This window comes from Paenibacillus sp. FSL R7-0313 (assembly GCF_037969885.1).
In the GTDB taxonomy this organism is placed as follows: domain Bacteria; phylum Bacillota; class Bacilli; order Paenibacillales; family Paenibacillaceae; genus Paenibacillus.
Genome location: NZ_CP150219.1, coordinates 1,555,164 through 1,670,506, shown reverse-complemented (window position 1 = coordinate 1,670,506; position 115,343 = coordinate 1,555,164). Strand labels below are relative to the sequence as shown.

Here is a 115,343-nt window from a genome sequence, read left to right as displayed (position 1 = left end):
TTCTCCTTTATTATTGATCCATTTTATATGAAATCAGACACTGATCTTCTATTTATGATGGTCTTCCCAAAAAGAAGGAATACATTTTGATTTAGATTAAGTATAAATCTTATTGTATATTGAAGTCAATATCGCTCTAACATCCTGTATATGCAAATAAAACACCTTTCCCAGCAATCCCCTCATAAATTTGGGATAATATGGTTCGCTACAGCACCACTTTTCAGATAAAATATAGGGATGTGCGTATAAAGGGGGAATGTCGGTTGTTTAGCACTTTTTTCATTAATATCTGTGTCATGATTACATTTATGTATGTGTCCGGGATCATCGCGAAGTTCTATAGTATCCGATTGCCTTTTCCCTCGTTACGTGTTCAGTTGATCGGCGGCTTATTATTCGGTATATATGGCACAGTACTCATGAACTATTCTTTTCCTTTGAACGAGACTACGATTGTAGATCTACGGCATCTGGCCATCGTTACCGCAGCGGTATATCTGGGAGGATTGGCTTCGGTCGTTACGGGACTAATGATCTCGATCCTTCGTATTCTGATGTTCGGCTTATCTTCCTCTGCCATAGATGCAGGATTTGTCATGACACTGATCGGACTGTCCGGTGTATACTTCGCCTATGCTCCCTGGTCCAGACTGACCAAAATAATTACAATGAATCTGCTTGGCATAACATTAATCTTTATCATCCTTATGTTGAACACGGACAGCATGAATTCATTAATGAAGGTATATCCGTTACAAATGACCATTTCCTTTGTCGGTGGATTATTTATCTATTTCATCGCAGAATTCATTAATAAATCCAATGAAATGTTATTTCTATTGGAGAGAAGAGCATCTACCGATCATCTTACCAACCTGAGCAATCGACGACAGTTCGAAAAATCACTTCAACTGGAACTTCAGCGTGCGAGGGATTACCAACAGAAGCTTTCCTTGCTTGCCATTGATATTGACCGATTCAAAAAGGTAAACGACACCTATGGTCATTCCGCCGGCGATGCGGTCCTGAAGCAACTTGGACAACTGCTCGTTGAGCATGCACGTTCTGCTGATATTGTGTCACGAAACGGTGGGGAAGAATTCGCCATTCTCTTGCTCGACTGTGGACACCGTCAGGCCGTAGCGACCGCCGAATCTATACGGCAGGCTGTAGAGAAATACCATTTTGCTCTGCCCGACGGGCACACGACACGTCTAACCATTTCCATCGGTGTAGCCGTGTATCCCGATCATTGTGATGATCATGACGATGACGATTTCTTCGAACAGGCCGACCGTGCTTTATATGAAGCGAAGAATACAGGGCGTAACCGTGTGTGTGCCTTATCTTTTCGTTCCTTGCCTCTTACACTTTAAAGTAAGATCTAACCTTTCAATAAACTAACCTTTCAACCTTCTCAAAAAAGGGATGTCTCGCTCGCCTATTCAGGCGCACAGGACATCCCTCTTTTTATGGATCATTACATATCATCTCAGCTTGTGTGCTGACAGGAAATCAAGCAAGAATGCTCTCAATCTCTTCGATAATGGCAGCATCCAGCTTCACGCCAGATGCAGCCGCGTTCTCTTTTACCTGCTCGGGACGACTCGCCCCTACAAGTGCACTGGATACATTCTTTTGGCGCAGAATCCAGGCAAGGGCCAATTGGCCAACCTTCAGATCCAGCTTGTCCGCCACTTCAATCAGTTGACGAACTTTCCCGATGCGATCCGCATTGATCTTTCCTTCGTCCCATCCTAGCTTAGCCGCACGGCTATTCTCTGGGATATCGGAAACGGACGTATATTTCCCCGTCAATAGACCTTGAGCAAGCGGGGAGTATACGACTTGTCCGATGCCTTTACGCTCGCCGAGCGGGATAATCTCATTTTCAATATAACGGTCAAACATGTTGTACACCGGCTGATTGACCACGATACGATCGAGGAGCAGACGATCTGCTGTACCTAATGCATCTTCCATCTGAGCCGCAGTCCACTGGCTGACGCCAACATATAAGACTTTGCCTTGGCGTACCAGATCATCAAGAGCGCGGAGTGTTTCTTCAATTGGTGTTTCAGTATGATAACGATGGCAGTAATAGATGTCGACATATTCAACGCCCAGGCGCTTCAAGCTGGCTTCACATTGCTCCTTGATATGTTTGCGAGACAACCCCTGGTCATTCGGACCATCACCCATTTTGCCAAATACTTTGGTTGCAAGTACATAAGAGTCACGGGAATATGCTTTGAGCGTCTGCCCCAGCAGTTCTTCTGCTGCACCCCGTTCGTATACATTGGCAGTATCAAAAAAGTTAATGCCTTCATCAAATGCAGTTTCAATTGATTTCACCGCATTCTCACGTTCCACATACCCTCCGTACGTCAGCCAGCTTCCCAGGCTGATCTCGCTCACTTTCAGTCCGCTTCCACCTAATCTGCGATAATCCATTGATTGCATATCCTCCTCTGTTGGTTATAAAGATGAAGTTCACTTTCTATTGTAACGTAACCAGCTCGGAATAAAAGGGCTTTGGCTCAGAAAATGGAAAATGCAAAGAAGCGCACCTATAACAGGTGCGCCAAATAAAGATTGGTCTTCTGATCATGATTTAAGGCAAAGTAATGCTCAATGCATTCAACAGATCAGCCTGTCTGACCGGCTTGGTCAGAACAGCATCAAAGGCTTCTGCTTCATGCAATTCAATGTGCATGCCATAAGGAACAAGAACAATGACGGGCAGATTCTCCAGTCGCTGTTTCAGTTCATGTACAAAGTCGACTGCGCCGCCTTCCAGTAATCCCATATCCACAACGGCTACATCCGGCATGAATCCTTCCTTGATCCAATCATGCGCTAATGTCAAACCCGAGGTCATGTGTACATCCATCTCCCACCTACGCATCAGGGAAGAGACGCCTTGCAGAATGTCAGGGTCCTTGGCAAGCAACACCTTTTTCCCTTTTAACCGCTGCTGAACACTTGCGAGTTGAGGTAACTCCCAGTATCTGCGTAACGGAAGGGAAATGTTGAATTCCGTATCATTTTCCTGCACACTGCTCACCTGAATACGGCCATGCATGAGAATGGCAAGATTCTGGCTTACAGCTAAACCCAGATTACTTCCAATCAGTTTTTGAATATTCAAATTTTCATCTTGCCTGTTAAAGGTTGGTGTCTTCTTGTCCGATAACATCTGACCCGTGTACTTCACCTTGAGCAGAAGTGTACCGTTCTCTTCCAATTCTTCTCCATTCACTACTGCTGTGATCAGAACGGAACCTTCACGCGTTGAATCGAGAGCATACTGAATGACGTGTGCAAGCAACTGTCCAATCTTGACTTCATCACCAACGAACACTTGAGATACATTCAGTTCAAGATTTAATCCCAGCTCAATGTTCTTGCCTGTCGCAATACCGGCATAGAGATACACCGTATTCTCAATGGTACCTACCAGATCAAACGGATCATCATGTATAACCGTTTTACCTGCTTCATTAATATTGAAATTCATCATATTATTCAGCAAGGAAAGCAGAATATTGCCGCTTGTCTCAATCATGTTCACATATTCGGACTGCTCCTCGGGCATATCCGGTGTGCGCATCAGATCTGTCAGTCCCAAAATACCGTTCAAGGGATTGCGAATCTCGTGACTCATCAACTTCAACATCTGTGTTTTGGTCATCGCCTCAGATTCGGCTCGTTCTTTCTCTACCTGGAGCTGTTCTTGCATTTGTTCCGAATCACTCAATTTCCGCTCCTGAACATGCAGCGTACTTTCCAGATCGACAACATAACCCAGGAATACAGCCATCGCCTTCAGTGTCTTCATATCGGTTTCGCTGATCACATACCCAGGATCATCCATCAGACAGATGGTGCCAAATGTTTCGCCCGATCTTCTCATAATAGGCACGCCCACGAAGAAACGATTGCCAAGTCCGCTCGTAACACCCATGGATCGTGTCATCGGATGTTCACATGTATCCGGGATCGTAAGAACACTCCCGTTGTCTCTTAATACCAGGCTGCAATATGAATCCGTAAATGGAAGTGCACTGCCTTTAACAACTAACTCTTCCGTACGATTAAAAGCCTCCAAAATGACATTGGTCGCCCCGTCATTGGTGGCAACGAAGATGGTATTAACCTTCAATATACCGCTTAATACGTCTACGATATGGGCCGCAGCTTCCTTAATATCTTCATAGAAGCCTCTCGTAATGCCTTCTGCCGTTCCCATGATCCACCCCTTTTGTCTTAGCTGCACTTTCAAATCTGTATATCAGAATGTTTAATCACGTACAGGGGTTCATCAAGAATCCGAATAACTGTCACAATCTATACTTATATGATTAACACCGTAGAAGTAAAAGAGAATCATACTCCCTGCCGATAGCCTGTTTTTGGACAAAAGCAGGTCTTGAGTTGATGGTTTAACAACCAAAAATGGTTTGCAAATCGCCTTTTCAGATGGATGAAAGTCCATCTTGTCTCACTTCGAATATTATCCTTGCAGGATAACTAGAAATTATACGCTTCTACTCAGACTTTGGGAACCTTTATCCACAGCAATTAAAGGAAAGTCCACGTTGCCCACTACGTTGCGTGACCATTATCACACCCAAAAAACCACATATAGTTTATAAATGGATAATATGAATCTACATATAGTATTTAACGTGAATTGATTGATACCCAAAATCATTTTAGGAGGAACCTTACATGAACATGCTTGAGTATGCCACTCCACCGGCATCCGATCTATTATCCGACCTGGGAAGACGAATTATTGGCGCAGAAGACGCCGATACGCTGAGGGAAAATGCGAATCTGAACGGAGACTCCTTCAGCGGCAAGATGAGCAGGCTCGGTTCGGAGACAGCCAAGTGGCATGCTCTGCGTCATGTGTTGCCGGAAGAGCTTGCCCAAGCTGTGGAGAACGGGGATCTGTATGTACACGATCTGGATCAGTATGCGCTTGGAACAACCAACTGCATCTTTATCCCGTTTGACCGTCTTCTTGCTGCGGGTTTCAATACAGGCAACGGATCGGTTCGCACACCTCAGACGATCATGTCTGCAATGGCCTTGGTTGCGATCATCTTCCAATCCCAGCAGAACAGTCAATATGGCGGTGTATCGGCCAATAAGATTGACTGGGATTTGGCCCCTTATGTACAACGATCGTTCCGCAAACATTACCGCAAAGGGCAACGCCTCTTTGGTGAGCATGCCCTGCTTAAGGATGAACAGCTTTATCTGGACAATATCGAAGCAAAGAATCAGTGCCCACGTGCATATGCCTTCGCCTATGAAGAGACTGAACTGGAGACAGGACAAGCTGCCGAATCACTGATTCATAACTTGAACACAATGAGCAGCCGGGCAGGTGGTCAGATTCCATTCACTTCACTGAACTATGGATTATGTACTTCAGCGGAAGGAAGGTTGGTATCGCGTTCGTTGCTGGAAGCAACCATCCGTGGCCTGGGCAACGGGGAGACTCCCGTGTTCCCTCAACATATTTTCCAATGTAAACAAGGGATCAATCAGGCTCATGGAGAGCCGAACTATGATTTGTTCCGCCTCGCAGTCACCTGTTCATCCCGGCGGATGTATCCTAACTTTGTCAATGTGGATGCTTCGTTCAATCTGCCTTTCTATCATCCGGAAGATCCGGATACGATCATCGCAACTATGGGATGCCGCACACGTACACTGGCAGACCGGTTTGGTCGCAATCGTCAAAGTGGTAAAGGTAACCTGTCCTTCAACACCATTAACCTCGTTAAGCTCGGCATCCGGTTTGGCATCTGCCAAGGTGCCAGAGCTGTTGCTGACCGGGCCGGATTCTATACTGCTTTGGAGTCGGTTATGCATAATGCCGCTTCCGGCCTACTGCACCGCTACCGAATTCAGACAGCACAGCCTGCCAAGGCATCGGACTTCATGATGCGGGAGGGTGTATGGGAAGGTGGAGAACAGCTTGACCCGAACGAGCCGGTTGCCGATCTATTAAAGCATGGAACGTTATCTCTTGGTTTTATCGGTCTCGCAGAATGTATGACAGCTCTCTATGGGCGTCATCATGGGCAGGATCCTCATGTACACCGCGAAGCGCTCAACATTATTCGTACCATGAGAGAGTTCTGTGATCGGATGAGCGAGCAGCATAACTTGAATATCACACTGTTTGCCACACCTGCTGAAGGGTTGTCCGGCAAATTCACGAAGATCGATAGAGAACGATACGGCCTCATTGCCGGAGTTAATGATCGTGAGTATTATACGAACTCATTCCATATCCCGGTATACCACACTCTTCCAGCTTATCGGAAGATTGAACTGGAGGCCCCATTCCACACTTTATGTAACGCAGGAGCAATCTCCTATGTGGAGCTTGACGGGAACGTTCGAGCCAACACCGCAGCTTTCCTGCGAATTGTACAGTATGCACTGGCGCAGGATATCGGTTATTTCTCCATTAATCATCCGATTGATCGCTGCCCTGCATGTGGTTATGAAGGCGTCATCGGGGATGTATGCCCAGGCTGTGAAGCCCACGAGAACCATGTGCACTTCCAGCGGTTACGCCGCGTAACTGGCTATCTAACCGGAGATTACAAAGTACGCTTCAATGCTGCGAAGCAAGCCGAAGTGCGTGATCGGGTGAAGCACCGGTGAATCTATATGGTTACATCCCGGAATCGGTGAATGAAGGGACAGGCCTGCGTGCTGTGTTGTTCATCAGCGGATGTCGTCACGCCTGTCCAGGCTGCTTCAGTCCGGATTCGTGGAGCTTTCGAGCGGGTGAGCCCTTTACAGAGGAGCGGCAGCAGCAGATTCTGCATGAAGTGACGACCCATCCATTGCTGGATGGCGTTACGTTGTGTGGTGGTGATCCCTTTTTCTCGGCAGCAGAATGTACGTCTTGGGTCCAGCAGCTCCGAGCTGCACGTCCTGATCTGACGGTATGGGCCTACACGGGATTTGAATATGAAGAACTGATTACCGACCCTGCGAGAGCGGAGCTTGCCCAGTTGTGTGATGTGATTATTGACGGTCGATACGTTGAATCGGAGCGTGATGTCTCGCTGCCCTTCCGTGGCAGTCGGAATCAACGTTTGATTGATGTGGCTGGCACGATGGCAAGACACACCGTTATGACGCACAAACTCATATGAGGCAGTATATTATCCAAACCATGGCCAAGCGAGTACAACCGCTGTAATGAACAGCAATTGAAGCATCAGACGTGGGAAAACTGGCCACACAGCTTTGCCACCTATTGTTAACTTCTCACGGGCCGCATGGACATTAGCCGGGAACATGACAATCAGCATGAGCAGCAACCCTGCTGCGGCAATCCATGCAACACCAGGTATAAGTAAGCCAACTGCGCCTGCGATCTCCAGGATTCCAGTCCACGTGACGATTTTCTCCTTGTGAACTAATCCACGAGGAACCATCTGAACCAAATCAGCTCTGCGTTTGCCCCAGTGTGCGGATGCGGTCAACAAAAACATGACGACAACCGCACCTTGCAGCGCAGGATGCCAATGATTAAACATCGGAACTCCAAGCCAGCCGATCCCGCGAAGTATCATAAAAGTTGTGCATAATGCAATAAGTGGTGCCATTTCTTATCCTCCTTCATCATCTTTACTATAAAAAGATCCGTATCAGTCTTGTTGCTTAAGCATGGTAGACATGAAGTTAGCTATATCTGCAGAGTTCAAGTGTGACCTTCCGCTTGTATGCATTGAGGTGCGTACCCGCAGTCCCATGGAGAGCAGTACAAAAAGTTCTCCCATCTGCTCTGCATTAATCGAGCTATCTATCACACCATGTTTGATTCCCAACTCAATCCACTGCATCGAATAGTTGACCGACCTATCGTGAAATTGCTGTAGTGCTTCGGACACCTGAGGTTCGTCCTCTTTGCCCAGCAAATAAAGCAAGACCTTATTGGTCATTGATCCCTGCTCCTCCAGACCGACTAAATTCGCAGCGATAATCTGCAGCGGACCTTCAAACGTCTTGATATCTGCTTCCGCAATGGTAGACAGAACGGCAGAGTGCACCGTCTCCAGATGCTCCATCAGAACCCAGATAAATATTTCGTCCTTGCTTCTAACGTAATGAAAAATCGCCCCTTTGGACAATCCCGAGCGTTCCATAATCTCTTTTAAAGTAATCGCATGGCAGGCTTTCTCTTGTAACAGTTCCTTGGTAGCTCCCAATAACTGAGCCGTTGTATGTTTCCGTCTGTCTTCATTCTTCAAGTACGTTTCCTCCCTTGTTTACTCCTCTACTCTTTATAAGAATTATACAAACCGACTATCGGTTTGTAAATAAGAATAGTAATTAAACAATCTTTAACTAGTTCTCGGACCATTTCCCGCATAATTGAAGCATTCGTAGAGACCTGCCTTAAAGAAATAGGTTTTATCCATTCTCTCTACTTTCTTCTCTATTGCATGACGATATATTATATAGGTAGTTAGTAATTTAGCATTTAAAATTTAACCGTTTACATAAGGTAGCCAGGGAGGAATCATCTTTTATATGGATATTGTTCAAGCATTAATTACATGTATGCCTTTCTTTCGAGATACGATTCGTCAGGATGTAACCCTCTCCGTTATAGATCATGAGAAATTCCTATATTTCTCAGCAGGGGAATCGTTAAAACAACTGAATTATCAACCCGGCGACCCTCTATTGGATGGAAATCGAAATTTTGCTGATCTCAACGGCGGTACAGTCAAACGATTTGATCACTACCCTAAAGATTTATTCGGTGTTCCTTTTGACGTGGCTTTTATCCCCATTAAAAATGAGAAAGGTGAAGTCATCGCCCTGTTTAACCTGCTCTACAGTATGGATGACCAGGACCAGCTGCAACAGCTCATGGATGCTACCGAAAATCTGACCAACCAGTTAATTGACAGTGTACAGCATGTAGCCGCACACTCCGAGGAGCTCAGTGCCACAACCGAAGAGATCAGGAACAACTCCAAACAAGCCGTACAGAAATCAGGCAATGTAACTCAGGTTGCCAGTTTCATTCGTGAAATCTCCGAACAAACCAATCTGCTCGGCTTGAATGCAGCCATTGAAGCGGCTCGTGTAGGTGAAGCAGGTGCAGGTTTCGGTGTAGTGGCCAAAGAAATTCGCAAACTGTCTGTCGATACCAAGGAAGCAACGGCCCGTATTGAAGATTCTCTTCTCTCCGTCCGCCAATCCATTCAAGGCATGGAAAATGAACTTGGTGAGATCACTGCAAGCTCCCAAGAGCAGGCTGAACTCGTAAATAATTTCATGAGCACAATTGAGCAACTAAATGAAACCAACAAACAATTGAAGCAATTTGTGCAAAAAATGATTACGTTTGACGGAAAATAGAAATACGTTTAATGAAACAAACGCGGTTCATATCATAGAAATTTGCATAATTCGATTCCTACCGCTCAGGGGATTTATGCAAAATGGTCATTAAACAATAAACAAAAGCCTCCGAATAAGTTCGGAGGCTTTTTCATGAGTTATTTGACTTAACGAATCTCGAAGTGACTGATGCGCACACCTGCAGACAACACAATGTATACATCCTGCGCACCTGATGCACCTGTGAGTTCAGCCTTCACGGTAGACCACTGCTGGGCTTCACCTTGCGCCAGTTCCACACGTCCTGCGAGCGTACCGTCTGGTGAACCGAGTCGAACTTCTAACACAGCACCTGCTTGTTCTGCGGAGACACGCGCTTCAATTGCTGCTGCCCCACTACCCAGATCGGCATCCTTGAAAGCAATCCATCCTTGCTCACCAACTACACGGACAGCACTTCCGCCCTCTTTGCTCTCATCCAGATCAACACCCAGGTAAGCATCATAATTCTCGGCACGAGTAGCCACACCCAGATTACGGGCAGGGATCGTCTCTCCTTCTACCGTCAGGTCTGCAACCAGTTGGACATCAGAGGATGACTTGGCAACCATGATGGAGTAAGTTCCACTTTCCACGACATACCGATCACGAGTTACATCCCAGATTGCCAGTTCCTGAACAGGCAAGGTGAAGCTGACTTTCGCTGTACCTCCCGCTTCGATATGAAGACGACGGAATCCTTTTAACGTTTTGAGTGGACGTTTCACCCGGGATTTGCCTGCACGAACGTACAACTGTACAACTTCGTCACTGGCGATTGAACCCGTATTGCTCACATCTACAGTTACCGTAACGTTGCCCTCTGTACCCACTTGAGCTGGGCTAAGTTCCAAATTGCTGTATTTAAACGTTGCATACGTCAGACCATGTCCAAACGGATACAATACATTACCTTCAAAATATTGATATGTCCGACCGGATTGAATGATATCGTAATCCTTGATGTCGGTCAGTTGATCTGCTGATTGTACCCATGTCATGTTCAAACGGCCTGCTGGCGCATAGTCGCCATAGAGTACGTCTGCTACTGCGTTACCCAGTTCCTGTCCTGCGTGTGAAGTGTACAATACCGCCGGGATGTTCTCCTGAACCCAATTCGATGTGAATGGATAACTACCCACGATGACCACAACCGTATTCGGGTTCGCGGCATAGACCGCCTCAACCAAACGTTGCTGAGATTCGGCCAGATCCAGACTTGGACGATCAATTTCTTCTTTACCATTTACAAGCGGATTGTTACCAACAAAGACAATCGCCGTTTCCGCAGCCTTGGCAGCTGCTACCGCTTCCTCAAGTCCATTCACAATCACATCCTGCTTGAATGTCTCTGTAGCACCGAAAGACTTCAGTTCTTCAGACACCGCAAATGCATCGTTTCCGCCATTAGGTGTAGTCACCGTTTTGCCATTCCATGTGGTCAGACCTACACTACCATCCTCTTGTGGCAACAGGTGGAATACTTCCTTCACGAACCAGCCGTACACTTCATCTGCGGAAGCCGTTACGGTCTCTTCATCTGTGGTCAGATATTTGCCGTTGCTTTCCGCCTGCAAGGTATAACTTCCGAAGCCCCAGTCGGACACCATGAACGTCTCCGCTTCTCCCGAAGCAATGACAGGTGATTTTTCACCATCTGCCAGTCCAATCTTCTTCCCATTGGCTACAGAAGTTAACGTAATACGGTCATTACCATCCTTGAACGATACTTTATCACTGCCTACTTTGCCACGGATCGCTTCAAGTGGGGATACGTTATACGGCATGGTGCCTGCATACCAGTCACGATAGACGGTTCCGCCCAATTGACCAATCACAGCCACTTTACCAGCTTTTGTTTTGTCCAGCGGCAGTGTGCCTTTGTCGTTTTTGAGCAATACGACTTGTTCTCTTGCGGCTCTGAGCGACAGTTCTTTTGCTTTCTCTGTCATCATGGACTCTTCACCAATAGCAGCGTACGGGTTGCCTTCTTCCGGATCAAACTCGCCCAGACGGAAACGCACACGGAACGTATTGAACAACGCCTTATCGATGTCATCCATCGTGAGTGTACCTTGTTCCAATCCTTCACGTAGTGCCTGTTTGGACAGTTCGGCATCATCGGTGATGCTATCAATTCCTGCCTTCACAGATTCTACCGTACCCGGTGTGTGGGAATCATAGTATTTATGATCGTTCTTGATGCCCATTACATCGCCTGCGTCGCTGACAATGAAACCATCCATGCCCCATTCGCCTTTGACAATCTCGTTCACAAAAGGATGCAACAACGCTGGCGTACCATTAATGGAGTTGTACGCCGTCATCATGGCCTGTGCGCCGCCTTCCTTAAATGGCTTCTCGAACGCTTTCAGATAATATTCACGCATGTTGCGCGGATCAATGCTGGACGAACCACTTCCACGATCCACTTCGTTATTATTCGCAAGAAAATGCTTCAAAGTAGCAACCGCTTTGTAATACTTCGGATGGTCACCCTGAATTCCTTTGACCAATGCTGTTGTCAGCTCGGCTGTCAGTTCTGGATCTTCACCATACGCCTCTTCATTCCGTCCCCAGCGCGGGTCACGTTCCATATCCACTGTAGGTGCCCACAGCGTAAGACCGTTCACTGCCGGATTTCGTTTATAAAATACACGCGCCTCGTCTCCTAGCACGGAGCCAATCTCCTTCATCAGATCTGCATCCCATGTGCATGCTAGCCCCACCGGTTGTGGGAAAGATGTTGCTTCTCCAAGCCAGGCCAGGCCGTGTGCCGCTTCTGTTCCATGTTTGTATGCAGGCACACCCAAGCGTTCTACTGCAGGCTGATATTGCAGCATGGATTCAATTTTTTCATCTTCCGTCAAGCGGGATACAAGGTCCTTCACCCGGGTGTCTAACTCTAGTGCTGTATCTTGAAACGGATATTTCGTTTGGTTGGTCGTCATATGGAATCTCCTTTGGTTATCGGTAGTTAATTAAAATGATAGCGAATACATATCTTATGAAAAAACGGGGATTAATTCGGATAAAATCTTACTTCCGATGGATAGATTATTCCTTTTATAATCAACGTTTACAGGTGTAAAACTTGATCTCATTTTCAAAACCTAAAACGGTTTCGGTAATCCTATCATATAGCATGTTTAACAAAAAAAACAGAGGTTCTGCGCAGGAAATTGTGAACATCCCCTCGGCAAAATCTGAACAACACCGTTTTTTCCTGGCATAGTCTGGCAATCATGAATAAGAGTACAACGATGTGCGCTGAACGACAACCGCATCAACCGAATGAAGATGATTGAGGAGGAAGACAAATGAGCGACAATCAGCAGCCCAAAACGGGTCTGCCCCCGGTCCCCGAATCACTGTGGCGTGCTACGCATGAATTCGACGCCTATCCTAAACTGACTGAAGATATCACCGCGGATGTAGCAATTATTGGTGCCGGTATTGCAGGCATTACTACCGCTTATCTGCTGGCACAGACGGGTATGCGTGTGGTCGTGTTGGAGGCTGGAAAAGTATTGGATGGCACGACCGGTCATACCACCGCCAAGGTATCTGCACAACACGGCGTCATATTTGATGAAATTATGCATCACTTCGGACAAGAGCAGGCTCGGATGTACTATGAAGGTAATGCCGATGCCGCCAAGTGGATGCGCAATCTGGTGAAGGAAAAACAGATTGATTGCCAGTGGGCAGAGGAAGATGCCTACGTCTACATTCAATCCGAGGAAAACATCAAAAAACTGGAGATCGAGCTGACCGCCTACGGCACACTCAATATCCCTGGTGAGTGGGTAGATCCACTCCCTATTCCAGTTCCCTCAAGGGCAGGTATTCGCATGCCGGGTCAGGCACGCTTTGATCCACTGGCCTACCTGCACTACTTGCTCGATTCCGCTGTGAAACAAGGGGTACGTATCTATGAGCACACCACCGTAACCGATGTAGAGGAAGATGCTTCACTACATGTCAGAACTTATGGAGATGGTCCATCCGTAACAGCGGAACATATTGTCGTGGCTTCTCATTTTCCCGTCTATGATCCCGGATTTTATTTCACACGATTACACGCCGAGCGATCGTACGCCGTATTAGTCGAACCGGAAAAACCGTATGCTGGTGGCATGTATATCTCGGACGATACACCGTACCGTTCCTTGCGTACCGTCTTGCATGACGGTAAGGAACTTATCCTCTTCGGCGGCGAAAATCACAAAACCGGACAAGGCATCTGCACCTTCGGTCATTATGAACGCCTGGAGCAATTCGCAGCGGAGACATTTGGTATCCGCAACATTCCTTTTCGCTGGTCAGCTCAGGATCTGATCTCCATTGACAAGGTGCCTTACATTGGACCGATTACCGGAAGACATGAACGTGTCTATGTGGCGACCGGGTTTGCCAAATGGGGAATGACAACGGGCACGATGGCAGGACACATTCTTGCGGATCGTATCAGTGGACGTGACAATCCTCATGCCGCTATATTCGATCCAGCAAGATTCAAGGCCGATCCTGGCATGAAACATTTTATTGTGGAAAATGTGAATGTAGCCAAGGAATTAATCTCCGGTAAAGTAGGCATTGTGCACAAAAACGTTAGTGATATTGGCGAAGACGAAGGAGCTGTCGTTCGTCATAACGGCAAACGTGCTGGCGCCTATAAGGACACCAGTGGCAAGCTGTTTCTGGTGGATACCACCTGCACCCATCTCGGGTGCGAAGTCGAATGGAACGAGGGCGAGCGTTCGTGGGATTGCCCATGCCATGGTTCACGATTCGATTATGCAGGCCATGTCATTGAGGGCCCTGCTGTGGAAGACCTTAAAGTTCTGGATGCACAAGAATAACCCACATCTAGCGATTAACCTGTAAACCAAAGAAACAAAAGTTCATCTCACAGACCGGATCGGAATCCGCCTCCAGACGGAAGTAACCGATCCGGTTTTTGCGTATGCTGAATTATAGCTAAACAGACAGCTTCAGCTAAGCGTCAGTATTAAACGAACTTCTTATCGATAAATCGTGATACGGAACTATTTTAAAGTCACTACCTTGCATTGAATAGTACTGAATGCTATGATGACTTCACTACTACTGAACAATATACACTAGCGATAAATGAAGCTACTAAGGAGGAACCTGTGTGAATGTGAACATCCAGTTCAAAAAAGGAGTATTGGAGCTGTGCGTCCTGGTATTAATTAACCGCCAGGATCGGTATGGCTACGAACTGGCTCAGGCGGTCTCCAAACATATCGAAGTTGCTGAAGGTGCATTGTATCCCTTGCTTCGCCGGCTTGTGAATGACGGTTACTGCACCACCTACCTGCAAGAATCAACTGAAGGACCGCCGCGCAAGTATTACCGACTGTCCGAGACAGGTCGCGTATACATGTCGGCACTGACGACAGAGTGGAATGATTTTGTACGCAATGTCGCAAATCTGATTGAGGAAGGAACTCATAATGAATAGACAACAATTTATGCAGGCCATGGAAATTCATCTACGGCCGATGGAACCGCAGGAACGGGCAGAATTGCTCGCAGATTATGATCAACATTTCGAGCTTGGACTACGAGAAGGCAGAATGGAAGAAGAGATCGCTCGGGAGCTGGGACAGCCGGAAGAGATCGCCAAGGAAGCACTTGGTGATCGTTATGACATTCATACACCGGGTTCAGATGCGTTTTATGCACCGACGTATCGCGAAATGCGGTCAGCCAAAAACAGCACCAGAGCCACTCGCAACTTTTTCACAGCCATCGGCCTGTTATTCCTGAATCTGATTCTTGGCATTCCTCTTGGTCTCATGATGTGGTCGGTATGGCTTGTTATTGCCAGCCTGTCCTTGCTGGTATTGGCTCCTGTGGCAGCGGTTGTGGACTTTCTATTCCTTAGCCAACTCGATAAAGCAGAGATCTTCGTTGCGATTGGCGCTTTCGGTGTCGGCATTTTGTTTGCCATCGCATCGAAGTATGTCTTTAGAACCTTCAAAATCGTCACTCTTCAATATATTAGATGGAATAAAAACACGATGAAAGGAGATGTTTCCGCATGAGCACCAAAAAATGGCTTGCGCTTGCCGTGATATGTATCGGAATAGGTTTACTTGGGACATCCATCTATGGCGTACAGTTCGGGGATGAACGGGAGCATTATTCCAAACGATGGGATTTCAAAGCGGATGAATTGCAGAACATTATTATGAATGCTAATTTCAGTGCAGATATTGAATTTGTTGTAAGCCCGGATTCGAATGGTTATATCGAAGTGGATGGTAAATGGGACCCTGCCGTAGTCAGAAGCTTCGAACAAGCCACCTTATCCAACGACACATTCCAACTGTCACAGACAGAGCGTGAACGATTGCAATTTTTCACCCTGTACTGGAATGATCAAGATTCCACAATAACGATTGCTCTGCCTGAAGGACATCAGTTAAATGAGGTTAAGCTGGACTCCTCTTCAAGTGACTGGGATCTAACGGATCTGAGTGCCAATAAGCTTGAGCTGAATAACACCTCCGGTTCCATACGTCTGGCAAACATCAAGGTACCCAATATTGAGTTGGCTCTGACTTCGGGGGACATTACCGCTTCCATGATTAATGGAGACATGACCGTGAAACAGACATCTGGAAGCTTCACTGCTGATCAGGTAGTTGGTCAAGTAAACAGTAAGATTAAATCAGGAGATATTGAAATCACTGAATTAAACGGCGCAGCCGATGTTCAATTCACTTCGGGTAGCATTCATATTGAGCAGTCCCATTCGGCCCCAATTAATGCGTCTGGAACATCAGGAGATATTTTCATTCAAGCTGCAACTGATTTTGACGGGATCTACGATGCTAAGGCTACTTCGGGAAGTGTGGGTGTACCTGAATCCCCAATGGTAAGCCGGGAAGTGATTAAAGCCCGCACCTCTTCTGGCAGCATCGAGATTACCAAATAGTGATGAAGCAAATTTCCGAACTGTGGGTAATATAGTATAATCAAATGCCAGTCCAATTCTAAGGAGGAATTATCCACATGGAACTTAAAAATAAAACAGCTATCATTACAGGTGCCGGAAAAGGTATCGGTCGTGCCATCGCTGAAGCACTTGCCAAAGAAGGTGTGCACCTCGGCCTTATTGCACGTACCGCTTCCGATCTTCAGGCTCTGCAACAGTCACTTAGTCAAGAATACGGTGTGAAAGTAACCAGTGCTGCGGCAGATATCTCGGATCGCACACAGGCGGAAGCCGCTGTAGCAGCCATTGAGATGGAACTCGGCGCAGTGGATATCCTGATCAACAATGCAGGTATTGCAAGCTTTGGCACATTGCTGGATATGGACCCGGAAGAGTGGGAACGCATCCTGCATGTTAACGTTATGGGTACATATTACGTCACACGTGCTGTCCTCCCAAGCATGATCAAGGAAAGTAGCGGCAGCATTATCAATATTGCTTCCACTGCAGGTGAGCGCGGATTCGCTACAGGTTCGGCATACTGTGCATCCAAGTTTGCGCTACTCGGCATGACCGAATCTCTGATGCAGGAAGTGCGCAAATCCAACATTCGTGTAACGGCACTGACACCAAGCACAGTGAATACGGAGCTTGCGACCAATGCCGGACTGAAAATTGGCGACGAAGATCGCATGATGCAAGCGGAAGATGTAGCTGAACTTGCACTCGCAACGCTCAAGCTGTCCGACCGTGTCTTCGTTAAAGCAGCAGGCATCTGGACGACGAATCCGCAATAGACAGTGTGCTTCTGATTTTTCTAACGAATCTCTGCGACGTTATTTCGCCAGAAGTCTGTGGAATGTAGCCAAATTACACGCACAAGAGTGAAATAAAGCGTCTGAGATTCGTTACATCTCGAGATCTACTTAGAATCATCTAATAGGGTTCGCTCAGTTCGTTAGAAATATAAAAGGACGTTTCCCATTGTACATGTATGCATGTTCGCATGTTCATGTACTGGGGCGACGTCCTTTTTTTATTCTACAAATGATCCAAACCCAATTCTTTGGACACTGCGATGAGCACCACCGCATGTTCCTCACCGATGTTGGTCACTTCATGGGGCACAACTGCATTCCAGGTAAACGAATCACCCGCTTCTAAAACTTCCACATCTTCGCATTGCTCCGCACGAATCTTGCCCTGCAACACCAGATGACTTTCCTCCCCGGCATGTTTGCTAACCCCGGTCGATGCACCTGGAGGCAATTCTACAATGGACATACGCATCGCACCTTTGGCGGTAAGCTGCTGCACTTTAATCTGTCCACTTCCGGCTGTCGTTTCCTTACGCTCGTTCTTGCGTACCACGTTCATCCGTTGCTCCGGTGTCAGCAACAAATAGGGAAGTGGAACTTCCAGATAATCCGCAATACTTTCAAGTGTAGCAATGGAAGGTGACGTTTTGTTATTTTCCACGTTGCTGATAAAACCTTTGGACAACCCCGTTCCCTCGCACATCTGCATGATCGTAATCTGTTTCTGTTTGCGGATCGTACGAATAGCCAAACCAATATCCATATTGCGTCCCTCCCCTTCTTTGATCTATATAAAACACCAGACGTAAGCTTAGCTACTTCAGTTTATCTATTCAGCGCTTGTCTCAACAAATATAATTCGGTTTCCGAACGGATCTGTCACGGTCATTTCCCTTGATTGCCAAGGGGTCTCCTCTATACCGGGTCTCGCATGTTTGTACTTTTTCTGACGAAGTGCACCATGGAATGTATCCAAGTTATCTGTTTCCACGCGCAAGGCAGCTCCAGGTGTACAATCTCCATGATGTTCCGATAAATGAATCACGATGGAATCGAGTGAAATCTGCATATATAAGGGCATATCTTGCTCAAATCGATGTTCCCAATCCAATTGGAAACCCAGGTATTCAAGGTAGAACTCTCTAGCTTTATTTTCATCAAATATTCTCAAAATAGGCACGATACTTTTTAACATCCTGATCACGTCCTCGGGAATAATATATAAACCATTCGCAGCGGCATTTATTGTAGATACATTCAAGATTTTTAATAAACAACATATATTCATCATACAAAAAAAGTATTGACCCTACAATGAAACCATGATAAATTTTGTTCATAAATAAGAATATTTATTTCATATTAGTGAACTTTATCATCAAAGTGATATATTAACTCATTCCTCATCAGGTGGTGTTTTCAATGAATTCTCCTTATATACATGAAGTCCGCTTACCTTCCCATTACAATGCAGATCAACGTTACCCTGTAATCTTCGCCTTACATGGCATGGGATCGGATGAGCAGGATATGCTTCGTTTAATGGAGCCTATGCAGTCTGATTTTATTATTGTCGCCATCCGTGGGACTATCGTTCAGGGCAGTGGTTATGCTTATTTTCAGATCAAAAGCATTGGCAACCCCATCCGCGAATTGTATGATGCCTCCGTGCTGGGACTGCAACAGTTGATTGTTGATCTGTCCGCCAAATATGCTATTGATCCCACGCGGCGTTATATCGCCGGATTCAGCCAGGGCGCCATTATGGCAATGACTCTATCGCTGATCATGGGAGATGCAATTAAAGGCATTGTAGCCATGAGTGGGTACATCCCGCAATTTGTGAAAGACGAGTACGAGCTACAACCCGATTCGGAGCTGTCTGTGTTCATATCGCATGGGGATCAGGATCATCTATTTCCGCTGCAACTGGGCGAAGATAACGCCGAATTCTTCCGTCAACATACCAATCACGTCACATATGTTCCTTACAACGGTGGACACCAGGTGACCCCCGATCTATATCAACAATTCCAACAATGGCTTCGCACGGATGCGAACCTGACTTCCGAAGACTCGAAAGGACTGAATTCATAATGATGCCATCCCTGTTTATTGCCCATGGTGCCCCATCACTGGCACTGGAGGAGAATGTGTATACCGAATTTCTGCAGAAACTTGGACAGGAACTGCCAAAACCTAAAGCAATCGTATTGTTCTCTGCTCACTGGGAATCCACAACTCAGCTTGTATCCTCGGTAGCCAATTACGAGACCATCTATGATTTCGGCGGTTTCCAACCCGAGCTGTATCAGATCAAGTACCCAGCTCAAGGACAGGCAGAAACCACTGCCGAGGTAGAGCGCCTATTCGCAGAAGCTGGGATTCCGGTACAAACGGATGATGTTCGTGGCCTGGATCACGGGGCTTGGGTTGTGCTACGCCTGCTCTACCCGGATGCGGATATTCCCGTAGTTGCCTTGTCCGTGAATCGCTATCTGACAGGTGAGCAGCAATATCAGGTCGGACAGGCGCTCGCTTCCTTGCGTGAGCAAGACATCCTCGTCATTGGTAGCGGCGGGACCGTTCACAATCTGCGTCGATTGAACTGGGAAAGTAACGGCGTTGACTCGTGGGCATCAGAGTTCGACAACTGGCTGCATGACAAGCTGGTGAGTTGGGATACGGCGTCTCTCTTCTCCTATGATAAACTGGCACCCTCAGCACAAGCCGCCGTGCCTACGCCGGAGCATTTTGTACCGCTGTTACTCGCCATGGGTGCGGGAGATCAGAACAAGCGAGCATCACTCCTGTTCAAAGCCTATCAGTATGGCAACCTGAGCTTGTCCTGTTGGAAATTTGATTAAAGCGGACTATATAAAAGGTTAGTTTCATTTTATATAGTAGATAAATAATTAGCGTGAGTTACAGGGGGGTCCCCTGTTGCTCACGCTTTATTTGTTGTTACCGCCTTTGAATTAATGAGACCATTGTAGTATGTAAAGCAAGGACTCCGGTTTCTTGTGTGCTTTTCCGGATTATAACTATAATATGAGGTGAAATTAGGATCAGTTTGCTCGCATATCACTCACCATATTATCTGAATAGCTCATACGGAGGGAATTGCATGCCAGAACAGCGTATATATGAATTGATGGATGAACTGGATATGTTGCTGGAGGAGAAGGTACAGGATGAGGAAAACCGGGAGCTCTTGGAGGCTTATCGCGAGTTTGAAGGCGTGACGGATGAGCAGCTCGACGCATTCGAGCGTGAACATGGTATTCGATTGCCTGCTGATTTTCGTGCGTTTTATAAACGTAAAAATGGGAGCGGTTATGCCTTTCACGTCTTGTATCCAAGCCTTGCGGATGGACAGGAATCCGAACCATTTTATCTGTTATCCCTGGAAAAGATTCAAAAGGAGCAGTCCACGCTGGTGGAGAACCGCATGGATGATTATTTTACCGAAGAAGAGATCCGTGAGCTTGATCCCCGAATCAAACCTTACCTTTTTCAAAAGAAATGGATCACGTTTGGCATGCTTGGAGGTGGCTCACTGTATCTGATGTTCGATTTTGATCCGACAGAGCAAGGAATGGTTGGGCAAATTATTATGTACGTACATGACCCGGATTTTGTATATTATGTCGCTGGGACGTTTACGGAACTGTTGGAACAGTCTAACCGGAATTTACGTGCCTTGGAGGCCATTGAGTACTGAGAAAGTATAACGTATCCAAACTGGCATCAGCCTACTCCCTATGGATCACATGATCAGCATGATGATATGACCTTTTTTGCATAATGCTGGGATATGTCAAAGCGGTTATAATAACATTTAGTGGAAATGCACATGCTATAAGATAAAATGCCTTTTCTACACCTAATACATTGATCTGGGAGGAACACACGAAGTGGCTGAACAACCGAAGTCTGAGAGCTTTATGTCTCTCGTCAAAAAAGGAAACACATCCTCCGCCGTAGCGATGGCAGGTAATGCTGTTCTTGCGGTGTGCAAAGGGGGAGCCTTCCTATTCAGTGGCAGTGGTGCCATGTTCGCTTCGGCGATGCATTCACTTGCTGATGCCATTAACCAAGGGTTTGTCTTTGTCGGAAGTGTGTTGTCCGAGAAAAAACCTACACGCCGCTTCCCGACCGGATTCGGACGGGTCATCAACATTTTCTGTATGATCGCCGTTATTGTCGTGACGATTATGGCCTATGAGACCATTCATGAGGGGATTCACCTGCTCCAGCATCCTGTTGGTCATACCGGCGGTCTCTGGATTAACATCGGAGTGCTTGTTCTGAACATTGTCATTGACGGGGCCATCCTGATCAAAGCCATGAAGGAAATTCTAAAAGAAGCACGCGCACCCAAAGCCGCCGGATTTGCCTTGGTCCCTGCTGCCATCAAAAATGTAGGCCGTGCTGCGCCACCAACCCGTCTCGTATTCTACGAAGATGTTGTAGCAGTACTCGGTGCGACACTCGCCTTGATCTCCGTTGTAGTCATTGCATTAACCAATTTTGCATTGCTCGATGGCATTGTGACAACGATTATTGGATGTCTGATGATCGCTGTAGCCTTCCGTGTCGGTTACGATAATATGATCGGATTGATCGGTGTTGCGGCTCCACAGGATATTGAGGACAAAGTGTCCCAAACCATTCTGGCAGACACACATGTTGCTGACATTCAGATGATGCGTATTATTCAGGAAGGCCGTTATTATCATGTGGAAGGTCTGATTGAACTGACCAAAGGACTCAGCCTGGCTGATGCGGATGACATCAAGTTCCGTATTCAGGAGAAACTGATGACGAACCCCGATATCGCCGACGCTGCCATCTCCATTATTGAGGATGACGGTGTGAACAGCTGGGGCAAGAAACATTCAGATGTGGTGAAATAACAAGCTTCGTTTTGGATAAAAAGAATGACAGAACCCACTCTTCAACAGAGTGGGTTTTTAGTATGTTCAACTACACACTCATCTACAAAGAGGTAGTTGCCCAAATACTTACCTAGACTTTGGTCTAGGTTCACTTTAACTCCAAAGACGGAGGATAGACTTTTCCAGTTCATGGTATGCTGTGAGTAACGAAAGTATTGCTCTACATACAACCGTTCGGAAATTGATCTTGTATTAAGAAGGAGAGATATTATGGCTAAACGTACGATCCTTGCGCCTGTTCTCATTTTGCTGGGCGTGTACCTGATTCTGAACCAGGGAGGTTCACTCGGTCCGGGTACGATCTTTGCGACTTTCTGGCCCACGTTGTTCGTGATTCCACTAGGACTGTTCTTCCACTGGCTCTACTTCTCCATGATTGGCAGAGGGGTTGGACTGCTGGTTCCCGGTGGGTTGTTGCTCACGGTTGGTATCGTCTGTCAGATCGCTATGCTGTTTAACAACTGGGGTACGATGTGGCCGGGCTTCATTCTGGCTGTAGCTGTTGGTTTGTTCGAATTGTACTGGTTTGGTGGTCGGAACAAATGGTTGCTGATCCCCATCAACATTCTGACGGTTATCTCCCTGCTGTTCTTTGCCGTGATGTCGATTGGTACGATGCTGAGCAGTTTAAGCTTTATCCAACCGTTCGTGGCGATTGTGCTGATTATGGGTGGGGCATGGATCATGGTAGGTCGCAAAAAGCGCATGTAACCCTTTATTCGTTTCCACTTGATCACTGCGGTGACAGAACAACTTCGGATCGCTGTTATCCTCGGATTTTTTTGAATCCCATCTAGAATGGGAAAATCCGTTGATAAAGGCGACCGCTACGCTTCCTTTGTTTTTTCTGTCCCCTCCGTTAACGTGTCTACGAAAATAATATAACCTGAGCTATTGCTCTGAAGTAGGTAATAAAAAAGGGATGCCGCTCGTCATTCAATTGAAATGACGAGCAGCATCCCTTTTTTGTTTTTTTTGCAAATCTAACGAACTGTGCACACGTTATTGAGCGATTATTTACTGTGCATTTTAAACTCCAGGAACAGGTCGTTATAATGCGAGAGCATTTTTTTACCCAGATTATCGTACACTTCAAGCTTGCCTGTCAGTGTCTCGTCTGGATAGAAACGTTCATCCTCCGAGATGTCCTCTGGCAGCAGCTTAAGGGCCTCAGCGTTTGGTGTGGAATATCCCACATACTCGGCATTGCGAGCCGCATGGTCTGGGTCCAGCATGAAGTTGATAAACTGGTGTGCCCCTTCAATATTACTCGCCGTCTTTGGAATAACCATGTTATCGAACCAGAGGTTCGAGCCTTCTTCAGGCACCATGTAATCCAGCTTGTCGTTCTCATCCATAATCTCGGATGCATCCCCGGACCACACGAGCCCAACGGCTGCTTCCTCATTGGCGAGTAACATTTTGATCTCGTCACCCACAATTGCTCTGACGTTTGGTGTCAATGTAGACAGCTTCTTCAGCGCTTCTTGCAAGTGGTCTTGGTTGGTATCGTTCAAGGAATATCCGAGACTGTTGAGACCCATCCCAATGACTTCGCGTGCGCCATCAAGGAGCAGGATTTGATTTTTCAAACGCGGGTCCCACAGGTCGTTCCAGCTATCAAACGTCAATCCATCCACCAGTTCGGGATTGTATACAATCCCCACCGTTCCCCAGAAATAAGGGATGGAGTACTTGTTACCTTCATCAAAGGACAAGTCCATGAACCTCGGATCAATGTTGTCCAGGTGAGTTAATTTGCTATGATCGAGTGGAACGAGCAGGTCTTCTTCTTTCATTTTGCTAATCGCATATTCAGAAGGAATCGCCACATCAAACGTAGTACCGCCCTGCTCAATCTTGGTCAGCATCGCTTCATTGGAGTCAAACGTCTGATAGATGACCTTCATGCCGGTCTCGTCCTCAAATTCCTTGAGCAGATCCGGGTCGATATAATCGCCCCAGTTATAGATGGTCAGCGTGTTGCCGCCAGAATACCCCTGACTCTTGTTCAGATACGAAGCCAGGATCATCAGGGCAAAAGCGGCCACGAATACAAGCGCAAATGTCCGTACCAGTTGCTTCATGGTCGCAGCCCCTTTCCTCCGGGAGGTATCCGTGTTGCACGGCGGTTAATGAAGTAATATCCGACTACCAGCAGCACCGTGAGCAGGAATAACAGGGTAGACAAAGCATTGATGGACAACGAAACGCCCTGCCTTGCTCTCGAGTATATCTCTACAGAGAGTGTAGAGTAACCATTACCCGTGACAAAGAATGTTACCGCGAAGTCGTCCAGCGAGTACGTCAAGGCCATGAAGAATCCGGCAAAAATACCCGGTTTCACGTATGGCAGCACCACACGCGTCAGAATCTGCCATGAACCAGCGCCCAGATCGCGCGCCGCATCCATCAGTGTTGGACTCATCTCTTGCAGCTTTGGCAGCACCATGATCACGACAATTGGCACGCTGAATGCAATATGAGACAGCAGAACCGAAGTGAAGCCCAGTTTGATACCAATCATGGTGAACAGAATCAGGAATGACGCACCAATGATGACATCCGGACTAACGATCAGCACGTTATTGAGTGACAGCAACGTGTTTTTGGTCCGTTTGCGACGCACATGGTAGATCGCCAGTGCTCCTGCTACACCGAGAATCGTTGAGATCGCTGATGACAGGAGCGCAATGATAAATGTATTGAGCACAATGATGAGTAGCCGTGTATCGGCAAACACCTCTCTGTACCATTCAAGCGTGAATCCTTCGAAGCTGCGCATGTGACCGCCGCTGTTGAAGGAGTAGAAGATCAGATACGCAATCGGTGCGTACAATATGGCGAATACAACGGCTAGATAGACGTTAGACAGCTTTCCGTTTCTTCCCATTACGCACCTCCTTCTTACCTGATCCAGTCAGGAACATAATGATCGCCATCGCAATAATCAAAAAGACGGCAATCGTTGAACCCATCCCCCAGTCCTGGGTGACGAGAAAATGCTGTTCAATCGCTGTTCCCAGCGTAATTACACGGTTCCCCGCAATGAGGCGGGTAATCATGAACAGGGACAGCGCAGGAATAAACACAGCCTGACAGCCTGATTTCACCCCGCTAATCGTCAGCGGAAAGATAACCCGGCGGAACGTCAGCCAAGATGAGGCTCCCAGATCCCGCGCCGCGTAGATCAACGATGGATTCATCTCTTCCAGCGCATTGAAGATCGGCAGAATCATGAATGGAATGAAGATGTACACCGAGACAAAGATAAAACTGAAATCGGTGAACAAAATCTGCTGTGTGCCAATCCCCACAACTTCAAGCAGGGAGTTGGTCAGACCGTACGTTCCAAACAGACCGATGAAGGCGTACGCTTTTAACAAAAGATTGATCCAGCTTGGCAGAATGATCAGCAGCAACCACAGCTGCTTGTGCTTCGTCCGGGTCAGCATATACGCCGTTGGATACGAGATCAGCAGCGAGAACGCCGTAATCAGAAATGCATACCAGAACGAACTGAGCGTCATCTGCAAGTACACCGGTGTAAAGAACCGGGCGTAGTTGCCAAACGTGAAGTTACCCTCCACATCGAAGAATGAATAATAGATGACCAGCAGAACCGGCGCCACAACAAACAACACCATCCATAGTACATATGGAATCAGATACGCATTGCGTGTGCTGGCCTTAGTCTGCATGAGCGGCCTCTTGATAAGCTTCAAGTCGCTTGTCGAACTCTTCCTCGGTCTCGTTAAAGCGCATGACGTGTACAGCTTCCGGGTCAAAATAGAGTCCTATCCGCTCGCCGACAACGGCTTTCTTGGTTGAATGAACAAGCCACTCATTGCCCGCATCATCGTATGTGGATATCTCGTAATGCACTCCGCGGAATAACTGGGAGTCCACATTGACCTTGAGCTTGCCCTGTTCTTCGGTTGTAATCTCCAGATCCTCTGGGCGAATAACAATCTCTACCGGCTCGTCCGGTTGGAGACCCTGATCGACACACTCGTGCTGTGCGCCAGCGAATTCCACCACAAAGTCCTGCTTCATTTTACCCGATACAATGTTCGATTCCCCGATAAAGTCTGCCACAAAGCGGTTAATCGGTTCATCATAGATATCATTCGGTGTACCGCTCTGTTGAATTACGCCGCCATTCAGGACAAAGATCTCGTCGGACATCGCCAAGGCTTCTTCCTGATCATGTGTAACAAAGATAAACGTGATGCCCAGTCGCTGTTGCAGCTCCCGTAATTCATACTGCATTTCGGTCCGCAGCTTCAGATCGAGTGCTGAGAGCGGCTCGTCCAGCAGCAGAATTTCAGGTTCGTTCACAATTGCGCGTGCAATCGCAACCCGTTGTCGTTGTCCGCCGGACATTTCACCAATTTCACGGTTCTCATAACCGGACAGATTGACGAATTTGAGGGCTTCCAACACTTTGCTGCGAATTTCAGCCGTTTTCATCTTTTTGATCCGCAAACCAAAAGCTACGTTCTCAAATACATTCAAATGTGGAAATAGCGCATAATCCTGAAATACGGTATTCACTTGCCGCTGGTGGGCAGGCACTCGGTTGATGAGCGCACCATTAAAATAAATACTGCCCTGAGTCGGCTCCGCAAAACCGGCAATCAGCCGCAATATCGTTGTTTTCCCGCAGCCCGATGGGCCAAGAAGCGTATAAAATTTACCCCGCTCAATCTCAAAGCTGACTGCCTTCAATACGGCTTCATCCTGATCGTATTGCTGAGTCACCGCTTCGAAGCGGATAATCGGTTGTTGTTCTGACATGCTTCACATCGCCCCCTTATACTTGAGGTACCTCTTCATTCTGTGCACTTCGTTCATGCATCCTTATAGATAACCCATCTATTATATATGATTCAGGTATATCCGCAATGGTTTTGATGTAAACGCCGCGTGTCATTTCTTCTTATTTTCAAAAATTCTGCATACATTACGGGTAATGTCGATAATACGTACCCATATGGAGTAAATGAAGAATTTTTAGGATTCCATTTTATGTGTGAGAGGAGTCTTGGCTCTTGGATATTCGTCGTAACCTGCCTTTGCTGATGACCATTTGTTTCCTAAGTCAGATGGGCGGATTCATGATCCTGCCCCTGTTTCCTTTGTTTATTGAGGAATTCGGCCTGTCCGGCTGGATGATGGGGGTTATTTTTGCACTTTTTTATGTGGGGAAAGTGATTGGTGGTATTCCTGCTGCGGCAATTTATAGAAGGCTTGGAGGGAAAAAGGCGCTCATCCTGATGCTGATCCTGCTGGCTGTCTGCATGGGCGGATTCGCGGTGTCTAATGCTGCGGTGTTATTCGGCCTGCTCCGACTTCTACAGGGGCTCGCTTCCACGGGCCTTACCGTGGTCGTACGTTCCATCATCGGGGATGGGGGTAATGTAGACAACCGCGGGCTGTACAATGGGTATATCAGCAGCAGTGAAGGCGGCGGTATGGTACTTGGCCCAGTCATTAGTGGCTGGCTTGCGCTGCACTGGCCATTGTCGGTGCCTTTTTTACTCGTTACCGTATGTTGTCTGATGGCCGTGGTCGCTGCGATGGGGATAAAGACGACGGCACAAGCTAGAGCTACTCATGAATCCGGAAGTACGTTAAGTGATCATCCATTAGAAGATCCTTCTACTACGGTGACACAAGAACCTCTGGTCAACTCAGCACACTCAGTACTCCACACGGATAAAGTTGTAGACTCCACTACAAGTGACTCCCACCCTCATACTACTGTATCGACTGCGCCTCCTTTATCTTCATCACCGTCTGATGCAAAGCATACTCAAGATTTGTCTACAAAGCTCACACAGCGGCAACAGCTTCTCGGCTACGGCACAGTACATTTTTTGGAGATGAGCGCCTATGCGGTATTCCTCACCTATTTTGCACTGTATGCAGCTCACATCATGCATTGGGACCCGTTTGCAACCAGTCTCGCCTTCACCGTCTCAGGGATTTCTACGCTTGCCGCTGCTCCCTTTGTTGGTTATCTCTCTGACCGGTTAGGCGATCGTCTGTTACTCTGTATGCTCGGCATGTTCCTGATTGGAATCGAAGTTGTTGTATTTCTAAGCACGTCCTCCCATCTATGGGTCTACGTTGGCATGCTCATTGGCGGGGTTGGCGGTGCATGTTACATGGATTCGTTCTTTGCTCATATTGGTGATCATATCCCGGACGAGAGTCGAAGCTCTGTCATAGGCAAAATTGTCTCAGCTGCCGAGATCGGCTCCATCGTATCTCCACTGGTTGCAGCGCTACTTATGGAAGTTGGATCGCTTTACTCCGTGTTTGTGTTCAATCTGGTGTTGATTGCTGTTGCCATTGTAGTTCAGGCTGCGATGCGCAGTCGGTACAAGACAAAACCGGTGTAAATGCAAAAGGGAGATGTCCACAAGTCATAAACACGACGGAGGACATCCCTTCATTAGCATAATTTTTTTCTAACGAACCGCACAAGTGTTATTCGCTTCAATTTCCACAGGGCAGTATTTTAACGAATCACAGAGGCGCTATTTCCTTGATTTATTGCTCCTGCATCGGTTTCAGGCAGGTTAATGCCGATATAACGCCACTGATGTTCGTTAAATTATAATTTCACAATTAATCAGCCCTATAAGGCGCGCTCGGTTCGTTAGCTCTACAACTCGTGAGAGAAACCATTTCGGTGGCAACCTCTCGATTATGCTTTTCCTAATAATGTTGCTATATTCTCTGCATTTTCTTGGATTTTTCTTTTTAAGTAAGGGTCGGTCGTGTCAGGTAATTCTGTTGGTTTATAAAACCTTGCTTCAAGAACTTCTACCCCATCCGGCTTCAATTCTCCCTCATACTCCGTGCAAATATAACCAATGACCACATTATAGTATTCATGCCCATTTCTTAATTTCGTATATAACTCTTTTCCTGAGAAGACACCATACAGATGAAGTTTCTTGATCTCTATCCCAATCTCTTCTCTGACCTCTCGCATTGCAGACTCTTCCACCGATTCGCCGAGCTCCATATTTCCACCTGGTACTCCCCACGTATCATCCAGATGTCGAACTAATAGAATCTCACCTGTCTTGTTCAAGATCAATATACTCGGTCTCACCAAAATAACAGGAGCATTGCCAACCATTCCTCGCAACGTTTCAATATAACCCATGGATTGTTCCCTCCCCTATGTGAAGTCAAAGTCATGGCTTCATTATAGATGTGTTATATATTTCCATATAGAGAAAGAATCTTTTCATTTTTTTCCTATTTTAAAACCCTTCGTTTGATAAAAAAGGATCACAAAAAATAACCCGTCTGCACAATTTAATGTGCAAACGGGCATTTCATTGGTGCATCACCGGCCTGTGGCTGGGGATGCTCTACCTGTGCATTCTGCTGCTCGCTGCTTCGCTGCTCCGCAGCAGATGCCACGCCATCTTTCAGCGTATACGCCTGATCCTGATGGAAAAAGTTCGGCTTCACGATCTCATTGCGATAGGAACTGTGGAAAATATGCGTTGTCGCCGGAGATACCGGCGGAATCAGCCACACCCAATCCCCGGTCAGCTCACGCCCAGCCTTCTCTTCCCGCTGTTCAAACATAGCAAATTGCGCTGCCGCCGTGTGGTGATCCACAATGCTCACGCCTGCTTTTTTAAACGAATGCAGCACAGCCACATTCAGCTCCACCAACGCACGGTCCTTCCACAATGTCGTTTCACTCGACGTATTCAACCCAAATGCTGCCGCCACCGCAGGCAATTTGTTATACCGGAACGTGTCCGCCAGATTACGAGCGCCAATCTCGGTACCCATATACCAACCATTAAACGGCGCTGCCGGGTAGGATATACCACCAATCTCCAGACGCATATCGGCGATCATCGGCACACCGTACCAGCGTATGCCAAGCTCCGCAATCTCTTCCCGCTCTGGGTGTTCAATCATCACTTCCACAATCTCTTCTTCGGGTATAACATACCACTCTGGCGCTTGTCCTTGTGCCTGAATAATGAGCGGTAACACATCATATGAGCTACCTGTTCCTTGCCAGCCAAGTGACATCGCCGCCTTGGTCAGTTCCACCGAAGCAGGATCTCCAATAATGCCTTGCTCTGTCTCATATCCTGCATAACGAATAAGCTGATGATTCCAGACACGTACCGGAGCTCCATTCGGCCCATCCGGTGGAAGGATCGTAATCATCGGAATTACTTTGCCTCCGTTGGATGCCATATGAATATGATTCATCACCGCATCCGCTGCCGTTCCTGCCGTATCGGCATGACGGGCATCCACGATCCGAAGTTTGTCCCAGAACAGCCGTCCGATGCAGCGATTACTGTTCCGCCAGGCCATTTTGCACCCCTGCTCCAATTCTTCTGTGGTATGCACATAGGTACCCGTTGCTTCGATCTCTCCCATAACGGCAACAAGCCGGGCCTGCGCGTCTTCACGCGCATGACCCAGCTCTTCATAACATGTATATATAAACCGTTCAGCTTCTTCCTGCAATTGTTCCAGGTCTGACCGCATCATTCATTCCACCATTCTGTACATCTTGGATGCCATCATTATACGGCAAGTGCACCGGATTTGTAAGCGAACGGACACTTTGTTCACGGACTCTACATATCGTTGTCAGGATGAAGGGTAACTTTGCTTATTTGCCCAAAAATGCGTTTAACATCCAGACCTCTTTATCCAGCGCAGCGGTGAAACCAATCAGCATATCTTCCGTTGCGTTATCCTCTGCTTCTCCCGCTTCGTGAATGCCTTGATGAATCACTTCCACCATTGTACGCAGATCAGCAACCACCGACTCTACCATACGCTCAGCAGACAAATGCCCTTGTGCTTCTTCAATTGGAGAAAGACGCAGCTGTTCAGCCATCGTAGCCACCGGACGTCCACCAATAGCCAGCAAACGTTCTGCAACTTCGTCCATATTCGCCGTAGCTAAATTGTACAGCTCTTCGAATTTGGCATGCAGTGTGAAGAAATGAGGTCCTTGAACATACCAGTGGAAGTTATGCAGTTTCGTGTACAGTACAGACCAGCCTGCGATCTGACGGTTCAGAACCTCTTGAAGTGCTGTGGCGTTGTTGGCAAAAGTGTTGTTTCTAGTTTGGATTGTGCTCATGGAATTTATCCCCTCTCGAATATAAAAATAGAATTTGAATTTTATGATGGATTGCTTTGGTTTGCTTCTTTTAATTTAGACTTAATCTAAATCTTGTTTTAATTATAACACTGCATATCCTGTTTGGGAAGGCTTTTGCACTGTCTTGTAAATGAAGATTCCATGAAGTACAGCTTCATAGAAACGTTGGCACACACAACTAACAAAATGGTGAAGGTAAGCAAACTGTTCCTAAACGATTGGAGCTATGATAGACTCATCTGATCAGATTAACCATAAATTAGTCAAATAGGATGATACCCATCATAAAGATAGTTACCATTATAGGAAGTTAACTTAGTCACTATTGCGGAGGTAAACATGAGGATATTTCAATTTAAACAAGAGTCAGGAAAAAAGATTACCAAATTTGAATCTAATTTTGTAATGTCACATATTACGCAGACTAACAAAGCAGCTCATATCGGATGTATGCACTTGGCTGAGGGTGGAATAGTAGGTTATCACCAAGCTGTGGTTTCTCAACTCCTTTTAATCGTAAGTGGAGAGGGTTGGGTTAGAGGTGAAGCAAATGAATACATCAAAGTGCATTGTGGCGAGGCCGTACTCTGGGATAAAGATGAATGGCACGAAACCAAAACTGAAGCTGGACTCATGGCAATTGTAATTGAAAGCGAGCAGTTAGACGCCTCATTATTGTTGCCTTTATAGAAGGTATAATATAAAAAAGCAGACCTGCTCCTAAGACGGTAACAGGACTGCTCCTTTAAACATAAATCTCCTTAAGCTTGAACACACTCAAAAGTCAGAATACGACTGATCTCTTCATAGCTCGATGCTACAAAATGGGGTTGATGATCAGATTCCGGCGCCGCCTCCCGATGGTTGAACCAGATAACTGTCCAGCCCGCATCCATTGCGCCTACCACATCATTACGCCACGAGTCTCCAATGTAATAGCTGGAACGGGGATCTGTCCCAGACTGCTTACTCACATATTCAAACAACCTGCGATCTGGCTTGGCATAACCAGTCATACCGGAGATGAAAATCAGATGCTCGTCCACGAGACTGAGCACATCCAGTGCTTCAAGCTTGCGCCGCTGATGCTCTCCTTCTCCATTGGTGATCAGACCAACGGTATGACCTTCTGCCTGAAGCCTTCTAATCAGCTCATATGCTCCTTCAAAAGGTACAATCTCGAACTGTCTTTTCAGATACTGTGCTTGCAGTTCTTCAGCCTGTCCCAACTGTAAGGGGAGTCTAAACTCCTCCATCGCCAACTCAAACCTACGACGACGCATTCGCTCCACCGCATCCGGCTCCGGTACAGCAGACAGATCTTCTTCTGCAGACAACCAGTCACTGTAATAACGAAAACGGTGGTAGGCCTCAGCATAAGGGAACTCATCCGGCAGGCCGAGAACTTCCTGCAACGCGCCACGAAGCGGCTGCAAGTGATCATATAAAGTATCATCCACGTCGAAAAATATGGTTTTAGTATTATTTATCTCATTCATAATCGTTGTCTATCCTCCTGCTTTGAGTCCAAACATTCTCTTCTTACTATATATCTATCCATTGGTTCCGTCCAAACAATGAAACATCGTATTATAACGATCAGATCATTACATATGAGCGTAAGCCTACACAGACAGGTATATAAGCAATTGTCTTATTCCAGTTAATGGAATATAATATATTAAAGACTCTTTTAAAGATTAAAAAGGTGGGATGAATATATGGATATTTCTGAAAAGAAATGTACTGATTGTGGAGGAACGTCTTTCGTACAAGCAACGGATTTCATTAATCTTCGTCCATTGGATAAGAAATTGGCGCTTGGCTCGGAAAGAGTATTCACGGTTTGTTTGGATTGCGGAGAGGTTCTTTCAATTAAAGTGAAAAACCCGGAGAAATTATTATAATTTAACAATGAAGCAACTGGTATAAAACATATAAACATAGCCCACTGAAAATCGCTAAGTTAGCGGTTTTTTTATTTTATGAGGACAAGTTCTTCTCCTGAGTCAAATAAGGATAGGCGAAATCGAGCGTTAGCTATATAAAGAAAAGTTCGTGGCTCTTTTATATAAAAAAAGAACACCCCTTTCCACAACATACATCGTTGTGAACTGAGGTGCCCTGCTTTATCTAATCCGAATTACTCCACTATCACACAATCCAATTGAAGGTACATCACAGAATGTGTGTATTCTAATTAGATTATTAACGATACAACCTTACCTGCATTCACATCAATCAGGCCATGGTCCGTGATCTTCAGCGCGGGACTTACCGCAAGGGAGTGAGTACTGATCGACATGATCGGGTTATAATGCACATACCCAAGAGACAACATGGCTGCTCTCAGTTCCTTCACTTGATGGGATACCACTGCAAGTGGTTCTTCCGTCAAAATGCCACCTACGGGAAGTTCCAGATGGGACAGCACCTTGCCGTCTTCCACCACACAGAAGCCACCCTGGCTTGAAATCACAGTGTTAGCTGCCAATATCATATCTTCACGATTACGTCCTACAACCAGCAGGTTGTGATTGTCGTGTGAATATGTCGTTGCAATGGCGCCGCGTTTGATGGTGTCTCCACCGATCAGACCATGTGCACGATTGCCGTTCACACCATAACGTTCGAAGGTCGCGATCTGCGCATATCCGCTTTCTTCCCATAACAATTCGCCATTCGCAGACTGAATCGGTGCAATATGTTCTTCCACAAAAGTAGAACCATCCTTCACCATCATGACACGGCATTGGTACTCACCTTCATCAGCGAGATCAACACCTGCTCCGCTGACTTTCGGGTCTGACAACTGAATTGCAAAATCTGCTACGCCAAGCTCCTCCAACTGCACACTCTTATAGAAGTGAGGTGGGAATTGCCCGGTTACTCGTTCTTGCTTATACGGTTCGGAATTGTCATAAGCTTTGCGGCCGTTTTTGTACACCTGATCAATCGAAAGCTCCTCCAGGTTGGATAGCAACACATAATCGGCCACCTTGCCCGGGGCCACGCTGCCACGATCGGTCATTTTCATCCGCGAAGCAGGGGTAGATGTTGCTGCATAGATTGCATCTTCAGGACGCATCCCCATCTGAATTGCTTTGCGTACGATATGATCCAGATGACCATGCTCCACCAGTGAATCCGGCATCACATCATCCGTTACGAAGCAGAAATGCTGCGCCACATCATGTTGAATCAGGTACTCCATAACTTCCGGGGTCATTGATTTCTCCTGAATTTCAATAAACATACCTGCGGCAATCCGCGCCTGTAATCCCTCAATGCTCTGATGGGTATGGTCGGAATCAATACCTGCGTAGATCAGTCGATGCAGATCAAGTCCAAGCAGTTTCGGTGTATGACCTTCGATCACCAGATCGGGATAGTTTTTGCGGATATGCTGTAAAATCTGGTTGGTCTTGCACTCCGGATCACGGATGACATCGACATAGTTCATGATCTCGCCGAGACAGATGATCTCGCCAGTGGCGAGCAGCACGTCCATATCTTCAATCTCGATCGAACCGCCTGTTGTCTCCATCGGGGTTGCCGGAACGGAACTTGGGATCGCATAGAACATATCCACGGTGGTGTCCCGACTCACAGCCATCATCTCCTGCACACCTTCAAGACCAAACACATTTGCCATCTCATGCGGTTCTGCGACAATGGACGTTACTCCACAGCCAATCAGACCATGGGAGAAGGTTTCCGGTGTCACCATCGTACTTTCGATATGCAGATGGATATCGATCAATCCAGGAATCATGTATCTTCCCCGCGCATCAATGACTTCGTCTGCCTGAATCATCTCAGATCCACCGGGTCCAACATATAGGAATCTGCCCTCGAGTACAGCAACGTTGTTCATTTCAAACCGTTTATAATAACTGTTATACACATGTACATTCATAATTAGTTGATCTGCACGCATGGGGCATAATCTCCTTCTTCACAAACATTTCACCGCGATCCGGACTGGACAATGAACCTGTACTTTAATCTGATGCAATGCACTTGATTGCGTACCACTGCCTCGTCCGGAATCATCGTATGAATTGTCTTCTTTACTGCTCTTATTTCCTCAAGCTACTCCCTACATTTACGACTACTCTACCAATACAAGCTTGTCCTGTGGGAAAATCAGGCTAACACGCTGCCCACTAAGGTACGGTGTTTCCATCTCCTGATTTGCTGTGAAATCACCGAGTTCCGTCTCAATTACATACTGATAACTGCGTCCCAGATACGTGCTGACCTTGATAATGCCCGGCAAGGCGTTCACGACATCCGCAGAAGTATCTCCACTAACGATCAGATCATCCGGGCGAATCGCGCCTTTACGAGCACCGGGACGTGCTGTTCCAGGATGCGCTGTTGCCGTAAACGTGCGGCCACCTGCATGCAATGTGATGAGTTCACCTGCATCGCTGCGATCCGCAAATTCAATGAAATTATGGAACCCGATAAACCGTGCGACAAACTCCGTTGCCGGATATTTAAAAATCGTTTCCGGGCGGTCGAGCTGCTCGACCAAGCCTTTGTTCATAATCGCTACCTGATCCGAGATCGAGAAGCACTCTTCCTGGTCATGAGAGACATACAGCGTTGTAATGCCCAGCTCTTGCTGAATCCGGCGAATCTCCACCCGCATGTTGAGGCGAAGGTTGGCATCCAGGTTACTGAGTGGTTCGTCAAACAAGAGCAGATCAGGCTCAATCACCAATGCGCGGGCAATCGCCACACGCTGACGCTGTCCACCAGACAGCTCTTGAGGGAAACGTTTCTCAAATCCATTCAGGTTAACGACTTCCAGGATTCGCATCACACGGGAAGAGATATCCTTGTCTTTCACCTTGCGCATCCGCAGGCCAAAGGCCACATTGTCATAGACAGACAGATGCGGGAATAACGCATAACTCTGAAATACAAATCCGAAGTTCCGCTTGTTCGCTGGAACCTTCGTATAATCCTTGCCGCCGAACATAAACTTGCCCTGTGATGCTTCCAGAAATCCGGCGATGAGGCGCAGCGTAGTTGTTTTGCCGCAACCGCTCGGTCCGAGCAGGGAGAGCAGTTTACCTTTTTCCAGCTCCAACTGAAAATCCTTCAGGATTGTCTGCTTATCGTATGCCACGGATACGTGGTCTAATGTCAGCAATGCCATAGCGTTCTGCGCCTCCAATTAACGTTTAGTAAAGTATGAAAATCCGCCCATGATCCGTTCGATCACGAACATTAAGAGTCCGGTCAGTACCATCAACAGCACGGAAATCGCTGCAATCGTTGGGTCAAAATAATTCTCCACATACGTCAGCATCTGGATCGGTAATGTGCTTACCCCTGGTCCGGTCATGAACACCGAGATGTCCACGTTGTTGAAGGACTCCAAGAAGGCAATCAGCACGGCAGCGATAATTCCTGAGCGGATGTTAGGAAGCACAATCGTGAAGAACGTTCTTACCCGTCCCGCACCAAGACTCAGCGCAGCTTCTTCCACTGCAAAGTCAAAGCTCGACAGACTCGATGCAATAACCCGAATGATAAATGGAAGCATGATAATCGTATGACCGATCAACAGTCCAAGATACATCGGCAGATGGTAGATTACGATCAGGTATTTCATCAATGTAAAACCAAGCACGATTCCCGGGATCAGTACCGGGGACAGGAACAGTGCGTTCAGCACGGACTTGCCTTTGAAATCGTAACGACTAAGTGCATACGCAGCCGGAACTCCGAGCACCAGTGCCAACAGGTTCCCCAGAAGGGAAATGATGATGGACGTCTGGAATGTGCGAAGGAAACCGCCTGTGTTGAAAATATTCTCATACCAGCGGAAGGAGAACCCTTCCGGCGGAAATTTGAGTACCGTTCCCGGTTCAAACGAAGTGACCGATATGATCAGAAGCGGGCCCAGCAGAAAGATAAAGACCAGCAGACTGAACAGGCCCAGCCCGATATGTTTCTCCCGCATATGTCTACCCCTTCGGATTTAAAGTTTTGGCCATTTTGTTCATGACACCGACGACGACAAATGTAATCACAATCATAATCGCGGCAACAACCGAGGCCAGATACCAGTCGTTGAGGGTCATGGCGTTCTGATACAGGAACGTAGCAATTACACGCTGCTTGCCTCCAAGGAGGGCAGGTGTGGTATACGCCGTCAGGCTTCCGACAAAGACAAGCACGGCTCCGATCACAAGTCCTGGCACAGCCAGTGGGAACACGACCCGGCGGAATGCCGTAATGCGCGATGCCCCCAGACTTTGTGCTGCTTTGAGCAGGTCACCGTCTATGTTCTCAAGCACGCCCACCAGAGAGATAATCATCAATGGCAGGAACAGGTGTGTCAGACCGATCATCATCGCTGCCGGTGTATACAGAATATCCAGCGGCTTGTCAACGATACCGAGGCCAACAAGGGTGTTGTTGATCAGCCCTTTGCGTCCAAGAATGATCATCCAGCTAAACGAGCGCACGACCGGGCTCGTCAGCAGTGGGAAGATCGCCAGTGCCAGCAAAATGCCTTTGCGGCGCGGCGCTTTCTGCGAAATATAATAAGCTGTCGGGAATCCGAGCACCACACAGACGATGGTGGTGACCACGCTGACTTGCAGCGTCGTAAGCAATATTTTCAAAAAGTATGGGTCTCTGAAAAAATGCATGTATCCTTCAAACGTGAAGGAGTTTTCTTGGAAAAACGTCGACCCGATCGTCAGGACAATCGGAATGATCATAAATGCCGCCAAAAACACGAATCCCGGCAGCAATAGCCAGTAGATTACTGATTTCTTCATCGCGATACTCCTGACTTGTAAATTTAATTCGAGATTGATACTTAAATACTCCGATTGCAGTACCGTCCTTCGATCCCTGTTATCCCCCGATTTATTGATTCAATTTCATAGGTGAAAATCGGGGTATAAAGGGGAACGCTTCGCTTCTCCAGATCGGTTCTGCACTCTCCGCAATCGTATAAATATCTAATTGGGGCAGAGCAGCTACGCGTTTAACGCGTTGATAAACAGTTCAAGGAAGCTTTCTGCATCTACGGTTTCGCAGACGAGGGTGTTGGGCTGCTTGCCCAAACGGTTTTGGAAGTCACATACCATCTGGCCATCGCACAGGCGGCTGGCGGTTTCGACATCGACGTAATAGGATTTGCGTCCTACCAGTTCCGGGGCAAGGGCTACGCCAACGGCTAGTGGATCATGTAACGCGCAAGCGCGGACGCCGTTCATTTGTTCATATCGGTTGATATAAATCTCCGTGCTCTGAGCCACGTAAGCGCGTAGTGCAGGATTGGTGAGACGCTCAATTGTTGCTTCATTTAGCAGCGTTTGACGCGTTACATCCAGTCCGACTTGAGTAAGCTTCTCGATGCCTGCGTGCAATACGATGCGTGCCGCCTCTGGATCAGCGTAGGTGTTGTATTCGGCTGTTGGTGTAATGTTGCCATGTCCGCGAACCACACCACCCATGAAGATGACTTCCTTCAATAAAGAAGGCAATTCAGGACACTTCATCAGCGCGAGTGCCAGATTGGTTAATGGAGCTGTCATGATCAATGTCAGTTCGCCTGGATATAACTTGGCTTGCTCCACGATAAAGTCCGGCGCAAAACCGTCCTCGGCTTGCTTGGACACCGCCGGATCAGGCAGCGCACCGCCCAATCCGTCCTGTCCATGTACCCGGTGTTCATAATGAGACTTGCGAGTAAGGGGTCCTGCCGCTCCGGCAATCACCGGAATTTCAGGTGCACCCGCAAGTTCAAGGATTTTGCACGTATTCTCTGTTGCCTGCTGGAGTGATACGTTCCCACAGACTGTGGTGATGCCGAGAATGTCCAGCTTCCGGCTTTTGACCGCCAGCAAAATTGCCAGTGCGTCGTCAATCCCCGTATCCACATCCAAAATGATGCGATTCAGCGCTTCGCTCATCCGTTCTCAACTCCTATACGGTAATTGGTTGCTTGCTGCAAATGATATAAGTTAAACATGTTGATCAAAGATAACTTTTAAGACATCCTGTTACTTGTTTTATTGTGCAATCTCACGGTTCCAGCGATCTGTCCAGCCTTTAACCTGTTGATTCACGAATTCCATATCCAGCTTGTTCAGCTTCTCAACAACTTCAGCGCCGTATGTTACGCCTTCTGCTTCTTCAGCAGTTAGTTCAACCTTTGTGTTAACCGGGGAATCGACTTTAGCTTTGGCAGATTTCGCTTGTACATCCTGGCTAAGCTGCCAGTTGATGAACTCTTCAGCGAGCTCTTTGTTTTTGCTGCCCTTCACGACATTGATCGTGTTCATAACGGCATATGCACCTTCGCTAGGTGTAACAAACTTTGCATTAGGCACGGCTGCTTTCAGATCTTTGAAATACATTTCCATGATCGGTCCGCCAGCAATCTCTTCTTGGGAGAACATGTTCACGAACTCGGACGTTTGGCTATAGAATTTCACCACATTGCCACTCAGTTTTTTCAGTTCAGCAAATGCCGCATCTTCATTAAACGTATCGTTTCCGGCTACACGGGAAGCTGCATCCACAACCATTGGGCCTGCTGTTGCCGTAATATTCGGGATGGTCAGGTTACCTTCGAACGCCGGGTCCCACAGGTCACTCCATGAAGTCACTTCTTTGGATACGAGATCCGGGTTATAAGCAATACCGAGCTGTCCAACCGTGTAGGCCGGGCCATAATCTTCACCAAGTGGTGCTTTGGCAATATCATAAATGTCATTTACATTTGGAATTTTGGAGCGGTCGATTTTCTCAAACAGACCTTCATCGATACCTTGTTGTGCATAATAATCAGACAGGTAGATGACATCGACATTTGATGTACCTTGACGAATTTTATTCAGACGTTCAGCGTTATTGCCGACTTCGAGCACGATGTCTACATTATGTTCTTTTTCAAAGGGACCAAATACTTCTTCATTGAAGAAATCTTCCGAGAAGCCCCAAGTGGAGATAACCAATTTGTTCGCTGCGGTTCCCCCACTGCCTGATCCGCCTGTCGCACCATCCGTGCTGCTGCCACAACCTGCAAGTAATACCGATGTCATTGCCACTGCTGCCAAACCGCTAATCCACTTTTTCATCATGATCCTGATTCCCCCTGATATATGTGTTTTAACAACCCAACCATTAAGTTGAACTAGCTTACATGCTCTGCTAAGCATTTACACATAACGGAGAGGACAGAAATAACCTGAAGAAGCGAAGCGTGCGCCTTTATCACCGGATTTCACCTTTATTAAAGGATCAAAAAATCTGGGGATAACAGCGATCGGAAGGTTGTTCTGTCATCGAGGGCCCGTGTAAATTGCGTTAGTTGAGTGTGTATAGTTCGACTTAAAAAACAAAAAGAAAAGCATTCTTGTATAAACAAGAACACTTTTCTTCGTAAACAAAGGAAAGCGACACCCGCTGCCGGTACATCATCGGTTTCTGCTTCAGAATCAATCCAAAGACAGACGCCATCATATGAAATTGTACGGAACCTGATCATGAATCGGCCATAACCTCTGTATACATCAACAAGAATTAATCCTGAAGATCCATCCTTAGGCCTGTTCCAGAATCACATTTGTGATTGCCCACTGAGTGGACGCATCATAATCCCGCAATATAGCTTCAATTGGCAAACCCATGTGTTGCTCGAGCTTCTCCCGGAATTTCTTCTTATATAAGACAGACATGCGGAAGTCCACTTCCAGCTTTAAGCCGGGGGCCTCCCCTTCCAGGGCGTCAGAGCGCGGTGAACGTCGGTGCTTCGCGTAGAAGGTCACAATATTCTGGTCAATGGTCACTCTCAGGAGAGTGGTGCCAAATCCGAACAGTTCCTTCGAAATTTCGTTATAATACTGGCACATCTTCTTCTTGCTCTCATTGCTGTCCAGTAGTTCCATGAACTCACCCACATCTCTTACTACCGTACATTCGACGTGTTAACACGATTGATTATACATAAATCTTCGGAAATGAGCAACCCAAAAGATATACTTAACATGTAAATTACACACAGAAGCGAACGATAAGACATTTACCTCCAAAAACAATTCGTCTTAAACCACAGTGAATTTACATTAAAATGCCTGCATGTCAGTCCTATACTATTGTTGCTTCTAAACTACGTTTTAATACACAGCATTCGAGTCTTCGTTTCAACTTTCTCTCTGTAGGGGTATTAATTCCTGCGAAACATAGACAAACTTCGTCATCAACCGTTAAAATGAGACACAATGTTGACATGTTTTTATTTTCTAGAAATTGGAGGCTTATACCATGAAATGTCCAGTATGTAATCATGAAAATGGAGATGCCCATTTTTGCGAGAGGTGCGGCTCTAATCTAACGCAAACAACCTCATCACCAACTCCTGTACCGAACCCGGAATCTGCTGCTGCTTCCGAACCCGAATATACCCGTTGGTCCAGCACACAGGCTACCTCTTCCCAGGCATCCGCTCCATCCAACACACCATCCGTATCCATTCACAAGGAACAGGCGAGAGAATCAACAGGTACCAATGACCATGCTTCTGCAGGAGACAATAGCTCCAATCAGTGGAATAATATTGTGCAGAATGAGAAAGTTCAGCAAGCCAAAGAAGTAAGCAAACAGTATCTATCCTATTTCCTCAGTGTATTGGCCCGTCCTTATCAGACGATGAAAACTGTTGGCGACCAGCATTCCCTAAACGGATGGCTAACGATGGCGCTGATTGCAGTTCTATCTTCTACATACTTCTTAATTACCTTTAGTCGCATAGGCATGGACGGCTTGTTCATTGGTGGATTTTTAAGACCGCTATTGTTCACCATCATTATTCTGATTGCCTCTATTGCACTGATGTACGCTATTCTGAAGATTGAAAAAATAACCTTCCGTCCCAAAACACTGGTTGCCCAGTTCGGTACATTGCTTGTTCCTGCTGTAGTATCCCTTGTTCTGGCGAATCTGTTTATTATCATCTCTTATTCCATCGCGATCTCCTTGCTTGCTGTCTCATATATCATTGTCTTTGTCGCTCTGAACTCGGTGCTGTTCCAATATCCACTGAATCGCACCAAAGCAGCCATCGACAGCATGTACAGCGTACTCATCGCCAATGCGGTCATATTCTTTATTCTGTATCGATTGCTCGGTGAGATTATTATTGGACTCATCAGTCTGATGCTTTCACCTTTTGGACGTCTGTAAAATAGTTCAGTTGGAATAAAGCTATTCTGTCCTCTACGTTTCGTGTAACTGGTTATTTCAATAAATATAAATTTTACTGACTCTTTAGATTTATATTAAGGCGTTCCCTGCTCACGCGGGGAACGCCTTTTTTTGGTTTTCCAAGGCAGCATTGCGCTGAGCATGTTTCATACACTATAATGTGTAGTGCAATAGGTATGTTCTTATTTACGTAATAGACGAGTCCAGCAACTCCTGTTACGTAATTAAATAATTCACCATTGCCATAAACACTACGTTATGTAGTGTAGTGTATTGATCAATTATTCTTTAAAGAAAGCAGAGGAACTCTCTATGGACATGACTCATATGAATCATATGCAAATGGAGCACGAGGCAGGTACATCCTACCTGTGGCTCATCGTAGGTGTAATCGTGTTGCTGTTCTCCATCGCCGCCTATATCTGGGCATCACGCACACAGGGCAAAATCCTGGGCCACATGAAAAAGAAAGAACGCGCGGACATCCACAAAAAAAGTCGCTCCCTTCGGCTGGCTGCACACGTAATGATGGCTGTGTCGATTATTACGTTTAGTCTGTTCTTCATGCAAGGGGCAGGTAAAACATATAATGTAGCTGATCTGGAGTCCAACGCGACAATCGACGTGACGGACGATAAATATTACGGGGCTGACCATACGGAGGACCCTATTCAGTATGAGATGAAGATCCCGACTTCAGGGCCGCATAACCCGCATGATATCAAGTTTGGATTTTACAACGACTTCCCGGGTTACAATTACCTGGTACACAATCTGGAGCACGGGGATATCATCATCTATTATCGTGAGAACGCAAGCGAGGATTTGAAGGAACATCTGAAATACCTCGCCAAATTCCGCGAAGCCGGAGCAGGTATTCTGGCTGTACCCAACAAGGATATTCCCGAAGGCAGTGAAGTCGTGGTGACCGCATGGACCAAAACGATGAAGCTCGACCAATTCGACGATGCCAAAGTAGGTACTTTTATCAATAAATATATTAATCAGGGACCTGAAAAGATTCCTGCCTCTGTTCGCCAGGGCGGCGGAACAATGTAATCAGGTAATCACTAAGTTATATGAAGCCCCTCTAAGGAGTAACCATGAGGTTTCTTCCAATGATGGGCATGGTCAATATAGGATTGAAACGAAACTAGCTCCCGGATCAAATTGACTCGGGGGCTAATTCTTTATGGACCGGATGCCGATATTTCAAGTAGAAAACTGTATATTGGATATACAATACATACGAACCAATGAAGAACGACAAACACGAAGTAAAGAGACAAAGAGACGATTGATTCAACAGATCAAGGGGGAACACTTTTACCAATGAACAGTTTGTTTATGAGGATCTTTTTATTTTTTTCCTGTCTGATGCTAGCCGCGGGTGCGGTTCTCGGCATTACCATGTACCGTTCATCGGCTCAACTGGTCGAACAATCCATGGGGATGCAGGCACAGGCTGTGGCTGAACGGGCAGTAGCAATAATTGACACCTCTCTGTATGCACCACTCAGTACCGGACAGGACGAGACTGCGTATTATGGCACATTGCGTGAGCAGCTTAGTCAACTGCGCGAGGCCAATGGGCTCAAATATCTGTACACACTTGGTACTCGCGAAGAAAATGGAACAAATACATATTTCTACGTTGTGGATGGGGCTGCTGCGGATGTGGCAGAGGATGACTTCTCCCCTTACGGTTCCGCAGAAGAGACCCATTATGAAGGAATGCTGCAAGCTTTTGAACAGAATGAACCTATTCGGGGTGAACTCACACAGGATGAATATGGCGCTACCATTACTGCGTATGTGCCGATCCATGGGGCTGACGGAAAAGTACTGGGGCTGGTCGGTGCGGATCTGGACTCCACTGCGGTCTATGAACTGATGTCCCGCAACCGTATGACCATGATCTGGACAGCCTTGGCTATTGTTCTGCTGAGTGTCTTGCTGGTGTATGGATTCGCCCATTACTTGACCCGACCATTGGTGAAGTTGAAGAAGTTAATTACCCAGGTAGGAAAAGGCGACCTGACCGTCAACGTTGAACTTAGTCGCAAGGACGAGGTGGGACAGCTCGCTTCCGAGTTCAAACATCTGGTTACAGGTACCCGGGATGTCATGACGGGCATCCGTCAAAGCTCCGATTCTCTGCTAGAGGCTGCAGAAGGTGTATCGAAACATTCACAGGCGACTGCCGAAGCCAGTCAGCGTATTGCCGAGCATACCAATCATACGGCCAATGGAGCTGCCGAACAGGTGGCACGTGCAGGCGAAGTCACAGTAGCCATGGAAGAGATTACGCGTAGCATGCAGCATATTGCCAATTCTTCTTCTATGGTCGCAGATGTCTCACAGGAAACGACCAATAACGCGGTGCAAGGTCAAGCCAACATCAACACGGCAATGGACAGTATGGACAAAATTCATCAAGCAAATGTGCAGATGGTGGCCTCCACCTCTCAGCTGGAGCAGTACTCAGGTAAAATTGAATCGGTGGCACATCTGATGAAAGGCATCGCTTCACAGACCAATCTGCTCGCACTTAATGCAAGTATTGAAGCGGCTCGTGCAGGAGAGTATGGCAGCGGGTTTGCGGTGGTTGCCTCAGAGGTTCGCAAGCTTGCGGGGGAATCAGAGCAATCGTCCCAGCATGTAACCGAACTGATCGCCGAGATGACACGCCAGACTGCCCTGTTGTCAGAACATATGTCTGCCAGCACATCAGCAGTCCAATCCGGTCTCGCTGTTGTTCAGGAGGCAGGCCGTTCGTTCACATCCATTCATACCGGAATTGAAACGATGAATGAACGTCTGCACGAAGTATCCGCAGCATCCGAGCAGCTGTCTGCCAGTGCGGAAGAAGTGTCCGCTTCCGTGGAGGATATGGAACATATCTCGCGCGAATCTTCTTCAAGTATCCAACAGGTGTCCCATGCTACCGGAAGCCAGCTGCAATCCATGGATGAGATGCGTGCATCTGCCGAATCTCTGCGGGTATTGTCCAGTGAGCTGAACGGATTGATTAGTCGATTTAAAATATAGCGGGCAGCTAGATTGTTATACAGATTGAACTTAAGAATATTCACACATGCCACTTCGATGACAGAACAAACTTCCAATCGCTGTTATCAATCTATATAAATCAGCCCAAAGCAAAAAGCCGCACGGCAGGGACGGGATTATGGGATCAACCCCATTTCCGGACACTGCCTGCGGCTTTATTTTTGTTGTACCTTTAAGGATGGCAAGCCCAGAGGCTGCCTGAATTAGTAGCGCTGCGGAGCAGCTTTTTTACCCAAATCCGTCATGTACGTAAAGAACGCTTCCGGATCGGTATCATACACCAGTTGTACTGGACGTCCGTCTGCTTGCTCCACCGTGCGGCCCTGGCTAGGACCATCCGGGATGACAATGCAGTTTACGGTTTTCTTCTTCACGATGTCCTCGCGTCCAACGGAAGCCGTTGTCAGCACATCCCACAGATAGTATGTGGAATTTGTCTCACTGTACACCAGTGGCGGACAACCTGCGTAACAGTTACCCAAGAAGTCAACGCCTTCGAAGCGACGCTCTGCTGCCCAGCGGTTACGAACAGCTGGTGTCAGAGGTACTTTGTTTGTGCTTTCCAGTGCAACCAGATCGATCTGTATGCCGCTCTGCCACACACGATAAGCCGCTTCCGGGTCCCAGAATACGTTCCATTCAGCTGTACCATCATGCTCAGGCTCTTCTACGTTACCACGCTCAAATGTGCCACCCATCCATACCAGCTTGTCGATTTTCTCTTCAATGTCTGGTGCTTCGTCGAGTGCACGCGCAAGGTCAGTCAGTGGGCCTGTGAACAGGAGCAACGTTTTGCCTTCGGTATTGCGCACTTTCTCGATCAGATGCTGGTGTGCTGGAACAGTAGAGAGTGGTGCTTCCATTTTGCCGGATTCATTCAGTACTGGAAGTGCATCTACATAGAAGGAATGCAGTCTCCACGCCGCAGGAAATGGATTTTTCCCTCTGGAGTTGGATTTGGATACCTCTACGGAATATGTACCGAAACGATCGATAATTTTACGGCTGGCATCTGTTGCTGGCTCCAGATATCCGTCTGCCGGAATAACCGATACGCCGGTTACATGTACATTGTCCATTTGCAGAAGCATGAACAGCGATACGAGGTCATCCACGCCGCCGTCATGGTTGAAATACACATTAAGTTGGTTCGTCATGCTTGCTTTCATCCTTCCCCTGGTTGTCCCATTGTTGTTAATTCTATCGTCTGCCCAAGGCCGACGCTTCCTCTATTATGTCCCAAAACACTTGGTTACGTAAACCTTCCCCATACAAAGAAAGCCAGGATCATGCCTCATCCTGCGGATATTTTACAGTTCCACCATTCCATCTCAGGAGGACAACGGGTTGAGGTCATCATCGTTCGGAAAATAAAGAAATGGACAGCAGGCTTCAAGCACCGCTGTCCATCTCACCAATCCATGCATTACACGGACTGGTTCTGTTTCTCCTCATTCTTCTCTGCAATTGGAACATACTTGCCTGGCCAGAAAGCCCATTTGCCCAGCAATGCGGTGATAGCCGGCACCATGAACGGACGAACCAGGAAGGTATCCAACATCACACCAACAGCTGTGATTATACCAAACTGCACCAACACCTGAATTGGCAATGTAGCAAGTACCGCAAATGTTCCTGCCAAGATCAGACCTGCAGATGTAATAACAGAGCTTGTCTCGCCAACACCTTCTCTAATCGCTTGACGAAGCGGCATCGTTTTGCGTTTCTGCCAGATGCTAGAGATCATGAAGATGTTGTAGTCTTCACCCAGTGCCACGAGGAATACGAAGGAATACAGCGGAATCGCTCCCTGAATGGCATCTGCGCCAAGTCCGTAGTGAATGATGATCCAACCCAGACCCAGTGCAGAGAAATACGACAGAACAACCGTTGCAATCAGATACGCCGTAGCTACAACTGAACGCAGATATAATAGTAATAACAATGTAATCATACCGATGACCACGGGAATAATGATCTTGGCATCCCGTTCTCCAGCCACTTCAATGTCATACTGTTCAGCCGTCTGACCATCGATCCAGACCTGACTGTCCACATTAGCTACACCAGCTTCTTGAAGCGCCTGTTCCGCAGTAGCCCGCAGATCTGGAATATGCTGCATTGCCTCCATGGAATATGGATTCAGATTAAATTCCACGTCAAAGGCGGTAATGTTGGCATTCTCGGCGCCCTGCTGGGCATCGCCTACTTTGCTAATGTAATCCAGCGATTCGAGACGCTGCTTCAGATCAGTTTCTTTGCCTTCGGCATCAACGATCACTTTCACTGGAGCCAGCTCACCTTGGGAGAACTGTTCACCGATGACGGTGAAACCTTCGCGGGAAGGCACATCCTCCGGGAAAGAAGACAACAGATCATACGTGAATTTAACCTGAGTAGAAAATGCCGCCAGTCCTCCCAGCAATACCAACGTAATTGCAAGAACGGTCCATGGCTTTGTTACTACAACACGGCCAATCCAGCTTTCCTTCACTTTGCGCGGGGCAGGAGCCGGTTTTCCTTTTTTCTTCGCACGTTCCACTTCCATCTCATGTGTACGTGGTACGAACGGGTAGAATGAACCCCGGCCAAAGATCGCAAGAAGTGCCGGAACCAGCGTCAGACTTGCAATAAACATGATAAAGATGGACAGACTGAATGGTACGGCAAAGCGATGATATGCACCATATTCAGCCAGCAACAGCACCAGTAGTGCTGCAACGACCGTGAATCCACTCATGGCAATGGCGCCGGAAGATCCGGTGATTGCCTGGAAGATAGCTTTCTTTTTATCCGGCTCATGATAGAGAATTTGACGGTATCTGGAGATCATAAACAGGCAGTAATCCGTTCCTGCTCCAAATAACAATACGGTCATGATCGAGATCGACTGTGCGTCCACCGTGATCCAGCCCTGATCCGCCATGAATCCGAGAATGGGGCTTGTCACCATATACGCGAATCCAACGGCAATGATCGGGATAATCGCCAGCACTGGCGAGCGATAGATCAACAACAGCAGTACTAAAACCAGTACAACCGTAGCAATCAGCAAGGATACATCGGCGGAAGAGAATAGCCCGCTCGCATCAATGGATATCCCTACTGGTCCTGTCACACGGGCAATCAGTGTATTGGTATCATCTATGGCTACATCGAACGGGTTTGACCCGAAGATGTCTTGTGTTTTTTGCTCAAGTGCTTCAATAGCTTCCTTCAATTGTTCCGAATCGGCACCTTCATTGAAGAAAAGTGGCATAACCAAAGTACTTCCGTCTTCCGAAAGCTGGCCTTTCAATGCCTGTGGTGGTAATTGATAGAGTGGCACAACGGACTGTTGTTGTTCTACCGGATCTTGATCCAGTCGTTCCGTTAATGCCTGAATGTTCTGAATCTGCTCATCCGTCAGACCGCCGGCTTGACGCCATACGATCAGCGCGGGCAATCCTTCACCGCCAGGGAATTCCTTCTCAGCAAGTGCAGCTGCCTGAACCGATGGTTTGGAATCACTTAGATCCTGCGCGTTATTAGTTTCACGATCACCTACAGCAGGCCATACCATGCCAAGCACAACGGCGATAATGATCCATACCAACAGTGTAATCCATTTGCTTCGTTTGCCGGCAACCCAGCGGCCGTAACCCGAACCTTCCTGCATTGTCTCTTCATCTCCCTATTCTGTTTCTATGAAGCCCTATTTATGTGATGGTGTAGTAATGAACCACGGGTCATAGTATAATCGAGTTAATTATATATACCGGAAGGTTAATTTTGCAATGCCTAATTTTGTGAACACTTCTAACAAGCAATTAAATACGTAAAGAGGTATGTACTTATGAGCAAAAAAACAAACATTCCCCGTTCACCGGGTAGACCCAAAACAGGTGTGGATCAAGCATCTGTGCAATCCAACATATTGATGACAGCTTCACGATTGTTTATGGAATACGGGTATGAACCCGTCTCTCTCCAGCAGATTGCTTCTTTATGCAATGTAACCAAAGCATCGATCTATTATCACTTCTCCAGCAAAGCCGATCTGTTCACTGTTGCCATTACCCGCATGATGGCGATGGGCATGCAGCAGACTTCGCTCCGTCTGGGAGAACCTGGTACGCTGCAAGAGCGGCTGATCAAGGTTGCGGAAGCGAAGATGCAACACTCCCATATTGAAACGGAGAGCATGATGCGAGAAGCCGAGAAACATCTGGATACGGAGCAACTCGCCCAGATTCGAGAAGCGGAGGTTCGCATATTTGAAGTGCTAGCCACCCATTTTCAGAAGGAGATGGACAATGGTTACTTGCGGGTCGGGAACCCCATGCTGCTTGCCCATGCATTTACGTCACTGCTGATGCTCGCGAACCGCGAAGATGTACGCAACATGAATGACGGCAGCATTGAGGAACTCGCACGGGAACTGGTGGCGCTATTTCTGGATGGAGCGGTTAAGCGGAACTAAAATATATAGCTGTATCTCAAAAGTAGTTATGCCAAAGAACCATCGGGCGATGCAATGAACACACCTACCGATGGTTTATTGGTTAAAATCTAATCATGATTATAGGACTCTGCTCCTGAAAGTTTTGAATTGATCCTGTAATTACTTACCTGGTACTTAATCGACAGTGATATAAATAGATATATTAGGGCCATCACTACTATTCTCCGTATAGAATTTACCTTCACCCGTTGGTCTTCCGTTTTTAAACATGCCCACATAGACTAACTTACCGTTTAAGTACCCTTTACCTTTGCCGGTAATAGCTCCATTTTTAGCCTGCCCATCATAGATGATTACACCATCTTCGTACAATTTAATTTTGCCAGAATACGTGGGTACTCCTTTATCAAATGCACCAACATAGGCAATTTCTCCATATTGATATGCTTTACCTTGTCCCTGTGGCAAACCATTCTTAAACGTACCCTGATAGAACATTTCACCATATTCTGTATACCACTTACCTTGACCATGAAACGAACCATTCAAAAAATCACCCTTATATTTAACCGTTCCATCTGGATAATATTCGGTACCCTTACCTGAAGGAAGCCATGTTTCCTTATCCACCTTACCAACATAATTAAACTTTCCATTTGGGTAATAAGTCTTTCCCTGTCCATTAGAAATATCCGAGTACAGCTTTCCATCTGCGTTATACCTTTTTCCTTCATGAGGCATTCCCGCTACAAACTTACCTTCAAAGCTCTTCTTCCCATTTGGAAAGTAGGATATTCCTTTACCATTAGGAACACCATTTTTGACTTCTCCCACATATCTGTGTTTCTCACCAGAAAGAGTAATATAGATTTCTTTTTTCGCTGCTAAGACCTGTCCAGGTGAAGTAAACAGCGGTGTAGCCAAAATTAAAAAAACAGTAAACCACTTCAAACAATTCTCTAACTTTCGCATTTCGTTAAATCCCCATTTCTATTCTTATAGAATCTATCGGCCTGCTAAGGTAAACTGATACGTCTCTTTAAAACTATGAATGTCTGGTTTACTACAACGCAGCTATGTATACAGTACAGCAAATCAAAATATGTAATTCGAGCAGAGTAATACGAATCTTCAAACCAGGTTTCTCTTCGACTTAGCAAGCACGACAATACTTATATCGACCATTATAGCTACAAGCATGAGAAAATATGGTAGAGTGTTGTTAATTATCTATTTCCCGTTGATTAATACGATACATAACATGAATAACACTAGCCTTGAACCCATAGGAGGAAACAACCATGTCACCACCAAAACCTTCCCCACTTATCCCCCGTCTGCTGGAAACGCAGCGCATATACCTGCGTCCTTTCGAGATTACAGATGTGGATGCTTATTTCCCCAGCCTGTTTGACGCCGAGATGCGTAGGCTGACGGGTACACAGAACAGTTTTACACGTGCTCAGGTTGAACGTTATGTTGAAAACGCAGCACAGGATGACTCCAGACTCATGTTACTAATTGCTTTACAGGAAAATGATCAGATCATCGGAGATGTCGTCCTGATGGACATGCATGCCAAGAATCGCAGTGCACATATCCGGGTTGCCATCGATCAGGCGGAGCATCAAGGAAAAGGCTACGGTAGCGAGGCGTTGCTGCTTATGCTGGACTACGGTTTCGGCATCTGTAACTTGCATCGAATCGAGCTTGAGGTGTACGCCTTCAACGAGCGAGCCATTCGCACGTATGAGAAACTCGGATTCCAGCGCGAGGGTGTGAAGCGGGATGTCTTGTTCTACAATCATCAATACCATGATGCCATTCAGATGAGCATGCTGGAGGATGAGTTTAGGCAACGTCATATGAAAGATCAGGTAGGGAATGTTTAAGTTTCCGATCAGCTAAAATCAACCTAAAAAACCGGGGGATCTAATAACCCTCCCCGGTTAGAAACTTCAGATGACCCGTCAGCACCGAAAGCTCGGCGGGGGTCTTCATATACAATTCGCCGTCCGTGTCAGCTGACATCGGGACATCCGTCTTCACTTTTAGTGTAGATGCCTTGAAGTATGAAATACTCTCACTCTGAGGTTGCCAATCTCCCTCCGGCTTGTGCGACAGAATCTCTCGCAGCAGCGGAATGCCTGTCTCATGAATAATGAGCACGTCCAGTTCGCCATCCTGCAACGCATCCGGTGCAAAGGGTAATGCATTGGTTCCCAGAAAACGGCCGTTGGCTGCATAGATCATCACGGCTTCGCCTTCCATCTTTTTCCCGTCTGCCTCCAATTGATAACGAAACGGCTCTGTATGACTAATCGTCTGCAACGTGCTGATAAAATAACTGAGCTTACCCAGCGCGCCTTTCAGATTCTCGTTAATATTCTGCGATGCATCACTGATTAAGCCAATACCGAAAAAGTTCGTGAACACCCGATCATTAGCTCGTCCAACATCAATGGATACCACCCGACCTGCAAACATTTCTTGTGCGGCAATCTCTGCATCCGGTGAAATGCCGAGCGAACGCGCAAAATCATTACAGGTACCTCCAGGCAATACACCAATCAACGGAGGATGTTGCAGATCAGCCAGTCCATTCACGCATTCATGTACTGTGCCATCCCCACCCAGGATAAACACCACATCGAATTGCTCCCCGCGCTCACGACACAGCTTCTCCCCTTCACCCGGTTCATCCGTACGCACAATGACGAGTTCATGCACAGCTGGAGCCAGCACACCAGCCACAAGTCCCACTGTATTCTCACGATTGGCCTTGCCTGAATGATGATGATGAATTAACAACGCTTTGTTAAACTCCATCCTTCTCTTCCTCCATTCCAATGCTTGTTAACCTTTACCCACAAAGGTCGAAGCCGTAAACAAGCCTTGCGCTAAGTACTCATCATGATTTCAAATAGGTTCCCCAACCGGATATGCATCCTAATCCTCATTCATTTCGTAATAGCTAGATGGCCCGTTTATCCATAAACCATTTCCTTGTTTAACCAGATGTATGCATGAGAAAAAGGGTTTCTCCGCACCTTAATGTCATAAGGCTGCAAATTTTGCTGGTGAGAACCCATTCAAATCGAGTCAAAACGGTTATATCTATACCATATACGAATGGAGGGATTCCCTATGATTCCGGCAACGTTGGAACAATTGGAGCAAGTTCGCAAGGAATGCCGTACCATGGTTCGCAAAAGAGCTACCGCTTCCGCCGGTACAACACTCGTTCCGCTGCCCGGTACAGACGTACTGGCTGATGTGGGGATGCTGATGCAGCTGTTGCCTGCCATTAACAATAAATTTGGATTATCACAAAAACAGCTGGACGGCATGGACCCTGAGACCAAATCCATGATCTATGGATTCGTCATGTCCATCGGAAGCAAAGTCATCGGTCGTATGATCACCAAGGAATTGGTGGTACAGGTTCTGAAAAGAGTCGGCGTACGCGTAGCTACCAAATCCGTCGCCAAATTTGTCCCCTTTGCAGGACAGGGACTGGCTGCCGCACTCAGCTTTACAGCCATGCGATATGTGGGTAACAAACATGTGGATGACTGTTATGAGGTTGTGAAACGTATGATTGAGCAGCGCGAATTGATTCCGGGTGAACCCGCTCCGTCTGCGCTGGAGGAAGTGAACAGCGACGACGTGAAAGTAGAAGTGAACTCGATCTCTAGCAACGGAGCAGATGAACCTGCAAAGGAGACTAAGGATCAGTAAATAAATAATTCATATCTCAGCGTCAATCCTCTGGAGATACGACAAATAGCCGGGAGCACCCCTAAGGGTACTCCCGGCTATTCTTGTTAGTTACATCTGTAATCAGATCGCCTGCGGTTGTTGCTCCGCAAACTGACTATTGTACAGATCCGCGTAGAAGCCCTGACTTGCCATCAATTCATCATGATTGCCCTGTTCAATCACGTTACCATGATCCATAACCAGGATCAGATCGGCACCGCGAATGGTAGACAAACGGTGTGCAATGACAAAGCTTGTGCGATCCTTCATCAGATCATTCATTGCTTTCTGGATAAATACTTCAGTCCGTGTATCCACGCTACTCGTCGCTTCATCCAGAATGAGAATGGCCGGGTTAGCAAGGATCGCTCTTGCAATGGTCAGCAACTGTTTCTGCCCTTGAGAGATGTTCGACGCCTCTTCATTCAGCACCGTATCATAACCATCAGGTAGTGTACGGATAAAGTGATCCGCATGTGCCGCAACGGCTGCCTTGATGACATCCTCTTCCGTAGAACCTTCTCGACCATACGCGATGTTGTCCCGAATCGTTCCGTTGAACAACCAGGTATCCTGAAGCACCATGCCGAACAGACTACGCAGCTTGCCACGCTCCATGTCCTTAATGTCGGCACCGTCAATCGTAATCCGACCATCCTGAATTTCGTAGAAACGCATTAACAGGTTGATCAGGGTGGTTTTACCGGCTCCCGTTGGTCCAACAATGGCTACCGTCTGTCCCGGTTTTACATCAATATTCATGTTATGAATGAGCAGTTCATTTTCTTTATATCCAAAGTTAACACCTTGGAATGCAACCGCACCTTTAGGCTGCTGTAGTTGCACGGGTTGTTTGGACTCCGGAACTTCTTCCTCTTCATCCAGCAACTCGAATACTCGTTCTGCCGAAGCAATCGTTGATTGAATGATATTGGAGATATTTGCAATCTGGTTAATCGGTTGTGTGAATTGACGGGAGTACTGTGTGAAGGCCAGAATATCCCCGATAGAGATCGATCCGCGTGTAACGAAAATCCCACCAACCACACAGATCAGCACATAACCCAGGTTACCGACAAAACTCATGAGCGGCATAATAATACCCGAGATAAACTGGGCTTTCCAGCCAGATTCATACAGCTCTTCATTGACCTTCTCGAATTGCTGTACGGATTGTTCTTCACGTCCAAATGCTTTGACAACCTTGTGTCCCGTGTACATCTCTTCGACATGACCATTCAGTTCCCCAAGGGATTTCTGTTGACCCGCAAAGTGTTTCTGCGAACGGGATGCGACCAGCATGACAACAACCACACTGAGTGGCAACGTCAAAATCGTGATCAGCGTCATCCATGGACTAATCGTCAGCATCATGATAATTACGCCGACAATTGTGACGATAGACGTAATGAACTGTGCCAAACTTTGCTGAAGTGTATTACTGATATTGTCCACGTCATTCGTGGCACGGCTAAGTGTCTCCCCAGTTGTGCGGGAGTCAAAATATTTCAAAGGAAGACGTCCAACCTTCGCACTGATCTGCTCACGCATGTCATACACAACACGCTGGGCCACACCGGCCATCAGGTATTGCTGAACATACATAAATGCAGCACTGAACAGATAGAGTCCGCCAAGCAGATATAATACTTTCATCAATGCAGGAAAATCAATCCCGGCTCCCTGTACACCCTGAAGGATGGCAATGGCGCCTTTACTGAGAATATCCGTTCCTTCTGCCATAACTTTTGGACTGATGATGCTGAATACGGTACTCAAAATGGCTGCAACCAGCACGCCTAACAGACGAGAACTATGGGGCTGGAGATAACGAATCAAACGCCGCAGTGTGCCTTTGAAATCTTTTGCTTTCTCAGCGGGAGGTCGCATGCCCATTCCGGGACCTGGACCCGGCCCACCAGGGGGACGATGCGACTTGCGTTCTGTACGTTCACTCATGCGATCTCCTCCTCTGTCAGCTGGGAGGATACAATCTCGCGATACACTTCATTGTGCTCCAGCAGCTCCTTATGTGTTCCTGAACCGACAATTCGGCCCTCATCCATAACCAGAATGCGATCGGCATCCATTACTGTACTTACGCGTTGTGCGACAATCAGCACAGCCGCTTCTGTCGTTTCGGACTTCAGCGCAGCACGAAGTTTAGCATCTGTTTTGAAATCGAGAGCAGAGAAACTGTCATCAAAGATATAAACTTCCGGACGGCGAACAAGTGCCCGAGCGATGGAAAGACGTTGCTTTTGTCCACCAGATACGTTGTTACCACCTTGCGCGATCAGGCTGTCATATCCCTCTTTCATCTCGGTAATGAAGTTCTCAGCCTGAGCCGTACGGGCCGCATGAACAACTTCATCCATTGTGGCATCGTCTTTCCCGTGACGGATATTCTCCGTAATCGTACCCGTGAAGAGAACTGCTTTTTGTGGTACAAAGCCAATTTTGGCACGCAGATCTTCCTGCCGAAGTTCACGCACATCCGTACCATTTACCCGAACACTACCTTCGGTCACATCATAAAATCGTGGGATAAGACTGAGCAATGTCGATTTCCCAGAACCCGTACCGCCGATAATGGCTGTTGTCTCACCTGAACGAGCTGTGAAGGAGATATTGGACAAAGCTGGATTCTCTGCGCCCGGATAACGGAAAGTTACATTGTCAAACTCAATCATACCCTGCATGGATTTCATGCCAAGAGGCTGCTCGGGATTGCTAAGATCCGGCTGCATATCAAGCACTTCGTTGATCCGTTCTGCCGATGCTGAAGCTCTTGGGATCATAACAAAGATCATCGAAACCATAATCAGTGAGAACATGATTTGCATTGCATACTGGATGAAGGCAATCAGTGCACCGATGTTCATATTGCCACTGTCGATCCGCATTCCCCCAAAATAAAGGATGGCAATCATTGAAAAGTTCATAACCAGCATCATCACAGGCATGATGGTTGCCATGAGCACATTAACTTTGATCGATGAATCTCTCAGTTCTGTATTGGCACCGTTAAAGCGCACTTTCTCATGCTCCCCACGGTTAAAGGAACGAACAACCCGAATCCCTGTTAACTGCTCACGCAGCACCAGGTTGAGTCGGTCCAGCTTTTTCTGAATGGTTTTGAACAAAGGTAAACCCTTGGCACCAATTAGCGCAATGGCTCCACCCAGTACCGGAAGCACGACCAGGAAAATCGTAGATAATTTGGCGTCCTGAGATACCGCCATGAAGATCCCCCCGATACACATGAGGGGAGCCATAATCATCATGCGCAGCATCATCGTAAGTACGTTCTGTACCTGCGTAATGTCATTCGTCGTACGCGTAATCAGTGAAGCAGTACCCATCTTATCGAACTCCTGGAGCGAGAAGTTCTCCACATGGCGGAAAACTCTGCTGCGCAGTTGTTTGGCAAATCCACCCACTGTTCGAGATGAGAGGTAACTGGCGATCACCGAACACGCTGTTCCGCCAATCGCGATGACCAACATCCATCCGCCAATCTGCCAGATATACGGGATATCTCCTTTAATGATGCCGTCATTCACAATATCTGCCATTAGTGTAGGCAGGTACAATTCGGCAAGCGACTGAAACAGTACCAAGACCAGAATGAAGATAATCGGTATTCGGTAAGGCTTCAGCATGCGAAACAGTTTCATCATGGCGTATCATCTCCTTGTGTGGACGTCTCCGTCTGTTGGAAAACCACTGTATCAAAAAAGGTATAAACCTTGGTCAACAACTCCGTCAATTGAATGCTTTCTTCCTCACCCAAATGCTCGACGAGCTGGTTGAATGTTTGCATGCGCTCCTCATGTGCCGCCCGAATAATGTTTCGCCCTGCCTCCGTAATGGTGATACGCACAGCACGGCGATCCTTCGGGTCCATCGTTCGTTCCACCAGCCCTTCGTCCTCAAGCCCACGAATAACCGGGGTTATCGTTGGTGATTTCACCCGCAGTAACGCACTGATTTCCGATACTTTTAGCCCTGGGCGACTCTCATTCAGCTCTCTCTCAAAATCTGGCGGATTATCCCGCCAATCCAGACGTTCTCCCGGATGCGTACCATGCAGCAAACAAGCCAGCACCATAATTTCATTGTGATTGCGCCCATGAGGTTTATGTTGCCTCCATTTGCCTTTATTAAACTGCATGATGGAGTACAAAAGCTTCTGAGCGACCGGATCTATATCAGTCATAATGGGTCCCTCCTTCTTTCTCTTATCATTCCATAGATATCCAACATCATAGGACATCTATTAAATAGCAGTACAATTAAATAGATGCACAATTAATTAGGTGTACTAAGTATATTATCGCAAGAAGCCAATGTCAAACATCTAAAAATGACCAATATTAGCCCATAACCAAGAGCCTACACGCGCTTGATTAGTTTTTTGTCATTTGGCCTCCATTGGAGCCCGCTAAACTTAATATGTGCAATTCCATGAATTCAACTTACAAAGAAGCTCCCATTCGTTACTCCGGTGGATGATGACCCGGGGTATAGAATGGGAGCATTTTTATTACGATTAAAATTAGAAACTAGAGAATCTCCTATATTGCATAACTTGCATGATTAAATGCGCTTATTAATCATCAAGACTGTGAAGCAGAGACTGTTCTAGGCACTGAGGCAAAAGGGAAATATTCTTTTGCATTGTTGTAGGCAATGCCCTGTACGATCTGACCGAGCAGCTCCAGATCCTGCGGTGCCTCCCCTTGTTCGGCCCATTCACCAATGAGGTTGCAGACGAGACGACGGAAATACTCATGCCGGGTGTAGGACAGGAAGCTGCGTGAATCAGTCAGCATGCCGACAAATCGGCTGAGCAGTCCCACATTCGCTAGTGCCTTCATCTGAGCGAGCATGCCGTCCTTTGTATCATTGAACCACCATGCTGCGCCAAGCTGGATTTTGCCCGGAATGCCCCCGCCCTGGAAGCTGCCGATGATCGCCGCGAGCACTTCGTTGTCCCTTGGATTCAGAGAATACAAAATCGTTTTGGGCAGCGCTTGTTGCTGCTCCAACGCGTCGAGCAATCCAATCATTGCCGATGACAGTGGCGTATCATTGACTGCATCGTAACCCGTATCCGGCCCAAGCTTGGCAAACATCCGCGTATTGTTGTTACGGGCTGCATTAATGTGGAACTGCATCACCCAGCCTCGCTCTGCATACAGTTTGCCAAGGAACGTCAGCGTTACCGTCTTGTACTTGTCCTCTTCCTCACGAGTTACCTTCTGACCCGCAAGTGCCTTGGCAAAGATGGCACCCGCCTCTTCGCGTGTAGCCACGCCGTAAGGAACATAATCGAGTGCATGGTCAGAGACTCTGCCGCCTACGGAATGGAAGAATTCCACCCGGGACTCCAGTGCGGTAAGGAAAGACTCATAATCTGAAATCGCGGTGCCAGATGCCTGTGACAGCTTGCCCACCCATTCTGTAAAGGTATCGCGGTTCAATTCGAGCCCTTTATCCGGACGGAAGGATGGCAATACGGCGGTATCAAAGCCTTCGATCTCCTGAATCTTCAGGTGATACTCCAGAGAATCCGTTGGATCATCGGTTGTGCACACAACAGTGACATTGGATTTGGTAATTAGATCACGTGCACCGAATCCGTCACTGTTCAGTTTGGCATTTACTTTTTCCCAGATGGCTGGGGCGCTTGTCTCATTCAATACTTCATAAACGCCGAAATATCGCTGTAATTCCAAGTGAGACCAGGCGTACAGCGGATTACCAATCATCATGGGTACCGTTTTAGCGTAAGCTAGGAAACGATCGTAATCGGTCACTCCTTCGCCGCCGGTCACATATTGCTCTTCAATTCCGTTTGCGCGCATGAGCCGCCACTTATAGTGATCACCGTATAACCAAGCCTCTGTAAGATTGCCAAAGGTTTTGTTCTCGTAGATCTCCTGAGGACTGAGGTGGCAATGATAATCAATAATCGGCATGTCTTTGGCATAATCCTCATATAACTTGATCGCCGTTTCATTGTGCAGCAAAAATTGTTCATCCAGAAAAGATTTCATTCGCCTCGCACGCTCCCTTTAGGTGAGTTTACGTTCATATGGGTTCACTTCCCATCTTTACGCTACACTGTTTGCCATCAAAGTTCAATATAAAATGATAGCGTTATCAAAAAAGGTTGATTTAGGCATATATTCGGGAACAAGGTATACTGGATTTAATGCAAGGATGCTGATCTGAAGATCACACAAGGAGATGAAATGAATTGAAAGTTACTTTTCTCGGCACAGGAGATATGTTCAGCGTGGAGCAGCACCACAATAGTATGCTGGCTGAATTCGGAGACACGCATCTGGTTATTGATTTTCCGGAATCCAATGCCAAAGCACTCAAGCAATATGGATTCGCCATGACCGATATCCACAATGTGTTCATTACGCATCTACATGAAGATCATATTAACGGTGTACAGATGCTCGGATACTACTCACAGATCGTAGGCGACCGCAAACCTCGTCTGTTCATCCACGAACAATTGGTAGATCCGCTCTGGAACATTTTATCCCCCGGCATGCGCTACACAACGGATGGTGAACGTACCATGAGCGATTATTACGATGTCGTCCCCCTGCCAGATGGAGGCACATTCGAACTGGGCGGTGTGACGTTTGAGACGTTTCGGACACAGCATGTTCCCGGTATGGTGAGCAATGGGCTACTCACCAAGCCTTACTTCTATTACAGTGCAGACAGTACACTCGACCAGGAACGGGTGGAGCAAGCTGCCGCCGATGTGCAGCTGATTTTCCATGAATGTCATATGCATGATCTGGTGATCAAATCTCATACGTCATTGAAGGATCTGGAGCAGTTACCCGCAGAAGTGAGACAGAAAACCGTACTAATGCATTATCATGACGAGTACGCAGATGCGGACAGACGGAAACAGTTCAACCGCGAGCATGATCTGCGGATGGTTGGTACGCTGGAATCATTTGAGCTGGAGTAGGTAAACGGAGGGTATTAGATAAGTGATGGATTCGTATCGTAATCGTTCTGTATCCTAATGGAGGTAAATGCTATGGAGTATCGATTTGAACAAGGTTACTTTCTGATATATTCTCCTGCAAGAAGCACCAGTAGTGGAGACATCATGGTGGTTAAATTACTGGAAAGACCCTTTAAGGATAGAATTGAATTCCTTATTAACAGCAAAAACTATGAGTGTACTACACACCATGAATACTTAAACTTTGAGCCAACTTCTCATCATAAACCTGAGAAGCCTGGAGCATTTTCAATGGAACGAAGTGAGTTCAATCGAATGTGGGATACGATGAATCAGTATTTTGAAGAGTAATAACCTTATCCTGCTGTTAAATCTAAGCTGATTCCTTTCTCATTTCATGTTTTTACTTGTAGCAGTGATTCGTTTGCCTATGGCGGCGAGCCTTAACCCACGTTAAGCTAACGAATCTGAGAGGCCTTATTCGGCTGAGATCCGAGTTACCAATATTCTAACGAATCTCAAACGCGTTAATCTAGTGATGTTGCTCCAATTGGAGCTATTTCAATCGTTTTTGAGAGTAATAAGATTACTGAGATTCGTTAGAATTCCAATAACGCTAATTCAGTGCAAATAAGGTGCCCTCGGTTCGTTAGGATGGAGTTTTAGTTGTACCTAGAAAAATGCAAAAAAAAACACCTGAATACAGGCATGCATGCTCTCCTGTTCAGGTGATTCAACGATCTATATACTGTTTTTATGCGTTCGGTGTACCTTTTCTTATCCTGCCTGGCACATGCCGTTACTCAGCGTCAGCGCAGTCCTCATTCTGTTCAGGAAGGGCCCATACCGAGACGCCTCCACCGCATACATGGAAGGTGGCCCAGCCGTCTTCCTCAATGGTAATCTGATCATCACAGCTGTTCGTCAGATCCACCCAGACTTCACCAGCACGATGCTCTCCGATAAACATTCTCTTCTCACCGTCATCCCCGTTGGAGATGACCACTGCACAACCGGAGCCTTCGATTTCCTCTACGCCGCGACGCACCCAGCCAATCGTATTCGCGTGATCGAAGTAATCTTCCTGCTCTCCATATGCCTTGTTGCAGCGGGCAGACAGCAGAATGTCCAGAATCTCCTTTTTGCCATCCACAGGTTCAGGTCCACCAATGCCATAATAATCTCCGTAAAATACAACCGGATAACCATCACGACGTAATAGCGTCAACGCATAAGCGCTCGGCTTAAACCAATCTCCAATCCATGATTCCAATGCTTCATGGGGTTGTGAGTCATGGTTATCTACAAAGGTTACCGCATGGGTAGGATGGGTCTGGACCAAGGTGTCATCAAAAATTTTGGAGAGATCAAAGTCTCTGCCTGCAAGCGAAGCCTCATGCAACTTGTAGTGAAGAGACACATCAAACAGGTCGATCTGATAGTCTACCGTATCAAGGAATTCACGACATGCATCCAGGTTCGAGTTCCAGAACTCACCTACGATGTAGAAATCCTGACCGCGTTTGCGGATCATCTCTGCCGCGAATTCCTTGATGAATTCGTGGTTGATATGCTTAATCGCATCCAGCCGGAACCCACCGCACTGAAGGGTATCGATCAGCCATTTCCCCCAATCGATCATCTCGCGCCGAACATCCGGGTGGTTATAATCTATATTGGCGAACATCAGATAGTCATAGTTGCCAAACTCATCATCAACATTCTCATTCCATTTTTTATTCTCTCCTGCGATGCGGAATACACCTGTTCGTTCTCCCTTGGCGTCAAAGTCTGTACCGTTGAAATGTTCAGAGCTCCACTTAAAGGAGGAGTATTGATCTCCGCGACCCGGGAATGTGAATTTGGTCCAGCCCTCAATTTCGAACGGCTCAGAAATTTCCTTCGTTCGATCATTCGGATCAACCTCGATCACTTTGAACACTTCCGTCTCATCTGCTCCGGCCTTGTGATTCATAACCAGATCCACATAGACGGCAATGCCGTTCTTCTGACACTCAGCAATGGCCTCCACCAGTTCCTGCTTGGTGCCATATTTGGTCCGTACGGTACCCTTTTGATCAAATTCGCCCAGATCGTACAGATCATATACACCATAACCTGTATCTTCTGCTGACACTGCCTTGGTTACGGGTGGAACCCATACCGAGTCAATACCTTTGGCTTTCAGTTCCGGGGCCATTTCAGCCAGTCGCTTCCAATGATCTCCGTCTGCAGCCAGGTGCCATTCAAAAAACTGCATCATGGTATGATTTCTCTTCATTATAACCGACCTCCTTGATTGCTTTCGAAGCGGACCGCGGAACGGATAGGGTAATCGCCGTTGTTCGTTCGTTGCTAACCAAGTTATAACCCTTTCACCCTACCCTTCAATCATATAAAGGAAAGAAATCTGAGAAAAATGTTAAACTTCTTGGTTCAGCATTTGCCTGATTCCATTGAAATTGCTGTGGAGATGCATCATATTCAAATTCGTTTATAGTCCCGCCACTCCTCGGGCAGCAGGGAACGATACGGTTCCTGGATAAAACGATCGTCGACCAGCACCAGCACACCCCTGTCTTCCTCTGTCCGAATCAGCCGTCCACCCGCCTGCAGCACCTTGTTCATACCCGGGAAAATATAGGCGTAATTGAATCCGTTGCGTCCTGTCCGATCATAGTAATCACGTAATACGTTGTTCTCCAGACCAATCTGCGGCAGCCCCGCACCTACCACAACCACGCCATTCAAGCGATCTCCCGGCAGATCGACACCCTCTGAGAATACGCCACCCATGACGGCAAATACCAAGCGTGTTCGTTCAGGATTCGGCTGAAATCCATCCAAAAACTGCTCCCGTTCCAGTTCGTTCATGCCTTGCTTTTGTATGACCGTATCCGCTTCAATCGGAAGTTGTGCATAGGTTTCATAGATTTCTCGCATATAAGGATAGGAAGGGAAGAACACCATTAGATTGCTGCGCGGCCATTCACTTACCAGCTGTTGCAGCATCTCCGCAATGGGGCGCCGGGACTGTTCCCTGTCCTTATAACGCACGGATAAGGGCAGGAGTCTCACATCCAATTGTTCGCGCTGAAACGGCGATGGAATCTGCAATGTATAATCCTCTTCCTCTGCACCCAGCATATCCCGATAATAGCGAAGGGGTGACAATGTGGCCGAGAAATGAATGAGGGAGCGGAATCCTTTGGCCGTCTGACGAAGCAGTACCGAAGGGTCGAGACAAAATAACTTCACTCTCACTTCACTTCGAACACACTCTGCATACGTAATAAAACGTTCATCATACAGCTTGGCAATGCGCAGGAAATTCTGTGCCGTGAAGTAGGCATCCAACAGCAGCTGATCCGTCTCGGCATTCCCCGAACCACCTTCAACAAGACATTGCTCCGCGACCATGACAAAAGGTTCCAGCCGTTCAATCAGTTCCTCCGGTGCTTCCTGCTGGATGATCTTTCCTTCTTCTCCACCGTTTTTCCGAAGGGTAATCAGATACTTATCAATGGCCCCGGTGTAATCAACAATGGCTTTGGCAGCAGGCACACTGCTGTCCAGCGACTGGAACTCTCTTTTCACATCCAGGAACACTGCCTTCTCCAGCTCGGCGGAAAACATCATTCGGCCACGATCGACCAGATTATGTGCCTCGTCCACCAATAACACCGTCTTGCGTTTCTGCTCCTCCAACATTCTTTTCAAAGAGATCCGCGGATCGAAAATATAGTTATAATCGCAGATCACCGCATCGGCTGCATACGCCGCATCCAGTGAAAACTCAAACGGACACACCCGATGTTTGCGCGCATACTGCTCGATGACCGGACGTGTCATCAACGTCTCATGTTCCAGCATGTCCAGCACGGCTCCGTTAATACGGTCATAATATCCTTCACACATGCCACACTGGCCCTTATCACAAGCTTCCTCTTCCTTAAAACATATCTTGTCCTTCGCGGTCAGACTGATCACATGCATCTTCAATCCTTCCGATTGCATCCGGGCAAAAGCTTCTTCTGCCGCCACCCGTGTCGTCGTCCTTGCGGTCAGATAGAACAATCGGCTCGCTTCGCCTTCGCCAATCGCTTTGACTGTGGGGAACAACACGGACATCGTTTTACCAATGCCTGTTGGTGCTTTCGCCATCAATCCCTGACCCTCACGGATCGTCTTGTATACGGCTCCTGCCAGCTTCCGCTGTCCCTCCCTGTATTTGCGAAAAGGAAACGGCAGCTCTTTCACACTGATATCACGCTTTTCTTCATACGCAGCGATCATCTCTGCATATGGCGCATAACCGGCAATCACTTCTGCCGCAAACTGCTCCAGTTCCTGTCGCTCTGCCATTCGGCGAAACCGTCTTTCTTCATGGGTTACCGAATGCACATACGTCAACTGCACTTGCATGCGTGGTTCATCTTGCTGAACGGCGTACATGTAGGCATACATCATGGCCTGTGCCCAGTGCACTGGAAGACCTTCTCCCAGATCATCCAGATTGCCCGCAGTGGATTTGATCTCATCTACCGTCAACTGACCTTCCAGACGAATTAACCCGTCACATCGTCCCTCCACCACATAGGTCAGATCCCCATGTTGAATCTCAGCCTCGAGCACAATCTCTTTTAAATCCTCTTCCGTGTACTCCTTCTGTACCCGCTGGTGAATTCGAGTTCCCTCCTGCATCGATGCATTGGTCCGGAACCCTGGACGTATGCTGCCACTGCGGTACACATACTCCACTAAAGGTCTAACCGATATCCGAATTGTTGTTGTCATACGATCACCCGTTCTGTTTGTAGTGATTATACTTTATCATGAAAAGACGTACTCAAACCAGTTGATCCGCCGATTGGACTCGCCCAATCCCATATGCTATGTTGATGTATATAAGTTAAATAAGGAGGCAGCTTCTATGTATATCTATTTGGTTCCTTCACCGATTCCAGATGCACTTGCTGCATACCCGCATCTGACTTTGCGAAGCGAAGAGCACGTACGTCTGGCTATTGAATCCGCAGAACGCCTGATGAATATCGAGTCTGATGATAAAGTAGCCGCATATGAAGCTTTTGATGCCGCAGGCTCCTGGACTGGCGGTGGTTACGCTGTTCTCAACAATATCCCTGTCACAGAGGATGGACGAAATGATTTCGAAGAACGGTTTAAGAACCGTGCCCGCAAGGTAGAAGACGAGCCTGGCTTTGTCGGTATTCGTGTGCTTCGTCCTCTGAAGGATGACACATATGTCGTACTTACACTCTGGCAGTCGGAGGAACATTTCAAAGGCTGGCAGGAATCCCAAGCATATAGTCACGCTCACCGTAACCGCAGTACAAGCGAAGGGCTGACCGCACAGAAGCCCACCATGTTCCCCAGACCTTCTTACGTTACAACGTACACTATAGAATAACGAAATTGGGTCACATCTGGCTTTTATCGCAGTAGCCCATGCTTTTTCGAACCTCTTCCTGCATGGAAGAGGTTTTTTGCCGTCAATTGTAGAAGGCTCTCATTTTTGACACAGCCATGCTGAGATAGGATAATACTTGTTAAATGAAACTTCGGAAGGGAAGGCGGTACCTTGTCACGCAGTTCACTCACCCGATTTCTAAGCGGACCGTTTATATTCTTTACCATTATCATGATGATCAAAAGTTCACTGGCCTGGATTGTTATCTTCGATGACATCCCTGTCTGGAAACCACTGCTGACCGAATTGCCGCTCATCTGGATCGGATTCTGTCTAATTGAGTGGTTTGCTGCCAAGCGGCGGATGTGGATATACCTTGCCATGAATTTGCTGCTCTCAGGGATTTTCTTTGCAGCCATCATGTACTACAAATACTATGGTGTAATCGTTAACTATCACGCGTTGGCACAGGTGAATCAGGTGACTTCGGTCAAGAGCAGCATGTTTTCATTGCTTGATCCCTATTATTTGTTTATTTTTGCAGACGTGCTGATCATTGGGGGAATACTCATTCGTCGTCGGATCAAACTCGGGAGTACAGAACGCCCGAACCGCATTCCGCTTGAACGACGTGCCAGAAGACGTGTTGCTTCGGTCATTCTGACCCTGTCCATGATCCTGTGCATGCTTAACATCTATCCCAATCGGGCCAGCATGAGTGAGCTTACACAAGCAGAACAGATGGGCATCCTCGGTTACGAGGCGTACACCATCCTAGATCGACCTGATAAACCTGTGCCCATTGCTCACATTGATCAGACTGACATCGACCAACTGAAGCAAACGACCGAACTTCCTGCGATTGTGGAGCAAGGTGCCGCGAGCGGACGCAATGTGATTATGCTCCAGTTGGAATCGTTTCAGAACTTCCTGATTGGATTAGAGGTAGATGGACAGGAGATTACGCCTAATCTGAATCAATTGGCTAGACAGAGCCTGTATTTTCCGAACTTTTATCAGCAAGTGGGACAGGGAAATACATCGGATGCAGAATTTGTTGTGAACACATCGTTCTACACCCCGCCGAACGGGGCAGCAACAACTGTATATGCAGATAAAGCTCTGCCAAGTCTACCCAAGTTGATGTCAGCAAACGGGTATCAGACAGCTACATTCCATACAAATGATGTTCGTTTCTGGAATCGGGATCAGTTATACAAGGCACTTGGATTCGACCAGTATTATGATATTGATTATTTTGGCACACAGGACTCTATCGCCTTTTCGGCCTCGGATGAAGTCCTATATTCCAAAACACTGGATAAGCTGGAATCCATGCAGTCTTCGGGCGATCCCTTCTATGCCCATATCATCTCCATGTCAGCCCACCACCCGTACACTTTGCCTAAAAACAAGGTGAAACTGACGCTGCCAGAGCGTTACAAGGATACGTTGCCCGGTGATTATCTGATATCACAGCATTATGCAGATCAGGCGGTTGGACAGTTGATTGCTGGATTGAAAGAGCGGGGATTATGGGAAAATAGTTTGTTTGTCTTGTACGGAGATCACCTGGGGCTTCCCATCTACTCACTGGATCGGGAAGACAAAGTCGTCATGAAAGAGTTGTATGGTCGGGAATACACATCAGCAGATATGATTAATATTCCACTCATTATCTCGGCACCGGGCGTTACCCCGGGTGTTCAACTGGAACAGATTGGAGGCCAGGTGGACATTCTGCCAACGATTGCCGGACTCACCGGAGTATCACTGGAGGAACAATTACATTTCGGACAGGATTTACTGCGTGAAGGCGGAAACCTGCTACCCGAACGATATTACCTTCCTTCCGGGTCCGTGCTAAACGATGCTTCTCTCTTCATTCCCGCGAAAGGATACGGGGATGGGACGCATTATTCCCTAGCTGATGCGGGCAGACAGGATGCCGTGCAACAGCAGTTGAATGTTCCGTCAGAAGAGATACCGAAAATTTCGGCGGACAAGGTACCTCCAGCATTCACCACACCCAATAACAGTGAGGTATCTTCTTCACGGTTTATAACAAAGGAACAGTACGATCGAGCATTGGATCTTGCACACTTGTCCAACAGTTATTTGAGCCAGCTACCGGATCGAAAGACTACACAATAATTGAATCTTTTCACTCGAACTCATCCATGCGGCGACCTTCCTCTTTACCATAGAGAGAACGGTCGCTATTTCTATTACGGAACCAGACTAGTGGCCTATCCATTCGTGAACAGACCATCAAAGAGCCAGTTGCCTTCCTCGGAACGAATGAAATAGAAATCCAATGCACTGTTTCCATCAGACCATACTATAGCCATATGTAAAATGACACGATCTGAATCCAGAGGATTAAATCCACGATACTCCAAATTATTCAGGCTAACGTTTTGCAGAAAAGGGACTTCGTAATCCCCCTGTTCCAGTTTCGAAATAATGGTATTGTTCTGCTGCGATATTTCTATGTTCGATGAAGACACCGATTCAAGATATGTATAGTTATTCGATTGCATCGCCGCCATCAGTTTAAACGTTATGTTCAGCGTTTCTCTTAAACTTTCTACTTCTTCCTGCTCTTTTGTGTCTTTTGCATCTTTTTCCTTCTGAATTTGTTCGTTATCTATGGCATCCTTGCGCTCCCTCTCCTGTACATCTGGTAGTGAAGCATCGTCACTTGAACTGCAGGCTGTTAAAAATAAAGCGAGCATCCATATCAACAAGATTCTGCTTTTTCTCATCTAATCTCCTCCTTAATAAAATGAATGAACACAAACACATATCTTCCACATTTATGGTAATATATTTCATATAAAAAAGAGTATCCTGTTCGTTCTGAAAAATAAACTAAATAAGACCCGAACCTGTTAGTCCAGGCTCGGGTCTTTCATATGATTACAACGGCAGTAACGCAACCGACTTACGAGCAGTCAATTGCTCTACCATGGCAAGCCATTCTTGTGGTTTGTTAGGAAGCACAGCATAATATCGATTCAGGAAATCAGCCACCAGGCTGGCTGGCAGTTCACCAAGCGACTCATCACCTGGCATAAAGCACAGATCCAATCCGCCAACCGCTTCGCCGTCACCTTGCCAGGATGGATGAACATATGGGAAGTCCAGACGCTGATATCCCAGATGGGACAGCACTTCGCGACGCACATACGGGTCCATCGGCTTGATGCCGCCAAACTCGTGATCCTGACTCAAATAAGGGTTATAGATTTCGGCAAACATGCCGAACAATTCTTTCCCGTTTGCCGCAGCCAGCTTTTGCAGATCACGCTTGCGGTGATTCGCCAGGAAACTGCCAATTCCCAGACCTTCGCGCCCAATAATCGTGAAGTCCGTCATGGCTACGTTCCAGTCCTCGTAATAACGGTACTCTGTCGCTCCAACAACCTGTCCCTCATGCACAGCCACGAACACCCGAATACCCGGATCTTCCAGCGGTTCTTCCCACAGGGGAAAGTCCAGCACTTCTTCCCGCGGGAAGATCTCCTGCATCAACTTGTGCATTTGGGCAAACAATGGATCTTTAATGGATGTAATACGCGTGAATTCCATAAATAAATACCCCCTCAATTGATGATGTATTTCATTTGATATTTTTTATTTGAACGGATTCCGCCACTCCATCAGGGCAGCATAGTTGCAGGATTCCTCATCGTCCAGATAGTCTGCAGTCACACCAACAGGCATGCGGCCACAGCGAAGCAAGAACGATATCACCGGGTCACGCCTCTCTCCCGCTGCTACCTGATCCAGATATTCCTGCGCAGACAGTTGGTCTGCAACCAGATGATAACCGGGCATTCTACCAGCACCTAGTAACCGATCCATCCCCTGAGCGATGACAAGGTGGTACATCGCCTGCATCATAAGCTGAGCCAGTCCCCATTTGCGGTACTTTGGACGAACACAGAGATCGACAATATACAGCGTGTTGCCATCCGGCTGGTGGTTACGAATATAGCCGTCATCCGTTACTTCGGCCCAGGTATGACTTGCTGGATGTGCAGGGTCCCACTGCATCCGCAGCGAGGTCATTGAGCCAGCCAATTCTCCATCGACTTCAATACAGATGGCACCCTCCGGGTAATGCTTCACATGACTGGTGAGCTGCTCGTGACTCCAGAGCAGCTCTTCCGGATAAGGAGGAGGGAAACTCTCCGCCTGAATACGAATGAGTTCCTCAAAGTCGGCTGCAACATAATTGCGAACGACTGCCTTTACCCTTTTGCCACTTTGCTCCGGGTCGGTGATCAACATTTCTTTTGTATACATCTTGCCGGATCGCCCCTTTCCACTGACAAATGAATTTCCTACTCTGTTCCGTTCCGTTTTAATTATGTGTTCAAAAAGGGCGGTTTTCAGTACCGAGAAGATGGGATGAAGCTAGAAATGGAGTAGCGGAGCGTAGGGAAGACTACGTGAGCAACGGACATTTCGGCTGAATTCCATATTCGATGCTGATGATGCCACTAGGCATCCTTCGTAATCAAAAGCGGATTTTTTGAACAACCTCTATAAGGTAACTCGCTACTCCCAATCGGTATACAGATCAGTACGGCGGTCACGCCAAGTCGTTACCGATCCACGTTCGCGCACCTCATACAACAAGTCCAGATCCAGATCGGCGGTCACGATCATATCGTTGTTAATCTCACCCTCGGCCAGAATGCCACGTGGCGGGAACGGAATATCATTTGGTGTAATAATCGCTGCCTGTCCATAGTTGGCACGCATGAAATCAACGGTTGGCAGGTTGCCCACTGTTCCGGTTAACACAACGTACACCTGATTCTCCACCGCGCGGGCATGACTCGTATAACGCACACGGTAGAATCCGTGACGATCGTCCGTGCATGAAGGACAGAAGATCACGTCAGCACCTTTGGCTTTGGCCATCCGCACAATTTCCGGGAACTCAATATCGTAACAGGTCAGCATCGCAATACGGCCTTTATCCGTGTCGAACACCTCAAGTCCATCCCCGGGAGCCATATTCCATTCCTGCACTTCGGTTGGTGTAATGTGAATCTTGTCCTGGCGCACGATGCGACCATCCGGGTAGAACATGTGAGCTGTATTATACAGCTTCCCTTCACGGCGAATGACGTGGGTCCCCCCGATGACGTGCATGCCATACTTGGCAGCAAGTGACGTGAACAGTTTTTCATATTGCTCCGTAAAGTTCGGCAGATCCTCAATTGTCAGTGCATTGCCTTGTTTGTCCCCAATGGACATTAATTGTGTTGTGAAAAATTCCGGGAACAGCACAAATTCGGTTCCGTATTCGCTCGCTGTCCGTATGTAATGCTCAGCCTGAGCGGCGAACTGCTCAAACGAGCTGATTGTATGCAATTGGTATTGTACAGCGGATACCCGCAGTTTCATGTTCGTACACCTCCACCATAATTATGCTTCCATTGTAACAACGATCCGGGGTCAACAAAAGAGTATTTACACTGGGCAATACAATGACAGGATAACCTTCCGATCGCTCCCTTACTCACCCAGCATCGACTGTGTGAATCCAATCCATTCTCTCGTGGCAAAAGACAGATAACGATCCTTCCGCCAGATCATACCGAGCTGCCATGGAATCACCGGTTCCACCACAGGTATAATACGCACGCGCATATGGTCCACCTCACGACAGATCGTCTCTGGTAATAAGGCTACACCCAGATTGGCGGCAACCATCGCGCTGAGCAGATCCCACTGAGAGCTCTCATATACCACCCGGGGTTGGAACCCGGCATGCTGACAGGCCACAATAATCCGGTCATGCAATGCAAAATCTTCCCGAAACAGTACAAAGGCGTCATTTTCCAGTTCATGCAGCGCAACCGCTTCTTTCCCCGCAAGCGGATGTGAAGGGTGTACAAGCAAGTTCAGTTTCTCTTTCACAAACACAAAATGATCCAACAACTCATCCACGGTTGGCAGTACGGCAACGCCAATATCCAGTGCACCACTGATCACATCGGCCTCCACTTTTTTGGCGCCATCCTCAAACAACTGAATGGTCACCTGTGGGTAGGCTTTGTGAAATTCACCAATGATCATGGGAAAAAAGCTGGACCCCACCATCGGCGGCAACCCAATCCGCAGATGGCCTTTCTTCAAGTTCATCAGATCGTCCAATTCAGACGACAAACTGCGGAACGATTTTTCAATCTCCAGTGCCTGCCGAAAAAACACATGGCCTGCATCGGTTAGTTCCACCTTTTTGCCATAACGGTCCAACAACGTGATACCCAGTTCCTCTTCAAGACTCTTGACCGTCTTGCTGATCGTAGGCTGGGTGATATACAGAACTTCGGCGGCTTTTGTGAAGCTCTGCTGCCGGGCAACTTCCAGAAAATATTGCAAATGGCGGATATCCATCGGTTGATCCCCACCTCTCATAGATAAATGGAATAGTAAACATTCTTAATATGCATTTTACTCATGAAAGAATGCCATGTAAAATTTATGATATCAAGTGAATCATTTTCATAATACCTTTGGCTGCTTCAATCAGGGCTAGATATAGATCAAAACGATTCAATTTGTCTATATCTAGTTACATAAATTCACTTTTAGTGAGTTATGAAATTGATTCAAGTGAATCATTTTCATTTTCATAATAACTCAAAGGATTACGTTGATTATATAAGGAGGGATTGAAGTGAAAAAGTGGGGCCTTGGTATTGCACAGGTTGCGCTCTTAATGGTTTTTTCACTGCTCATGGACCTGCTGGCCCGTACTCTCCATCTTCCTGTACCGGGTTCAATACTTGGTATGGTCGTGTTATTCATTCTGCTTCAGACCCGTGTCGTGAAGCTGCGCTGGATTGAAGTTGGAGCTGCCTGGCTGCTCGGTGAACTATTGTTATTTTTTATCCCGTCAGCCGTTGGCATTATGAACTATATGCCCATGCTGGAGCATGACGGACTGCAGATTTTATTCATCGTACTGCTTAGTACTTTCCTGGTCATGTCCTGCACAGGCCTGGTTGCTACACGAATTGCCAAACGAAAGGAGCGTCACACCGGATGATTGGATTTCTCTGTCTGCTGTTAACCGTCGGTATCTATGGAGTCGCCAAACGAATGTATCGTAATCTGCCAAAAGTATATCTGTCTCCGTTGCTCATTACACCGCTTCTTGTCGTTGGCATATTACTTGCAACCGGAACGGATTATGCCACGTATAGCAGTGGCGGCAAATGGCTGAGTTTGCTTCTCCAACCGGCCACGGTGGCTTTTGCCGTACCGCTCTACACCTTTTTCCATGTACTCAAAAAACATATTTCCGAGATTGTCTTCAGTGTCATGACCGGCTCGGTCGTTGCCGTACTTTCTTCTGCCCTGCTCGCCAAATGGTTGCGCCTGGATTCCGGTCTCATTCATAGTCTGATCCCAAGATCAATTACCACCCCAATTGCCATGAACGTATCCGCCACCATCGGTGGCATACCCGCAGTGACAGCTGTTTTTGTTATTATGACTGGTCTGCTCGGAGTGATTATGGGACCTTCTATTGTCAAGATGCTGCGCATTGATGGGGAGATTGCACGAGGCACACTGTTTGGAACCGGTGCCCATGGCACAGGGACATCCAAGGCATTTGAACTAAGTTCCCTGACTGGTACCATTTCCAGCATCTCCATGGTGCTCGCTGCATTATTCACTTTAGCCGTTGCCCCCATCCTTTCCAAACTTATTTTCCCATAATAGATGGAATTATCCCACTTTTTTGAAATATTATTGTTGTATTAAAGCCCTTTCTTCCTTACAATAAGGACAGGTTTTAATTGTGAATATTGCGGAGGAGATGCGATGAAAAGAACCGGAATGAAGAGATCTCTGGACCGTCTTGGACGAATTGTCCTTCCCAAAGAAATGCGGGATACGATGGAAATCCATATCGGCGATCCGCTTGAGTTTTTCATTGAAGGGAAAGAGTTGATTTTACGAAAGTACAAATCAACATTATGTATTTTTTGCGGAGATGTAGATACGGAAATGTATTTCAAAGAACAATTCATCTGCCGGACTTGTGCAATTCAATTAAAACACCCGGATGACTCTCCCGACTGGTTCGTACCTCAGAACAAACAGGCTCCTGCACCCGTGGAGCGTCCTGCTTCCAAATCCGCCTCAGTCTCATCTCCCGCTAGGGAAGAAGGGACCACAGCTGACAACCAAGAATATCCGGATCTGCGGCCGAAGACGGCACGCATGCTGCAACAGATGAAAGAAATTGTTGAACAGAATCCTGGTTTGGCTCAACAGCAAATTGCGGAAAAGCTTGGCATTAGCCAAGGACGCGTCTCTCAATTAAAAAAGTTACTATAACCAAAATGGCATTCGATCATTTATAGTCAGAAGACCTTCCAATCCAGGAAGTCCCGCTGCAAGAGAACCCGTTGTTTTTCGTGGGTTCTTCTTTTTTTATATTCATATTGTAATGGAAAGGAGTTCTATGGATAAAATTCTGTATTTATCACAATTCGACCTCATGTCCTCCTTGTCCGAGGCAGACCTGATTGAAATGGATGGGATGACTTCTATTACGACCATGCCCAAAAACAGACAGATCCAGACACCGGATACGTTTACAGAAGGTTTCTATTTTGTAAAAAGGGGCAAGGTTCGTTTATATACATTGAACCCGGAGGGCAAACAGTTCACTCTCAATATTTTGACGGAAGGTAACGTGTTTGGAGAAATGAACGGAATCTCACTCGGAACACGCGCCGTTTATATTGAAACGATGGAGGAGTGTGATATTTGCCTGATGAACAAACAACGTTTTGAACAGTTTCTGATTGAACATCCAGAATTTATGATGAGACTGATGAACGTACTAAGCGAGCGGATCAAGCAAATGAGTGAATTGACACAGACGCTCGCACTCGGAAACCTGCATGAAAAGGTGCTACATAATCTCTTCCGCCTGGCTGAACAGATAGGATGGATCGAAGAAGATGAGTTCTGCAATATTCAACTCGCACTTACCCATCAGGAGATTGCCTGGATGGCGGGAGCCACACGGGAATCAGTTACGATTGTCATGCAAGACTTGGCAAAAGCAGGTCGTATTCGTACCGGATTCAAATCAGTCTCCCTTCATCGTGACGAAATCGCTAACCTTCGGAAAATTACTGCCCACTTGTAAGATGCCTTACATCCCTGTTCTCCAGCAAGTTGTATTGTATAACGCATGATGTTATACAACCAAGGAGGAACATACTGTTGAATGCTAAGCCAGATCTATTTATCCCTGAAGACATTTTTCTTCGCAAAGGTGCCCGTAAAGCAACGGAAATCCCTGAGCATATCCGCAATTGGCTACAAGCAGGACATATCGAATCGGTCAATCTGACCGAATGGCTGGCTGTAGATCATGTTTCTCTTTTTCAGAAGGTTACCCATGAATGGGGAATGGATGCCGAAACCAGAGCAATTACAGAGCAGTTAACACAGATGGATGAGCAGCGGATCATGAAAATCATCCCGGCCATAGCCATGCAATGGCGTAATCTGTTGAAACGTCTAACAATGAATGAACAAACGAATCTCTTTCGTTCCATTGCAGAACATCGTTCAGACAGCGTTCGCTGCTGGGCGGCTTATATCATTGGGCTGGATTCCGGTCTGAACCTGACTGAAAAGTTGGAACATATTCGGCCCTTTGCAGCAGATCATCACTTTGGTGTAAGAGAAATTACCTGGATGGCTGTACGGGAGTCCATTTCTGCCGAATTATCCTCAGCCTTGCAACAGTTATTCCCATGGAGCGTTGACCCTGATCCACTGATCCGTCGCTTTGCCATAGAATCAATCAGACCTCGTGGCGTCTGGGCCAAGCATATTCAGGAGTTAAAAGAAAATCCGGCCATGGCCCTTCCCTTGCTTGACGCGGTGAAATCCGATGCCCATAAGTATGTGCAGGATTCGGTAAGTAACTGGCTGAACGATGCCAGCAAGACCAATCCAGAGTGGGTGCGGCAGGTCTGTGCCACTTGGACTCAGCAGTCGGATACCCAACATACGCGGCGAATCGTTACACGTGCCACGCGAAGTCTTACATAAAAAAGATGACCACCGCTCACTGGCAGTGGTCATCTTCTGCATAGGCACCCGCGTGTACATTCCTTTCGACAGGACAGAAACACCTTTTCCACGGTGAATGGCCCACAATAACGTTTCCTCTTATTTCTCAATTAGGCCTGAATTGTATCCATCTGTCCTTCTTCTTCCGCTTCCAATCTGCGCATGCCCACAACCAAAACAATAATGTTAGCCACCAACAAAACAGCCGGGAACGGAACAGCAGCATATTGTGCATAGATCAGATGACTTCCCACGGCCCCAATCAGAATGAAGGTCAATATACCAGAAGCCAAGATGCGAGTACGTGGAATCAGCAGTCCTACAGCACTAAGCAACTCTGCGGCACCCAGCAGATACATGGTCCATGTCGGATAAGAGAAACTTTCGAAGGTCTGAATCATCATGTCTGCTCCACTAATCTTGTTAAACCCCGTCATGACGAAGACACCTGCTAACACAACCAGAAAAACGTACCCCAAAATCTTGTTCATATGTAGATCCTCCTGTAACAAATTATATGTTCCTACTATGTAATGATTATTTTTGCTGCACATTGTAAAAAAAGAATCTATGTAAAAGTTCCCAAAGGTCACTTTGTTTTCAACCGTTCAGCCCAGTTCAATTTTCAGAATAGTACGCGTTCATATTATACGTATTATTTATCACCAACTTACTTTTGTGAAGTTAGTATATAATAATAATATAATTTCTTCAAGTAATTTTTCACCGTATGATGTATAATACATACAAAAGGTATGTTACAGTATATTTTGTAGTAACCCTCATTTACTTGGATGTCCTATATTCTTAAAGCGGCAGAATCCATGTCCTTTCATATACAACCTGCGAAGAAAATAATCATGAATCGAGGTGAACACGTTGAAGCTGAAAAAAGTAAAAGCACCAAGTCCCTGTATGATCACTCAAGCCATAGACATCATAGGCAAGAAGTGGGTACTGTTAATCATGTACCAACTGTTGTCCGGACCCAAGCGGTTTACGGAGCTTGAAGCAGAGATGGCGATCAGTGGACGACTTTTATCGGAGCGATTGAAGGAAATGGAGACGGAAGGTATCGTAACCCGGCACATGTTTCCCGAGATACCTCCCCGTGTAGAGTATGAATTGACACCGAAAGGCAGAGCCATTGAACCTGTCATTGATCAGATCTACAGTTGGTCATCCGACTGGTTGAAACAGCAGAAATCCGAGTAGTTGAATTGCTGCTCAATAATCTCTACTCAACACAAATACGCCTGAATCAGGCTGATCTGCGGATCATTCCCTGATTCAGGCGTATTTATATTACCTTCAACCTTTTAATGAGAGAGATGTTTTGAAGGCTGAAGCTGTACAGGCAGACCGGAATCTGCCGATGCCAGCGCCGCCGTCGTAATCTCCTGTGTACGGCAGGCATCCGCATAATCGGACAGAATTCGTGAACGGTCTCCCGTACGCAGGGCATGAATGAACGCTTCATTCTCACGCTCGTATGGATTATGTCCTGCCGGAATCTCCAGACCTGCCATCGCATGTTTTGCGGCACTTGGCAGAAGCAAACGTTCTGGCGTCCAATCCCACACACCTGCATCCGTGTAGAACTGGAGCCCAGCGCCGCCCTCTCCGTCTGGCAACAGACATGTATTGGCGATACTGGCAATCGCTCCACTTTCCAGCTTGAGCGTCACATTCGCCACATCAGCAACGGTCACATGCTCATGCTTCTCATGCATGCTTCGCTGAGCTGCTACAGCATATACCTCCGTAACTTCTCCTGCACAATACCGAAGCAAGTCTACAATATGTGTAGTCTGCTCGACGAATTGTCCTCCTGAACCGTCCTGACGCCGCCACCAGGCGACCCCTGGCATTCCGCCCATCCAGCGGCCAAGTGCCATGCCGACCGTCTGTTCTTTCATCGACTGCTGCAGGACCTGCGCGGCCTCCTGATAACGGAAATGGTATCCTACAGAGGTTAACAATCTGCTCTTTTGCACCTGATCCAACACCTGACGCGGAACATCCATTCCGGTGCTCAAAGGTTTCTCCACCAGGAATGGAATACCGCGGCGAATTAATTCGGACTCAATCGATCCGTGAGACATCGGAGGCACACAAATATACACCGCATCCAGCTTCTCACCATCCAGCATATGTTCAAGTTCCCCGTAACCAACAGCATCATAAACCGAGGCCATAGCCTCTGCCTTTTCGAGCGATGTTCCACAGACACTCGCAACACGAACACCTTCCATCCGTGCGAGAATATCCGCGTGTACCTTACTGAACCAGCCTGTTCCAATGATTCCGATCTGTAATGTCATGGATGTAATCCCCTCTCTATGTTACACGCTTACATGTTCCATTCGACTCTCGATCTTGAAATCCTGCCTTAGATTTTGCCGGATGCTTCCAGCAACAGCTGATCCAGTTCCTGTGTATGTTTAACCTCTTCCTCTTCAGACCAGTTCAAACGACCTGCCATATACGAGATAACCGCTGCTTTATAGCGACGAACTTCATCAATACGGAAGAATAAATCACCTGTTCTTCGTACCAAAAAATCAGACGGAGTTACAGCCATCTCTTCATCAATCGCGTAACTTAACATCAACAGTAGCTCCTGTGGCATGCCATGAAGCTCGGACTTGGTGCGTGGATCGGGCATTCGCTCATATAGTGCCTCCACATTGGAACCATACGTGCGGACCAGTCGCTCCGCAGCAGGTCGAGCAAGTCCCAAGGCAACACCATCCTTGATCTTGCGTTCCGCATACGATACAAATCCAGCCGATCCCCCTACATCACCCCCGGAGATGGGCATCTTCTTCGTTACACAAGGGCCTATGGAATGCCCGCTCTCCTGCTCCATCTGGCGTGCGACCAGATCAACGACCATCTCGGCCATTTTACGGTATCCGGTTAATTTGCCCCCGGCAATCGTAATCAGATTGGATTCGGATACCCAGACTTCATCTTTACGTGAAATTTCGGAAGGATTCTTGCCTTCCTCATGGATTAGTGGACGTACACCCGCCCATCCGGATTCCACATCCTCGGTACCAATCCGTACATCTGGAAACATGCCATTAACTGCATTAATGACATAATCACGGTCGGAGTCGGAAATTTGGGGGTGTGCAGGATCGTCCTGATATACGGTGTCGGTTGTCCCCACATAAGTTTTGCCATCACGCGGGACAGCAAACACCATTCGACCATCTGGTGTATCAAAATAAACCGCCTGTCTTAGCGGGAATCGTTTACCATCAAAGACCAAATGAATGCCTTTGGTCATCTGTAGCGTTTTCCCCTGGCGCGAACCATCCAATTCCCGCAGACCGTCCACCCATGGACCGGAAGCGTTGATCATCTTGCTTGCTTTTAGCGTATAGGTCTGCCCATCGATCTGATCAATAGCTTCAATACCTGTAATCTTGCCATTCTCCTTCAGGAAACCTTTCGCCTTAACGTAGTTCACTGCCTGTGCCCCACGTTTGACGGCTTCTTTCATAACTTCTATGGTGAGCCTGGCATCGTCAGTCCGGTACTCCACATAGAGTCCACCACCCAACAACCCCTGTTTGCGTAATAAAGGTTCACTATCTGACACCGCTCCAGCATTCAACATTTGGCGTCGTTCACTGCGCTTCACCCCGGCGAGCCGATCATACACCATCAGTCCAATGGATGTGCTGAATCGGCCGAACGTACCTGCCGTGTAGATCGGTAACAACATCGGTTCCGGTGTTGTCACATGTGGCCCATTCTCATAAACGACAGCCCGCTCCCGTCCTACCTCAGCAACCATCTTCACTTCATATTGCTTTAAATATCGCAATCCGCCATGGACAAGTTTGGTCGATCGACTGGATGTACCTGCTGCAAAATCCTGCATTTCTACAAGCGCTGTCTTCAATCCACGGGAAGCCGCATCCAATGCAATCCCTGCGCCTGTAATCCCACCACCAATAACTAATACGTCAAAATGTACATTCGCCATGTTTTGCAAATATTCGGTCCGGTGTGCTGACGAGAACGTTTCTGTCATTCTTGAACCTCCTATTGATTTTCTCAATTTTTCCGTAAAAAAAACAAAAAAAGGACCACGTCATTCGCTCAGCAATTGCTGAGCGGCACGTGGTCCCTCCCGATCTCCAGACATCATTTTTTAACTTGTGCCTTTATCCTATCACAGATTTTTGACGGCGTGAAGTCCTGAAATGACACATTATTCAAAAAAAATTCAAAAAGTTGTTCTGCCAAAGGATGGAATTTCAAATGAATCCACTAACCTTATTTTTTTCCTTATAGTGGATATATATTTTACCTTCTCCAGGAAGAATAACCCTGTAAATCATGCATCATTTTCCACCAGTAAATATCATTTATAACATATGTTTAGTTAAAAAGTACAAATACCCACCCAAGAAATATTCATTTCATTCCTCTTATTTAGCATTTTTCATAATTCGAATCATTCCGCTCACGGGTACAAAAGTTGGACAGGAAGAAGCATCCTGATCCAACCAGTGTATAGACGAACAAAATCATTTCGATCTATATTTTGCTGATTTGAAGACGCTCAGGTGATTTATGCAAAATGCTTATTTAAAAGCCATTGCTGCGTTCACTGCACGCTTCCAGCCTGCATACAGTTCTGTTCGTTGTTGCTCAGCCATAACAGGCTGGAAGACACGCTCCGTATTTTCATGATCCGTCAGTTCATCCGCACTCGTCCAATATCCAACCGCCAATCCTGCCAGATAAGCCGCACCCAATGCTGTTGTTTCATTCACCGTTGGACGTTCGACAGGAATGCCCAGAATATCACTCTGGAATTGCATGAGGAAATCATTGGCCGCCGCCCCGCCATCTACACGCAGAGCATGCACGGGAATACCCGAGTCGGATTCCATTGCCTCCAGTACATCTTTGGTCTGATACGCCAACGCCTCAAGCGTAGCACGGATAAAGTGTTCCTTTGTCGTGCCTCGGGTCAAGCCAAACACTGCACCCTTAACCTCACTATCCCAATACGGACTGCCCAGTCCCACAAATGCAGGTACCATATAAACACCGTCTGTTGAAGGCACACGTGAGGCGTAATCCTCGCTATCTTTTGATGAGCGAAGCATTCTTAATCCGTCACGCAGCCACTGAACCGCAGACCCTGCAACAAAAATGCTGCCTTCGAGCGCATATTCAACCTTGCCATTCATCCCCCAGGCAATCGTTGTAATCAGTCCATGATTGGATTGTACCGGGCTCTCTCCCGTATTCATAAGCATAAAACAACCCGTACCATATGTATTTTTCATACTGCCCTTGGTGTAACAGCCCTGACCAAACATCGCTGCCTGTTGATCTCCTGCCGCTCCCGCAATCGGAATCCGATGACCGAAGAAATGATAGTCTGTTGTGTGTGCATACACCTCGGATGAACCTCGCACCTCTGGCAGCATCGCCTTAGGAATGTCGAGGATATCCAACAATTCGTCATCCCATTGCAGATCATAGATGTTATAGATCAGGGTACGTGAGGCATTGGATATATCCGTGACATGTGTACCCCCGCTCAGTTTCCAGATTAGCCAGCTATCAATCGTGCCAAACAGCACTTCCCCCTTCTCTGCCCGCTCCCGGGCACCAGGGACATGATCCAGAATCCACTTAATCTTTGTTCCCGAGAAGTAGGGATCGATCAATAATCCTGTTTTGCGGCGAAAAAGGTCCCCGAGTCCCTGTGTCTTCAAATCTTCACAGATGTCTGCGGTCTGTCTGGACTGCCATACCACTGCATTATAGATGGGTCTGCCTGTTTCTTTGTCCCATACCACAACGGTTTCCCGCTGATTTGTAATTCCAATCCCGGCAATCTGGACAGGCTTGATCCCGCTCTCGGCCAGACATGAAGCCATCACGGCAAGAATGGAACTCCAGATTTCGTTGGCATTCTGCTCTACCCAGCCCGGCTTGGGGAAATATTGAGGGAATTCCTGCTGTGCAATGTGTACAATCTCTCCGCCACGGTTAAACAGAATAGCTCGAGAGCTTGTTGTTCCCTGATCCAGAGCCAATATATATTTTTCCATACAGACAACCTCCTGTTGTGGGTTCTTTTTACGGTGTAAGCGATTTCTCGAAGTGTCGGATCAGATCTGCGTTGGATGTGGTCACTGCCGTAGCCCCGACGCCAAGCGCAAGTTCAACCTCTTCCGGTGAACGGATCAATCCCCCCGCAATAATGGGTATCCCCGTACGCACAGATACTTCCGCAATAATATGCGGAATGACGCCAGGTAGTACTTCAATATAATCAGGTTGAGTTTTGGCCAGCAAGAGATAACTCTTCTCCAGTGCATGGGTATCCAGCAGAAAAATACGTTGAATCGCTGTAATGCCTTTCTGCTTTGCTTTCTGAATGACGCTCGCTCGCGTAGAGATCAGTCCTGCCGGGCGAATGTGCTGACACAGATACTCTGCCGCATACTCATCGTTTTTTAAACCCTGAACCAAATCTGCATGCAAAAGTATTTTTTTGTCATACCGCCGCGCCTCGTCCATTACACTCATAAGCTGTGCAATATGGGTTTCCAGCATCACCCCATAGGTATAAGGGCCTTCAATCATCGCTTCAAACTGCTTCATGCTCTTTGCAGCCGGCAACATACGTTGTCCCTCAAATGGCACCTTCGTTCCTCCCGCATTCATCAGATGACTATATTGTATATTCCGTACTGTGAGAACGGCAAGCCATTCCGTGAATCAGGAAAACCTGATCGCTAACCTATCATCCATACAAAAAAAGCCGCTGCTGCACTTCTCCATAACGGAGAGTACAACAACGACTATTCAGCTAATCGAATACGTTTATTAATAATGATTAAGCCTGCGCATGCGGAAGCAGCGTATCTGCCCCAGCCCATCCATCACTTTCTGCCAAGTGACCAGAACGGTTCACTTTCGTTTGCAGGTACTTTTCGTTAAAAGCAGAGCGATCTCCCCATAGTGGAACACGTCCGCCCACATTCAATCCCGCTTCCTGCAAGGCAGCCAGCTTCCGTGGATTGTTGGTGATCAATGTAACCGGAGCAGAACGAAGCGCACGTAACACAGCAATAGCATCGTCATAATTACGAGCATCGTCCGTGAATCCGAGCTGCAAGTTCGCATCTACCGTATCCAGACCTTCTTCTTGCAAAATGTACGCCATGGCTTTGCTGAACAGACCGATGCCACGTCCCTCATGGTTCGCAAGATAGAACAGTGCACCTGCTCCGTGAGCGGCAATCATTTTCATGGATTGCTCCAATTGGAAGCCACAATCACAGCGTTTGCTACCAAAGATGTCGCCTGTATGACAGATGCTGTGCATCCGGATCAGCGCTTCTTGCGCTTCAGCAAAGTCACCATACACCAGAACACTGGATTGTTGACGCTCTGCCAGTTCAGCAGCAGCAAGAGATTCGATTAACTCACCGCTCTCCATCGCTTTGTCCGATTTCATCCAGCTGTACCACTGGAATGTCTTGGTCTCCCCATCGAGGTTAACCGGAAGCTTGATTGGTCCCACCAGGTATATGAACTCTTTTCCACTCGGAAAAGTCTGAATTTTGGGGGCAAGCAGTTGAATAATATGTGAATTGATCATTGTCGTTCCTCCTGTTTAGGCCAACTTGTATGTTGATTGATTCGCATCCAGAGCGAAATTGGATCACTTGGATGTTATATAGTACGTATCTATATTATTCTCATCATCATTAGTTACTTTATGTAAGTTAGTTTAGAATAAAAATTATAATGTGTCAAGTAACTTTTATTTTTAAAGTAACTACCCAATTTATGTTACGCAATCGACACAAATATGTGTTTCATTTTAGGAATATTGGGTATGAGTTTATAAACTGCTCATACACTAATGTTGTAGTCCAAAGCACTTCATGCCTCGAACTTAACGATGAGGGGGTAATACACATGATCCGCCGGAAAAGAACATGCTGGACAGCCATACTGATGGTCTGCGTCCTGCTCATAAGCGGATGCTCCATCTGGCCCGGACAGGACGATTCAGCGAACAACAAAAAGGTAACGCTTACATTATGGTACTGGAATCGTTCCATCGATGATAAGTTGATTGCCAGGGCTAAGGAAAAGTTCCCCAATATCGAACTGACAGCTCAGAAAATCGGCGGTGATTTCAAAGCAAAACTCAAAACAACACTCGCTGCACGCTCAGGTGAACCAGACATTGTGGCATTGAACGACTGGATCATGGAGCTATTCCCCAGTGAGGACCGTTTCTATAATCTGTATGATCTCGGTGCAGGAGATATTGAAGACCAATATCTGCCGTGGAAATGGAAGCAAGGCGTTACGCCAAGCGGACAGATGATTGGTTTCCCGATGGATACGGGCCCAACAGCCCTCTTCTACCGAGAAGATCTGTTCAAGGAAGCCGGATTGCCATCTGATCCCGAAGACGTTACACGCCAGATCAACAGTTGGGATGCATATGCTGCTGCCGGAGAACAGCTCAAGGAAAAATTCGGAGGCAAGGTTTTTCTAACCGACAATATTGCAACCGTTTACAATCAAGTCATATCGCAGTTTGCGGAGCGTTATTTCCGGCCGGACGGGTCCTTTATCGGCATGGATTCCGCTACTGTGCGCAAGAGCTGGGATACGGCCGTTGCTTTCAAAGAGAAGGGACTGCTAGCCAATGCAGATGGCTGGACTCCAGGCTGGAACGCCGCGATGAATAATGGCGAAATCGCTTCTTTTGTAGGTGCTGTCTGGATGAAACAAGTTCTTCAGGAAGCCGCTCCGGATACATCCGGGAAGTGGCGGGTCGCTCGGGCACCGGGGGGAGATGGCAACAACGGAGGATCATTCCTGTCCATCCTGAAGTCGAGTGAACATCCTCAGGAAGCCTTTGAACTGGTTCGCTGGCTGCAAAGTCCCGAAAATCAACTGGAGCAATATCAGACATTGAACCTTTTCCCTTCTGCACCAGGTGTATTTGATGATCCTGCCATGAAAGAAAAAGAACCTTTCTTTGGTGGACAGGCGACAGGGCCTGTATTTGCCGAATCGGCACAGGATGTGCCGGATGCTTTCTTTGGCGAACGATACCCATCCGTACACAACATTATCACCCGGCGGCTGAATGATGTCGCGAAGCAAAATGCCGATCCACAGCAGGTCTGGACGGATACGGTACACCGCGTCGAGCGGGAATTGCAGCGTTAACCTGAACAACGTGTGGTTTCGTTATCCGCAAAGGAGGAATTCATATGGCTGTAACTGAACCTCGTCTTACGCCCGATCCCGGACATGCAAGACCTGATCTGGATCGGCAGAAGTCACTATGGGCGAGAATGTGGGAGCATCGTGCACTCTATGTTGCGATATCGCCGTTTTATATTCTGTTTGCGGTATTTGGGCTGTTCCCAATCGGGTTCTCACTCTATCTGGCTTTTCATAAATGGGATGGCATCGGTGTCATGACGTTTAACGGACTCAACAATTTCAAATACATGCTGACTGATGCCGAGTTCTGGCAAGCCGTGGGCAACACGTTCATGATCTGGATCTATTCAACGATTCCAATGCTCTTCTTTGCACTGATTATTGCCTTTCTGTTACATGCACCATTTGTGAAGTTCCGTACCCTGTTTCGGGTCGGTTATTTCCTGCCAAACGTCACGTCCATCGTAGCAGTAGCCATTATCTTTGGTGCCTTATTTGCCAACAATTATGGCTTTCTCAATTATCTGTTGCAGTCGGTCGGGCTACCGGTTGTGGAGTGGCTTAATGCACCATGGGGCATTAAAGTTGCAATCTCCTCCATGGTGGTCTGGCGCTGGACCGGATATAACGCCGTCATCTATCTGGCCGGACTTCAGAGTATCCCGCAGACATTATACGAAGCGGCAAAGATTGACGGCGCATCAGCGATACAGTCCTTTTTCCGAATTACAATTCCGATGCTGCGTCCTGTGATCCTGTTCACGGTCATTACATCAACGATTGGCGGTATGCAGCTGTTCACCGAGCCTCAAGTATTGGTAGGTAATGATGGCGGCGCTGGTGCAGCAGGCATGACAATTGTACTCTACCTCTACCGTGAGTCCTTCATTAACAATTACTTCGGATATGGCGCTGCTGTTGGATGGGGTATGTTCCTCATTATCGCCCTGTTCTCGATTGTGAACTGGAAGCTTGTTCAAGGCAAATCATCCTGATGTGATAAGGGGGAGCGCACATGGCGACCAAACACCTCAAATCGCTGGTGTTGTATACCGGTCTTATCGGGGGCATGCTCATATCCATGTTCCCGTTCTATTGGCTGATTGTAATGTCCACCCGGACAACGTCCGATATCTACAAGTTCCCACCTCAGCTCTGGTTCGGGGGTGAACTGTGGAATAATATTACGCGCGTATTGCAGCAGATTGATTTCTGGGGCGCCTTTCTGAATACGCTGTTTGTGTCGGGCCTTGTGACCATACTTGTACTGTTTTTTGATTCACTGGCGGGGTTTGCGTTTGCGAAGTTCGAATTTCCCGGCAAAAAGTGGCTCTTCATCCTGCTGCTCGCGACCATGATGGTACCTTCCCAGCTGTCGCTGGTGCCTTCCTTCGTACTCATGGCTACGTTCGGGTGGGTCGGTTCCTTCAAAGCCCTCATTATTCCGGGCATGGTGAACGCCTTCGGCATCTTCTGGATTCGCCAGTATGCGACAGAGTCGATTCCGAACGATCTGCTGGATGCAGGCCGCATCGACGGCTGTAATTTCTTCCGACTTTATTGGAACGTGGCGCTGCCAATTCTGCGACCTGCCTTTGCTTTCCTCGGCGCGTTCACCTTTATAGGCGTATGGAATGATTATCTGTGGCCGTTGATCGTCCTGACGGATGAACGCAAATACACGTTGCAGATTGCATTGTCTCAATTAAACGGGTTGTATAACACAGACTATGCGATGGTCATCGCAGGTACGTTGCTTGCTGTCATTCCGCTCATCGTGATGTTCCTGTTCATCAGCCGTCAGTTTATTTCGGATATTGCCGCAGGGGCGGTGAAGGACTAGGGTTCTGCATTTTGATCCATCCCTCAAGTCTGATATTCTTATCTATATATGAAATAACAGATGCCATATAAGTTAGATGAATAGCGCCACGTGCGCGGAGGGGACAGAAAGGGCCTGAAGAAATGGAATGTTCGCATTTATAACCAAATTTCTCCCTTTGAAGAGGGAATCAAGAAATTTGGGGATAACGGCGAGCGGAAGGCTTTCTGTACCCGAAGTGTGAACGTGTAACAGCATTCATTCACTTATATATTCAAGAAAGAGGGATGACAAAATGGCTTCTTCACCCTATATGATCGGCGTAGATATCGGCACGACCTCCACCAAGGCCATCTTGTTCGAACAGAACGGAACCATTGTGGCACAAGGCAGTGCCGATTATCCGCTGTACACCCCCACACCTGCGATTGCGGAGCAGGATGCGGAAGATATTTTCAAAGCAGTCATTACATCGGTTAAACAGGCCACTTCCAAAGCGGGAGTGAAGCCAGAGGACATCCTGTTTGTATCCTTCAGTTCGGCCATGCACAGCATTCTGCCTGTCGATCAACACGGCAAACCGCTGATGCGGGCCATGACTTGGGCAGATAATCGCAGTGCCGAGTGGACCGAAGTACTCAAATCCGAGATGAATGGTCACGAAATCTATCTGAGAACAGGTACGCCGATTCATCCGATGTCCCCACTCACCAAGATCATGTGGCTCACCCGGGATCAACCAGAACTTTTCAGACAGACGTACAAATTCATATCCATGAAAGAATATGTCTTCTATAAATTATTTTCTGAATACGTCATTGATCACTCCATGGCCTCCGCCACCGGACTCATGAATCTGGAGAAACTCGACTGGGATGCAGAAGCGCTGCATGTAGCGGGCATTACGCCGGAACACCTGTCCCGATTGGTTCCAACCACACATGTGCTGAAACATGGATTGCACCCGGAGTACGCCAAGGAGATGGGCATTGCGGTCACCACACCGTTTGTGATCGGTGCAAGTGATGGTGTGCTTTCCAATCTGGGCGTGAACGCCATTGATCCGGGCGTCGTGGCCGTGACCATTGGTACCAGTGGAGCGATTCGTACAGTCGTAGATAAACCGGTGACCGATCCGAAAGGACGCTTCTTCTGTTATGCACTCACGGAGGATGCATGGGTCATTGGCGGACCAGTGAACAACGGCGGTGTTATTTTCCGCTGGATTCGGGACGAGTTTGCAGCTTCCGAGGTCGAGACAGCGAAACGGCTTGGCATTGATCCGTATGAAGTGCTCACTCGTGTTGCGGAAAATGTACCTCCCGGTTCGGAGGGTCTCTTGTTCCATCCGTACATGACAGGTGAGCGGGCTCCGCTCTGGAATCCAAATGCACGCGGCTCATTCTTCGGCCTGACGCTGCATCATAAGAAGGAACATATGATTCGCGCTGCGCTCGAAGGTGTATTGTTTAACCTCTACACGGTCATGCTCGCGATTGAAGAAAAGATCGGTCGTCCGAAAAAAATCCAGGCGACAGGCGGCTTCGCCCGCTCTGAGTTGTGGCGCCAGATGATGGCCGATATTTTCGATCAGGATGTCATCATCCCCGAAAGTATCGAAAGCTCCTGCCTCGGCGCAGCCGTACTGGGCTTGTACGCCCTTGGCAGCATCGATTCCCTGAGTGCCGTCTCCGGCATGATCGGATCAACGCACCGGCACCAACCAGACCCGGACAGTGTCCGTGTCTACCGTGAACTGCTGCCCATCTTCATCCGCATCTCCCGCAAATTCGAAGAAGAGTATGCGGATATCGCTGCTTTTCAGAATAAGACGATGCAGGGGTAGAGAAGTCGTGGGATGGCATACAGGATGACGGAGGATGGGACGGTTTAGGCTCTGAGCTTTTGAGGGTTGGAAATTTGAGGGTTTCTAGCCTAGGATGTTACACGTTGGAGGGATAAAACGTTGAGCATGGAATAGCTAACGAATCGTAGACGTCTTATATGAGGTTTATAACATGTTTTCAAAATCCAACGAACCTGAGACACCTTATATCGGATTTTAGCCGCGGAAAACTGCCCCAAAGTTAGAATAACCGAAAAATAGCGTCTCAGCGATTCGTTAGAATCTGACTTATGCAGATTTTTGGCCAATAGCGCGTCTCTGGTTCGTTAGAATTGACCGACCATCGTCACCACCATGTAGTTGCCCCCCCCTGCTAAGCTGCGTCTGGCTCAGAATAACCTGCGGCTCTAGCGAGTACATCTTATGCACGTTCATAAGGACCGTCCCGCCATGTTTAAAACATGCGGGACGGTCTTTTTCATGTACAGTTTTTGTGTACCGATCTACCTGTAGAAACTGTGCTACCAGAGTGATGAAGCCCTCGTTCTCAGCGCCTTTCAAATAACCTAAATATTCCACCAAAAAAAGCCCCACAGCTTGATAGACTGTAGAGCTTCATTTCCTAACCATTGCATTATTACTTATTTACACTGCGCTATTACTGATTATACTTGCTGAACGCATTCTGATCGGCCTGTACATTCTCCAGATACACAATCTGCCCCGCATCATTTACACGCGCGATATCAATGCCTGCTTTGGCGTATACCGTTCCGTCTGCCGCTTGTCCGCATACCGCCCAGTTCGTTTGGTAGCTGCCGTCGGGCTGTTGCACCCACGCGTCCCACATATGTTTTACATCCTTATTGTATTCGTAGAAAGCTTTCATGAAACCATCGAATCCTGTTCGACTAGTGCCGTTAAGCACAATCTCTGCGTCAGGTGTAAACAGGGACAATAAGTCCTGCATCGCGCGCTCGTCTGTGCGTGAAGCATCAAATAAACGGAAATAGTTGTTCAGCATCGTAGTGGTATTTGTAGTACTCATTCATATTCCTCCTAGAATAAAAAGCCGTTTTCCAATCTTTCAGTTCGAATATTTTCGAACTAATTGAAAAGAAATGTAACATACTTCTTATACTGCCTGCAAGAAATATATAAGTTGAGACCGACTTTTACACTAACACGGAGAGTGCAGAACCAATCTGAAGAAGCGAAGCGTGCGCATTTATCACCGGATTTTTCCCTTGGACCAAGGGAATAAAGAAAATCTGGGGATAAGAGCGATCGAAAGATGGTACTGCAATCGGAGTAAACAAGTGTAATAGTTACAGTTCAACTTCTATAGTTCGATTTTTTTCAAACATTGAAAGGTACAGCCGATTATGCTAACGTCATAGATATGAGAACTCCAACGATACCTATGGCTTCGGAATTCAAACTGACCACGGTCTGCAATGCATTGGGCGATCCGATCCGCATGAAAATTGCACACTGTCTGGCCAGCTCTGGCGAGAAAAACTGTTCAGCCTTCGAAGTAGACCATATTTCCAAATCCACGTTGTCCCATCACATCAAAATTTTACGTGAAGCTGGCGTGATTCAGCCGCGCATTGAAGGTAAACAGCACTTTTATTCCCTACGAAAGGAAGAACTAAACGCACGTTTTCCAGGCCTCGTCGACATGATTCTGAATACAACCGAGGAATACGTACATTAAAGTAAGCAGGTCTGGGATCGATAGAAGAACTACTTTCATCATAATCGCAATTCCATAAAGGAGGCTAACCGTATGGACAAAAAGGCGGCAAAGATACTGCTGAGCACCTTCTGGGGAGGTGGGGGCTGGAAAACAACCTCTCTACCCTTCTCCGGGGAGGAATTTGAATATGCCAAAAGCAAAAGTGTTATGTTCGATCCACTCACGATCACGCATGACGAGATTGTCCAGCGTCTGTACGACATGCATCAGGATGACTCGTTTAAAGAACGGGTAATTTCGGCCTTTTTACATAGTCTGTCCGCCAAAAAAGTCTACCTGCGTAGCGCATTATCCAGCTGGGCTTTAACATCGAACATGCCTTTACACACCTATGTGGAACGCCCTGCCCTTCACCCTAACACCAGTGCCTGTGGGGATTGTAACTTCCTGCGTTTGCAGTCAGACAAGGAATATTCCAACGTCGACTTAAACGTCCTGAACTTTGAACGGATCAAGTGGGGCGGCGTGCGTCACGGCTGGCTTATCTATTGCCTGATGGATCTGGAATTGCTGCTTCAGGACAACGATGCAAACTATGAAGTAACTCCTGAAGACCAAGCCATCCTGGTCAACCTGCTTGAAACAGCCCAGACGGAAGATCCCAAAGACAGTGCTCGCACACTTGAGAAAAAGTGGAAGGATCTCTTCCCTTCGAGCAAACAGGAGCGCGATGCCCTGTTGGAAATTTGGGCGGCAGCCGGCATACTGGTTCCTGGAGATAAACCGAGAAAACGCAAAGGTGGTTCCAGCGATTTTGTCTTTGCAGCAACCTGGCAAGGTGATGATGGATATAATGCGGAAGTCGCAAATCATTATTTCGGCTCCTATCTTCCTCAAAAGCAATAAAACCTGATATTCTGCTCACCTTGACGTGTGTCTGGTTACAATAATGACATCGACAGATTTCCTGTTTAACTCGTATAATAAGGGGAAATTGGTAGATAGGAGTGAAACAAGCGAGTTTATGGTATACATACTGGCTTTTATAGTGTCTTTTGCTGTCGTGGTTCTGCTTATTCCGCCGCTTGGTCGACTGGCTCACCGGCTCGATTTTGTGGACAAGCCTCGGGAAGATGTGGAGCGTAAGCTGCACAGGCAACCTATCCCGCTCACGGCGAGTTACGCGATATTTACTGGATTTTTCCTGACATACATTGCTCTGACGAAAGAAATCACATGGGAAACAGCGGCTCTGGTCGCTGGTGGTATGCTTCTGCTAACGATTGGTACCGTCGACGACTGGTACAAAACAAAAGGCAAAGATTTTCCTGCCCTGCCCAAAATGCTCGTACAAGTCTCTGCGGCAGTACTCGTATTTGCTTCTGGCATTGCGTTCACCGGATTCGTGAATCCTTTTAATGCGGAATATGTCATGCTTCCGATCTGGCTGCAATTCATTCTCACGATCCTGTGGATCTTCGGAGTGACAACCGTCATCAACTTCTCGGACGGCATGGACGGACTGGCTGGCGGATTATCGGCCATCTCGGCGATCACGCTGTTCATCGTGGCGCTTGCCAAAGGTCAAACGGATTCCGCACTCATGTCGATCATTCTGGTCGGTGTAACCATCGGTTATCTGAAGTACAACAAAGCTCCTGCCAAAGTGTTCATGGGTGATGCAGGTGCTACGTTCCTTGGCTTCATTTTGGCGGTTATCGCTCTGGATGGTGCATTCAAACAAGCAACCATGTTGTCCATCTTCATTCCGATTTTGGCGCTCGGTGTACCGATCTTCGACAACATCTTTGTCGTTATCAAACGTTTCATTCAAGGTAAAGCGATCTATCAGGCCGACGCGAGTCAAGCACACTATCGACTGCTGCGTGCCGGATTGAATCATAAACAGGTTGTTGCTGTGCTCTATCTGGTTAGTACCTGCCTGTGTCTGTCTTCCATTATATTGATGCTGGTAGAGATGTAAGTATCGGCAACAAAAGCGGTCATATCCGAATATAAAAAGAGACGAGTCCAAGATTACTTGGCTCGTCTCTTTGTTATGCTTATCTGATTCGGCGCTCACTCGCTACTCATTCGGTGGCATTTGCTAAGATGCACCTTCATGTGTATAACAGTTCGGTTCAACCATCTGGACTGGTAAGCAGTATCCACATGTCTTAAACCTCAGACGCTCACAGTCTCACACTTATCTGGAAGCTACGGGTGGCAACGGTTGTGCCTGTTGCTGCCGACCTGTCCATCCCGGCCGATCAAGTTCAATGAGACGGCGGTATCGCTCTTCCCCAGCCAGCAATTGTTCGTGAGAACCCTGCATGGCAATCTTTCCATTTTCCATAAAAATAAGTTCGTCCATCTGTTCCGCACCAATCAGGTGATGGGTGACCCAGATCATCGTTTTGCCTTGCAAGCTATCCAGAATGGTTCGCATCAACTCGCGTTCAGTCACAGGATCAAGCCCAACGGTTGGTTCATCCAATATAATAACAGGTGTCTCCCGGAGCAGTACCCGGGCCAGTGCAATTCGTTGCCTTTCCCCACCGGAGAAACGCAGACCTGTCTCCAGCATCGGCGTATCATATCCCTGCGGCAAGGATTCGATCAGACCGGATAAACCTACTTGGGCGGCCACCTGACGAATCTGCTCATCTGTTGCATGCGGACGTCCAATCCGCAAATTATTGGCTACTGTGGTGTCGAACAGGTGAGGGCTCTGATTCAGCACCGCGATGACATCAGTGACACTCTCACCCAGGGTCTGCACAGGCATATTATTAATTAGAACTTTCCCCGTAGACGGAAGCAAAGCCCCCTGAATCAGTTTCAACAAGGTTGATTTGCCGCCGCCGCTTCGTCCAAGAATAGCTAATCGTTTGCCTTGTGGCAGATGAAGGGATACGTCCTGTACGGCGTAGGAATCATCTGCTGCATAACGGTAACTTACGCGATTAATCTCGATGTCTGCTCTGAGTTTCGGTGGAATACGAAGACGAATTCGTCTGTCCGGGGTATCATTCGCAGTTGGTAAGGACTCCGATGGCTGCCTAGCCATCAGGTTGCCGTTTTTTACTACAGAGATCGAGTCACCCGTTACGCCAACATCGTCCGCTCCATGCTGCACCGGAAGATGCTCTTTCCCTTCCAGCTGTTTCAAGCGGTCCAGCGATTCCCGGTATTGTGGAAGATGCTCCACTGCATCCCCTACAGGCAGAAGTGATTCCGTAAGTGGAAATAACACCAGCACAAAAGCAGCAATCATCACGGCAGGTAATTGCCCGATAGAAGCAGCATTTCCGGCCCATAACGTAACCGATAATACCATTAGGCCAATGACACACTGGGCCATCAGATCACGCCAGCGTGTCCAGCGCCGCAACTTGCGAAGAATCGCGTCGACCTGTTCCTCCGCCTCTTCCTGCTGCTGAACAAATTCCGCGGCTCGCCCACTTGCAAGCCAATCCCCCAGTCCAAGCACACCGTCGGTCAGACGGGTATACAACCTGCTATTTTCCTTTTTCAGCCGTACACGCCATTTCCACGTCACTTTCAGGGAAATCGCAGGTAACACGGCAACGAGAAATAACATATACAAGCCCATCCACACCGCAAATCCCAGATCAACACTGCCAAAGGCGATCACAGTCCCACCGTACATCACAAGCGCGGTGACGGCGGGAAAAACGGTGCGCAGATAGATATCCTGCAACCGCTCCACATCATCGGCGAGTGCTCCGAGTACATCTCCGGTCTGCATACGAGAGCGCAGGAACAGGGCCTGTGGCTCCAGAATGCGATATAACTTCACCCGTTGATCGGCCAACACACGCAGTACGGCATCATGTCCTGCCAATCGTTCAATATATCGAAAGACGGCACGGAATATCCCAAATGCACGTACCCCAACAATAGGTACATACACCATCAAAATGTTTTCAGGACGCAGTGCAGACTTGGAGATCAGAAATCCGGAGGTAAACAGCAGCAGTACCGCACACAGTGCAGCACAAGTGCCTAGCGCAATGACTGCGATGAATCTCCACTGGTACTGTGCCACATACGGAGCAATCCAGCTATTTTTTTCTTTTCCGTTACGGACGGTCTCCATATGTTCATATCCGGACTTCATTTTATATCGCCTCCATCTGGGCCTGAATCATCTGATAATATACACCTTGTCGTGCCAGTAATTCCTGATGTGTTCCCGTCTCTGCCACTGTGCCGCCATCCATGACAATAATTCGATCCATATGCGGCATCCAGTGCAGGCGATGGGTAGCCAAAAATACAAGTTTTCCTTCAAACAGTGGCATCATCGTCTGTTTCAATTCATACTCTGTTTCCACATCCAGATGAGCTGTCGGTTCATCAAGCAGCAGGATGTTCCGTTTACTAAGCAGGGCTCTTGCCAGCGCCACCCGTTGCTCCTGCCCACCACTGAGCTGTCTGCCGCCAGCCCCAATAGGCTCATGCAACCCACCGGATAATGAGGACAGCAGCTTGGTTAATCCAGCTGCGCTAATGGCCTTAGCCACCTCCGCATCCGAAGCCTCCGGCATGTAGAAACGAACGTTATCGGCCAGACTTCCACTAAAGATATACGGATGCTGCGGGATAGCTGCCGTCTGTCTTCGCCAGGATTCGAGCATATCCGATGTAACTGGCTGTCCGTTGGCTAATACTTGGCCTGAAGTAGGAAGCTGAAATCCAGCCAATACGTCAATCAACGTGGATTTACCTGCTCCGCTGGCGCCAATAATACCGATTTTGCCAAGACCCGTGATCTGAAATGTGACATCCTTTAGCGAATAAGGACCTTCATCATCATGCCGTACCTGTACATCCGTTAGAGCCAAATTGCTATTCTCATTCCAGGAGAACACTGAGGAAGCGGAAGAAACAAGCTCAGGAATAGTAGAAACAGAAGCAGGATCAGGAGCAAGATGCCCCGCAGCCATTTTATCGTTCAACACGACACGTATGGTCGAAGTGCTGGCTTTCCTTTTACCCAAAGATAATGATGGTGTAGATCCAGCCTCGTCCTCTGCCGTAACGGGATTTGCAACAACATTTGCATAGGCTTCTTTCTGTTTCTGTTCGGCGACTTTCCCCCGTTCAATCACCTGATTAATGGCTGCTCCGGCTTCCTTACCGTCCAATGTGGCATGATAATCAGCGCCGAGCATACGTACAGGCAGGAAATATTCGGGTGCCAGAATCAGTACCGTCAACGCAGGGCCGAGCAGCATATGCCCCTCCGTCAGACGTAATCCCAGACCAACCGCCACGGAAGCAACGGACAGCATGGTGAAGAAGTCGAGTGCAAACGAAGACAGAAAGGCCATGCGCAGGGTGGACATCGTTGCCTTCCTATACCGCTGACTGACCCGCAAAATGGACCCTTCATGTGCTTTGCTTTGTCCCAATGTTTTTAGCGTTTCCAGACCCCGCAAGGTATCAACAAAATGGTTAGCAAGTGCTTTGTAGGATCTGAATTGTCCGTCTATCTTACGCTGAGCTGCGAGACCAATCAGAATCATGAACACGATCAGGATCGGGAGTGTCAGCATCAGAATAACCCCGGACATCAGATCCAGCTTAAACACATACAGCAAAATGACGATAGGTGTGAATCCTATGCCCAGCATACGAGGAATGAATAGTTCGAGATACGTCTTGTATTGAGCTGTTCCCTCACGTGCCAGTGTGACCAGATGGCCTGTGCCCTTTGTCTTGGCATAACGCGGCCCGAGCCTGAACCACTGCTCCACCATCTGTCTGCGCAGATCGGTCCCTGTTCTCTCCGCATATCGTGAAGTCACGAGTTGTAACCAGAAGGATAGGGCGTAGCGGGCGGCAAAAGCAGCCAGGAACAGCAGCAGTACAGGATACTGCTCCGTTACGGATGAACCTTCAAACAATGCCGTGATGGCATGTGCCAGCCATTTGGCTTGCATCATGATCGTCATCGCCTGTAGCAGCACCAGCGCTGAGGCCAGCGCAAGTACAGGCCGGATGCCCGGCAGCTTCAGCAGCCCCCGTCCCATATCAGTACTCCAGGTGGTGCTGCTCGTTCAGGCGTTTACGGAAGATATAATAACTCCAGATCTGATAACCAAGAACAAACGGCAGCAATGTGCAAGCTACAATTGTCATTACTTTCAATGAATAAGCGCCGGATGCGGCGTTGTATACAGTCAGGTCATATGCCGCCCCAAAGGAACTCACCATCACTCTTGGGAAAAGTCCGATAAAGACCGAGGCAAAGGCAATTGCAATAACTCCCCCAGTCATTCCAAAAGCCCAACCTTCACGCTTCTGACGAACAAAGTATGCCGCAAGTGCAAGCGAAACTGCGCCAAGTACAACCATGATCCAAAGAGCCCAGCCGCGTACGGCGAATACATCGGTCATGAAATACGTCATTAACGCGTAAACGGCGAGCAGTGCAGCCAGCGGCAGCATCAATTTTTGCGCTGTCTTCAAGGCACGCTCTCTGAGATCACCTACTGTTCGTAGTGATGCAAACAGCAATCCATGAACCAGACACAGCAGGGTTACACTCAAGCCACCAATCACGGTGTACGGATTAACAATATCGAGGAATCCTGCACGCAACTGCATCTCCCCATCAATGGGCAGACCTTTCATCAACGTGGCAAAGACCACGCCGAACAGGAACGGCAAGAGTGCACTGGAGACAACAATGATGATGTCCCACGTTTTGCGCCAGCGCTGCTGTTTCATTTTACTGCGGAATTCGAAAGCAACTCCGCGGCCAATCAAGGCGAGTAACACCACCACAAGTGGCAGGTAAAAACCACTGAACAACGTCGCATACCAGTGCGGGAAGGCAGCAAACATCGCTCCCCCTGCTGTAATCAGCCATACTTCATTACCATCCCAGAACGGACCGATCGAGTTGATCAGGGTCCGGCGTTCACGATCTGTTTTGGCAATAATGCCTGTAGACATCCCCACACCAAAATCAAAACCTTCCAAAAAGAAAAAACCAACAAACAATACGGCAATCAGCAAAAACCACAACTCACTTAGTGACAACGGAATAACCTCCATCCACGCCGAACGGATCGGCCGATTCATCGTGATCTTCCGGCTTCTCGACCGCAAACGGTCCTGCTTTGATCTCACGTACGAACAGGTATACCATCACGATTCCGAGAACCGTATACGCAGCGGTAAAAGCAATGGTCGAGAACAGGATCATTCCTGCGGATACGTTCGGTGAGACCCCGGCTTCGGTGGTCATATAACCAAATACCGTCCACGGCTGCCTGCCAACCTCGGTCATAATCCAACCTGATGTATTGGCGATAAACGGCAAGGATATGGCAAATACCATCAGACGCATAAACCACTTTCCAGCGACCTCCAGCTTCTTGCGCATAGCCAGAAACGTACCGTACAGAGCCAGCACAATCATCAAACCACCCGCTGCGATCATAATGCGGAAACTCCAGAACGTTGTCCGTACCGGCGGGATGTAATCCCCCGGTCCATATGTCTGCTGATACTCAGCATTCAGTTCCTTCATGCCTTTGACACTACCGGAGAACTTGCTGTAGGACAGGTAACTGAGTAATCCAGGGATTTTGATCTCACCCGTACTCTCCTGTTTATCCGGATCGATAAAAGCGACCACCGTCCATGGCGCCGGATCTTCTGTCGTTGTCCATGTGCCCTCACTGGCTGCCATCTTCATCGGCTGTGTCTCCACCAGATATTGCGCCTGGAAGTGACCCGAGAATGCGACGCCGAATGAAGAAACAAGAGCGATAATGATCGCAATATTAAACGATTTGCGGAAGATCTCCACATCTTGCTTTTTCATCAATTTGTAGGCACTAATCCCGGTTACGACGAAAGCCCCTGTCATCAATGCCCCAAAAATCGTATGTGGGAATTCGACGAGAAGCTGACCATTCGTGATGAGAGCAAAGAAATCATTCATCTCGGCTCGGCCGTTGTTAATCTCAAACCCGACCGGATGTTGCATAAATGAATTGGCTGCCAGAATCCACAGCGCGGACAGGAATGTGCCGACAAACACCAGCCAGATGCAGGCCAGATGCACTTTTTTGGACAAACGATCCCATCCGAATATCCACAAACCAATAAATGTAGACTCCATAAAAAACGCCAGTAGCGCTTCAATAGCCAGTGGCGCACCGAACACGTCCCCGACAAATCGGGAGTACTCGGACCAGTTCATACCGAACTGGAACTCTTGCAAAATACCTGTGACAACCCCGACGGCAAAGTTAATCAGGAACAGCTTGCCCCAGAACTTGGCCATCGTTTTGTAGATTTCCTTCCCCTTAACAACGTACAACGTCTCCATAATCGCAACCAACAGTACAAGACCGATGGATAGCGGGACAAAAAAGAAATGGAAAATCGTTGTAAGTGCATATTGGATACGCGATAACATAATCGGATCCATACCGTTACCCCTTCTTTCTGTTCACTTCGCAGTATGCGTATCTGGCATTGAAGCTGCACCTTCGCTGTCTGTCCGCCAAATACGTTGATGAACGTATTGTGCCAGATTACCTATTTTATACATGTGAGAATTATCACAATCTTCGTCTCTAGAGCAAAAAAAAGTGATCCTAGTCACACAAAAGATAAAATTCAGCCTATTATCACAGCTTGCCAACTGCATCTATTCATGGAAGATACTCATGTTTGGGACGGAATGCCCATATGTTAGTCTCAGGCATATCATGCGAAGTACCGTGAGGGCTTTACATATGAAGTGAAAGCATGAAGCACATGCAGAGCGAATGACGCTCCATATTACAGTCAAGGTGAGGTGAACTATTCATGGAAAAACCTGCACCACTACCAGGTGAAGACACCGAAGCCAGCCTGGATAAGGTCAGTACAGCACAGTCCCCTGTCCGATATGTTCTCTTCCCTCGCAAAGGTGGCTGGTCATCCTTTCCCTATCCCGATATTGCTGCACTGCTGTCGATCGAGGGAGAGGTCTTCTATGTCAGTAGCCTGACGCAAACAGAAGATGTACCTCCGGTCATCAGTGTCATCTCCCTCCCTGAAGCCGAGCAGCTATTGCTGGAACCTCGCACCGTAGCCGTAATCGCCCATCCCTACTGGCTAATGGCTACAGCTTCGCTGGAGCCTGAGCTATGTATTGCCCTGCTCCCTGAGCCTGCTGGAAACGAAGCAGAATCTCCGCTATGGGAGAGCAGTATTTCCAAACTGGTCGGCATCGCCGATCTGGTAGGCACATCCTCCGAAACACGTTATATGAAGCTGTTATTCCAAGGCGTACGTGTTATCTGGCTGGGCGGCGAAGACCCTGCACCTGCGGGTACGATGCAAAAGGATGATCTCGAAGTCCCTCTCCGGGACTACGAACTGTTCTTCCTGCATGCGCTGCGGCAGGTCTTGTCAGGCACTCCGGATAGCGTCACCCTGCTTCAATGCAGTGTACGTGCCGACTTCTACCGCCAGCTTCGTGCCAAAGCAGGTGCACATGAGACGATATCCTTTTTGCTGGCAGCCTATGAGTACTTGCTTGAAGATCGGCGGGCCGTCCATTCGTTGCAAGAGGCCTTCACCCATGCAGTCATGAATGGTCGCAGTGATTGTGTGATCTCCCATTATCGATTCCTGTCTGCCATTCATGCCCGGGCTGGAGAGTTGGAGGACGCCCTGCGAGTGTACGGAATTAGCGCATCCGATGAACAGGAACGGCATCATTATGAACAGTTATGTCGCTGGCTGGAGGCAGGAGAAGATCAACTTGTACGAGCGGAACTACTGCGTATGAACGATGATTACGGAAATGCCCTGCGTATCCTGGACGAACTTGGCGGAGAAACGGCGAGACATTGGAAATTCCGCATCTACCAGGAGACTGGACGTGTGGAAGAGGCACTGGCTCTGGTGCATGCAGTCGATATTCAGGATGATGCCAGTCGCCGGGATTATCAGCAATTATCCGGCAGTGCGCTGGCACTGCGAGGGGAACGACACGGGGCAGTCCGACATTTTCTCGAAACGGCACTGGAGGATGAAGATGCGCTCGCCCGGATTGTCGAACTGGAGTTGTTGGATCATGCTGTACAGCAATTGCTTGGGGAGGTGCCATGATGCTGGACCCAAAGAAGCGTAGACAACAGTTGAATGGGCCAATGGTTCACAGGGATATCCGAACCGAAATCACCTACACGCCAACCGAAACAGTCGATCGAACACATACAGACGCATTGGAAAATGGAGATCACACCCCGGATCATGCACAACCAACACAGGACATCCGAAGCCAAGTGCATCACTGGAATGATTCACAAGGTCAGGGAGAACAGGATGTTGCTGTATCACAAGAGGAAACAAGTGTATTCAAAGAGCCCTTCTCCATTCGTCGGGTTCGCAAAAGCAAAGGCAACAAGCTGACCGCCATGCTCCAGGTTCGCAACGAACGTGGCCGATACCTTGAAGAAGTATTGCATGATCTGAGTGAGTTCGTGGATGAGATCGTGATTGTAGACGATGCCAGTACAGACGGAACCCCGGACATATGCAAAGCCTATTCGAAGGTAGTCCGTCTGGAGGTATTGGAGAAACCGCTATTCGCCGAGGAATGGCGGCTTCGCAACACCTTATGGCAAGCGGCTACGGGAACATGTCCCGACTGGCTGCTCTCGGTTGATGCGGATGAGCTGTACAGCGCAGAGGCCAAGAAAGCCATACGCACTCTGATTAATCAGGAGTATGCGGACTGGTTTGCATTCCGTTTCTACGATATGTGGGGTGGCCGGACCCACTACCGGGAAGATGATCTCTGGTGTCTGCACAAGCGGCATACCGCTTCACTTGTACGTTATATGCCTGGATATCCTTATTTTTATCCACAACAGAATCATCACGTTCCTCGTCTTCCCTTGTCCTGCACTGTATTGCCTGGGGTCAGCACGGAACTGAAGGTTCAGCATCTCGGCTGGGCCGGCAGTCTGGAGGACCGGGTTCGTAAATATTTGCGTTACAAGCGCATTGATCCTAGCGGTGAGTGGGGCAATCTTGCACATTACGAGTCGATCCTTGATCCGGAACCTCGGCTGATTCCCTGGAAGGAGGGACCGTGAGATGGGCGTGGTGAGTATTCTGACGCATAGTTTCACCGACGGGTACAACCGGGAATTCGGTCGTGTATTTGGGGGTGGACTGGAACGCTATATTCTGGATCTGTGCAGTGTCATCCGAGGACTCGGGCATATTCCCGAGGTTCATCAGCTGTCCTATTTTGAAGCATTCCAGACTCGGACGGAGCAGATTGACGTATTTGGTTATTCGTACGACATGGATAATGTACCGGAAGCCTTTGATCGGATGGCAGCCGCAGCGCGCGGCCCAGTGATCTATGCTAGCTGTCTGTGGCAACCCATCACCTACAAACCAGGCAGTCTTGGCATCTGTCACGGCATTAACTGGGATCGTCCCGGACTGCCACTGGAGACAAAACAACAAGTAGCAGAACACATTCAGCTGGCTCTGGATGGACTCGTGCGCATTGTATCGGTGGATTCTCATTTCCAGACCTTTTGCCGAGCTGCATGCACTTATACCGATCCAAGACAGGTTGTCCTGATTCCCAATGCAGTGGATACGTCCTATTTCACACCTGCCCCACCAACGCGAACCTTCGAGCAAGAACAGGAAGACGAATGGCTTGTCGCATGGAAGAATGATCTGGCGAGTCATGAAGAAAATGTTGGAGCAGTTATATCAGGGGTGCAAGCTGTAGAAGGCAAGGCTGTAACAAGTGGTGCTGGAGCTAGCAGTGGTAAGGCTAACAGAGATGGAGGTGGGGATACAGATAGCGGTCAAGAACGAGAGGGGAAAGGAACGGTAGAACTCCATTTACAGTTATCGAAACTGGAAGAAGTCGAGGCAGATGGCGAATCGTATAGGTTTGCTCATAACCACCGAAATTCAAAGGATTGGGCTACAGATATTCTAGCAGAAGCAAATGCTGAGCATCAGGTTAATGGTCCGATTCAAGGGCAGGGAGAAAAGAAAACTGTGGAGGCCCGTGTGACCTCTCCCCGCCCAATTCGCATTATCTATCCACGCCGCATCAGCATGGAACGGGGTATTATTCCAATGATGCTGGCGGCAGATAAACTACTTGGAGCCTTTCCGGATCTGGAGATTGAATTTGCCGGGGAACTGGTCGAAGGCAGTACGGTCGGAAGAGCCTTTCGTTATTGGCATCGTACTCATCCACATGCGGAGCGAATTAATCAGCGCACGTATGATTTCCGGGATATTCGGGAGGCCTACCATCAGGCAGATATCGCCGTGATTCCAACCGTTTTCTCAGAGGGCACCTCCTATGCCTGTCTAGAAGCGATGAGCTGTGGACTTCCGGTAATTGCCTCCAATGTTGGCGGATTGAATGATCTGATTCAGGATGGGTTTAACGGGCTATTGGTACCTCCTGGTGAGCAGGAACTAACCGCTGCACTGGTTCGTCTTGTACAGGACCGGGCCGAGAGAGAACGACTGGGAATCTATGCGCGCGAGACTGCACTGTCCTATGATCTTGCCAGGTGGCGGAGCCGGTGGAGCACGGTGTTGGAATCTTTTTTGGCAGAGACAGGATTAAAGGAGGGAATTCGGGGATGATGGATACGCCCAAGGCAACGGAATTCATGGAATCAAGATACATTCGGCAAAGTGACCCTAAAACGGACACATTGGTCTTCCCGCTGCATCCGGCATGGTGGAGCCGTCCCTACGAATATGAATGGGCCCGGCGGTTTGCACGTCCGGAAGATGTGGTCCTTGATGCAGCCTGCGGCATCTCCCATCCGTTCAAATTCTGGCTTGCAGAGAACTGCCGCGAGGTTCATGCCTGTGACTGGGATGAACGTATTTTGTCTGAAGAGGCGATAAGACTGGATATTGTTTCTGATTTTGGCGAGCAAGCCGCCCAGGATCTGCCGGAATCAACTCTCGTCCGATTGCACCGTGCACAGGCTAATCTGGCCCAGCTTCCGTACGAGTCTGGTAAGTTTGATCGGGTGTTCTGTATCTCTGTACTGGAGCATCTGGATACGGGCACAATGTTGCGGGCGTTTCGGGAATTCGCCCGGGTACTGAAGCCAAACGGACAGTTGATCGCTACCTTCGATGTCCCCGAGATGCGCCCTGATCTGCTGGAGACAATCATGGCTGTCACCGGATTAACCATTGAAGATAAGCTGAACGTGAAAGAGCCAGACGATGCCATCTGGTCTGATATGTACGGCACGCCGATCCGCTGTTTTCGAGCGGTGATATGCAAAGGTTGAGACGAATTGGGTTACGTTGAGTACAGAGTAAGGAACGAAGGGATGAGGGATCGAGCTATTGGCAACGGAAGCATGCACGGTTCGTGAAATGCTCCGATGACCGGTAGCTCCGTTGCTTTTGCATTTTCAATGGGATGAGCTATTGCGGGAATATGTGGGGATTGAGGTTGGGGACTAGAGACTAGAAATAAGAGATTAGTGATTAAAGATTAAAGATTAAAGATTAAAGATTAAAGGAAATTATAGGTGTACCAGTAACATGTTGCACTGGTTGGTGTACTCTTTGGCAGAGGCTGCGCCGGGTGATGTCAGGCGCAGCAGGGTGTGCAGGCCCGGCGGGATTGTCGTCGCCGGGCGACCTGTGGCGGCAGATTGCCGCGCAGTGAGTTGGGCCGATTTGGCCCATTCACGTGCCTGGTTCTGCCGCCCGGCGAGCAGCGCGAGCGTGCCCGCGAGGAGCGTGTGAGCGATGCGCTCCGAGGCGGGCACTTCGTCCGCGTAGGGCTGCTGCGCGCCGTCAGGCGTGCAGCATAGCGCAAGCAGCCCTTCGCGGACGCTCGCGGGTGCGCGCAGCAGCCCGCAGCGTGCCGCAGGCGGAAGCGCTGCGAGCAACGCCAGCGCGCCGCGGGGCGGCAGGGCTTGCAGCAGGCGCAGCCATGCGGCCCAGGCGCCTACGCCGGCGAGCGCTTGCGCAGCCGCGAGCACGCCGCCCGGCGCAGGCGTGGCCGGGCCAGCGGGTGTTGCGCCGCGGGGCGAGCTGCACGCCAGGCCGCAGCTGCGCGCCGTGGCCCCGCGCTGCAGCAACGCCTCGGCGGCGTGGGCCGCGGCAGGCAGCGCTGCCTGCTGGCGAGCCGCCGCTCGGGCGTTGCGCCCGCCGGGCTGCTTGTGGCCCAGCGCCCACAGCGCGAGCGCCGCCTCTGGCCCGTGCTGCGCATGCGCCGCCCAGGGCTGCAAAGCCGCCCGAGCCGCGGCGTCCTCGCCCAGCTGGGCCAGCGCAAGCCCGGCGGCCAGCGGCTGTGCCCGCAGCGGGCCAGCCAGTGCCGCCGCATGGCGCAACAGCCACTCCGGCCGATGCGCAGCCAGCGCGGCCGAGATTAGCGCTTGCCATGCCGCAGGCGGCAAGCTTACCCGCGCGGCTGCGCTGGCGATGGCATGCGGCCGCCCTGTGGCTGCGGCGAGCAACAACAGCCGCTGCCATGCAGGCGAGCTGCCGGATTGTAGGCCCAGCGCCGCTATGTACGCGGCTTCTGCCTCTACCCAGCGGCCAGCCCGTTCATGCACCATGCCTTCCAGCGTCAGGCTGCGGTAGGTTCCAGCACCAGAGACTGATGTATACCTGCTGGCTGTGGAAGCAGCGGATCTAGCCTGTTTTAACCAGTTCAGGGCCATATCCTCTCTCCCTTGATCCAGTTGCAGTACAGCACCAAGCTCCAACAAATCCGGGAAATCCTCATACACGGGCGCCCATGCTTCTACCACAGCAAGCGCCCTGTCCGGGCTGCCAATCTCTCGCCAGGCGTAAGCCGTTTTGAGCACCAGATCCGAGTGATATCCACACTCAGGTGTAAGCTGTGCCAATAATGGCTGTAACAATCGGAGTGCTTCATCATACTTCTCTTGCTGAAACCATTCGGCAGTCAGAGCATATAACAACTCCGGTTGATCTCCCTCCTGATTCAAGGCGGAACGTATCAACTGCATGTTGCGTGCACCTTTATTTTTGGCAGTAATCGCCTGCTCCAGATATCCGTAATGAATGACTTCAAGTCCAGAATGCAACACACCTTGCGGAGCCAGTGCCATGATGGACGAAGCAATCTCTTCATGAATTCTGCCCTGAAAGGCAATTCGGGGATCATTTCGGAATAATCGACATACCGCATCCGTCACACGCTCTTCACCGGACACACCTAGCAGACTTGTGACCTGTATCCAATAACCCCAAACGTCGTCTCTGTTTGCCGCTAACAACTGCACAAGTTCTGCCTTCATCTGTGGGGTCTGTACCCAGACTTCATCCGCATCAAGCACCAGAATCCACGGTTTCGTAGCAGCCGCCAGCGACAGATTACGGGCTTCACTGAAATCTCCGTTCCATTCCGTACGAATTACAACGGCACCATGGAGACGCGCAATTTCAGTTGTATCATCTATCGAACCTGTGTCCACAACGATGATCTCATCCACAACATCCCTAACTGCATTCAAGCACCGCTGGAGTGACACCGCTTCATCCTTCACGATCATACACAAGCTAATCCCTATGCCCATATTCATCACCACCCCTCACCAAAGGAGTTCAGCCCCCATCCATTAGCCCGCTGAATTAAGTTGAACTCCCGCACATGCCTGATCCCTCTCAGCTCTCAAACCCGTCCGCTCCCGGCAACTCCAGCCGAATATGCTGAACGACAGGCCAACAACGGTGCCGCTGTCCATCTGCATGCTGAGCGAACACCTCCAGATGATGGTCCGCAGCACTGACCAATCCTTTCACCAGCCAGCTTGTTCCCGTCAGGGTATCCGAAGCCCCAGGGAACGACTCCATGTCACCGGCCTTCCCGTTTTCCTTTTTCCCTTCCATCTCTTTCTCCTTCTCTTCCACTCGACCGCTCTCTCCCGCCAATTGCTGTCGACACATCTGAATCAGACTATGCAGCTCTTTCCATCTCCCTGACTGTACACATCCTTCCATCATCAGTCCAAGGGCTTGCCAGCCGTCATATTCTGTTCCTGCGACCATTCCGTCTATGCTGGAGTCCATGTCCTTCTTCTTTGTCGCTCTCAGACCAACCGTTCTCCCTGTCTGCACAGCAGATTCCTCATTCGTTCCTTCACCCACCTGCGAACTACGCTTCAACCACAAGGTCAGTGGATCATCTCCGTTGACTTCCTTCCCCTCGACCCACTCCAATCGTTCGAGCCATCGGGCAGACGAGATCGCAAGCAGCCCTTTTTTCCGCCTCACAGGTTCCAGTTTCAGACGCGCCTTGTTCCATCTTCCCTGCTGAATTTGAAGCATCGCTTCAGCAACCGATAAGCGCTCCCTCATCTCTCCGGTGGGTTGTGAGGATACACCCGATAATAATTGCAGAGCCGCATCATAACAACGAGATTGCTCCAAAATGCCCAATACTTTGTGTGTTGCCTCTTCCGAAACGAGTGCAAAGCGCTCCCTCACCAGCTCTGGAATCTGATGTTCCTGCCCGGAGACTCGCATAATTCGGAATATCCGATAGAGCGGCGGTAACAGACTCGATTTGGCACGCACTGCTTCCACATAAGCATCTACCGCACCCTCCAGATCTGCCCTTCCTTCCAGCAATCGCCCTAGTGTATACCACGTCTGATAGGTGCCGATGCCTTCTTCCGTATGGTATATGGGAGGAGGTGGACCCATGCGAATAGCTTCACGGAGCGAATACTCTGCCCGATCTGCATCACCCAATGCCTCTGCACATATCCCGCGATAGTGCATCAGATCCGTGTACTCTGGAAAGAGTTCAAGCGCAGCATCAATGCGATCTAATGCCTCCTGCCAGCGATTCAGATGCTGGAGACAACGAACTTCATATTTGAACAGCAAATGCGCGTAACTGGTCATCGCAGGATCAATCCCCATCCGAGCCACACCAAACGTCTCCAACGCCCGCTCCGCTTCCCCCACACGCAGATACTCGACACCCAGATTATAGTGATGGAACGGCTGATCCGGTTCTTCCTCCACTGCCTGTTGCAGCAGGCGGACATTGCGGTTCACCTTATCTTTGCGCTCCACAATCGCCGTCTGATACCCATAATGATGGATGACCATGTCCGTCACATGAAAAGCAGCCTCTGGATTCCTACGGCAAATCGCCGCCGCAATCTGCTCATGAATTCGACCTTCGAACCGATGCTCCGAGGCATTACGGAAGAGACGCAAAACTGGATTCACGGTAACTCCCTGCTGACCCGTACCTGTATAGTTATGAATGTTTAAAAACAATCCGTCACATCCGCTGACCGCCGTCCAGCTCCTGATCTGCTCACGCGCAGCCCTATCGAGCGCCTCGTCCGCATCAAGAAAGAGAATCCAGTCGCCGGAAGCCCGCTCCAGGCCAGCATTCCGTGCTGCGGCAAAATCTTCGCACCACTCAAATGCCACAACCACCGCTCCATATTGCTTCGCAATCTCCGCGCTGCGGTCCGACGAACCGGTGTCCACTACAATCATTTCGTCCACCGCTCCCTGGACACTGGCAAGACAATGAGGCAGCAACTCTTCTTCATCCTTCACGATCATGCATAGGGAAATTCGTTCCGCTCGCAAGCTGATTCCTCCTTTCCTTTGCATGGAAAAGCGTACGCCATGGGATGCCTTCGGTCGTTCGCAGCCTTTGTTCCAGTGTAGTAAATTGTGCAGAGAGTACACCTGAAGACGAAGAACGAACCATCTCCTGCTGGATGGCCTCCATTGCCAGCCGCATGTAACATACAGCTGCTCCAGCTCGGGCCTGCCGCATATCAGGCTCCCGCTCCAGAGCTTGCTCGAACAGAGACAGCGCTTGATCATTGTGGCCTTTGGCATACAGCGTTTCACCCAGCCAGAATAACCCTTCTGCATCCAGCTCACTCTCGGTCATGCACTGAATCAGGATGTTCGCGGCTACCATGGTATACCCCTGACGATACAGCAGACTTGCAAACTCCCGTCGTAAAGTTACAGCCGTTCCCCAATGATCACACATCATCATTGCCCGCAACTCATGCAGTTGCTCAGCAAGTATAAGCTGTCCTGTCTTTACGGCTTGCTGCACAACCTTTTCTGCTACCATCTCTGCCTGCGGACCCCATTGCATAAGCTTTTGTTCTTGTGAAGCAGGTTTCATGCTTCGCGGCTCTTTGGTTAACTGATTCAGCAGTCGATCCATGACCTTCCAAACGTTCTTTTCTTGTGGAAGCGTAGTTGCGAGGAACGCCTCGGATAATCGTAATCCGTTGGTCCAACAAGCCAGTGCCCAATCCATTCTGTGCTCAGCCGGCAGATTGACTTCATCTACACACCCTGCGCTCCAGTGTTCTTCTGCCAGTTGCAGCGCTTCGGAAACCCTATTCGCACACAACATCCAATGTATTCGATCCGCTACATGGATACGAGCGGTACGCACATCAGTATCCAGCATTTTCAATGCCTGTTCATATGCCCCACAGCCTGCTAGAACATAAATCACCTTCACCAGATGGTCCTCATTTGTCACTGCATATGAATGGAGCATTTCACCACGAATCGAATTACCGTGACCCAATTCCTCGAATCCCCGGCATCTGGCAAGCAATGTTTCTGCTATGTTCGCATCCGTTTCACCGGATTGTTGCAGCACATCTGCCAACCCTGCCCATGCCGGGGCATATGTGAACATGCTGTCCAGAGCCAGCCCGTACAGATGTGCAGATTCATTCAGGAATCCTCGTTTCTGTGCAAGTCTTGCCATGGCGGTATAAGCTCTGTAACTGTCAGAACCTGCTTCCGTTACATATAACGCGTCTAAAGCGCTACCGCCATCACTGTGTCCAACACGGTCTATTCCCTCCCGGCAGTTCGTTACTCGGGCATACGATTGATATGCACGCTCCTCCAAACCTTGCTGCTCCAACGTCTCCCCATACAACAGATGCAGATCAGCATAGGATGGATAACGCTGTCTTTCCACAGCCAGAATTGCATGCGCCTCGTCGTAATGTTCCGATCCTACAAGGGTCTTTGCATAATCTCTAACCAGTGTAGAACGATATGGCGCGAGCGACTCTGTCAGGCGCAATGATTCACGGAACGCTTCAATTGCCTTTTCGACCTGACCAAGCTGGCAATACGTTACTCCCAGATTGTACAGGTGAAAAGGCTGTGCAGGCTCATCTGCGAGTTCCCGCTCAATCAGTTTTAAGTTACGTCTTGGTTTACGTGTCTTCGCAATCGTAGAAGCCAGATATCCATCATGAATGAGACATAGCGGGGCAAGCGGTTCAGCCATATCAATATCAGCAACCTCATCCTGGGCAGACCTGCATGGGCCACGACGAACCAACTGCTCATGGACGCGTCCGGTATATTGATATCCCTTATGAGCACGGAATAGTCTTACTGGTTGGGAGATTACCCTCTCTTCCACCCCTTCACCGTATTGATTCTCTATGGTAATCCGTAATCTTGAGATGCTTTTATGGACTTTAGGCAAATAATTCAGCAGTTCTTCCAATCCATGCGTAACGTACTCATCGGCATCCAAACACAGGACCCATTCCGTACTCGCCAGAGGCAGACTGATATTTCGTGCATGGGCAAAGTCATCTTGCCAGCGGGCGTGCAACACCGTTGCCCCGTACATTCTGGCGATCTCCGGTGTACGATCCGTTGAGCCCGTATCGGTGATAAAACATTCCATGCCGATATGCTTCAAGCTGTCGAGACAGCGGGGCAGGTGATGTTCTTCATTTTGCACAATCATATGGATTCCAAGTAACCGGTTCTTCAAAGGCAACCACCTCCAATGCAAAAAAGTACATGAAGTCCACCAAAGGAACTCCATGTACCTATATGACAATTAAATGGGTTATGTGCCTTGTCCATTGAAGAACACATCAATCGTGCTTGGTGCGCCGATTAGGCTCGAACGGTAGGAAAGACGTGTATATTTGAGAAAACGCTGTGGTACGAGTACATCCACTGATCCGGACAAAATGCCAGTCACCGTGGTCACATCCGTGTACCAGTTCGTTCCGTTGGCACTGATCTCAACAAGAGCATCTACCCGGTTTATACCCGGCCCCCGGTTATATACAAAGAAAGAATACGTACCAAATACACTGGTTGTAACCGCTGGCAGCGCTGTGAAGGTGTTTGCGGTAGGGGTGCTTATGAGTTGGGACTCCTGAAAACTCTTCTGTGAAATGGAAGTCACACTGCTGAGTGTCCCTGCTGTAATCGTAGCTCCAAGCACACTCGTAATCGTACCATTCAGCAGGTTCGTCAATGTTCCTGCAGTTACGGTTGCACCAAGTACGCTGGTAATCGTTCCGTTCAACAAGTTGGTCAGCGTTCCTGCAGTGATTGTTGCTCCAAGCACACTTGTAATCGTACCATTCAGCAAGTTGGTCAACGTACCCGCTGTTACCGTTGCGCCGAGCACACTCGTAATGGTCCCGTTCAATAAGTTCGTGAGTGTTCCTGCGGTAATTGTGGCTCCGAGTATACCTGTGATCGTACCCGCTGTGATGGTCGCCCCAAGTACACTGGTAATTGTTCCGGCCGTGATTGTTGCTCCCAACACATTTGTGATCGTACCATTCAACAGGTTCGTCAGTGTTCCTGCGGTCACCGTGGCTCCGAGCACACTGGTGATGGTTCCGGCTGTGATCGTCGCTCCCAATACACTTGTGATCGTACCATTCAGCAAGTTCGTCAGTGTTCCTGCGGTCACCGTGGCTCCGAGCACACTGGTGATGGTTCCCGCCGTGATCGTCGCCCCAAGTACACTTGTGATCGTACCATTCAGTAAGTTCGTCAGTGTCCCTGCGGTCACCGTGGCTCCGAGCACACTGGTGATGGTACCATTCAGCAAGTTCGTGAGTGTACCAGCCGTCACGGTCGCCCCCAGCACACTGGTGATGGTTCCCGCCGTAATCGTCGCTCCCAATACACTTGTGATTGTACCGTTCAGCAAGTTCGTTAAGGTACCCGCAGTAACTGTGGCTCCAAGCACACTGTTAATCGTACCTGCTGTGATGGTCGCTCCAAGTACACTCGTGATGGTTCCGTTCAGAATGTTGGTAATGGTTCCGGCGTTAATTGTGACAGTGGTCAGACCTGAGATGTTACTGATCGTTCCGTCCAAAATAATGCCAACCACGTTCCCGCTCGGATCAGTTCTGACGGGCTGTGCTGTGCCTGTACTATCTTGACCGAAAATCAACGTTCTCAGATTATCCGGATTCGTATTAAACGTCGTAAAGTTAGGCATATGCCTCGTCCTCCTCCCTGGTCAAATCTTCGTGATTATACTCCCTTACGGCATACGCTGCGCCTGAAAGTACACATCGAGCCGGGTCGGTTGATCCGGTTCAACGGATTGAATTGCAAGCCGGGTATAATGCAAAAATTGCAATGGTACCAGCGCTTTGGTCTGTCCTCCCGCGATCACCTCCTGGCTGTCCACAGCATAGTCCAAGGCATTGGGGCTGATCTGGATCTGTACAAGAGCCGGATGTTTCCCCCGATTGACAACGCCATAGGTGTACATGCTGAGTGATGAGGTGTCTTGTGCAGGGAGTGAATCCATGCTGCTACTGGTTTCGGCCCCGACATACGTATGCTCTGTAAAACAATGAATAGCACCAGGGAGTTTCGTGCGTGAGGAAGCACCCTGCTTGAACCGGGGACGAGTAATCCGGGAACAAGGGGGTTTCAGCAATTTAGCGCGGCAGGAATGACGGGAGCGACGGCGACTGACATATTTAGTTGGTTGCTTCGTTCTCTTCTTGCTTCGCTTCGCTGTTCGACTCATCTCGATTTCCCCTTAAAAAATGTGCTTACGCATCGTATGCCCGGATTGTATATACGGGCACGGCATCTGCCGTTATTTTGGAATTTGCAATCCGTTCCCAAACGCTTTCTCTTGTTTTTACATACAATGCAAGTAATGAGGACATGCGAAACAAAAAGCATCATGAAGCCATTTCAATCCGTTCAGAGGAGAGGGGTACAAGATGACAAACTCTAATATATTCAACCAGTCTAATGGGCCCCTGTTCACGCAACTGACCAACACCTATGCAGCCCCGGGAATTGAGGCATCGGTAGATACCGGAGCAGCGGCAGCAGGCAGTTTTTTTGCCCTGACAACAAATAATATAGCGATTCCTGCCAGCCAAAACCTTCTTCTTCAGATCCTGAATGCAACTGGAAGTGGCAGAACAGTACGTATCGCCAGCCTTTCGGGAGGTACAACTGCTGCAGCTACTCTGGTCGTTTATTCCGGCGGAACTGTGACCGTAGGAACTACACCTGTACCCGTCAATACGTTGCTTGGCAACACCAACACCAGCATCGTGACCACCAGGCAAAATACCGGCACGCTTGGGGGTACGTTTACAAGCTTGCTCAGCATACCTCTTACTGCGGGAATGTATGCTTTGGACTTAAACGGTTCTATTGTTGTTCCGCCGGGACAATCACTATCCATTAGTTTAGGAACTGGCAGTCAGACAGCAGCTATTAACCTCTTCTGGTGGGAATTCTGAGCATGATTCTGATAAAAGGAGGTGCACACTGTGCCAAACAATAATGTATTTAATCCATTAAATCTGCCCGTCTATACATCCAACACCAACACCTATATTTTTCCCGGCATTGTTGCTCCTCCGGAGAATAATGCAGGCAGTACAGGCAATCTGTACAATGCAGGTTCCACCAACTCCACAACACTGGGGTTGCTGGGAGGAACGGTAATCGCCACCGTACAACTGGCCAATCCAGCAGGGAGTGGGAAAACCCTATATGTATCACGGCTCTCCGGCGGAATCACGGTTGCACTGAATCTGTTGTCATCCTTCAGCGGTTCCATGAGCCTTACAGCGAATGGAACGCTGTCCTCCCCCAGTACACTAACATCGGTAAACAGCAATCTTTCCAGCAGCAATACCAGCGTAGCCATCGTACGATTCTCTACTGCTGCGCCTTCAGGAGCCACCACATTGATGGCTATGCCCCTTCAAGCAGGGCCGTTTCTGTCCGATGAATTTGGCCGTTATGTGGTTCCTCCGGGTCAAGCCATGAACCTCTCTGTCAGCGGATCACTTTCGGTTGGTGGACTGATGGCCTCTACTGCTTATTTCGCTTGGTGGGAAGTATGATTCGTTCAATATATAATATTCTAGGATAGCAACCGGCCGCCCTTCGGTGACTACCTGAACCCCCTTTGATCGAACAGACGACGACTTGACTTCCGAGAGGGTGAGGGCGAAGCAGAGAGCTCGGCCTGACGGTGGTTAATCGCTATCCCTCTGTTAACATTCGGAAGGCAAAAGGGAAAATACGAGTACAACAAAAAGAACAGGCATATGCTGGCCCGCCATGTATATGATCTCTTCAGTGTCTGCCTGTCTTATTTCCCTAAAAGCATATGGGTGTAGTTCGAAGATCGAACCATCAAAGAAAAGCACTGTATCATAATCCGTTACCTCTACCGATTGTTCAGCACAGAGCATCTTGAATTGCTCCCACTCCGGTGTTAATAAGTTATCTAGTCTTATACCTTCTAAGTAGATTACGAGAATGTAATGGCCACCTAATGTGGCGACGGCACGTAAAACTTCATGCTTACAGTGTGTTATATTCTCACGGACATAAAAATCGATTATAGTTTCACTTAAGATACGATCAACCGGATGCATGACTTTTTCACGACTTCATCCTCAATAGGAGCTGCCATTTTCATGAGGTTTGAAATCCGACTTTTAGCCCTATTTTTAGCTACTGTTACTCTTCTCATTATTTACCTTCACTATCAAGATATTTGCATTATTGCAAAATCGATGCGAGCTGACAAATTTTAAAGAATAGACTTTAGTCTGCTTTTGATTTTGGCTCCGTGAGGGATGTTAACGTGGGTCAGGAACGTAAAGCGGAGTACCCCGCAGCGGTGCCTGCTGGCTCTGCCGCCTTAGAGCCAGTAAGCATTAGCCCTCAGAAAAAAAAGTAAGATCTTCTCTGAAGAAGATATTTATCTAGGTATCAATCCTATTTTTCGTTTGAGAGTAAGCCTAATCATTAAGATCAAAAAGAGCACCCGTATGGATGCTCTTTAAGAATGAGTAAAACGATAATTTATTATTCAATGCATT

At 48.0% G+C, this 115,343-nt stretch carries 101 protein-coding genes (1 of these 101 only partly in view); 46 read left to right on the top strand and 55 right to left on the bottom strand.

Translation table 11 applies throughout. From position 1 onward, the window contains the following. Positions 1-266: 266 nt before the first annotated feature. Positions 267-1,379: a diguanylate cyclase gene (locus NSQ38_RS07390; RefSeq protein ID WP_339788248.1), complete on the top strand. Its 1,113-nt coding sequence runs from the start codon at positions 267-269 to the stop codon at positions 1,377-1,379. 139 nt (positions 1,380-1,518) lie between these two features. Here NSQ38_RS07390 and NSQ38_RS07385 read toward each other — a convergent pair whose 3' ends face one another. Next, positions 1,519-2,457 (bottom strand): aldo/keto reductase family protein, encoded by a 939-nt coding sequence (locus NSQ38_RS07385; RefSeq protein ID WP_339788246.1) that lies wholly within the window; start codon positions 2,455-2,457, stop codon positions 1,519-1,521. Between the two features lie 160 nt (positions 2,458-2,617). After that, positions 2,618-4,255 carry a histidine kinase dimerization/phospho-acceptor domain-containing protein gene (locus NSQ38_RS07380; RefSeq protein ID WP_339788244.1) on the bottom strand — a complete coding sequence of 546 codons (1,638 nt, stop codon included), beginning with the start codon at positions 4,253-4,255 and terminating at the stop codon, positions 2,618-2,620. Between the two features lie 482 nt (positions 4,256-4,737). Between NSQ38_RS07380 and NSQ38_RS07375 the strand changes: the two genes are divergently transcribed. Both NSQ38_RS07375 and nrdG read left to right on the top strand, forming a co-directional pair. After that, complete coding sequence (locus NSQ38_RS07375; RefSeq protein WP_339788242.1) at positions 4,738-6,699, top strand: anaerobic ribonucleoside triphosphate reductase; 1,962 nt, start codon at positions 4,738-4,740, stop codon at positions 6,697-6,699. Continuing rightward, a complete protein-coding gene (gene nrdG, locus NSQ38_RS07370; RefSeq protein ID WP_339788240.1) occupies positions 6,696-7,199 on the top strand; it encodes an anaerobic ribonucleoside-triphosphate reductase activating protein in 504 nt (167 codons plus the stop codon). Before NSQ38_RS07375 ends, nrdG begins: the two co-directional genes overlap by 4 nt. 9 nt (positions 7,200-7,208) lie before the next feature. Here nrdG and NSQ38_RS07365 read toward each other — a convergent pair whose 3' ends face one another. Then, on the bottom strand, positions 7,209-7,655 hold the full coding sequence (locus NSQ38_RS07365) for a DoxX family protein (RefSeq protein WP_339788237.1): 447 nt from the start codon (positions 7,653-7,655) through the stop codon (positions 7,209-7,211). Positions 7,656-7,697: 42 nt separating this feature from the next. After that, on the bottom strand, positions 7,698-8,300 hold the full coding sequence (locus tag NSQ38_RS07360) for a TetR/AcrR family transcriptional regulator (RefSeq protein ID WP_339788235.1): 603 nt from the start codon (positions 8,298-8,300) through the stop codon (positions 7,698-7,700). A gap of 283 nt (positions 8,301-8,583) precedes the next feature. On the opposite strand from NSQ38_RS07360, the gene NSQ38_RS07355 reads away from it, so the two are divergent. Then, positions 8,584-9,423 (top strand): methyl-accepting chemotaxis protein, encoded by an 840-nt coding sequence (locus tag NSQ38_RS07355; RefSeq protein WP_036612816.1) that lies wholly within the window; start codon positions 8,584-8,586, stop codon positions 9,421-9,423. Between the two features lie 149 nt (positions 9,424-9,572). Here the strand turns inward: NSQ38_RS07355 and NSQ38_RS07350 are convergent, their stop codons facing one another. After that, entirely contained in the window at positions 9,573-12,395 is a 2,823-nt protein-coding gene (locus NSQ38_RS07350) for a glycoside hydrolase family 3 C-terminal domain-containing protein (RefSeq protein ID WP_339788232.1), read from the bottom strand. A gap of 369 nt (positions 12,396-12,764) precedes the next feature. On the opposite strand from NSQ38_RS07350, the gene NSQ38_RS07345 reads away from it, so the two are divergent. The 5 genes from NSQ38_RS07345 to NSQ38_RS07325 all read left to right on the top strand — a co-directional run bounded on the left by NSQ38_RS07345 (position 12,765) and on the right by NSQ38_RS07325 (position 17,214). Next, on the top strand, positions 12,765-14,309 hold the full coding sequence (locus tag NSQ38_RS07345; RefSeq protein ID WP_339788230.1) for an FAD-dependent oxidoreductase: 1,545 nt from the start codon (positions 12,765-12,767) through the stop codon (positions 14,307-14,309). A gap of 296 nt (positions 14,310-14,605) precedes the next feature. Then, positions 14,606-14,935, top strand: a complete 330-nt coding sequence (locus tag NSQ38_RS07340) for a PadR family transcriptional regulator (protein ID WP_339788227.1) — start codon at positions 14,606-14,608, stop codon at positions 14,933-14,935. Next, the gene (locus NSQ38_RS07335; RefSeq protein ID WP_339788224.1) at positions 14,928-15,521 is read left to right on the top strand and encodes a DUF1700 domain-containing protein; all 594 of its coding nucleotides are present in this window, start codon (positions 14,928-14,930) and stop codon (positions 15,519-15,521) included. The genes NSQ38_RS07340 and NSQ38_RS07335 overlap by 8 nt, the downstream gene beginning before the upstream one ends. After that, positions 15,518-16,417 (top strand): DUF4097 family beta strand repeat-containing protein, encoded by a 900-nt coding sequence (locus tag NSQ38_RS07330; protein ID WP_339788222.1) that lies wholly within the window; start codon positions 15,518-15,520, stop codon positions 16,415-16,417. The genes NSQ38_RS07335 and NSQ38_RS07330 overlap by 4 nt, the downstream gene beginning before the upstream one ends. Positions 16,418-16,494: 77 nt before the next feature. Continuing rightward, a complete protein-coding gene (locus NSQ38_RS07325; RefSeq protein WP_339788220.1) occupies positions 16,495-17,214 on the top strand; it encodes a 3-ketoacyl-ACP reductase in 720 nt (239 codons plus the stop codon). Positions 17,215-17,458: 244 nt separating this feature from the next. Here NSQ38_RS07325 and NSQ38_RS07320 read toward each other — a convergent pair whose 3' ends face one another. Together NSQ38_RS07320 and NSQ38_RS07315 are read right to left on the bottom strand one after the other, a co-directional pair. Then, on the bottom strand, positions 17,459-17,998 hold the full coding sequence (locus NSQ38_RS07320) for a cupin domain-containing protein (protein ID WP_339788218.1): 540 nt from the start codon (positions 17,996-17,998) through the stop codon (positions 17,459-17,461). Positions 17,999-18,064: 66 nt separating this feature from the next. Beyond that, a complete protein-coding gene (locus NSQ38_RS07315; RefSeq protein ID WP_339788215.1) occupies positions 18,065-18,430 on the bottom strand; it encodes a glyoxalase superfamily protein in 366 nt (121 codons plus the stop codon). A gap of 227 nt (positions 18,431-18,657) precedes the next feature. On the opposite strand from NSQ38_RS07315, the gene NSQ38_RS07310 reads away from it, so the two are divergent. The 5 genes from NSQ38_RS07310 (at position 18,658) to NSQ38_RS07290 (ending at position 22,907) form a co-directional block, all read left to right on the top strand. After that, the gene (locus NSQ38_RS07310) at positions 18,658-19,332 is read left to right on the top strand and encodes an alpha/beta hydrolase-fold protein (RefSeq protein ID WP_339788213.1); all 675 of its coding nucleotides are present in this window, start codon (positions 18,658-18,660) and stop codon (positions 19,330-19,332) included. Further along, a complete protein-coding gene (locus NSQ38_RS07305; RefSeq protein ID WP_339788212.1) occupies positions 19,332-20,102 on the top strand; it encodes a class III extradiol ring-cleavage dioxygenase in 771 nt (256 codons plus the stop codon). The genes NSQ38_RS07310 and NSQ38_RS07305 overlap by 1 nt, the downstream gene beginning before the upstream one ends. Before the next feature lie 260 nt (positions 20,103-20,362). Further along, complete coding sequence (locus NSQ38_RS07300; RefSeq protein WP_339788210.1) at positions 20,363-20,959, top strand: SMI1/KNR4 family protein; 597 nt, start codon at positions 20,363-20,365, stop codon at positions 20,957-20,959. A 193-nt stretch (positions 20,960-21,152) separates the two neighbouring features. Continuing rightward, entirely contained in the window at positions 21,153-22,154 is a 1,002-nt protein-coding gene (locus NSQ38_RS07295; RefSeq protein ID WP_091036009.1) for a cation diffusion facilitator family transporter, read from the top strand. A 252-nt stretch (positions 22,155-22,406) separates the two neighbouring features. Continuing rightward, entirely contained in the window at positions 22,407-22,907 is a 501-nt protein-coding gene (locus tag NSQ38_RS07290) for a hypothetical protein (protein WP_017691802.1), read from the top strand. Between the two features lie 302 nt (positions 22,908-23,209). Here the strand turns inward: NSQ38_RS07290 and NSQ38_RS07285 are convergent, their stop codons facing one another. Genes NSQ38_RS07285 through NSQ38_RS07270 form a run of 4 tightly spaced genes read right to left on the bottom strand, consistent with a single transcriptional unit; the run spans position 23,210 to position 26,996 of the window. Continuing rightward, positions 23,210-24,283 (bottom strand): ABC transporter substrate-binding protein, encoded by a 1,074-nt coding sequence (locus tag NSQ38_RS07285; protein WP_339788207.1) that lies wholly within the window; start codon positions 24,281-24,283, stop codon positions 23,210-23,212. Next, on the bottom strand, positions 24,280-25,089 hold the full coding sequence (locus NSQ38_RS07280) for an ABC transporter permease (protein WP_062836831.1): 810 nt from the start codon (positions 25,087-25,089) through the stop codon (positions 24,280-24,282). Before NSQ38_RS07280 ends, NSQ38_RS07285 begins: the two co-directional genes overlap by 4 nt. Then, positions 25,064-25,897, bottom strand: coding sequence for an ABC transporter permease (locus NSQ38_RS07275; protein WP_017691799.1), 834 nt, complete (start codon positions 25,895-25,897; stop codon positions 25,064-25,066). Before NSQ38_RS07275 ends, NSQ38_RS07280 begins: the two co-directional genes overlap by 26 nt. Beyond that, positions 25,887-26,996, bottom strand: a complete 1,110-nt coding sequence (locus NSQ38_RS07270; protein WP_339788205.1) for an ABC transporter ATP-binding protein — start codon at positions 26,994-26,996, stop codon at positions 25,887-25,889. The genes NSQ38_RS07275 and NSQ38_RS07270 overlap by 11 nt, the downstream gene beginning before the upstream one ends. 254 nt (positions 26,997-27,250) lie before the next feature. Here NSQ38_RS07270 and NSQ38_RS07265 point away from each other — a divergent pair, with 254 nt between their 5' ends. Further along, on the top strand, positions 27,251-28,606 hold the full coding sequence (locus NSQ38_RS07265) for an MFS transporter (RefSeq protein ID WP_339788202.1): 1,356 nt from the start codon (positions 27,251-27,253) through the stop codon (positions 28,604-28,606). Between the two features lie 308 nt (positions 28,607-28,914). On the opposite strand, the gene NSQ38_RS07260 is transcribed toward NSQ38_RS07265, so the two are convergent. From NSQ38_RS07260 to NSQ38_RS07250, 3 genes are all read right to left on the bottom strand, one after another. Next, positions 28,915-29,382: an NUDIX domain-containing protein gene (locus NSQ38_RS07260; RefSeq protein ID WP_338588974.1), complete on the bottom strand. Its 468-nt coding sequence runs from the start codon at positions 29,380-29,382 to the stop codon at positions 28,915-28,917. A gap of 155 nt (positions 29,383-29,537) precedes the next feature. Further along, positions 29,538-30,749 (bottom strand): nitric oxide synthase oxygenase, encoded by a 1,212-nt coding sequence (locus NSQ38_RS07255; RefSeq protein WP_339790430.1) that lies wholly within the window; start codon positions 30,747-30,749, stop codon positions 29,538-29,540. 127 nt (positions 30,750-30,876) lie between these two features. Continuing rightward, the gene (locus NSQ38_RS07250) at positions 30,877-31,356 is read right to left on the bottom strand and encodes a DNA starvation/stationary phase protection protein (protein ID WP_339788200.1); all 480 of its coding nucleotides are present in this window, start codon (positions 31,354-31,356) and stop codon (positions 30,877-30,879) included. A 360-nt stretch (positions 31,357-31,716) separates the two neighbouring features. On the opposite strand from NSQ38_RS07250, the gene NSQ38_RS07245 reads away from it, so the two are divergent. Then, the gene (locus tag NSQ38_RS07245) at positions 31,717-32,067 is read left to right on the top strand and encodes a cupin (protein ID WP_339788197.1); all 351 of its coding nucleotides are present in this window, start codon (positions 31,717-31,719) and stop codon (positions 32,065-32,067) included. 71 nt (positions 32,068-32,138) lie between these two features. On the opposite strand, the gene NSQ38_RS07240 is transcribed toward NSQ38_RS07245, so the two are convergent. Further along, positions 32,139-32,876 carry an HAD family hydrolase gene (locus tag NSQ38_RS07240; RefSeq protein WP_339788194.1) on the bottom strand — a complete coding sequence of 246 codons (738 nt, stop codon included), beginning with the start codon at positions 32,874-32,876 and terminating at the stop codon, positions 32,139-32,141. A gap of 222 nt (positions 32,877-33,098) precedes the next feature. Here NSQ38_RS07240 and NSQ38_RS07235 point away from each other — a divergent pair, with 222 nt between their 5' ends. Then, the gene (locus tag NSQ38_RS07235) at positions 33,099-33,284 is read left to right on the top strand and encodes a hypothetical protein (protein ID WP_338588982.1); all 186 of its coding nucleotides are present in this window, start codon (positions 33,099-33,101) and stop codon (positions 33,282-33,284) included. A 293-nt stretch (positions 33,285-33,577) separates the two neighbouring features. On the opposite strand, the gene NSQ38_RS07230 is transcribed toward NSQ38_RS07235, so the two are convergent. From NSQ38_RS07230 to NSQ38_RS07200, 7 genes are all read right to left on the bottom strand, one after another. Then, complete coding sequence (locus NSQ38_RS07230; RefSeq protein ID WP_339788193.1) at positions 33,578-35,317, bottom strand: adenine deaminase C-terminal domain-containing protein; 1,740 nt, start codon at positions 35,315-35,317, stop codon at positions 33,578-33,580. Between the two features lie 174 nt (positions 35,318-35,491). Further along, the gene (locus NSQ38_RS07225) at positions 35,492-36,550 is read right to left on the bottom strand and encodes an ABC transporter ATP-binding protein (protein ID WP_339167574.1); all 1,059 of its coding nucleotides are present in this window, start codon (positions 36,548-36,550) and stop codon (positions 35,492-35,494) included. Between the two features lie 18 nt (positions 36,551-36,568). After that, positions 36,569-37,360 (bottom strand): ABC transporter permease, encoded by a 792-nt coding sequence (locus NSQ38_RS07220; RefSeq protein ID WP_017691790.1) that lies wholly within the window; start codon positions 37,358-37,360, stop codon positions 36,569-36,571. A gap of 4 nt (positions 37,361-37,364) precedes the next feature. Next, positions 37,365-38,186 carry an ABC transporter permease gene (locus tag NSQ38_RS07215; RefSeq protein ID WP_036612869.1) on the bottom strand — a complete coding sequence of 274 codons (822 nt, stop codon included), beginning with the start codon at positions 38,184-38,186 and terminating at the stop codon, positions 37,365-37,367. A 204-nt stretch (positions 38,187-38,390) separates the two neighbouring features. After that, entirely contained in the window at positions 38,391-39,317 is a 927-nt protein-coding gene (locus NSQ38_RS07210; RefSeq protein ID WP_339790427.1) for a nucleoside hydrolase, read from the bottom strand. A gap of 111 nt (positions 39,318-39,428) precedes the next feature. After that, positions 39,429-40,499, bottom strand: a complete 1,071-nt coding sequence (locus NSQ38_RS07205; RefSeq protein ID WP_339790425.1) for an ABC transporter substrate-binding protein — start codon at positions 40,497-40,499, stop codon at positions 39,429-39,431. 465 nt (positions 40,500-40,964) lie between these two features. Further along, on the bottom strand, positions 40,965-41,309 hold the full coding sequence (locus NSQ38_RS07200; RefSeq protein ID WP_017691786.1) for a Na-translocating system protein MpsC family protein: 345 nt from the start codon (positions 41,307-41,309) through the stop codon (positions 40,965-40,967). A gap of 376 nt (positions 41,310-41,685) precedes the next feature. On the opposite strand from NSQ38_RS07200, the gene NSQ38_RS07195 reads away from it, so the two are divergent. From NSQ38_RS07195 to NSQ38_RS07185, 3 genes are all read left to right on the top strand, one after another. Next, positions 41,686-42,603, top strand: coding sequence for a hypothetical protein (locus tag NSQ38_RS07195; RefSeq protein ID WP_338588991.1), 918 nt, complete (start codon positions 41,686-41,688; stop codon positions 42,601-42,603). A gap of 333 nt (positions 42,604-42,936) precedes the next feature. Then, on the top strand, positions 42,937-43,683 hold the full coding sequence (locus NSQ38_RS07190) for a DUF3105 domain-containing protein (protein WP_339788190.1): 747 nt from the start codon (positions 42,937-42,939) through the stop codon (positions 43,681-43,683). A 273-nt stretch (positions 43,684-43,956) separates the two neighbouring features. After that, positions 43,957-45,675, top strand: coding sequence for a methyl-accepting chemotaxis protein (locus NSQ38_RS07185; protein ID WP_339788186.1), 1,719 nt, complete (start codon positions 43,957-43,959; stop codon positions 45,673-45,675). A 224-nt stretch (positions 45,676-45,899) separates the two neighbouring features. Here NSQ38_RS07185 and NSQ38_RS07180 read toward each other — a convergent pair whose 3' ends face one another. Together NSQ38_RS07180 and NSQ38_RS07175 are read right to left on the bottom strand one after the other, a co-directional pair. Beyond that, positions 45,900-46,853, bottom strand: a complete 954-nt coding sequence (locus NSQ38_RS07180; RefSeq protein ID WP_091035973.1) for a nucleoside hydrolase — start codon at positions 46,851-46,853, stop codon at positions 45,900-45,902. A gap of 269 nt (positions 46,854-47,122) precedes the next feature. Then, positions 47,123-49,354, bottom strand: coding sequence for an MMPL family transporter (locus tag NSQ38_RS07175; RefSeq protein WP_339788183.1), 2,232 nt, complete (start codon positions 49,352-49,354; stop codon positions 47,123-47,125). Positions 49,355-49,531: 177 nt separating this feature from the next. Here NSQ38_RS07175 and NSQ38_RS07170 point away from each other — a divergent pair, with 177 nt between their 5' ends. Continuing rightward, on the top strand, positions 49,532-50,158 hold the full coding sequence (locus NSQ38_RS07170) for a TetR/AcrR family transcriptional regulator (RefSeq protein ID WP_339788180.1): 627 nt from the start codon (positions 49,532-49,534) through the stop codon (positions 50,156-50,158). Between the two features lie 156 nt (positions 50,159-50,314). Here the strand turns inward: NSQ38_RS07170 and NSQ38_RS07165 are convergent, their stop codons facing one another. Continuing rightward, positions 50,315-51,064 carry a hypothetical protein gene (locus NSQ38_RS07165; protein WP_339788178.1) on the bottom strand — a complete coding sequence of 250 codons (750 nt, stop codon included), beginning with the start codon at positions 51,062-51,064 and terminating at the stop codon, positions 50,315-50,317. A gap of 377 nt (positions 51,065-51,441) precedes the next feature. Between NSQ38_RS07165 and NSQ38_RS07160 the strand changes: the two genes are divergently transcribed. Next, complete coding sequence (locus tag NSQ38_RS07160) at positions 51,442-52,032, top strand: GNAT family protein (protein ID WP_339788175.1); 591 nt, start codon at positions 51,442-51,444, stop codon at positions 52,030-52,032. Between the two features lie 40 nt (positions 52,033-52,072). On the opposite strand, the gene NSQ38_RS07155 is transcribed toward NSQ38_RS07160, so the two are convergent. Then, a complete protein-coding gene (locus tag NSQ38_RS07155) occupies positions 52,073-52,969 on the bottom strand; it encodes a diacylglycerol kinase family protein (protein WP_339788172.1) in 897 nt (298 codons plus the stop codon). Positions 52,970-53,287: 318 nt separating this feature from the next. Between NSQ38_RS07155 and NSQ38_RS07150 the strand changes: the two genes are divergently transcribed. Continuing rightward, positions 53,288-53,881: a hypothetical protein gene (locus tag NSQ38_RS07150; protein WP_339788169.1), complete on the top strand. Its 594-nt coding sequence runs from the start codon at positions 53,288-53,290 to the stop codon at positions 53,879-53,881. Between the two features lie 102 nt (positions 53,882-53,983). On the opposite strand, the gene NSQ38_RS07145 is transcribed toward NSQ38_RS07150, so the two are convergent. From NSQ38_RS07145 to uxaC, 4 genes are all read right to left on the bottom strand, one after another. Beyond that, positions 53,984-55,861 carry an ABC transporter ATP-binding protein gene (locus NSQ38_RS07145; protein ID WP_339788167.1) on the bottom strand — a complete coding sequence of 626 codons (1,878 nt, stop codon included), beginning with the start codon at positions 55,859-55,861 and terminating at the stop codon, positions 53,984-53,986. Beyond that, positions 55,858-57,585, bottom strand: coding sequence for an ABC transporter ATP-binding protein (locus tag NSQ38_RS07140; RefSeq protein ID WP_339788166.1), 1,728 nt, complete (start codon positions 57,583-57,585; stop codon positions 55,858-55,860). The genes NSQ38_RS07145 and NSQ38_RS07140 overlap by 4 nt, the downstream gene beginning before the upstream one ends. After that, positions 57,582-58,124 carry a MarR family transcriptional regulator gene (locus NSQ38_RS07135; protein WP_339788164.1) on the bottom strand — a complete coding sequence of 181 codons (543 nt, stop codon included), beginning with the start codon at positions 58,122-58,124 and terminating at the stop codon, positions 57,582-57,584. Before NSQ38_RS07135 ends, NSQ38_RS07140 begins: the two co-directional genes overlap by 4 nt. Before the next feature lie 400 nt (positions 58,125-58,524). Beyond that, the gene (uxaC, locus tag NSQ38_RS07130) at positions 58,525-59,967 is read right to left on the bottom strand and encodes a glucuronate isomerase (RefSeq protein WP_339788162.1); all 1,443 of its coding nucleotides are present in this window, start codon (positions 59,965-59,967) and stop codon (positions 58,525-58,527) included. Positions 59,968-60,170: 203 nt separating this feature from the next. Between uxaC and NSQ38_RS07125 the strand changes: the two genes are divergently transcribed. After that, positions 60,171-60,914, top strand: coding sequence for an MBL fold metallo-hydrolase (locus NSQ38_RS07125; RefSeq protein WP_339788160.1), 744 nt, complete (start codon positions 60,171-60,173; stop codon positions 60,912-60,914). A gap of 72 nt (positions 60,915-60,986) precedes the next feature. Next, positions 60,987-61,265 (top strand): hypothetical protein, encoded by a 279-nt coding sequence (locus NSQ38_RS07120; protein ID WP_339311238.1) that lies wholly within the window; start codon positions 60,987-60,989, stop codon positions 61,263-61,265. Positions 61,266-61,713: 448 nt separating this feature from the next. Here the strand turns inward: NSQ38_RS07120 and NSQ38_RS07115 are convergent, their stop codons facing one another. Then, on the bottom strand, positions 61,714-63,195 hold the full coding sequence (locus NSQ38_RS07115) for an alpha-amylase (RefSeq protein WP_289390588.1): 1,482 nt from the start codon (positions 63,193-63,195) through the stop codon (positions 61,714-61,716). Between the two features lie 203 nt (positions 63,196-63,398). Then, on the bottom strand, positions 63,399-65,711 hold the full coding sequence (locus NSQ38_RS07110) for an ATP-dependent DNA helicase (RefSeq protein WP_339788158.1): 2,313 nt from the start codon (positions 65,709-65,711) through the stop codon (positions 63,399-63,401). Positions 65,712-65,847: 136 nt separating this feature from the next. On the opposite strand from NSQ38_RS07110, the gene NSQ38_RS07105 reads away from it, so the two are divergent. Continuing rightward, complete coding sequence (locus tag NSQ38_RS07105; protein WP_036612926.1) at positions 65,848-66,345, top strand: antibiotic biosynthesis monooxygenase; 498 nt, start codon at positions 65,848-65,850, stop codon at positions 66,343-66,345. A gap of 171 nt (positions 66,346-66,516) precedes the next feature. Beyond that, positions 66,517-68,499, top strand: coding sequence for an LTA synthase family protein (locus NSQ38_RS07100; RefSeq protein WP_339788155.1), 1,983 nt, complete (start codon positions 66,517-66,519; stop codon positions 68,497-68,499). A 95-nt stretch (positions 68,500-68,594) separates the two neighbouring features. Here the strand turns inward: NSQ38_RS07100 and NSQ38_RS07095 are convergent, their stop codons facing one another. The 5 genes from NSQ38_RS07095 to NSQ38_RS07075 all read right to left on the bottom strand — a co-directional run bounded on the left by NSQ38_RS07095 (position 68,595) and on the right by NSQ38_RS07075 (position 72,768). Further along, complete coding sequence (locus NSQ38_RS07095) at positions 68,595-69,113, bottom strand: hypothetical protein (RefSeq protein WP_339788152.1); 519 nt, start codon at positions 69,111-69,113, stop codon at positions 68,595-68,597. A 154-nt stretch (positions 69,114-69,267) separates the two neighbouring features. Further along, positions 69,268-69,939 (bottom strand): hypothetical protein, encoded by a 672-nt coding sequence (locus tag NSQ38_RS07090; RefSeq protein ID WP_047840815.1) that lies wholly within the window; start codon positions 69,937-69,939, stop codon positions 69,268-69,270. Between the two features lie 45 nt (positions 69,940-69,984). After that, the gene (locus NSQ38_RS07085; RefSeq protein WP_339788151.1) at positions 69,985-70,659 is read right to left on the bottom strand and encodes a GNAT family N-acetyltransferase; all 675 of its coding nucleotides are present in this window, start codon (positions 70,657-70,659) and stop codon (positions 69,985-69,987) included. 255 nt (positions 70,660-70,914) lie between these two features. Next, positions 70,915-71,772 (bottom strand): carbon-nitrogen hydrolase family protein, encoded by an 858-nt coding sequence (locus NSQ38_RS07080; protein ID WP_339788149.1) that lies wholly within the window; start codon positions 71,770-71,772, stop codon positions 70,915-70,917. Between the two features lie 111 nt (positions 71,773-71,883). Next, positions 71,884-72,768: a LysR family transcriptional regulator gene (locus tag NSQ38_RS07075; RefSeq protein WP_074092657.1), complete on the bottom strand. Its 885-nt coding sequence runs from the start codon at positions 72,766-72,768 to the stop codon at positions 71,884-71,886. Between the two features lie 283 nt (positions 72,769-73,051). On the opposite strand from NSQ38_RS07075, the gene NSQ38_RS07070 reads away from it, so the two are divergent. From NSQ38_RS07070 to NSQ38_RS07050, 5 genes are all read left to right on the top strand, one after another. Beyond that, positions 73,052-73,423, top strand: coding sequence for a CidA/LrgA family holin-like protein (locus NSQ38_RS07070; RefSeq protein WP_017691758.1), 372 nt, complete (start codon positions 73,052-73,054; stop codon positions 73,421-73,423). Next, entirely contained in the window at positions 73,420-74,100 is a 681-nt protein-coding gene (locus NSQ38_RS07065; protein ID WP_339788148.1) for an LrgB family protein, read from the top strand. Before NSQ38_RS07070 ends, NSQ38_RS07065 begins: the two co-directional genes overlap by 4 nt. 105 nt (positions 74,101-74,205) lie before the next feature. Beyond that, positions 74,206-74,724 (top strand): AbrB/MazE/SpoVT family DNA-binding domain-containing protein, encoded by a 519-nt coding sequence (locus NSQ38_RS07060; RefSeq protein WP_076209663.1) that lies wholly within the window; start codon positions 74,206-74,208, stop codon positions 74,722-74,724. Positions 74,725-74,851: 127 nt separating this feature from the next. Beyond that, positions 74,852-75,547 (top strand): Crp/Fnr family transcriptional regulator, encoded by a 696-nt coding sequence (locus tag NSQ38_RS07055; protein ID WP_339788145.1) that lies wholly within the window; start codon positions 74,852-74,854, stop codon positions 75,545-75,547. A gap of 77 nt (positions 75,548-75,624) precedes the next feature. Next, positions 75,625-76,464 (top strand): DNA alkylation repair protein, encoded by an 840-nt coding sequence (locus tag NSQ38_RS07050; protein ID WP_339788142.1) that lies wholly within the window; start codon positions 75,625-75,627, stop codon positions 76,462-76,464. A 131-nt stretch (positions 76,465-76,595) separates the two neighbouring features. Here the strand turns inward: NSQ38_RS07050 and NSQ38_RS07045 are convergent, their stop codons facing one another. Next, on the bottom strand, positions 76,596-76,976 hold the full coding sequence (locus NSQ38_RS07045) for a DoxX family protein (RefSeq protein ID WP_339788140.1): 381 nt from the start codon (positions 76,974-76,976) through the stop codon (positions 76,596-76,598). A gap of 424 nt (positions 76,977-77,400) precedes the next feature. Here NSQ38_RS07045 and NSQ38_RS07040 point away from each other — a divergent pair, with 424 nt between their 5' ends. After that, positions 77,401-77,700 (top strand): helix-turn-helix domain-containing protein, encoded by a 300-nt coding sequence (locus tag NSQ38_RS07040; RefSeq protein WP_026081419.1) that lies wholly within the window; start codon positions 77,401-77,403, stop codon positions 77,698-77,700. A 104-nt stretch (positions 77,701-77,804) separates the two neighbouring features. Here NSQ38_RS07040 and NSQ38_RS07035 read toward each other — a convergent pair whose 3' ends face one another. The 5 genes from NSQ38_RS07035 to NSQ38_RS07015 all read right to left on the bottom strand — a co-directional run bounded on the left by NSQ38_RS07035 (position 77,805) and on the right by NSQ38_RS07015 (position 84,139). Continuing rightward, complete coding sequence (locus NSQ38_RS07035; RefSeq protein WP_339788137.1) at positions 77,805-78,809, bottom strand: Gfo/Idh/MocA family oxidoreductase; 1,005 nt, start codon at positions 78,807-78,809, stop codon at positions 77,805-77,807. Between the two features lie 68 nt (positions 78,810-78,877). Next, on the bottom strand, positions 78,878-80,536 hold the full coding sequence (locus NSQ38_RS07030) for an FAD-dependent oxidoreductase (RefSeq protein ID WP_339788135.1): 1,659 nt from the start codon (positions 80,534-80,536) through the stop codon (positions 78,878-78,880). A 556-nt stretch (positions 80,537-81,092) separates the two neighbouring features. Further along, positions 81,093-82,580 carry a glycerol kinase GlpK gene (gene glpK / locus NSQ38_RS07025; RefSeq protein WP_338589055.1) on the bottom strand — a complete coding sequence of 496 codons (1,488 nt, stop codon included), beginning with the start codon at positions 82,578-82,580 and terminating at the stop codon, positions 81,093-81,095. Positions 82,581-82,608: 28 nt separating this feature from the next. Next, entirely contained in the window at positions 82,609-83,178 is a 570-nt protein-coding gene (locus NSQ38_RS07020) for a glycerol-3-phosphate responsive antiterminator (RefSeq protein WP_339788132.1), read from the bottom strand. Between the two features lie 193 nt (positions 83,179-83,371). After that, positions 83,372-84,139, bottom strand: a complete 768-nt coding sequence (locus NSQ38_RS07015; RefSeq protein ID WP_339788129.1) for a GTP cyclohydrolase II — start codon at positions 84,137-84,139, stop codon at positions 83,372-83,374. A 362-nt stretch (positions 84,140-84,501) separates the two neighbouring features. Here NSQ38_RS07015 and NSQ38_RS07010 point away from each other — a divergent pair, with 362 nt between their 5' ends. The 4 genes from NSQ38_RS07010 (at position 84,502) to gntK (ending at position 89,405) form a co-directional block, all read left to right on the top strand. Then, positions 84,502-85,737, top strand: a complete 1,236-nt coding sequence (locus NSQ38_RS07010) for an ABC transporter substrate-binding protein (protein WP_339790422.1) — start codon at positions 84,502-84,504, stop codon at positions 85,735-85,737. Positions 85,738-85,865: 128 nt separating this feature from the next. Continuing rightward, positions 85,866-86,732: a sugar ABC transporter permease gene (locus NSQ38_RS07005; protein WP_036613110.1), complete on the top strand. Its 867-nt coding sequence runs from the start codon at positions 85,866-85,868 to the stop codon at positions 86,730-86,732. A gap of 20 nt (positions 86,733-86,752) precedes the next feature. After that, positions 86,753-87,580: a carbohydrate ABC transporter permease gene (locus tag NSQ38_RS07000; RefSeq protein ID WP_036612996.1), complete on the top strand. Its 828-nt coding sequence runs from the start codon at positions 86,753-86,755 to the stop codon at positions 87,578-87,580. A 274-nt stretch (positions 87,581-87,854) separates the two neighbouring features. Further along, positions 87,855-89,405 (top strand): gluconokinase, encoded by a 1,551-nt coding sequence (gntK, locus tag NSQ38_RS06995; RefSeq protein WP_339788126.1) that lies wholly within the window; start codon positions 87,855-87,857, stop codon positions 89,403-89,405. 658 nt (positions 89,406-90,063) lie between these two features. Here the strand turns inward: gntK and NSQ38_RS06990 are convergent. Continuing rightward, complete coding sequence (locus tag NSQ38_RS06990) at positions 90,064-90,453, bottom strand: nuclear transport factor 2 family protein (RefSeq protein WP_249912775.1); 390 nt, start codon at positions 90,451-90,453, stop codon at positions 90,064-90,066. Positions 90,454-90,807: 354 nt separating this feature from the next. On the opposite strand from NSQ38_RS06990, the gene NSQ38_RS06985 reads away from it, so the two are divergent. The 3 genes from NSQ38_RS06985 to NSQ38_RS06975 all read left to right on the top strand — a co-directional run bounded on the left by NSQ38_RS06985 (position 90,808) and on the right by NSQ38_RS06975 (position 93,091). Further along, positions 90,808-91,125 carry a metalloregulator ArsR/SmtB family transcription factor gene (locus NSQ38_RS06985; RefSeq protein WP_339788123.1) on the top strand — a complete coding sequence of 106 codons (318 nt, stop codon included), beginning with the start codon at positions 90,808-90,810 and terminating at the stop codon, positions 91,123-91,125. A gap of 72 nt (positions 91,126-91,197) precedes the next feature. Then, a complete protein-coding gene (locus NSQ38_RS06980) occupies positions 91,198-92,013 on the top strand; it encodes a hypothetical protein (RefSeq protein ID WP_339788120.1) in 816 nt (271 codons plus the stop codon). A 118-nt stretch (positions 92,014-92,131) separates the two neighbouring features. Further along, positions 92,132-93,091, top strand: a complete 960-nt coding sequence (locus NSQ38_RS06975) for an MraY family glycosyltransferase (protein WP_062836785.1) — start codon at positions 92,132-92,134, stop codon at positions 93,089-93,091. Positions 93,092-93,313: 222 nt separating this feature from the next. Here NSQ38_RS06975 and cydC read toward each other — a convergent pair whose 3' ends face one another. The 4 genes from cydC to NSQ38_RS06955 are packed head-to-tail and all read right to left on the bottom strand — an operon-like array spanning position 93,314 to position 99,586. Continuing rightward, positions 93,314-95,251 (bottom strand): thiol reductant ABC exporter subunit CydC, encoded by a 1,938-nt coding sequence (gene cydC / locus NSQ38_RS06970; RefSeq protein WP_339788117.1) that lies wholly within the window; start codon positions 95,249-95,251, stop codon positions 93,314-93,316. A 1-nt stretch (position 95,252) separates the two neighbouring features. Next, the gene (gene cydD, locus NSQ38_RS06965) at positions 95,253-97,169 is read right to left on the bottom strand and encodes a thiol reductant ABC exporter subunit CydD (protein WP_339788113.1); all 1,917 of its coding nucleotides are present in this window, start codon (positions 97,167-97,169) and stop codon (positions 95,253-95,255) included. A gap of 1 nt (position 97,170) precedes the next feature. After that, positions 97,171-98,226, bottom strand: a complete 1,056-nt coding sequence (gene cydB / locus NSQ38_RS06960; protein WP_240768199.1) for a cytochrome d ubiquinol oxidase subunit II — start codon at positions 98,224-98,226, stop codon at positions 97,171-97,173. Next, positions 98,171-99,586 (bottom strand): cytochrome ubiquinol oxidase subunit I, encoded by a 1,416-nt coding sequence (locus NSQ38_RS06955; protein WP_017691731.1) that lies wholly within the window; start codon positions 99,584-99,586, stop codon positions 98,171-98,173. The genes cydB and NSQ38_RS06955 overlap by 56 nt, the downstream gene beginning before the upstream one ends. Positions 99,587-99,969: 383 nt before the next feature. Between NSQ38_RS06955 and NSQ38_RS06950 the strand changes: the two genes are divergently transcribed. Genes NSQ38_RS06950 through NSQ38_RS06935 form a run of 4 tightly spaced genes read left to right on the top strand, consistent with a single transcriptional unit; the run spans position 99,970 to position 104,465 of the window. Further along, positions 99,970-101,262 carry a hypothetical protein gene (locus NSQ38_RS06950; protein WP_339788110.1) on the top strand — a complete coding sequence of 431 codons (1,293 nt, stop codon included), beginning with the start codon at positions 99,970-99,972 and terminating at the stop codon, positions 101,260-101,262. Further along, the gene (locus tag NSQ38_RS06945) at positions 101,259-102,254 is read left to right on the top strand and encodes a glycosyltransferase (RefSeq protein ID WP_339788107.1); all 996 of its coding nucleotides are present in this window, start codon (positions 101,259-101,261) and stop codon (positions 102,252-102,254) included. Before NSQ38_RS06950 ends, NSQ38_RS06945 begins: the two co-directional genes overlap by 4 nt. A gap of 1 nt (position 102,255) precedes the next feature. Further along, entirely contained in the window at positions 102,256-103,797 is a 1,542-nt protein-coding gene (locus NSQ38_RS06940) for a glycosyltransferase (protein WP_339788104.1), read from the top strand. Then, positions 103,794-104,465, top strand: coding sequence for a class I SAM-dependent methyltransferase (locus NSQ38_RS06935; RefSeq protein WP_339788101.1), 672 nt, complete (start codon positions 103,794-103,796; stop codon positions 104,463-104,465). Before NSQ38_RS06940 ends, NSQ38_RS06935 begins: the two co-directional genes overlap by 4 nt. Positions 104,466-104,705: 240 nt before the next feature. On the opposite strand, the gene NSQ38_RS06930 is transcribed toward NSQ38_RS06935, so the two are convergent. The 5 genes from NSQ38_RS06930 to NSQ38_RS06910 all read right to left on the bottom strand — a co-directional run bounded on the left by NSQ38_RS06930 (position 104,706) and on the right by NSQ38_RS06910 (position 113,005). Further along, complete coding sequence (locus NSQ38_RS06930; protein ID WP_339788099.1) at positions 104,706-106,712, bottom strand: glycosyltransferase; 2,007 nt, start codon at positions 106,710-106,712, stop codon at positions 104,706-104,708. A gap of 112 nt (positions 106,713-106,824) precedes the next feature. Beyond that, positions 106,825-108,777, bottom strand: coding sequence for a glycosyltransferase (locus NSQ38_RS06925; RefSeq protein ID WP_339788095.1), 1,953 nt, complete (start codon positions 108,775-108,777; stop codon positions 106,825-106,827). Further along, positions 108,734-110,977 carry a glycosyltransferase gene (locus tag NSQ38_RS06920; RefSeq protein WP_339788092.1) on the bottom strand — a complete coding sequence of 748 codons (2,244 nt, stop codon included), beginning with the start codon at positions 110,975-110,977 and terminating at the stop codon, positions 108,734-108,736. The genes NSQ38_RS06925 and NSQ38_RS06920 overlap by 44 nt, the downstream gene beginning before the upstream one ends. Before the next feature lie 78 nt (positions 110,978-111,055). Next, a complete protein-coding gene (locus NSQ38_RS06915) occupies positions 111,056-112,462 on the bottom strand; it encodes a DUF6385 domain-containing protein (protein ID WP_339788089.1) in 1,407 nt (468 codons plus the stop codon). A 45-nt stretch (positions 112,463-112,507) separates the two neighbouring features. Next, complete coding sequence (locus NSQ38_RS06910; protein WP_339788086.1) at positions 112,508-113,005, bottom strand: DUF6385 domain-containing protein; 498 nt, start codon at positions 113,003-113,005, stop codon at positions 112,508-112,510. Between the two features lie 202 nt (positions 113,006-113,207). On the opposite strand from NSQ38_RS06910, the gene NSQ38_RS06905 reads away from it, so the two are divergent. Next, a complete protein-coding gene (locus NSQ38_RS06905) occupies positions 113,208-113,741 on the top strand; it encodes a hypothetical protein (protein WP_339788083.1) in 534 nt (177 codons plus the stop codon). A 30-nt stretch (positions 113,742-113,771) separates the two neighbouring features. After that, on the top strand, positions 113,772-114,353 hold the full coding sequence (locus tag NSQ38_RS06900) for a hypothetical protein (RefSeq protein ID WP_339788080.1): 582 nt from the start codon (positions 113,772-113,774) through the stop codon (positions 114,351-114,353). A 153-nt stretch (positions 114,354-114,506) separates the two neighbouring features. Here NSQ38_RS06900 and NSQ38_RS06895 read toward each other — a convergent pair whose 3' ends face one another. Both NSQ38_RS06895 and NSQ38_RS06890 read right to left on the bottom strand, forming a co-directional pair. Continuing rightward, positions 114,507-114,707 carry a hypothetical protein gene (locus tag NSQ38_RS06895; protein WP_339788077.1) on the bottom strand — a complete coding sequence of 67 codons (201 nt, stop codon included), beginning with the start codon at positions 114,705-114,707 and terminating at the stop codon, positions 114,507-114,509. A 626-nt stretch (positions 114,708-115,333) separates the two neighbouring features. Further along, positions 115,334-115,343, bottom strand: partial view of a hypothetical protein gene (locus NSQ38_RS06890; protein ID WP_339788074.1) — the 3' end only. The gene runs 239 nt beyond the window's last position; 10 of the gene's 249 nt are visible here — the last part of the coding sequence; its start codon lies off the right edge, out of view — the gene reads right to left on this strand; its stop codon occupies positions 115,334-115,336.

What these genes read in the sequence shown, in the direction of transcription:
- NSQ38_RS07180 (WP_091035973.1), bottom strand. Translation starts at nt 46,853, where the DNA reads ATGACGAACCAACTTAATGTGTATTTCAACCATGACGGCGGCGTGGAT.
- NSQ38_RS07155 (WP_339788172.1), bottom strand. Translation starts at nt 52,969, where the DNA reads ATGGAGTTTAACAAAGCGTTGTTAATTCATCATCATCATTCAGGCAAG.
- NSQ38_RS06940 (WP_339788104.1), top strand. Translation starts at nt 102,256, where the DNA reads ATGGGCGTGGTGAGTATTCTGACGCATAGTTTCACCGACGGGTACAAC.
- NSQ38_RS07320 (WP_339788218.1), bottom strand. Translation starts at nt 17,998, where the DNA reads ATGGATATTGGTTTGGCTATTCGTACGATCCGCAAACAGAAACAGATT.
- NSQ38_RS07060 (WP_076209663.1), top strand. Translation starts at nt 74,206, where the DNA reads ATGAAAAGAACCGGAATGAAGAGATCTCTGGACCGTCTTGGACGAATT.
- NSQ38_RS07030 (WP_339788135.1), bottom strand. Translation starts at nt 80,536, where the DNA reads ATGACAGAAACGTTCTCGTCAGCACACCGGACCGAATATTTGCAAAAC.
- NSQ38_RS07045 (WP_339788140.1), bottom strand. Translation starts at nt 76,976, where the DNA reads ATGAACAAGATTTTGGGGTACGTTTTTCTGGTTGTGTTAGCAGGTGTC.
- NSQ38_RS06985 (WP_339788123.1), top strand. Translation starts at nt 90,808, where the DNA reads ATGAGAACTCCAACGATACCTATGGCTTCGGAATTCAAACTGACCACG.
- NSQ38_RS07345 (WP_339788230.1), top strand. Translation starts at nt 12,765, where the DNA reads ATGAGCGACAATCAGCAGCCCAAAACGGGTCTGCCCCCGGTCCCCGAA.
- NSQ38_RS07325 (WP_339788220.1), top strand. Translation starts at nt 16,495, where the DNA reads ATGGAACTTAAAAATAAAACAGCTATCATTACAGGTGCCGGAAAAGGT.
- NSQ38_RS07385 (WP_339788246.1), bottom strand. Translation starts at nt 2,457, where the DNA reads ATGGATTATCGCAGATTAGGTGGAAGCGGACTGAAAGTGAGCGAGATC.
- NSQ38_RS07240 (WP_339788194.1), bottom strand. Translation starts at nt 32,876, where the DNA reads ATGAATGAGATAAATAATACTAAAACCATATTTTTCGACGTGGATGAT.
- NSQ38_RS06950 (WP_339788110.1), top strand. Translation starts at nt 99,970, where the DNA reads ATGGAAAAACCTGCACCACTACCAGGTGAAGACACCGAAGCCAGCCTG.
- NSQ38_RS07150 (WP_339788169.1), top strand. Translation starts at nt 53,288, where the DNA reads ATGATTCCGGCAACGTTGGAACAATTGGAGCAAGTTCGCAAGGAATGC.
- glpK (WP_338589055.1), bottom strand. Translation starts at nt 82,580, where the DNA reads ATGGAAAAATATATATTGGCTCTGGATCAGGGAACAACAAGCTCTCGA.
- NSQ38_RS07230 (WP_339788193.1), bottom strand. Translation starts at nt 35,317, where the DNA reads ATGCGTGCAGATCAACTAATTATGAATGTACATGTGTATAACAGTTAT.
- NSQ38_RS06980 (WP_339788120.1), top strand. Translation starts at nt 91,198, where the DNA reads ATGGACAAAAAGGCGGCAAAGATACTGCTGAGCACCTTCTGGGGAGGT.
- NSQ38_RS07090 (WP_047840815.1), bottom strand. Translation starts at nt 69,939, where the DNA reads ATGGAATTCACGCGTATTACATCCATTAAAGATCCATTGTTTGCCCAA.
- NSQ38_RS06945 (WP_339788107.1), top strand. Translation starts at nt 101,259, where the DNA reads ATGATGCTGGACCCAAAGAAGCGTAGACAACAGTTGAATGGGCCAATG.
- NSQ38_RS06935 (WP_339788101.1), top strand. Translation starts at nt 103,794, where the DNA reads ATGATGGATACGCCCAAGGCAACGGAATTCATGGAATCAAGATACATT.
- NSQ38_RS07270 (WP_339788205.1), bottom strand. Translation starts at nt 26,996, where the DNA reads ATGTCAGAACAACAACCGATTATCCGCTTCGAAGCGGTGACTCAGCAA.
- NSQ38_RS07085 (WP_339788151.1), bottom strand. Translation starts at nt 70,659, where the DNA reads ATGTATACAAAAGAAATGTTGATCACCGACCCGGAGCAAAGTGGCAAA.
- NSQ38_RS07190 (WP_339788190.1), top strand. Translation starts at nt 42,937, where the DNA reads ATGGACATGACTCATATGAATCATATGCAAATGGAGCACGAGGCAGGT.
- NSQ38_RS07115 (WP_289390588.1), bottom strand. Translation starts at nt 63,195, where the DNA reads ATGAAGAGAAATCATACCATGATGCAGTTTTTTGAATGGCACCTGGCT.
- NSQ38_RS07170 (WP_339788180.1), top strand. Translation starts at nt 49,532, where the DNA reads ATGAGCAAAAAAACAAACATTCCCCGTTCACCGGGTAGACCCAAAACA.
- NSQ38_RS07135 (WP_339788164.1), bottom strand. Translation starts at nt 58,124, where the DNA reads ATGACTGATATAGATCCGGTCGCTCAGAAGCTTTTGTACTCCATCATG.
- NSQ38_RS07005 (WP_036613110.1), top strand. Translation starts at nt 85,866, where the DNA reads ATGTGGGAGCATCGTGCACTCTATGTTGCGATATCGCCGTTTTATATT.
- gntK (WP_339788126.1), top strand. Translation starts at nt 87,855, where the DNA reads ATGGCTTCTTCACCCTATATGATCGGCGTAGATATCGGCACGACCTCC.
- NSQ38_RS07160 (WP_339788175.1), top strand. Translation starts at nt 51,442, where the DNA reads ATGTCACCACCAAAACCTTCCCCACTTATCCCCCGTCTGCTGGAAACG.
- NSQ38_RS07330 (WP_339788222.1), top strand. Translation starts at nt 15,518, where the DNA reads ATGAGCACCAAAAAATGGCTTGCGCTTGCCGTGATATGTATCGGAATA.
- NSQ38_RS07065 (WP_339788148.1), top strand. Translation starts at nt 73,420, where the DNA reads ATGATTGGATTTCTCTGTCTGCTGTTAACCGTCGGTATCTATGGAGTC.
- NSQ38_RS07145 (WP_339788167.1), bottom strand. Translation starts at nt 55,861, where the DNA reads ATGAGTGAACGTACAGAACGCAAGTCGCATCGTCCCCCTGGTGGGCCG.
- NSQ38_RS07355 (WP_036612816.1), top strand. Translation starts at nt 8,584, where the DNA reads ATGGATATTGTTCAAGCATTAATTACATGTATGCCTTTCTTTCGAGAT.
- NSQ38_RS07120 (WP_339311238.1), top strand. Translation starts at nt 60,987, where the DNA reads ATGGAGTATCGATTTGAACAAGGTTACTTTCTGATATATTCTCCTGCA.
- NSQ38_RS07245 (WP_339788197.1), top strand. Translation starts at nt 31,717, where the DNA reads ATGAGGATATTTCAATTTAAACAAGAGTCAGGAAAAAAGATTACCAAA.
- NSQ38_RS07305 (WP_339788212.1), top strand. Translation starts at nt 19,332, where the DNA reads ATGATGCCATCCCTGTTTATTGCCCATGGTGCCCCATCACTGGCACTG.
- NSQ38_RS06915 (WP_339788089.1), bottom strand. Translation starts at nt 112,462, where the DNA reads ATGCCTAACTTTACGACGTTTAATACGAATCCGGATAATCTGAGAACG.
- NSQ38_RS06975 (WP_062836785.1), top strand. Translation starts at nt 92,132, where the DNA reads ATGGTATACATACTGGCTTTTATAGTGTCTTTTGCTGTCGTGGTTCTG.
- cydD (WP_339788113.1), bottom strand. Translation starts at nt 97,169, where the DNA reads ATGGGACGGGGGCTGCTGAAGCTGCCGGGCATCCGGCCTGTACTTGCG.
- NSQ38_RS07290 (WP_017691802.1), top strand. Translation starts at nt 22,407, where the DNA reads ATGGCTAAACGTACGATCCTTGCGCCTGTTCTCATTTTGCTGGGCGTG.
- NSQ38_RS07110 (WP_339788158.1), bottom strand. Translation starts at nt 65,711, where the DNA reads ATGACAACAACAATTCGGATATCGGTTAGACCTTTAGTGGAGTATGTG.
- NSQ38_RS07055 (WP_339788145.1), top strand. Translation starts at nt 74,852, where the DNA reads ATGGATAAAATTCTGTATTTATCACAATTCGACCTCATGTCCTCCTTG.
- NSQ38_RS07280 (WP_062836831.1), bottom strand. Translation starts at nt 25,089, where the DNA reads ATGGGAAGAAACGGAAAGCTGTCTAACGTCTATCTAGCCGTTGTATTC.
- NSQ38_RS07015 (WP_339788129.1), bottom strand. Translation starts at nt 84,139, where the DNA reads ATGATCAATTCACATATTATTCAACTGCTTGCCCCCAAAATTCAGACT.
- NSQ38_RS07275 (WP_017691799.1), bottom strand. Translation starts at nt 25,897, where the DNA reads ATGCAGACTAAGGCCAGCACACGCAATGCGTATCTGATTCCATATGTA.
- NSQ38_RS07250 (WP_339788200.1), bottom strand. Translation starts at nt 31,356, where the DNA reads ATGAGCACAATCCAAACTAGAAACAACACTTTTGCCAACAACGCCACA.
- NSQ38_RS07195 (WP_338588991.1), top strand. Translation starts at nt 41,686, where the DNA reads ATGAAATGTCCAGTATGTAATCATGAAAATGGAGATGCCCATTTTTGC.
- NSQ38_RS07380 (WP_339788244.1), bottom strand. Translation starts at nt 4,255, where the DNA reads ATGGGAACGGCAGAAGGCATTACGAGAGGCTTCTATGAAGATATTAAG.
- NSQ38_RS07350 (WP_339788232.1), bottom strand. Translation starts at nt 12,395, where the DNA reads ATGACGACCAACCAAACGAAATATCCGTTTCAAGATACAGCACTAGAG.
- NSQ38_RS07335 (WP_339788224.1), top strand. Translation starts at nt 14,928, where the DNA reads ATGAATAGACAACAATTTATGCAGGCCATGGAAATTCATCTACGGCCG.
- NSQ38_RS07215 (WP_036612869.1), bottom strand. Translation starts at nt 38,186, where the DNA reads ATGAAGAAATCAGTAATCTACTGGCTATTGCTGCCGGGATTCGTGTTT.
- NSQ38_RS07175 (WP_339788183.1), bottom strand. Translation starts at nt 49,354, where the DNA reads ATGCAGGAAGGTTCGGGTTACGGCCGCTGGGTTGCCGGCAAACGAAGC.
- NSQ38_RS07225 (WP_339167574.1), bottom strand. Translation starts at nt 36,550, where the DNA reads ATGGCATTGCTGACATTAGACCACGTATCCGTGGCATACGATAAGCAG.
- uxaC (WP_339788162.1), bottom strand. Translation starts at nt 59,967, where the DNA reads ATGAAATCTTTTCTGGATGAACAATTTTTGCTGCACAATGAAACGGCG.
- cydB (WP_240768199.1), bottom strand. Translation starts at nt 98,226, where the DNA reads ATGAATCGGCCGATCCGTTCGGCGTGGATGGAGGTTATTCCGTTGTCA.
- NSQ38_RS07365 (WP_339788237.1), bottom strand. Translation starts at nt 7,655, where the DNA reads ATGGCACCACTTATTGCATTATGCACAACTTTTATGATACTTCGCGGG.
- NSQ38_RS07375 (WP_339788242.1), top strand. Translation starts at nt 4,738, where the DNA reads ATGAACATGCTTGAGTATGCCACTCCACCGGCATCCGATCTATTATCC.
- NSQ38_RS07035 (WP_339788137.1), bottom strand. Translation starts at nt 78,809, where the DNA reads ATGACATTACAGATCGGAATCATTGGAACAGGCTGGTTCAGTAAGGTA.
- NSQ38_RS07040 (WP_026081419.1), top strand. Translation starts at nt 77,401, where the DNA reads ATGATCACTCAAGCCATAGACATCATAGGCAAGAAGTGGGTACTGTTA.
- NSQ38_RS07075 (WP_074092657.1), bottom strand. Translation starts at nt 72,768, where the DNA reads ATGGATATCCGCCATTTGCAATATTTTCTGGAAGTTGCCCGGCAGCAG.
- NSQ38_RS07010 (WP_339790422.1), top strand. Translation starts at nt 84,502, where the DNA reads ATGGTCTGCGTCCTGCTCATAAGCGGATGCTCCATCTGGCCCGGACAG.
- NSQ38_RS06910 (WP_339788086.1), bottom strand. Translation starts at nt 113,005, where the DNA reads ATGAGTCGAACAGCGAAGCGAAGCAAGAAGAGAACGAAGCAACCAACT.
- NSQ38_RS07285 (WP_339788207.1), bottom strand. Translation starts at nt 24,283, where the DNA reads ATGAAGCAACTGGTACGGACATTTGCGCTTGTATTCGTGGCCGCTTTT.
- NSQ38_RS07260 (WP_338588974.1), bottom strand. Translation starts at nt 29,382, where the DNA reads ATGGGTTATATTGAAACGTTGCGAGGAATGGTTGGCAATGCTCCTGTT.
- NSQ38_RS07220 (WP_017691790.1), bottom strand. Translation starts at nt 37,360, where the DNA reads ATGCGGGAGAAACATATCGGGCTGGGCCTGTTCAGTCTGCTGGTCTTT.
- NSQ38_RS07105 (WP_036612926.1), top strand. Translation starts at nt 65,848, where the DNA reads ATGTATATCTATTTGGTTCCTTCACCGATTCCAGATGCACTTGCTGCA.
- NSQ38_RS07080 (WP_339788149.1), bottom strand. Translation starts at nt 71,772, where the DNA reads ATGAAACTGCGGGTATCCGCTGTACAATACCAATTGCATACAATCAGC.
- NSQ38_RS07235 (WP_338588982.1), top strand. Translation starts at nt 33,099, where the DNA reads ATGGATATTTCTGAAAAGAAATGTACTGATTGTGGAGGAACGTCTTTC.
- NSQ38_RS07140 (WP_339788166.1), bottom strand. Translation starts at nt 57,585, where the DNA reads ATGATGAAACTGTTTCGCATGCTGAAGCCTTACCGAATACCGATTATC.
- NSQ38_RS07200 (WP_017691786.1), bottom strand. Translation starts at nt 41,309, where the DNA reads ATGGAACTACTGGACAGCAATGAGAGCAAGAAGAAGATGTGCCAGTAT.
- NSQ38_RS07095 (WP_339788152.1), bottom strand. Translation starts at nt 69,113, where the DNA reads ATGAGAAAAAGCAGAATCTTGTTGATATGGATGCTCGCTTTATTTTTA.
- NSQ38_RS07205 (WP_339790425.1), bottom strand. Translation starts at nt 40,499, where the DNA reads ATGAAAAAGTGGATTAGCGGTTTGGCAGCAGTGGCAATGACATCGGTA.
- cydC (WP_339788117.1), bottom strand. Translation starts at nt 95,251, where the DNA reads ATGAAGTCCGGATATGAACATATGGAGACCGTCCGTAACGGAAAAGAA.
- NSQ38_RS06990 (WP_249912775.1), bottom strand. Translation starts at nt 90,453, where the DNA reads ATGAGTACTACAAATACCACTACGATGCTGAACAACTATTTCCGTTTA.
- NSQ38_RS07000 (WP_036612996.1), top strand. Translation starts at nt 86,753, where the DNA reads ATGGCGACCAAACACCTCAAATCGCTGGTGTTGTATACCGGTCTTATC.
- NSQ38_RS07185 (WP_339788186.1), top strand. Translation starts at nt 43,957, where the DNA reads ATGAACAGTTTGTTTATGAGGATCTTTTTATTTTTTTCCTGTCTGATG.
- NSQ38_RS06955 (WP_017691731.1), bottom strand. Translation starts at nt 99,586, where the DNA reads ATGGATCCGATTATGTTATCGCGTATCCAATATGCACTTACAACGATT.
- NSQ38_RS06895 (WP_339788077.1), bottom strand. Translation starts at nt 114,707, where the DNA reads ATGCTCTGTGCTGAACAATCGGTAGAGGTAACGGATTATGATACAGTG.
- NSQ38_RS07300 (WP_339788210.1), top strand. Translation starts at nt 20,363, where the DNA reads ATGCCAGAACAGCGTATATATGAATTGATGGATGAACTGGATATGTTG.
- NSQ38_RS07315 (WP_339788215.1), bottom strand. Translation starts at nt 18,430, where the DNA reads ATGTTAAAAAGTATCGTGCCTATTTTGAGAATATTTGATGAAAATAAA.
- NSQ38_RS06905 (WP_339788083.1), top strand. Translation starts at nt 113,208, where the DNA reads ATGACAAACTCTAATATATTCAACCAGTCTAATGGGCCCCTGTTCACG.
- NSQ38_RS07255 (WP_339790430.1), bottom strand. Translation starts at nt 30,749, where the DNA reads ATGCGGTCAGACCTGGAACAATTGCAGGAAGAAGCTGAACGGTTTATA.
- NSQ38_RS07310 (WP_339788213.1), top strand. Translation starts at nt 18,658, where the DNA reads ATGAATTCTCCTTATATACATGAAGTCCGCTTACCTTCCCATTACAAT.
- NSQ38_RS06930 (WP_339788099.1), bottom strand. Translation starts at nt 106,712, where the DNA reads ATGATCGTGAAGGATGAAGCGGTGTCACTCCAGCGGTGCTTGAATGCA.